Raw genomic sequence first — 105,246 nt, forward strand, 5'->3', positions numbered from 1 at the left:
GGGCGAAATCCGCGACAACGAAACCGCGCAGATCGCGATCCAGTCGGCGCTGACTGGCCACCTGGTGTTCACCACGGTCCACGCCAACAACGTTGTCGATGTGCTCGGCCGTTTCCTCAACATGGGCGTCGAGCCCTACAACTTCGTGTCGGCTCTGAACTGCATCCTGGCTCAACGACTCGTGCGTTTGATCTGCGATTCGTGCCGTACCGCCGTGCACTATCCAGCGGACGTACTCGAAGCCAGCGGCCTTGATCCGCAGCAGTGGGGACAGGTTCCGCTTTACGAAGGCCAGGGCTGCATTGAGTGCGCGGGCACGGGATTTAAGGGGCGAACCGCAATTCATGAACTTCTGGATTTGACCGATCGCATCCGCGAGATGATTCTGGCCAAGAAGCCAACCTCGGAAATTCGCCGCGGTGCGCGCGAAGAGGGTATGCGTTTCCTGCGAGAATCCGCGCTCGACAAAGTGCGCTCCGGGATGACGACGTTGAAGGAGATCAACAAGGTCACGTTTATCGAGACATTCCGGTAAGGGCAGAGGTTTGAGGTCAGATTGCAGAGGTAAGAATCGTGATTCCGACAGGCTTTGACCTCTGCAATCTGACTTCCGACCTCTAACCTGCCTTTAGGCCATGGCCCGGCACCCTCCGAGGTAACTGTCCTCCGCAGGAATGTCTGGGATATCATCGGGGTAAGGTCAGAGATGAGAGGTCAGATTGCTGAGGTAAAAAACAGATCCTAGGGGTTTTACCTCTGCAATCTGACTTCTGATCTCTAACCTCATGACGACAGGATCGACCAAATTCGGTGCACGACCGGCGCTGGCTTGCGAGATTGCGGCGGACCGCGTTCTGGCTGGACGCTCGGCTGATGCCGGACGAATGGTCGAAATGTGTTCGGCGCAGGAACTCGCCCCGGGTACCGTGGTCCCCGACTTGATCGAACCGAACCTCCGGGATGGCACCGCAATCCGGCAAGCGATCGAGAGTGCTCTCGGTGGTGTGAGTGGACGCTCGCGCGATGTAATCGCCATTCTTCCCGACACAGCAGTTCGCGTAGTGCTGATGGATTTCGAAACGCTGCCTTCCAAGCCCGAAGAAGCGGAAGCGGTGGTCCGGTTCCGGTTAAAGAAGTCTCTTCCCTTCAACCTGGATGACGCACGAGTCTCGTATCACGCGCAGACAGGCGGAACCGGTTTACGCGCCATCGCAGCCGTGGTGTTGAAAAGCGTTTTGCAGGAATACGAATCTGCGTTTCGGGATGCCGGTTACAACCCCGGAGTCGTGATGCCGTCGATGCTTGCAGCCTTGGGCGCGGCGGACGCGGAGAAGCCCACGTTGGTCGTGAAGGTCGATGCGCGTTCTATCGGCATTGCGATTCTCGATCAGGAACAAGTACTACTGTTTCGCACACTGGAGAATGTCCGCGGAATCACGATCAGCGGCGAGCAGTTGGCTGAAGAGGTGTATCCGTCCGTGGTCTTCTTCCAGGATACTTACAACCTGAATATTGACCGGATTTACGTTGCCGGTCTGCCGGAAACGGTTGGGGCCGCACCTGCTTTGAAAGCACAGACCGGTGCGACCGTCGCGGAATTGGTCGCTGCTTCGCAGATCGGAGCCGTCACTGGCTCGGCACCGCGCTGGCGAATGGCTGGCGTCGTAGGAGCGCTGATCGCATAACCATGCGTCTCGACATCAATCTCGCTACTCGACCCTACGAGGATGCCCGCGAATTCTGGGCGCGCTGGGGAATTGGCGTGGGACTGCTCGGATTATTGACTGCGGTACTGCTCGGCTTTGCCGTGCTTGGCTGGGTGAAGGCGGGAAGAGACCGGCAAGCGATCCAGCATCTTCAGCAGCAGATTGCGGACCGCGACCGTGAACGCGCAGCGGCAGAGCAATTGCTGGCACTGGATGCGAACCGCAGCACTCGTGATCAGTCACAATTTCTGAATGAACTGATCCAGCGCAAGGCGTTCTCGTGGACGCGCGTGTTTGAAGATCTGGAAAAGGTGATGCCTTCCAGCCTGCACGTGGTCGCTCTGAAACCGGAATTGAACGATCAAAATCAGCTGGAACTGGAAATGAAAGTGGCAGCCGACAATCGTGCGGGAGCCGTCGACTTGGTCCACCGCATGGAAGGGTCCAAACACTTTCAGGGAGCGCAGTTAGTGCAGGAAGGTTCTTCCGAGAACGGTGCCGGGGTATCGGCCACGATCGTGGCCGTGTATGTTCCCGACGCAGGCAACAGGAGCGGAAAGTAAATGCCGGAATTACAAGGCTCACGCCGCAAACTGCAAATCGCGATCGCGGCCATGGTAGTGGCTGATCTGATCGCAGTGGGAGTTCTGTTTTCGCCGCTGGTTGGCTCGGCGGAATCGCGGCGCGTCACCATGAGCGAACTCTCCCTGGCGCTGCAGCGGAAGACTCGCGAAGTGGAGCCACTCAAGGGTATCGATAAAAAAATCGTCCTCGCGAAAGGCCAGATCGGCCAGTTTTACCAGGACCGGTTTGCGCCACGCGATTCCGATCTTGCGGCGGAACTGGGTAAGCTTGCCTCCGAAAATGGAGTGCGCATTCTGCAGGCGAAGTACAAGCAGGAAGATGCAACCGGCGCTGGGATTGTCCCGACCGAAATTGAGGGCAACTTCTCCGGCGATTACCTGCAACTGGTGCGGTTCATCAATGCTCTCGAACGGTCGAAGCAATTCTTTACCGTCGACAGCATCAGCCTGGCGGGCGAAAGCCAAGGCCCGGTAAAGCTCGAAGTCAAAATGCATAGCTATTTGCGGACAGGTGTTTAAGTGGAACTGGGAACCAAGAATAAGAAAGAAGTGATCGCGCTGATCGTGCTCGGTGTAATCGGGCTGATCACGACTGCGAACTGGCTCCTGTCGTCGCCGGCGAGCGCGCCCGTGGCGGGGCCGCAGGTCGCTTCCGCCAGCGCTCCCAAACCGGCTGTCCGGCGCACTTCTTCAGGAAAACTCGTCAAGGTCACCGAGCCTCGACTTGATCCGACGCTCGATCTTGATCTGCTGCGCCAGAATGAGCAGATTAAGTATGCGGGCAACGCGAGAAACATTTTCGTGGCCGGATCGGTGGCTCCGATGGGTGACGGAACAACGGATCACCCCAAGAAGCACGTGAAAGAGGCGTATGTCCCTCCGACGATACCGCCGCCGCCGCCGATTGAGTTGAAGTTTTTTGGTTTTGCCAGCAAGCCCGGAGAACCGAAGAAAATCTTCCTGTCTCATGGTGAGGATATCTTCATCGCTTCCGAAGGAGACATCGTCAATCGTCGCTATCGCGTTTTGCACATCTCTCCCATGGCCGTGGACATCGAAGACGTGTTGAACAACAACCGGCAGAGCATTCCGCTCACGCAGGGATAATGAAATGCCGTTCTCAGTTCCCAGTTCCCGGTTCTCAGCAACAACTCCCGCGAGGGCGGGGCTGCGAACAGGAAACTGGAGACCGAAAGCTCTATCCACTCGCAATTCTGCCCGCGGCTACATCCTCATCACATTGATGCTGTTCCTGGCTCTGTTCGCAATGGCGGCACTGGCGGTGTTGCCGGATCTCGTGCAGCAGATCAAGCGCGATCGCGAAGAAGAAATGTTGCACCGCGGAACGGAGTACCGGCGAGCCGTCAAGAAGTATTTCCGTAAATTGGGACGGTATCCGGCTCGGGTTGAGGACCTGGAAAGCACCAACCATCTGCGATTTCTGCGCAAGCGGTATAAGGATCCCCTGGTCGCCGGAAATAAGGACTTCAAGTTTGTGCGTGTTGGCGACCCGCTCCTGACCAACCTGGGCATGGGCATGATCGGCATGGGACCAGGTGGGGGGCTTGGACAGATGCCGGGCCCTGGCTCGATGCCGGGACCAGGTCTGAATCCCGGAACCGGACCAACAGGTAACACGCAACGCATGGTGGCGGCCCAGGGCGGTGGCGTTCGGCCTGCCGGTCCGGACGATGCCAACGCTCCGCCGGTCACTGGGTTGCCTGGACAGGAGAATGCAGGCACGACGAACGCCCCCGCTGGTGATGCTGAAAATGCCGCCCCCGGTGATGCGAAGTCCTCGTCAGACTCAGCCGAGCAAGGCAATAACGTTTTCGGTGGTGGCGCGATTCTCGGCGTGGCCAGCACCAGCAAGGCAAAGTCGATCCGCGAATTCAACAAGAAGAATCACTACAACGATTGGCTGTTTGTTTACGATCAGAACTCTGATCGTGGCGGCTTGCTGCAAGGGCCATTGCAAACCGGAGGCACGATGGGTATCCCCGGGGCGATGCAACCGGGCGCTGCTCCCTCTCCAACGGGCCAGAATGCGCGACCGCAGCCCGGGGGACAGCCATCCGGCGACTCAGAGCCTCCTGAAGAGTGATCAAAACGCCCGACAGGGAGGCGATTCGCGGCGCAGGCCTCTTCGCTAAAAACAAGATAGATTCCAGCTTTGAGTGTATGATCGCTCATCCCCCCTGCTGCTGAACACTGTCCCTTACGGAGGTACCTCATGCAAATTTGGAAATCTCATACTCTTCGTTTTGGCGTCTTGCTGTTGCTGACGACGATTCTTGCGGTCTCAGCATCGGCCGTTACGTTCACCAACGCGAGCCTGAAAGGTGGTTACGGTTACTTAATCAACCGATGGACCGCCGACGTGAGCGTGAACCAGAATGCCGTCGTGGGCGTGATGGTATTCGACGGACTTGGCCACATGACCTTTTCGAATACTGCAGTCTTGGGCGGAATCGTCCAGACAGCTTCCGGAAGTGGGACCTACGCGATCAATGCCAATGGCACGGGGACCATCACTTTCACAACAGGATCGAACCCGCCCGTGTTTGCCATTGTGCTCAACTCAAACGCTGCTGGGCAGGCCAACGGGTTCCAGTTATTGACGAAGAACGACAACAACAATCGCATCGAGAGCGGAACCGCCCTGCTGCAGGATACGGCGGCGACCACTTACACCATTGCCAACGTGAAAGGTAGTTTCGGGCTTCTACTCAATACGTGGACAGCTAACTCTTCTGAGCTCGAAGACGGCATTCTTGCTCTCTTGACCTTTGACGGTAAAGGCAAGATCAAGGGGACTTTTTCGGGCGTGAGTAGCGGAGTATTTGAATCGGGGACGGTCACCGGCACGTACACGGTGAACGCCGACGGACACGGCAGCTTCTCGCTCATCGCTTCCGATGGCGCCACACCCACGATTGCCTTTGCACTGAACACTGCCAAGACCGGATTAGCGAAGGGTTTGCAGGTTCTCGAGACCAGCGGCAGCGGCAACTCGGTGCACAGTGGTACGGCGGTAAAACAGTAAGGCTATCCTTTGCGCTTCAAAACGAAGGCCCCGCCTGAGATACGCGGGGCCTTTTCAAAATCAGGATCGGAAACGCCAATCGTTACGCCTGGAAGGACGATCCACAACCGCACGTGCTCTTGACGTTGGGGTTCTCGAACTTGAAGCCCGCGCCCTCCAGAGTTTCCACGTAGTCCACGTTGGCGCCAGCCAGATACATCAGAGAGGTGGCGTCCACAAAAAGCTTCAGGCCGTCCATCTCGAAAACCTTGTCCATCATGCCAGCACCATTCTCAAAAGCCATGGAGTACTGGAATCCAGAGCAGCCGCCGCCTTGCACAGACAGGCGCAATCCCGCTGGGACCGGGGTCTGCGAAGCCATGATTTCCTTTACCTTGGAAACGGCGCTGGGGGTCATGGTAACGGGCGCAGTCTTGGGTTTTGCCTCGGGTACGGTGGTGGTTGCCATCTGGAATATCTCCTTTGAAAGCCTGATTATACCAAACTCTTTTTGGCTGCCGGCAAGGTCTTTCTGACCAAGGTCACTGGCGCGGCACCTGCTGATTAGATGCAACAGCTTGCGGAAGGACGCTCCTCACTTGCCAAACGGGTCTATAATGCTGGGCAGTAGGAGCCTTTCCCGAACCCACGACGCTCCGGGGTGGCACAGAGCTTGGCGCGGCGATAGAGGCGGATTCGGACAGTTGGCTCCATCTCAGGTCCGAGGTGGCGTATGACTCCAATGGTCGGGCTGCTCATCGCGTGGGGAGTTCTAACGACGATTCTCATCGTCCTGATGATCTACAAGAGCACTCTCACCATGCACGAGGACGATTCGATCTTCCTCAGCGAAACAGAATCACAAATGGAAAAAGAGCAAGTCGAGATTCTGAGTAAGGTGAATAAAATCACCCCCATGATCAAAATCTTGGGCGCGGTCTCGGGCTTAATGATCCTGGTCATCGCAGGAATGTTCATCTATCAAGGCTTGATGATGAACTCGGTTCCGCAATAACCCGATCGGAACGGGCAGCGCGGAAGTTCCTGAACGCTCCAACGCCGGGAAAGTTCCGTACGGATTCTCCGAGGCTTGCTCCTCACGTTGTCCTTTCATGAATCCATCACTTCCCATCGCCATTGTTGGAGGCGGTCCGGCCGGTGCACTCGCCGCAGAGCGCCTGGCGGCCGGCGGGCGAAAAGTACTTCTCTTCGACGAGAAACTCGCCTGGGAAAAGCCCTGTGGCGGCGGTCTCACTCACAAGGCGCTGACACAGTATCCCTTTCTGGCGGAAGCTCGCACCGACTCCAGATTCATTCAACACTGTGAACTGATCAGCCCGGCCGGACGTCGCGTGAGTTTCGAACTACGCCACCCGCTGGCGATCTTCTCGCGCCTCGCATTGAATGGCCTATTGCTGGAACGAGCACTGCGCACTGGAGTGGAAGTGCGCAAAGAACGCGTGACGAGAATCTCGGGAGGCGATGGAGACTGGCGGCTGTTTACATCGGCAGGCGAACATCACGCGCAATATCTGGTGCTAGCGGCAGGCGCGCGCAATTCTCTTCGCAGCCAGTTTGTGTCAGTGATTTCCTCCGACGACCTGATGGTCACGGCTGGGTATTTCATTACCGGCGAGAGTTCCCTGGTACAAATCCAATTCCTGAAGCAGCTCAGCGGATACATCTGGATATTTCCGCGTCCCGATCATCTTTCGGCTGGCATTGCAGCGAAGATGGGTGAGGTTTCCGCCTCCGATCTGCGCCGCCAACTCGAAACCTGGCTCGCGGACAATGGTTTTCACCTCGATGGTGCGCGATTTTTTTCGCACATTCTGCCAGCATTTCGTGCGCAGACTCTCGATGAGATGAAAGTCTCCGGTGAGGGCTGGATGATGATCGGCGACAGCGCTGGGCTCGTCGATCCGATCACCGGCGAAGGCTTGTATTACGCGTTGCGCTCAGCCGAGCTGTGCGCCGAGGCCCTGTTGGCGCAGGAACCCACACGTTACGCGGCGCAACTGGAAGAAGAAGTCGTTTCTGAATTGAAGCTGGCGGCGCGCGTGTCGCAACGTTTCTACCATGGACAGATTTTCGGAGATAGCGTGCTCGAACGCATGATTTCTCTCACCCAGCAAAGCGCAGGTATTCGCGATCTGATGGGCGATTTGTTTGCGGGAATGCAAGGCTACCGTGGACTCAAGACGCGCCTCATGCGAATTGCTCCGGCGCTGGCGTTGGCGGCGATGACCGGGGCGCTAGGTTTTCCGGGCAAGCCGTCAGAACCGATCAAGCATCCATCGTAGAGACGCGGCTGGCCGCGTCTCTACATGGAGATCTTCTTTAGCGGTATCTGCCAGGCCTAGGCGGCTTTCTCTTTCAGGTTGGCGATGTCGTCGAGCAGCACTTTTTCGTGCCCTTCGGGATTCACCTTCTCGTAGACCTTGCGAACGATCCCCTTGGGATCGACCACAAACGTGGTCCGCTCCCAGAATTTCATTCCCTTCCACTCTGACTGGCCCAGCCCCAATGTCTTCATCAAGCTGGAATCTGTGTCGGCGAGGAGGTCAATCGTAAAGGCGAACTTGGTGCAGAAATTCTTGTGCGACGCCGAATCATCTGCGCTGACACCGGCGATCTTGATTCCGGCCGCGTCAAAATCGGACTTAGTGGCAGTGAAGGCCTTGCCTTGGATGGTGCAGCCGGGCGTGTCATCTTTCGGATAAAAGTAGACCACCAGCCAATGTCCGGCATAGTCGCTGAGTTGCGTGAGCTTGCCGTCCTGATTGGGCAGCGAGAAATTCGGGAAGGGTTTGCCAGCAGAAAACATGAGGGAGTCCTTTCGTGCAAAGACGTTAGCGAAAATTGTAGCAGGCGAATAGGATGGGCAAGGCATCTTGCACTGCTATCGGCCCAAGCGCACGATGATCAGAGGCGCGCACTTGCGGAGTCGTGAGCGCACTTTAGTCCATGTACTTGCGGATGTTTTCCGTTCGCTCTTCAGTGCTTCTCGAGGCTCTATCGGCGAGGAAGCGCGCAGGCTACGATTTGTCCAGAGGTGTACGTTCCATGGGCGCAAACATGAAGACTGGTAAGGTTTTGACCCTACTGCTGTTAGCAGGCCTGACCTTCGGTTGCGGTGGAAGCAGCTACGGCGGAGGAGGCGGGGGCGGGGGAACAGCGCCGTCGGCTCCCACGGGGCTTGCCGCCACACCCGGCGATCAGCAGGCCAGCCTGACTTGGAACGCCAGCAGCGGAGCAACCAGTTATCACGTAAAGCGGGCAACCGCGAACGGAGGACCCTACACGCAAGCCGGATCACCCACCGCCACCACCTACACCGATAGCGGCCTCACGAACGGTACGGAATACTTCTATGTAGTTTCCGCAGTGAATTCCTACGGAGAAAGCACGAATTCCACCGCCGTTTCGACCATTCCGAACCTGCCGATACCGCCGATACCCACGGGTGTGAGTGCCACGCCTGGCAACCAGCAAATAAGCCTTTCGTGGACGGCCAGTGCGCGCGCTTCCAGTTATCACGTGAAGCGCTCCACCACCAGCGGCGGCCCCTATACGCAGGTTGGTGCACCCACGGGCACGAGTTACACGGACACCGCCCTTACCAATGGAACCACGTACTACTACGTCGTATCGGCGCTGAATGCGAGAGGCGAGAGCGGCAATTCAACTCAAGTGAGCGCCACGCCGACCGGCGGAGTGAATGTGACCGTCACCGTCGATCCGACGCAAACGAAGCCGGTTTCACCCTATATCTACGGCCTCAATTTCTATACCGGCATCACGGGCGCTCCGCCCCACCTCACGCTCGATCGTGCGGGTGGAAATCGCTGGACGGCCTACAACTGGGAGACGAACGCTTCGAATGCCGGGAGCGACTTCTTCTATCAGAACGACAACTTCCTGAGTTCGAGCAGCACTCCAGCGGAGGCGGTTCGCAGTTTCGTCGCCGCTGACCACGGCCTCGGAATCGCCAGCGTCATGACCGTTCAACTGCAGGGCCTGGTATCGGCCGATGAGAGTGGTCCGGTCGACATCAGCAACCCGCCCGACTTGTCGCGTTTCAAACAGGTGGTCGACAAGAAGAGCACCGTCACACCCGCTCCTTTCACAATCAGCCCCGACAACACGGACGCTAACGTCTACATGGACGAATTTGTCTGGGCAATGGACCAGAAGTTGCCGGGAATCTTTGCCGCCAATGCTTCCCTACCGACATTTGTGAGTCTCGACAACGAGCCCGAACTTTGGAACTCCACCCACCTGGAAGTGCAGGGGCATAACCCAGTCACGTCGGACAACTACATCGCAAAGACGATCACGCTCACGAAAGCCTTGAAAGACCAATTCCCGAACCTGATGATTTTCGGGCCCGTGCACTACGGATTCCTCGGCATCTACAACTGGCAGGGCGAACTCGCGGCCACGCCGAATGGGGCCAACTGGTTCCCCGATAAATATCTGGCGGCCCTCAAGACCGCGTCCAATACCTATGGCAAGCGACTGGTGGATGTCTACGACTTCCACTGGTATTCGGAAGCAACCGACGGCACCACGCGCGTGACCAACATGACCGGATCGAATCTGACTGCGGCCCAGGTGCAGGCCATTGTGCAGAGCCCACGCAGCCTGTGGGATCCGTCATTTACGGAAACATCCTGGATTACCCATGATGTGCTGGGCGGACCCATCAATCTGCTGCCCAGACTGCAGACAAAAATCGCGGCTGGATATCCGGGCACAAAAATCTCAATCACCGAATATGAAAACGGCGGCGACAACCACATTGCCGGAACCATCGCTCAGGCAGATAACCTCGGCATCTTCGGCAGCCAGGGGATCTATGCGGCAACCCTATGGCCGCTCGGCAACGTCCCCTACATTTTCGCGGGATTCCGTGCCTATCGCGGCTTTGACGGAGCCAACTCCCACTTCGGCGATACCTCGTTGCAAGCGACATCAAGCAACGTGCAAAACGTGATGGTCTATGCCAGTTCCGATACGACCCATCCCGGACGCATCGTATTCGTCGCCATCAACCGGGCTACAACCCAGCAGGTCACTGCAATCAACGGTGCGACCCTGTCAGGGACCGCTTCCGTGTATCAGATGACAGCGACTTCGGCGCAGGGGCAGAATCCGATTCATCCGGTGCTGGTGCAGACGACGCCGGTGAGTGGGACGTCGATGACGATTACGCTGCCGGCCTTGAGTGTGTCAACAATTGAGGTGAAGTAGCACCGCAGCGATACTCGCTTTTGGGCGGTGCGGCGTTCCAATGCTGCGCCACCCAAGAGCAACTTCAACATCCGTCACCGGATTCTTCTTCTCCACCCGACCAACAGATGTTTGCACATCACAGCCTCCTCCTTACTCCGAGCGTATGATTTTCAGGTCGAACCGCAGCGCACATGAGGCCGGTTGTGCACGCATCTTTGGTGATGATGATGCGCACCCGACCGAGGTACGCGCGGCGACAATTTGTAATCATAAATACAAGGTGGATAACGTGAAGACGAAGAAAGGCGTTATTGGAATCCTAACTGGTGGCGGCGACGTACCTGGCTTGAACCCCGCCATCCGGGCTGTAACAATCCGCGCACTGCGCGAGGGCTGCGAAGTGATTGGCATTCGCCGGGGATGGGGCGGGCTGGTCGACATCGTCCGCGAAAAAGACTACGACAATAGCGAGAACTACCAGACGCTTTCGGAGGACTTGGTCAACCGCACAGGACGCACAGGAGGCACGTTCCTGCATACGTCCCGTACCAACCCCAGCCGGGTCAGCAAGGCCAGCGTGCCGGCGCATCTGCAGTCGACTTACAACGCCGAGAAGAACGACCTGACCGCAGAAGTTCTGAAGAATCTGGACTGGCTCGGCATCGATTACCTCATCCCGATCGGCGGAGATGACACGCTGAGCTACGGCGTGCGCCTGTATCAGGAGGGCGTGAAGGTCGTCGCCATCCCCAAGACAATGGACAACGATGTCCCCGGCACCGACTACTGCATCGGCTTCAGCACCTGCGTGACCCGCACCATCTCCATGACCAACAGCCTTCGCACGAGCGCGGGCTCCCATGAGCGATTCATGGTGCTCGAGGTCTTCGGCCGTTATGCCGGATTCACAGCCATGCTCCCCACTATGGCCGGAGCCGCGAATCGGTGCGTGATCCCGGAGCACAAGTTCGACATCGAGCGACTCGCCGAATTACTCGCTTATGACCGTCAGAAAAATCCCAGCCATTATTCCGTCGTTCTGGTTTCCGAGGGAGCGATGTTTCAAGGCGGAGAGATGATCTTCGAAGCCGAGACCACGGACGCCTTTGGCCACAAGAAACTGGGCGGTATCGGAGACCTGGTATCCGAGAAACTGAAAGAGATTTCGCCGAAGTACAACAAGGGAAAAACCATCGACATCATCAATCAGAAACTTGGCTACCTGGTACGGTGCGGCGATCCGGATGCGATCGATTCCATTGTCCCCATGGCCTATGGCAACCTGGCCCTCGACCTGCTTCTCGGCAAGATTCACGGACGGCTGGTCGTTCTCAGAAACGGCCGATACGATAACATGCCGATCGACACGGTCACGTCCATGAAGAAAGTCGTGAACGTTAAGGAGCAGTACAACATTGACCGCCTGCGCCCGCACTACAAGAGCTTCGAGATGAAGCCGTTGTTCATTATGACTAGCGAGATGGGATAACGGCATCACCGGGCGAGTGGCTCTAGCGATTGATGATGGGACGGAGGAATCCGTTTTTTGGGTGGCGCAGCGGTTTACCGCTGCGATCAGATGCTATTTCATGATGGGGTTTAGCCCCTGCGGTTTGGCTCGTGACTCTCAGCGGTGATTGCGACTGCGGACAGTCCCCCAGCGGCTGAAGCCGTCGAGTTCAGTCTTGGACCGCAGCGCTGAAGCGCTGCGCCACCCAAAAGCAAGTGGAACATCTCCGGGAGTTTGACCCTTTGCTATTGGAGGCTTATTCCAATCCCAACTCTTTCGCCAGCGACTTCCACTTCCCGTCCACCGCCGCGCGCGTGTCCGCATCCATCAAAATCTCATCCGGCCACGGACGCGCAAATCCTTCTGTCGACCACTTTCGCGTTGCGTCGATGCCCATCTTTGATCCGTAGTTGGCGAGGCGGGACGCGTGGTCGAGAGAATCGACTGGTCCCATCGTGAACTGGATGTCGCGCTCCGGATCAATGTTGTTCAACGCTTTCAGCGTGACGTCGGCAACGTCCTGGACGTTAACGTCTTCGTCCACCACGATGATGCACTTCGTGAACATGGCCTGCCCGAGCGACCAGATGGCATTCATAACTTTGCGGGCCTGTCCGGGATAGGACTTGCGGATGGAGACGATCATCAGATTATGGAAGACGCCTTCGATGGGCAGATTGACGTCGACGATCTCGGGGATAGTCAACTTCATCAGCGGGAGGAAGATGCGTTCGACGGCTTTGCCCATCCATGCATCTTCCTGCGGAGGCTTGCCCACTACCGTGGTCGCATAGATCGGATCTTTCCGGTGGGTGATGCAGGTAACGTGAAATACCGGGTACAGATCTTCGAGTGAATAGAATCCCGTGTGGTCGCCGAACGGACCTTCCATCTTCAGTTCGTCGAGTTTCACGTAGCCTTCGAGAACGATCTCAGCATCGGCGGGAACTTCCAGGTCGATCGTTTCGCACTTCACGAGTTCGACCGGTTTCTGGCGGAGGAATCCGGCAATGATGAATTCTTCGACATCCGGTGGTGCGGGAACGATGGCGGAGAAGGTCAGAGCTGGGTCGGTACCAATCACAACCGCGACATCCATCCTGCCTTCGGGACGATCTCCAGCGGCGAGCATGGTCGCGCCGGCCGAGCGAGCCATCAAGTCGACGGCGGCGCGAGCCTGTGCTCCAGCACTTCCGTCATGTTCGATGGACTGCCGCATGCGGTCGCGATAATGTTCCGCAGCTACTTTCTGGCGTTGCCAGTGCATGCCGGTCGATTGCTCGTCGTGAACCTGCATGCGATACATGCCGACGTTGCGCTTCCCGGTTTTCGGATCGCGGGTGATCACGCACGGCAAAGTGATAAATCGCCCGGCATCTTTCGGCCAACATTGCAGAATGGGAAAATCAAGCAATGAAAACCCGTCCCGCTTGATCACTTCCTTACAAGGGCCGGTGGGAACTGTCTTCGGAAAGAATTTGCCCATTTCGGCCAGCATCGGCAGCATCTTTACTTTGTCGAGAAAGCCTTGCGGAGACTTCACGTCCATGAAGGCGCGAATGCGATCGGCAACTTCATCCAGCGAATCGACCTCGAGCGCCATCCGCATGCGCCGCGCGGATCCAAACTGGTTGATGAGCAGCTTTCCGCCAGGATAGCCCTTGATGTTTTCGAACAGCAGCGCCTTTCCGCCAACAATGCCCTGCTTGTCGCGGCTCTTGGAGACGCGGTCGGCGATTTCGGCAATTTCCAATATCGGGTCTACTTCCGTGCGGATGCGTTTCAGTTCCCCAGCGCGGTCGAGCGCCTTGATCCAATCTCGCAGATCGTCGTAGGCCAAAATTCCTCCCGGGATGACAGACGATTATATGACGGGCCGCCAAAACACATTCACCACAGGGCCACAGAGAAAATCCAGTTTGGTTTGTGTCTCTGCGGTGAACACGACTGGACCCTCTTCCACATTTCCCGCTCTGCGACTAGGATATGGATGCGAATTCTGTACTCATCTGTCTTGCTGGAGGAAAAATGATCCGCCTGAAGGTGAATGGGCAAGAAAAGACGTTTGACGGCGATCCGGACATGCCGCTGCTGTGGTATCTGCGCGACGTTGCCGGACTCACAGGCACGAAATTTGGGTGCGGGATGTCCCTGTGCGGAGCGTGCACGGTGCATCAGAATGGCGAGGCCATTCGGTCCTGCACGACGGCGATGAAGGAAGTGAGCGGCGCGGAGATCACTACCATCGAAGGCATCGCGCCCATGCATCCCGTGCAGAAGGCGTGGATGGAGATTCGCGTCCCCCAGTGCGGCTACTGCCAGACGGGACAGATCATGCAAGCGATCGCATTACTGAAGGACAACAAGAATCCGACTGACCAGGATATCGACACGGTGATGTCCGGCAACCTGTGCCGCTGTGGAACGTATTCGCGCATCCGGGCGGCCATTCATCAGGCTGCGAAGGAGACGGTATGAAGCGTATCGAGAATGTTTCCCGTCGCGGATTTATCCAGGGAGCGCTGGTCGGCGGAGCATTTGTGCTCAGCGCGCGCTATATTCCTCAACCGCTTTGGGCCGCTGAGGGCGAAGCTGCTCCGGCGTTCGACCCGAGTCTGTGGGTGACAATTTCTCCGGACGGCGCGGTGACGATCGTCGCGGGCCGATCCGAGATGGGATGCGGCAGCCGCACTGCACTGCCTTTGGTCGTTGCTGATGAGCTCGATGCGGATTGGTCCAAGGTGAAGATTGACCAGGCGGTCGGCGACCCAAAATACGGTGATCAGGACACGGATGGATCTCATTCCGTCCGCAGCTTTTTTGATCAGATGCGACAGGTCGGAGCCGCGGGAAGAGCGATGCTGATCAGCGCCGCCGCCGCGCAATGGAATGTTTCGGCCAAAGACTGCACCACAGAACCTCACTTCGTCGTGCATCGTGCTAGCGGTCGCAAACTCGGATACGGTGAACTGGCTGGCGCCGCCGCCAAGTTGCCAGTTCCAAAAGTCGACGACTTGCAGCTCAAGCCGCGCTCGGAATGGCGATACATCGGCAAGGAAACGAATGCGCTGTTCGACCTTTCCGATATCGTCACCGGGAAAGCGACCTTCGGCATGGACGCAACCATGCCGGGCATGGTCTTCGCGTCGATCGAGCATCCGCCAGTACTCGGCCAGAAGATCAAATCCTATGACGACAAGGCGGCTCTGAAAGTCCCGGGAGTCAAGCAAACACTGACTCTCGAAACCGTCCAGCCACCGCACAAGTTTCTGCCTCTGGGTGGCGTCGCCGTAATCGCCGACAGCACGTGGGCGGCGTTCCAGGGACGCAAGAGCCTGAAAATCGAATGGGGCAGCAGCCCGCATTCGTCCTACAACTCAGCGGCCTATCGCAAGTCGCTCGAAGCAACATCCAAGAAGCCTTGCAAAGTTGCTCGCAACATCGGCGACGTGGACGCGGTGTTCGCAAAGGGTGGAAAGATCATCGAAGCCGAATACTACGCACCCCATCTGGCGCATGCTTCGATGGAACCGCCCGTCGCAGTGGCTGAGTATCGTGATGGCAAGGTTTTGGCGTGGGCGCCGACGCAGAATCCTCAGGCGGTGCAGGACACAGTGGCCTCGGCGCTCGGCATCAAGAAGGAAGATGTAACCTGCCATGTCACGCTGCTGGGCGGCGGTTTTGGACGCAAGTCAAAACCAGACCAGGTCGCGGAAGCGGCCGTTCTCTCGAAGCAACTTGGCAAGCCCGTCAAAGTTGTCTGGACTCGCGAAGACGATATTCGCTTTGGCTTTTTTCACTCGGTTGCAGCCATGTACATGAAAGCGGCGATCGGGTCGGACGGCAAGCCGACAGCGTGGCTCCAGCGCAGTGTGTTTCCTCCGATCAATTCGACTTTCGAAGCGGGCGCCACCTATGGCGACGACGAAATGGGTCTGGGGTGGAACAACGTGCCCTTCGACATCCCCAATCATCGCGCAGAAAACGGGCCAGCCGACTATCACGTTCGCATCGGATGGCTGCGCAGTGTCGCGAATATTTATCACGCATTCGCAGTCCATTGCTTTGCCGACGAACTGGCAAAATCCGCAGGTAAAGATTCGGTGCAATATCTGCTGGACCTGATTGGGCCGGCGCGAATCATTGACCTGGGCGCCAAGGGCGACGACGCGGAAGAAGCTAAGGCTTATCCGCTCGATACTGGACGCATGCGCCGCGTGCTCGAGATTGCCGCTGAAAAATCAGGTTGGGGCAAGCGCCCCATGGGCAAAGGGCGCGGCATGGGCGTCGCCGTCCACCGCAGCTTTTTGACTTACGTTGCCACGGTGGTTGAAGTCGAGGTGGATGCCAAGGGTCAAGTACATATTCCCGGAGTCTGGACTGCGGTAGATGCGGGAACCATCGTCAGCCCCGACAATATCCGCAATCAATTCGAAGGCGCAGCGGTATTTGGAACGAGTCTCGCGCTCTATAGTGAAATAACAGCCACCAATGGAGTGATCAATCAGGGCAATTTCAACGACTATCAGCTGGCACGCATGAACCACTCTCCTCGCAAGATCGACGTCACGATTGTCGCGAGTGATGCGCCGCCGGCAGGCGTTGGGGAACCTGGGGTTCCGCCAGTTGCGCCAGCATTGTGTAACGCGATCTTTGCGGCGACGGGAAAACGCGTGCGCGAATTGCCGGTGTCGAAGACGAAACTGGTGTAGAGCAACCGGCTTTGATCAAGAACGATCGAAAGGAAGCACGCGTGTTCCAGCGAATTCCATTGATTGCCCTCTTGCTGTCGTTGTGCGCGTCTGCGCAAGAGATCACTGTCGCCGCCGCTGCCGACCTCTCCACGGCGCTCCCCGAAATCGCGGCTGCCTACGCCAAACAATCGGGGCAAGTGGTCAAATTGTCGTTCGGTTCTTCCGGCAACCTTACGACACAGATTCAGAACGGCGCGCCTTTTGACGTTTTCTTTTCGGCCGACGAGAGTTATCCGACGCAACTCATCGAAGGAGGCCTCGCCGAAAAGGACTCGCTCTATCGTTACGCAGTTGGACGACTGGTTCTGTGGGTACCGAACGATGTTCCCGTCGACGTGCAAAAGCTGGAAATTAAGTCGCTGCTCGATCCTGCTGTAAAGAAGATCGCCATCGCGAACCCTGCCCACGCTCCCTACGGACGCGCCGCAGAGTCCGCATTGAAGAACCTTGGTGTCTACGATCAGATTTCGTCCAAGCTCGTGTTGGGCGAGAGCATTTCGCAAACCGCGCAGTTTGTGGAATCGGGCAACGCACAGGCCGGCATGCTGGCGTTGTCGCACGCTCTATCCCCGAATCTGAAAGACAACGGCCACTACTGGACCGTGCCACTCAATGCCTATCCCACGCTGAACCAGGCTGCAGTCGTGCTTTCCAAGTCGAAACAGCAGGCCGCGGCTCGCAAGTTCCTGGATTTTGTGCGCGGACCTGATGGCTCTTCCCTCCTGAAGAAATACGGCTTCAGCCTGCCCGAGGAGAAGCACTAACGTGAATTGGGAGGCGTTCTGGCTTACGGTTCGCCTCGCCGCCATTGTCTCCGCATTGTTGCTGGCGATTGGCGTTCCGATCGCCTACTGGCTGACGTATTCACGCTGGCGCGGAAAGTTCCTGATCGAAGCTCTGATTGCCCTGCCGATTGTCTTACCTCCCACGGTATTGGGCCTTTACGTACTCATGGCTCTAGGGTCGCGCAGTCCGATAGGGCGGTATTGGGAGTCGTGGACTGGGCATCCGCTCGCGTTTACGTTTGAAGGATTGATCATCGGCAGCGTGCTCTATAGCCTGCCGTTTGCCGTGCAGCCATTCGCGGCATCTTTTTCGGGAGTTGATCTGAAATTGCTGCAGGCCTCGGCATCGCTGGGGCAATCGCCGATCCGCACGTTTCGACGTGTCGTGCTTCCCCTTTCCAAGGCCGGACTGGTCACAGGCTTCGTGCTCAGCTTCGCGCACACGCTCGGCGAATTCGGTGTGGTATTGATGATCGGCGGCAATATTCCTGGAGTGACTCGAACAATCTCGATCGATATCTACGATCAAGTGCAAGCAGGCAATTATTCTGCCGCGTATCAAACGGCATTGCTGCTGCTGATCATTTCTTTTGTTGTGCTGTCCGTCGTGTATGGCGTCAACCGCCGCGTTTGGACTATAGGTCCGTCGAAATGACAGCTGACGGCACACTCCCAAATAGCGGTGGCGGAGCATCGGATCTGGAAGTCCGCATCCGCAAAGCCTTCTCGAATGCTGAGTCCGCGTTCGACCTGGATCTTCATTTTCGAGCAGCGCCCGGATTCACCATTCTGTTTGGCGCGTCCGGCGCCGGAAAAACTACCGTCCTCGATTCCATTTCCGGCTTGGCGCGTCCGGATCATGGACGGATCTCTGTTGGCGGCGAAATCTTGTTTGATTCGGATTCGAAGCGAGATGTGCCTGCCTGGAAACGAGCGATTGGCTACGTTATTCAGGACTTGGCTCTGTTCCCGCACCTAACCGCTCAGGAAAACGTTGCATTCGGATTGCATGCGCTTGGAGCCTCCGAACAGCAGAATCGAAGTCGCGAAATGCTTCGGGCATTTCACATTGAGCACCTCGGCGAACGGCGGCCTTCACAAATTTCCGGCGGCGAGCGCCAACGGGTGGCGCTGGCTCGCACTCTGGTTACGCAGCCGCGCGCGTTGTTGCTCGACGAGCCGCTCGCTGCTCTTGATCGTCCAACGAAGACGCGGATTCTCGACGACCTGAGGCTGTGGAACCAATCGCACCAAGTTCCCATTCTCTATGTCACACATAGCCATGAGGAGGTGTTCGCGCTCGGCGAGCACGTCATCGCACTTTCTGCGGGACGAATCGTCGCACAAGGCCTGCCGCACGAAGTCATGAGTGTGCCGCGACTGGAGACGGTTGCCCAACTACTGGGGTTCGAAAATATATTCGACGCTCGCGTGACATCGCTCCACGAAGAACGAGGCACGATGACGTGCTGCCTGAGCGCGGGGACGGTAGAGTTGGAAACACCGCTGGTTCGCGCGGACATTGGAACGCAGTTGCGGGTTGGAATCCGCGCCGGCGACCTGCTGCTCGCCACCGAACAACCGCGCGGATTGAGTGCCCGCAATGTCATTGCCGGGACGATCCGAAACATCGAGCGGAGGGATGTCATCATCTCGACGGTTGTGGAGTGCAGCGGCACTGACTTTGAAGTCCACCTCACATTGGCAGCGAGAGACTCGTTGCAGTTGGCACCGGGAAAGAGCGTATGGGTCGTAGTAAAGACGCACTCGTGTCACTTGATGGCTGGTGCTCGCTGACCAACGGATCCCTCAGCGGCTAAAGCCGTATCGAGTTGAATCGCCTAACCGCAGCGGTGAACCGCTGCGCCACCCAAAGGCAACACCGGATCGTTAACTCAGCGGCTTTGCTTGGTCAGTTTCTGCAAGGCTGCGTCCTGTTCCCTCTCCAACGCGATCACCGCAACCCACTGCCCATCGCTATTCTTCTGAAAGACAACCTTCCCGCCTAGCTGCGCAGCAATATCTTCTGGCGGCAAATCCCGGTGGTAGCCGAAGAATTTCTCTTTGAGATTCTGCCAGGGTAGCCAGTCTTCCAGCAAAGGACGACTTGGCTGATACTTGGTCGAGAATACGAGAGCGACGTCGAACTGATTGCTAGCCGCTGCGGCAATCGAGATTTGTCCGGGAGTGAAGTCTTCTATCCGTACGACTGGCAACGGCGGCGAGACATAGCCCAACCATGGCCGCGAGAGTTCATCCGACGCCGGCCACGCCGTCAATACGCGAGCTTTCGGATACCGCAAGGCGAGCAATCGTTCGGCCTCGGCGTGCATCACCACGTAGTCGCGATAGGCAAGGTTGTCTTCGATGGCGAATCCATAGGGTGGATTGGTGAACAGTCCCGCGACAAAGGCGATCGCAACCAGACCCACTACCAATCGCCAGTAGCGAACGCGCCGCCAGATCGTAGAGACGAGCACTAAGATCACCAGGGGCACGACCGGCAACATGTAGCGAGCGAGTACGGCTCCTCCCACAACAGACATGAATGCGAGATATGCGAGGAGTACCACCAGAAAAATCAACTGAATCCAGAGGGCGATCCTCGCGCGTGGGACTCCCGCCGTAACCTGTGCGCCGCGGCGCATTGCCAGCACAGCGCCAGCGGTCAACAAGTACAAGCTGAAATATCCGAATACTTCCCAGATGCGCAAGCCCAGGGCCAATGGGATTCGGAGCGGATTGAGGGTCGCCGTCACGTTGTAGCGAAGGAATTCAGGATTGCCGAATAGGAACCCAGTCTTCGCGTAGTGATACGTGTACCAGCAAATCAGCAACAGCACTGGCGCCAGCAAGGTGTACGCACGCGAACGGCGTGCAACAGATGGAAAGAAATCCGGTCGACGCGAGCGCATAACGAGGGCGAGAAGTTCCCATCCAAACAAAGCCATGGGAGCCACAATCGCCGTTTCCTTGGCGAGCACTGCCAGTGAAAACCAGAGCGCTGTGCTCCACGGACGATCTTCGAGATAGGCCAGCAGTCCCCAGAATGTGAGCCCTGCCGCGGCCAGATCAACATGCGCGAGCGAACTCTGCGTAAAGAATACTGGATACAGCGCGGTCAGAAGCACTGTCGCTGATGCCACGGAGAGATTCGTGACCAGGCGCGACAACCGAAACAGTCCAAGCAGCGTGAACGCGGCTACGGCCAGCATCGCCGATCGCGTAACCAGCGAAGAATATCCGGCCACTTTCCACGCGAGCGCCAACCAGGCCATCACCAGAGGCGGATGAGCATTGGAAGGTGTCGAGTGTGGGATCAGCGTGCCTGTGAGAAGCAGATCGCGGGCTGCGGGGATGTAGTATCCCGCTTCATCCCAAAAATACGGCAACCGCAGCAACGGCGCATGCAGCAGCATGAGCACGGCGAAGAACAATGCGAAGAGAAGCAGGTGCTGCGTCCACGGGGGCGATGCGGGTCGTGAACGCGCTCCGCCGGAAGGAATTGCCTTCATTAGTGTACTGGACCGCCAGGCGCACGCGGATCAAGCTGAATCGGCCCGAAGGCAGCTTCATAGTTGGCGACATTCTGTTGCAGGAGCGCCATCAACGCTTTCGCTTGTTGCGGACTAAGATACACTCCCTGAAAATTGCGCAGTTCCACTTGCGTTTCCGAACTCTGCTGCATGGTTCCAAAGACAAGAAAGAAATCCCACACATTGACCCGGATCTGCACACTGTTGGCATAGGCTTCGCGATAGTCCGCGGTGTTGGAGAATTTTACGTTCGGTTGTGGCTGCGTATTCATGACAGAAGTGTATCGTCTGGCAGTTCAGCAGGCAAAGATGAGCGATCGCAATTTCGGTGGAGACGGGGCAAGCCCCGTCTCTACGGCAATAGCTCGTAGCTCACGAACGCGAACTTCTTTGAGTCCGGCGACCACGAGTTGACGTTGATCGAGCCCTGCCCTCCGAACAACTGCGTGAGAACAGGAATCCCGTCTTCGTCCTGAGGAATCTGCGCAGGCGCATCGCTCGCGGGCAGGGGGATCATCCGCAACTGGACTGCTGTTTTAAAATCATGCCCTTTGGTGCCGGCCGGGAATGTTAGAAACGCGAGCCACTTGCTGTCCGGAGAGGGATGCGGGAACCAGTCCTCGCCAGCATCGCCGGTCACGCGCTGTGCCTGATTATCATTGGCGCCGGCGCCCTCTGATGGAAACCGCCAAATGTCCCATCCCCCCGACCGATCGGTGTTGATGTAGATCCATTTTCCGTCGGGCGAGTAATCGGGACCGTCATCAAAACCGGGGCTCGTAGTCAGCCTCTCCTCTTGGCCGCCTCGAGATGAAATGCGGTAGATGTCAAAATTGCCGTTCCGCTCGCCAACAAACGCCAGCCAGCGGCCATCTGGCGACCATCCGTGAAAATAGCTTGGAATATTTGCGGTCACGACTTGCGGACTGCTGCCATCGGCGTTGGCTACATACACCTGCGAGCCATCGGCGGGTTCGTGCGACGCGGAGAATGCCAACCGCTTACCATCCGGTGAAAGCGCCTTGTCGTTATTACATTCATAGCCCTTATCCAGTGCGAGTTTCTCCGGCTGCGGCTGTCCGGTCGCATCCAACGGGAAGCGGTAGATCACTCCACCCGAGTTTGCGATGAGGTATTTTCCATCCGGCGACCAGTTCGGCGCCTCCCACAATGTGTCGGCGCTATACACGACTTGCACGCTCTTGCTCGTCAGGTCGTAAATCGAAATCCTGCTGCGCACGTTTTCTGGATTCGCGTGTGCCTCGGTCGCGGGCAGTTCCTGGATGCTTACGTTGGAGAACACAGCCGTCTCAAGCACTTTCGCATCGTGCGAGCAGACGCCGATCCCGACATAGACCGCGCCTTCCATGCCGACGGTTGCGGGAATTGCCGGGACCAATTGTTCTCCCGGCCTACCTGCGGACATCAAGAACTGCGCTCCTCGCCGCTCCAGTCGAATTCGAACGGGAGCTGTCACACTCGATCGCACTTCGGAGGTCTCGGCACCGGGAATTGGCCGAAACTGGAGTGCGGTTAAGCCATCCCCGTGCAATGCGACATCGGCGTAGGCAGCATTTGGATCGAGGCTCTGGCGCACGACCAGCACGGCTTTGCGATGATCCTCGACGCCTTTACCCACAAACTGGACATCGGCCGTGAGCGCGAAGTTTCCGGACATGCGCTTCCACAAGAAATGAAATGCGTCCAGCGACGCCCACATGTTGGCGCCGCCGCCCGTAACCCGATATTCGCCCTTCGCGGCGTCGTAGACAGCGGAACCAGCCCACGGATTGGCGCCGACGTCACCCTGCGCCTCGAATAGGCCGATGGATGCTGAACTTGGCTGCGCGTCGGCGGGAATCGAATACACCAATAGGAACAAAGCCAAAAGTGCGAACAGGTAACAACGAAGCTTCGACAAAGGGTTCATAGAAGATTTCCGGTTCTGAACATTCTCAAACATTGCGATTCCACAGCACTTTACCACTTGGGATGAACTTTGCGGATTTGGAAACTCCGATTATGCAGCGTCGCCGGTGATCCGATCCCCTTTCGCCAACGCACACACAATTTCCCGGTTACGAATCTGTATGGAGTTCCCCTACAATGCTGCCCACGGGGTCTGCTGTACACTTCAAGAAACTGAGCAAGAATGTATCCCATGGCAACTGCGGAAACAGGGAATCTGGAAAACGAATCGGACCAGGGCGGTCAGGCTGCCGGCGCTTGTGTAATGGTGCTTTTCGGCGCTGCTGGCGACCTGACCAAGCGCAAACTGGTTCCGGCATTGTTCAACCTCGTCAAAGCCAAGCTGCTACCCAAGGATTTCGCAGTCCTGGGTGTTTCCGTCGACGACCTGACTCTTGAACAATTTCGCACCCAAGTCACTGGATTTCTTCCCGCTGAAGATCGCGGCACGGAACACTGGCAGTGGTTCACGGAGCGGCTCTTCTACCAGCGTGGAGAGTTCTCCGATCCCAACATGTACACGGCGCTGGCAGCTCGCCTGGCCGGTATAGACCAGGACCGCCAGACCGCCGCCAATTACATGTTCTATCTGGCGACGTCGCCGAAATTCTTTGGACCGATCGTGCAGCATCTGGGAGTAGCTGGTCTAGCCAAGCAAGAAGGCGGGAAATGGCGCCGAGTGATCATTGAAAAGCCTTTCGGCCATGATCTTGCGTCCGCAAAGGCTCTTAACCGCGAGATCAAAAGCGTACTGAACGAAAATCAGATTTACCGTATCGATCACTACCTGGGCAAAGAAACGGTTCAGAACATCATGGTGTTCCGGTTCGACAACGCTATCTTCGAACCGATCTGGAACCGGCGCTACATCGATCATGTGCAGATTACGAATGCCGAAACGGTAGGCGTAGAACAGCGCGGCGGATACTTCGACACCGCTGGAACGTTGCGGGACATGGTTCCGAATCACCTGATGCAACTGCTCAGTTTGACCGCGATGGAATCCCCGGCCTCATTCCAGGCGGACGCCGTACGTAATGAGCAGGCGAAAGTTCTGCACGCGATTCAACCGCTGGATTCCGAGGACGTCTTGAATCGCACGGTGCGCGGGCAGTACGGCGAGGGCATCGTAAACGGCGAAAAAGTTCCGGGCTACCGGACAGAGACAGGTGTTTCTCCGGATTCGAGAACCGAGACCTACGTTGCGATGAAGCTAACGGTCGACAACTGGCGCTGGGCGGGAGTTCCCTTCTACCTCCGAACTGCCAAACGCATGGCGCAGCGGCATACCGAGATTGCCATCCAGTTCAAGAGCACTCCTTTTGACTTGTTCCACAGTTCCGCGTTTCACAAATTGCATACCAATACACTTGTGATCCGCATTCAGCCGGTCGAAGGAATTTCGCTGAGCTTCGGCGCGAAGATTCCGGGCGCAATTCTTAAAGTTGGCTCGGTAGACATGAGTTTCGAATATTCGAAATATTTTGGAGCGGACGCCCACACTGGCTACGAAGTACTTCTCTATGACTGCATGATCGGCGACGCAACCTTGTTTCAACGAGCCGACATGGTGGAGGCAGGATGGAGCGTGGTCGATCCCGTGCTCGATGTGTGGACCGCCCTTCCGCCCCGCAAATTTCCTAATTACGCCGCCGGTTCCTGGGGCCCAAAAGATGCCGACGAACTGTTGGAGCGCGACGAGCGCCGATGGAGGAAAATAGAGCCATGATTCTCGCTGGAGAAATTGGCGCAACGCGTACCCGTTTAGCCGCCTTCGAAACCGAAGCCAGCCGGCTGAAACTGATCGTAGAAAAACATTACCTGAGCCAGGAACATGCCGGACTGGCCGAGATCATCGCGGAGTTCATCAAGAGCGAAGGCATCGCCGTGCACCGCGCTTGTTTCGGCGTCGCTGGCCCTGTGCGTCGCGGCCGCAGCAAGATATCCAATCTGACATGGCTCATCGATTCGCGCGATCTCGCCAAACAACTCAAACTCGAATCGGTGGGAATGATCAACGACCTTGAAGCCTTTGCATATGGCATCGACGGGCTCGACTCCAAAGATTTTGTCACCCTGAATGAAGGTTCCGAGGATGCGGAAGGCAATCGCGCTGTGATCTCCGCCCGCACTGGACTGGGAGTCGCGGGCCTTTACTGGGACGGTTTTCGGCATCATCCGTTCGGCTGCGAAGGAGGGCACTCCGACTTTGCACCGAGAACCGAACTGGAAATGACGCTATTGATGTACCTCCAGAAGAAATACGGGCGCATCAGTTGTGAACGGATTCTCTCCGGGCCTGGCATCAAGAACATCTACGACTTTCTCCGCGACACTCGCACGGCCGAGGAACCCGGTTGGTTGAAGGACCAGATGGCCGCTGCTGCCGATCCACCCGCGCTGATCTCCCAACTGGCGGCGGAAGGCAAGGCGCCCATCTGCGATCAGGCCATGTCGCTATTCGCGAGCATCTACGGGGCTGAGACGGGGAACGTCGCACTGAACTTCATGTCAACGGGCGGCATCTTCATCGGCGGCAGCGTGGCCGCAAAGAACGTGCCTCGAATGAAAGACCCAGTGTTCATGAAGTCGTTTCTCGACAAAGGCCGGATGGCGCCGCTCATGAAAGAAATCCCAGTGACGATTGTGCTGAACGACGATTCGGGACTCATCGGAGCGGCACGCTACACGCTGATCGAGAAGGCGTTCAAAAGCAAGAAGAGCACGTAGTCAGAACATTTGAGGGGCGACTGCTCGAAGGGCGTGGACGACTCAGCGGCGCCACTCGTCGATGAGATTCGCTACTAGCCCCGTCCATCCGGTCTGATGGCTGGCTCCCAAGCCGAGGCCGCTGTCGCCGTGGTAGTACTCATTGAAGAGCAGGCAATCTTTCCAATGTGGATCTTCCTGGAATTTCGCGTACGTGCCGAAACAAGGGCGTTTGCCATCGCGATCACGCTTAAAAATTGAAATCATACGATTGGCTGTTTCCTCTGCGATGGCGGAGGGCGTTACGGGTTTCCCATCGCCGCCCGGGATCGTCAGGGAAAATTGCGGCCCCAACGCGTCACTGAAGCGCAGGAACGAGTGGATCAACAAATACGATGTCGGGAACCACACCGGACCGCGCCAGTTCGAGTTCCCTCCCTTGAGTTTCACTTCCGCTTCACCCGCTTCGTAGCCGAGTACGCGGTCGCCAAATTTGAAGGGATGATCCCTGTGATATTTCGACAAACTGCGTATCCCATAGGGCGACAGAAACTCTCCGGGATCCCAGATGCGCTCCAGTAAGCGTTTGAATTGGTTCGGATCCGCGATTGAGAGCACGTAGCGTTTGCCGCCGTCGTCGACCGCGTAACAGGCATCGCCAACGAGGTCGGGACGATTTTGAATGAACCATTCCACATCTCGCAGGAAACTCGGATAGGCTTTGAGTTCCTCGCGATCAAGCACTTCAATTCCGTAGAGCGGGATCAATCCCACCAGGGAACGCAGTCGGAATTTATGGAATTCTCCGTTCGGATAGCGCAGGACATCATAGAAGAATCCCTCTTTTTCGTCCCACAGCTGATACTGGCGGCCACCCATCTTCTTCATCGCAGCGCCGATGTAGATGAAGTGCTCGAAGAATTTGGTCGCGACCCCTTCGTAGACCTTATTCTGCTTGGCCAACTCGAGCGCGATGCGCATCAGGTACAAGCAGAAGAAGCCCATCCAGCCGGTTGCATCGGCCTGTTCCAGAATTGCGCCGCCGGGGAATTTCTCGCCGCGATCGACGACTGCAATGTTGTCCAGACCGAGAAAGCCGCCTTCGAAAACGTTATTGCCCTGGCTGTCGACGCGATTGACCCACCAGGCAAAGTTCATGAGTAGCTTGTGGAGACACTTCTCCAGAAATTCCGTGTCACCTTTGCCAGTACGCAATTTTTCCGTCTGGTAGACACGCCAAGCGGCCCACGCGTGCATCGGTGGATTCAGATCCGAGAATTCCCATTCGTAGGCGGGAATTTGCCCGTTGGGATGTTGGAATTGCTCAAACAACAGCACCCACAAATTTTCCTTGGCGAAATCCGGATCGACGAGCGCCAGGCTGATGCACTGAAATGCCAGGTCCCACGCCGCGAACCACGGGAACTCCCACTTGTCAGGCATCGAAAGGATGCGCATCGAGTTCACGTGCCGCCAATGCACGTTGCGCATTCGCTTGCGCGATTCCGGCGGCGGCATTTTGGGATTGTCGCCCTCCAGCCACAGATTGACGTCCCACAAGTAAATCTGTTTGCTCCACAACATTCCTGCCAGCGCCTGGCGCTGAATCTCTTTCTCCTCTGCGGTGGCTTTAGGAGGATGCACCGCGGCGTAGAACTGGTCCGCTTCCAGCTTTCGCTGCGCGACAATCTTGTCCACATCATCAAGTGGTCGATCAAGCTTCTCCGGCGTCAATCGCAACCGGAGTACCACCGACGATCCCGCAGGCACGGAATAGTTGTAGTGAACACACGCCTTCGTCCCAGACTGCGCCGGATTCACCGACTTTTCCCCATTCACAACGTGACGATGAAATGCGTCTTTTACGTACGGCTTGCGATTACTCGCTCCGGGATAAATCCGCTCGGCGTTGCTTTCGTTGTCCGTGAACAGCGGCGTTCCGCCAGCAGGGGCGTAGAGGTAGCGTTCACCCAGGGAATATGGGAACTGAAGATTATGCAGAGCCGTCTTCTGAAAATCGTTCGCCTTGAACGTGATATGGCCAGACGAGCGATCAAGTCCGATCAGCGGTTCGGTCCCTGCAGGATCGGTCCAGGCCCACGTGTTGCGGAACCAGAGGTGCGGCAGGAGGTGCAGGTCCGCGGCTTCGGGGCCGCGATTGAAGACCTCGATCCGGACACAAATATCTTCTGGTCCCGCCTTCGCGTATTCCACGAAGACGTCGAAATAGCGGTTGTCGTCAAAGATTCCGGTGTCGAGCAGTTCGTATTCGGCCGCTCCAACTTGTCCCCAGCGTCGGCGATTTTCTTCCAGCAATTGTGCGTAGGGAAATTCGCGCTGCGGATATTTGTAGAGCATCCGCATGTAGCTGTGCGTGGGAGTGTTGTCGAGGTAGAACCAGTATTCTTTGACGTCCTCGCCGTGATTACCCTCGTTGCCGGAGAGGCCAAACATGCGCTCTTTCAGGATTGGATCGCGCCCGTTCCAAAGTGCGAGCGCAAAAACGAGAAGCTGGTAACGATCACAAATTCCGGCGATCCCATCTTCGCCCCAGCGATAGGCCTTGCTGCGCGCCATATCATGCGTCAGAAATTCCCACGCACAACCGTCGGCACTGTAATCTTCACGCACACTTCCCCATGAACGCTCACAGACGTACGGTCCCCATTTGCGCCAGGGCGCAACCATTCCCTGCGAGGGTTCGGCCAGGCGTTGATGTTCCGCGCTTAAGGGAGGAGTGCCGGGTTTCGAACTCGGTTGGTCAGGCATGAGACTAGCGGCTTCCCTTTTCCGTGGATAAAAGCGCGCTCACCTTCTGCATCTGCGCGGCGAATCGAGGAGCGTTGTAGGCGGACGGATCGTCGAGTTGCTGGAACAGGCCGCTGATGGCAGCTTTTATTTCTGCTTCATCAGGATTCTTCGTGTTCTGTTTATAAACTGTGAACAGCGAGTCCAGCGACATCGCGGCTTGTCCGGCCGCGCGCTGACCCTGCTGCGAGATGGCGCTCGCATCGCCAGCAATCTTGCGCATGATGCTTAAAGTGAATGCCTGGTCGTATCCGCGAGCGTTTAGTGAGCCCGCCAGAGAGTGTGCAACTTCTGCTGCCCGATCAGCCGACGTCGCAATCTGTTCGCGATCGCCGCTGAGCTGTCCCATCAATCCGCGCAGCGTAGCAAGTTCGGATTCGAGCTTGGCGGCAGTGGCCGCGTCCGTTTCCGCCGCAGCATAGCGGAAGACCACGAAACGAGATGAGTTCCATGCCGGTACGCCCGGCGTTCGGCCGGCATATCCAACATCCTGGCGCCAGCTATCTTTCGGAGCCGTCAGGCTGTGATGGCAGGCAAAGCAATCCAGTTCGGAATATTCCGGCCACGTAGAACTGCGGGCGCGCCGCGCGAGGCGCTGCAGGCTGTCACGCAACTGCATGCCTTGCCCCACTGCCCATTCTTTGGTTCCTAGCCATGGAGTGTCGCCAGAGTCCTTCCAATGTCGCGGCATCACCGCACTAAACAGATTCAGTTCGAAGGTCAAGTCGGGATGTCCCGCGGCGATCATCTGGTGATCGACGGATTGCTCCTCAGTGCCCACGTGGCAGTGCAGACAAGTGTGGCTGCGTATCGCGATATCGCGGAGATCGCGCATCCCCAGTTGTGCTTTCTGGTCGCCAGTGCGCGCCTCCCACTCTTTCACAGTATGGGGTCCAAGCCAACCGGCAGCCGGACCATGGCAATGCTCACAGCTCACGCCGTCGCTGATGTCGAAACTTTGTGCGCGCATGTCTGCAGCAACGGAGAGAGCATGACACGCCAGGCACTTGGGATTCTTGTCGGGAGCCGTCTTTAAGTTGAGGATTTTTCCGATGCGAACGGAAACATCGTTGGACAGCACCTGATAGGCGCGCGCATGCTTGTCCTGCCCAGCCCAGATGCTGTATTCGTTCTGCGCAACGTGAGTGATCTGCTTCGGCAAAATGCTGCCATGACAACTGCTGGAGGCGCATCCACCCGGGCCGTTGTATTTGCCCACGACGGAGTTTTGTGCGGATGCTGACACCGCAACGGCAAACGCTAACCATGCCGCAGATCGCCACGCCGCTTGTCTCTGGTTGCGCATGCGAATTTTTATAGCAATGGTCTGCTTATACCCACTCTGCTGCTCGAAATCAATTGACGCCGTGGTTCGTCGCCGAACTGACGTCCAGCGTCTCTCGTAAGCCCAACGCCCCTAGTTCGCCAATCCCCAGCGTGAGCGCTTAACGCTAAAATTTCTAGCAACCTTGTCACTATCTCTATGCAGAACCAAGGGGACCCTGGCGCGTGATCGACGAACTCAGGTCCATTCAGCATCAGTTCGGCTATTTGCCTGCTGATCGATTGCAGGAACTCGCCGCCAGGATTCACGTTCCGCTCAGCCAGATTCATGCGGTCGCGAGTTTCTATCCCCACTTTCACCTCACGCCGCCCGCGCAAGCGGAAGTACGCGTGTGCGCGGATATGTCGTGCCATCTGCGCGGCGCTTCCGAACTGAAACGCGGCTTGGAGCAGGCGTTCCGGTCGGTCGGAACAGAGACAGTCGCGGTGCGAAACGTGTCCTGTCTGGGCCGGTGCGATCAGGCGCCGGCGCTTTCCATCAACGATCAGATCTACTGCAATCTCGATGAAACACGTGCCCTGACACTGGTGCGCGACGCTCTCTCTGGCCGCGAACTGCCGGTCGAACCGCACGTCCACCGTTCCGTGCCGGTGGCGTCCGATCCCTACAACGGCGATCCCAAATATTCCCTGGTCAAGCAGTTCGTCGAAAATCCGGACTGGGCGGGTGTGATTGCCACTCTCAAAGCCGCTGGCCTGCGCGGCATGGGCGGCGCCGGCTTCCCGACGGGTAGCAAGTGGGAAATCGTTCGCAATGCCACTGGCAAAGAGAAATACATCGTCTGCAACGCCGATGAAAGCGAACCCGGCACGATCAAAGACCGCTTCATCATGGAGAACGTTCCGTATCTCGTGATCGAAGGCATGATCATGGCCGGACTGGTTACCGGCGCGCGCCGTGGGATTCTTTACATCCGGCACGAGTACGAGCGTCCAAAAGACATTCTGCAGGAAGAGATCAATCGTTGTTATGGCGAAGGGCTGCTCGGGCAAAGCATCCTAGGTAGCGCACACGCGTTCGATCTCGAAATCTTTGTCAGCCCCGGCGGCTACATCTGCGGCGAAGAGAGTGCCCTGCTCGAAGCCATCGAAGGGAAACGCGCCGAACCGCGCAACAAGCCGCCCTTCCCAGGCACGAACGGCTTATGGAATCAGCCGACCGCCATCAACAATGTTGAGACGTTTACATTCGCGACCGTGATCCTCGCGCATGGCGCGGACTGGTTCAAGGCGCAAGGAGTGAACGGCGCGGCCGGAATGAAGTTCGTTGGCATCAGCGGGGATGTGAACCGTCCGGGAATCTTCGAAGTTCCGATGGGGACTAAGTATTCTCAGCTCATTCACGAATACGCCGGCGGGATCCTCGGTGGACGCAATCTGCTCGCCTACGCGCCGTCGGGGCCGTCCTCGGGATACTTGCCCGCGTCGATGGTCGATCTTCCTCTCGACTGGAACGCAGTGGCAGCCGCCGGGTCGATGGTAGGGTCGGGCGCAATCGTGGTGTGTGCTGAAGGGCGTTGCATGCTCGACATGGCGCTCAACGCCGTGCGTTTCTATCGCAACGAATCGTGCGGCAAATGCGTCCCCTGTCGCGTGGGTTCGCAAAAGCTCGTTGAAATGCTGACGGGATGGACCGAAGGCCGAGCCGCAAGCGGCGATCTGCCGTTGCTCGACGAACTCACCCACGCCCTCAAACTGACCTCTATCTGCGGATTGGGGCAGGTTGTTCCCGTGCCCATTCAGTCGGTGTTGAAACATTTTCGCGAAGTTATCGACGATCACATCACCAATCGCCGATGCCCTGCCGGAGTGTGCTTCCCGGCGCGAGGGACTGCATGAGTTCGAAGCCCGCGGCCGAAATTCAACTTACGATTGATGGTCAGGCGATCACCGTCCCGGCGGGAACTACCATCTTCGACGCCGCACGCCTCAACGGAATTCCTATCCCGACGCTGTGCCACCAGCAGAACGAAAATCCAGTAGGCGTTTGCCGCGTGTGCGTGGTGGATGTCGGCCAGCGAGTCTATGCCGCATCGTGTATCCGCCAGGTTGAAGCGGGCATGACGGTGAAGACGTCGACGGATCCGGTACGAGCCGCGCGCAATACGCTGGTGGAACTCCTGATGTCGGATCATCCTGCGCCTTGCGCCCGCCAGCAACAATCCGGAGACTGCGAACTGGAACGCCTCGCTGGAGCCGCCGGAATCAAGGAGCCACGCTATCCGCATCGCAGCACGCCGCGCGGCAAAGATGATTCTTCGGCAGTCATCGCGGTCGATCACGAGGCCTGCATCCTGTGCGACCGCTGTGTTCGCGGCTGCGACGATATCCGCAGTAACTGGGTTCTGGCACGTCGCGGCAAGGGATATCAGGCCGGAATTGCCTTCGACAACAACTTGCCCATGAGCGCTTCCTCCTGTGTCTCGTGCGGCGAATGTATGGTTTCTTGCCCCACCGGCGCTCTGACGAACAAGCGCGTGGTCGGAACCCAACTCGGAGAAGGAGAAGTACTCGACCCAGCCGAGTTGTTGCACCTGCCAATTTTCCAGAATGTCTCTGGAACGTTCCTGGAGTTAAACCAGAAAGCCGTGGTAAAGCGGCACTACAAGGCAGGAGAGATTGTCTGCCGCGAAGGCGAATTCGGATCGACCGCCTTTTATATCCTGGAAGGCAAGGCGGAAGTTTTCCTCGCCAGCCCGATCGCACACGTTAAAACCGAAGGCAGCAGCAAAGGCTTCTTCAGCAAACTGCAAAGCCTGCTCGCGCCTCGCGAGGGCGACCGCCGCAGCGAAGAGTCGGATCGCCCGTTTATCCCCATCGATGCTTCGGTCGACTTGCCGTATGACAGTCCGATCGCCGAACTGAACCCTGGCGACATGTTCGGCGAGATGACGTGCATGAGCTACTACCCGCGCTCGGCGACGGTACGCGCCCAAACCGATTGCGTGATGCTCGAAATGTTGCGCAACGTGCTCGACATCCTGCAGCGCAATAAGACTTTCCGCGCACAACTCGAACGCAACTACCGCTCCCGCGCACTCGACTCCCATCTGCGCAGCGTGCCTGTCTTTGCCTCTCTGACGCAGGACTTTATCGATCACCTGCGCGATCGCGTGGAACTCATGCGATTCAATCCTGGACAAATCATTTGCCGCCAGGGTGATCCCGCAGACAGTTTCTATCTGGTCAGGATCGGTTTCGTAAAAGTGTCCGAGCATCGTCCGGGCGGGGAACTTGTGCTGGCGTATCTTGCGCGCGGCGGCTACTTCGGCGAGATCGCGCTTCTGAGCGGCAGTCCACGCTCGGCTACCTGCACGGCTCTCGACCATGTCGAGGTGGTGCGCATTTCCGGCGAGGATTTCCGCCTGATGCTCGACCGCTTCCCCGAAGTCAGACAGAAACTGGAAGTTATCGCCCACGAACGCATCGAAGAAAACCTGCGCCACACAGTGCAGGCGCAGAACGTTCCCGTCGATCAATTTCTCGCCCAGGGACTCATGGAAGCGCAGAGCCTGCTCGTCCTTGATCTGGAAAAATGCACGCGCTGTGATCAATGCGTGCGCGCCTGCGCAGACGCTCATCAGGGCGTCAGCCGGTTGGTCCGCGAGGGTTTGCGTTTTGACAAATACCTAGTGGCGACATCATGCCGCCAGTGTCGTGATCCACTCTGCATGGTGGGATGCCCCGTCGGTTCCATCCGACGCCGCAACACTCTCGAGGTAATCATCGAAGACTGGTGTATTGGCTGCGGCCTATGCGCCACCAATTGCCCGTACGGAAATATCAATCTGCATCCATTTCCAGCGGAGTTGGATGATCCGGATCATCCGGGAAACAAGATTGCCGGTGTGCGGGTGAAAGCGACGTCGTGCGACTTGTGCCACGATCACGCCGAGCCAAGCTGCGTATACGCGTGTCCACACGACGCCGCGCACCGCGTGAATCCACCCGAGTTCTTTGCGGGATTGCTGGCGCCGGCCGCGCCCAGCAAGGCCAGGAGTTGAATCCACAGTGTTGATCGATCACACACACCGCAAATGGTTGATCGGCAGCGCAATCGGACTTGCCGCCGCGACCGCGGTATACGTTCCGTATAGCCTGCGCGCGCCGCAAGGTCCGCGTGGAGGGAGCGCGATTGGATTAACCTACGGAATCGTTGGCTTCCTGTTCATGCTGTTCGTAGGCATGCTTGGCTTGCGCAAGAAGTTTCCAGTTTGGCGCGTAGGCCGGGCGCAATCGTGGATGCGAGGCCATTTGTGGCTTGGCCTGCTGAGTTTCCCGCTCATTCTTTTCCACGGCGGGTTTCATTTCGGCGGCATGCTGACCAGGGTTCTGATGTGGCTGTTTGTTTTCGTTTGGATCAGCGGAATTCTGGGCGCCGCATTGCAACACTACATGCCCAGGTTCCAGACCACGCAACTTCCCATGGAGACCATCTACGAACAGATCGACCGGGTACGGGGACAGTTGGCGGAAGAAGCAGGGCAACTTGTGGAAGAAACGTGCTCTGCACTGGAAGGTGAAGTGTCCCGTGCCAGTGATCGGCAGCGCGCCATGTCGGCCAGTGCCGGGACGCAGGGCGGCCTTACGGTAGCGTCGGGACTGCAGGCCAACCAGCAAGTCAGTACCCAACTGCGCTCGTTTCTGAATGACGAATTGCTTCCCTACCTCGAACGTTCCGGTTATGCGACGAGTCTCGCGCAAGACGCGAAAGCAAAGAAGATGTTTCAGCAGTTTCGTGTATTGCTCCCACCCGAACTGCATTCGAATCTGGATGACCTGGAAAACATCTGCGAGGAGAAGCGGCAACTCGACAAGCAAGGCCGCTTGCACCGAATTTTGCACTGCTGGTTGCTAGTTCATATTCCGCTCTCCTACGCGCTGTTGCTGTTGGGAGCGGTGCATGCGGTTGTGGCTTTGAAGTTCTAGGATTCTGAGATTTAGCAATGCTGCGACGGACTCGCACCACCAAGAAACTCGCGAAGCGCATCGACATGCAGTACTTTGCGCGTCCGCATCCGTTCCGGCGCTGGCGATTCTGGCTGTCCGTGGCTGTGCCGTTGGTCGCCATGGCGTGGTTCCTTACGCAGCGCGTACAGGGTGGACAGAAACTGTATGCGAGTGGCCCACTCTCCCATGCTCATGCCGTATTCACGCAGCAATGCGCCCTCTGCCACCTCACTCAGGCTGGAGCCTTCAGCGCCCAGGTAACCGATCAGGCTTGCCTGGCCTGCCATGATGCCCCGCTGCACCAGGCGGCCCAAACTTCTACTCCCGCCTGCTCGACTTGTCACGTGGAGCACAAAGGTTCGTCGCTCCTGCTGGCAACATCGGACGCAGCGTGCACGCAGTGCCACAGCAACCTTCGAACGCGCGAAGGACAGCCGCACTACGTGGCATCCATTGCGAGTTTTGATCGCAAGCATCCAGAATTTGCGCCCCTTCGTTCTGGCGCACTGGATCCCGGCGGCTTGCGACTGAACCACTACCTTCATTTGCAATCTAATTTGATCGGGCCGAATAACACGCGCGTGCAGATGACCTGTGACGACTGCCATCGATCGGAGTCATCCGGGAATTGGCCGTACGCGGCGCCGGACGTTCATCCAGTCTCCGCAGAGATCGTTTCCGGGCATCGGCGTGCTCCGGCATACATGACCGTCCCCGAATTCGCCAGGCACTGTGCTGCCTGTCACACGCTGCAATTCGACAAACGATTCGGGAACGAGCAAGTACCGCACGGCAAACCGGAGGTAGTACGCTCGTTTCTACTCCAGAAATTCAGTTCCTATATTGCAGCGAATCCGGGCGCAGTTCATGAAGTCACTCCACCGATGCGGGAAATCCCGGAGAGGGCCCGAACACCGCGCGTAGCACGCAATGCCGCCGAGTGGGTGCAATTCCGCGTGGATGACGCGGAGTGGCTGCTTTATGCCAAGACTTGCAAGCAGTGCCACACGATCAAGTTCGCGGATGCTCCGCTGCCGGAGATCGCCAAGTCGAACCTCACAGCACGATGGCTGGAGCATGCACAATTCGGACATCGCGCGCACCGCATGATGTCCTGTACGACCTGCCACACTCGAACAGCAGATAGCCGCGAAACTTCTGACGTACTCTTACCGGGAATTCAAACCTGCCAGCAATGCCACCGCCCCGAGGGCCCCGCCAAGGAATCGGCAGAAGGCCGGTGCTTCGAGTGCCATCAGTATCATGATTGGACAAAGGCTAAACCCACGAAGGGCGGATTCACGATTCAGCAACTGCGCGGCAACTCCGCAACACCGGTCCCGCAAGGGTAGTACCGCTGCGCAAGCGTTTCCGTGCGACCTACTGCTTGGCAGAAGAGGTAGCAGGCGGGTCATCCGTCACGGTGAACACCTCGCCATCGCGCAAATACATCTTTTCCATCTCTTGACGATTGAACGGCCGTGCGCCGCGTCGTCCAAACACGGCGAGTTGGTTGCCGTTTTCGTCGACTGCCCGATCACGATCGATCCCCTTCGACACGGCCAAGGCCGGACCATGCGTGTGATACGTCGCAATCAGCTTCGGCGTGGGCCGCGGGCTGAAGCCTCCGAACGAAGGATTGTCAGGCGGCGAGAACAGTTGGACGACACGCAGTCCATTCTTTCCGTCTGCGACATAAGCGAACAGACTCGAACTCACCATGCCGAGTTTCACGTCATTGGCGTCGCCGATTTCACCGCCGGCGTTGAACATCTGATCCAGGCGAGGCTGTTCGGGATGTTCGACATCGACAATGGCTATCCCGTTCTTCCCGTTCGCGACATAAGCGTACGTGCGAGCCACATAGATATTGCGAGCATCGTCCAGGGCAATTGCGGCGCTGGACAAGGGTGTCGGCTGTGAGAGATGCGTGACATCTAACACCTTCAATCCATTGCGGTCGACCACAAATGCATAGCGGAATTGGACAGCCATACCTCGCGGTTCGTTCAGGAATGGTGGGCCCAACTCCGCGGTGATTTTGGGCTGGAGCGGATTGTCGAGGTCCACGACGACGAGTCCGCGATCGCAAAGGATGTAAGCGAACGTTCCCGCAATCGTGAGGCGGCGTGCGCCATTCAACTTCCCTTCCGGATTAAAGGCCAGCGCACGTTTGAGGAAATTGTTGGCAGGATTACCGTCGAGCAACGTGCCCACACCCGGACTCTTACTCTTGAGATCCGGATTGCCGACGATCACCAAACCTTCGTACTTGTCCGCAACATAAAGGAAGCCGTACATCAGATGGACGGACTGTTCTTCGTTCTCCTTGCGATGAGACCGCAACGGATCCACGCCCAGCGTCGTGGGAGTCGCGACGGCCATCGCATATTTGGTCGGCAAGTAGAAGCGCTGCCCTAGAGGCGAAACCGGGGCCGTCACCATGCGCTCGGAAATATCTTTGTTGTCAAGATTCGCGATGTCGAAAATGCGAAGTCCGCCCTTACCCATGGCGGCATAGAGATACTCGCCGCGCGCCTGCAAATCGAGAACTTCTGATCCCGGATGAGGGTGCGATTCCTCCAGCGTCCGGTGGTTGGCGACATGCTTCTTAAAGTTGTCGGGATAAGCAAGCTTCTGGAAATCGCTTCCGATCACTGCAGGAGGCTCATCATGTTCGGTAACGGCCACGGCTTCGTATCCCTTGTCACCGGTGGCAACAAACACGTAACGTCCCATGAAATTCATGAAGTTCGTGCCCTGCAAAAGGAGTTGCGCCATCCAGGCGTTATTGTCGTTAGCACGCGAAACGTGGCAGTCCGTGCAGCCTTTCGTCTCCTTCCCGCGCACGGTATGCGGAACGAAGGTGCTGAAGGCCTGTCCGCTGAAGCCTTCAGCGGAGATGGTCTGCTGCTGGTAGTAGAGCCAGTCGCGGTCGTTGTTCTGCGAACTGACGAGCACTGCGCAGGCTGAGCGCACGGGCGCCACGCGGTTGCCGGTTACGGTGCCGTCGATGCCCAGGGTATAAATGTCGTCCCGAAGGACTTGAAAGTTGTAAGAAGTCCAGTTGCGCGTGGTGAGGCCTTCGTTGTGCAGCATGGGCGTCTTTTGGTTGGCGGTCATCGAAAGATGGCAGCCATAGCAGGTGGGCGCCCACGAGGAATGGCAGGTGTAACAAGTCATTCGGCTGTTCTGATGGGCGAGCTTGGATTCGTCTTGTGCTGAGTCGCCCCAGGTCTGTCCGTCCTGCTGAATTGTTTTCGCGAGGCGCGACTTCTCGCTGTAGTGCTCGTTGCCGGGAGTGATCGTGTCGCGCACCTGCACGACTTCCCATTCTTTTTCTTTCTCGAGCATCGAGCGCTGGAAGAGACGGTCGTCTTTCCAGTAGAAGCGACGCTCCTGCCACGGCGTGCGCAGGCCCGCAAGGTTGGTTCCGCCGGAGGGCGCGGCTGTCCCGGAGGTCGTTAGCGCGGCTTTTTGTTGAATTGTGCCGTGGCAATCGACGCAATCAATTTCAATCGCGTTGCGCGTCTCGCCGTAGAGTTTGCCGTTGCCGTGGCTGTCCTGCTCGAAATGGCAGTCAACGCAATGCATCCCTTTTTCGAGATGGATGTCTTTCAGGTGGACAGCTTTCTTCAGTTTGTCCGGGTCATCAAACGAAACTGCCTTGTCTTCCGAATCGAGCAGCGTACCTTTGCGGTCGTGTTTGAAGACGGCGCGGAAGATCCAGCCGTGGCTGTGGAAGTCGGCGAACTGCGTGTGTTGCAGTTTCTCGTTGAATTCGGGCGTGCCGGTTTTTTCGAGGAAATTGGTGTCGGACCACAAACCGCGAATTGCCGACCGCTCTGGATTCCGCGCCTGGACTTCGCTCTGCTCTTTCGCGCTCGGATGGCGTTGCTCGGCTGGCCACATGTGTTCGCCATCCATTTCGTTGTCCCACCATGTGTATCCGAAATAGGTGGAGACCATGTTCGTGCCGGGATGAATGTGGCAGACAATGCATTGGCTCGACGGAATCGAACGCGTGAATTGATGGCGGATCGGATGTCCAGACTCGTTGTGCGGAATCGCGGGATCGGTTGTGGCTGACTGACCCAGGTTGCCGTGGACCGCGTATCCGCCGGAATGTTCGGGCGAACGATCGTTAGCGTAGACAACGTGGCACGCACTGCATCCGCTCGCGCGATAGTCGCCGGGCTGATCGTTGGTGCCGGGAAACGACAGCAGCGGATCGAGCAGGCGAGTTTTTTGTAATCCTAGAAATACGGGATCAGTGCGCAACTCAGTTCCGAAACCGCGCGTGCTCAGCTTGATCTCCGGCTTTCCCGGATCTTCTTCCAGGCTTGGATTGCCAATCTCCGGCTTCCCTTTGCTGCCTCGCTCAAATACCCGCAACACGTTACCAGGCTGAGAAATTTCCCAGCGCTGGATCGGATCGAGATACGGCAGGATTCCCTTCTTGCTCATTTCTTCGGGAGTCGGTGGCGGGAAGGTCATCAGGCGTTGCGGCGTGCCGTCGGCGGCGTAGCTCTCGCCGAAGTGCGGAGTTTTGAACGGGACAGCTCCGTTGTTGTAGAGCGCCGCGCCCCACAGCATGGCGCCGTGGGTCATCATGCTGGTTTGAACTTTGCGGACTTCGGCGGTGTGGCAGCCGGAAGTGCCGCAGGTTCTTTCCGCGACGCGCAGGTCGCCGGGGTTGACGAAGCGGACGTAGTCCCAGTTTTCGCGCAGCCACGCGGCGTAGGTGCGCTCGGGGTTGGCGGAAGAATGCGCGTCTTTGTTCTTGTCTTTGGGATCGCGGGGCTGGGGATGTGCCTGACTCTTTACTTGCGCATACTCGGCGGAATTTTGTGGCGTGCCTGCGTTGATGCGGGCTTCGCTGTTTCCTCCGTGACAATCGGTACAGCCCAAGCGGACGGTTCCGGTTGCGTGCATCGTCGGGCTGTCGGTCGCGGTGTGGCACGTCAGGCAACCGGCGGATTTGCGGTCAGCGTCGGCTTGCGATTGCAGGAGTAGAACGTCGTTGCTTTGGGCCGAGGCGGAACTCTGGGTGCGAATGGCAATCGCCAGGCACACCGATGCGGTCGCGGCGAGCACGAACAACGCATTGTGACGAGTGCCTCTCACATTCCCTCAACATGATTCAAAACTGAAATTTCACTTTTGCGAATAGCGAGAACAGCACTCTGCCGTTATAGATGTCCTGCAATCCCTGTCCCGGCACCAGCGCCGAAGCGCCGCCACGGATGACAATGTTCTCGCTCAGCGGCGGACGGTACTCTACGCCCGCGCCGAAATCGGTTCCGATACTGTGACGGATTGGTTGCTGAAACAGCAGCAGCTGGAGCGGCTCTGTGCGATCGAAGCGCAGGTAGTTTGTGTTTGCGAAGGCGCGCAGTTTGGGCGTGACGTCGAAGTCTGCGCCGAGATTGAAAACGTAGATGCCTGGGTTGACGAAGTTCGACTGGCCTTCTTCTTTGTTCGAGCGCAGATCGGGCAGCAGGCTCATTGGAGTGACTAAGGCCACGCCGGTGGAGGTCAGGCGGATGCCTTCGTGATCCCAGAAGCTGTTCTCGCTGCCGGCGAAGTGCATATCATCCACAATCGAGTCGAAGCCGTGGGCGGTGCCGTCTGTGCGGGACGCGCCGGAGCGATTGCTGGAATCACCCGATGCGTAAAAGAAGGAAGCCCGGTAGCGCATCCAGTCTTTGTCGATGGAGAGTTCCAGCGCGCCCATGCGGGCGTTGATCTCGACACGTCGGCCGGCGATGGTGTTGAAGTCGTCGTGGCCGAGTGCCTGGTAGAAGGCGTTGCTGACATTGATGCGACCAATGTGGCCGTTGCCGGTCCATCCCAGATAGTAGGCGCGGATGTTATGCGGGCGCGGCGTGCCGTTGACTACGGCTCCGACGGGCGCGGGGCGGACGAGGAATCCATTGTCGTCGTAGTGGATGCTGGCGTCGTCGCGGTTGTAGTGGAAACTGAATTCGGTGGTGTAGCCTTTGGCCAGAAAATCTTGTACGTATAGGTTCGCGACATAGACCTGCTGTCCGCGACGGTGGGGCGAGTTCAGGCCGCTGTTGGTGTTTTTTTCGAGAAGGTCGAACCAGGCGACGTTGTAGGCAAGGCGGTTGGAACGCAGATTTCCAAAGACGCGAACGCCGGGCTGCTCCTCCGAGAAAATAAATCCGCGGAAGTCGCTAGTGAATTGCTGGATTCCGGCGCGCACGGACACGAAGTCGTAGTTCGGGCTCAGGTCGCGGATTTTGGCTTCAACGAAGGCTTCCTGCAATCCTATATGCGTGTCGAAACGGTTCGTGCCTTTGCGGGTGTCGACGTTGACGATGCCGCGTTCGCGGGTTTGCAGGAAGTTGAGATTGATCTCAGGCGTGATGCGGACGCGGAAATCCACGGGGCGAAAACTAGTATCGCCGCGGAAGAGGTCGAACGACAGGCGCAGATTCTCCGACATGAATGCCTGCTCGCCTCGTCCGAAGAATCCGGTGTCGCCGGGATCGGAACTCAGGCCGCTGGGGGTGGGAAGGCGGCGGGCGTCGAATCCGGTTTCGCTGGTGCCGGTGAAGTGAAAGAACCATTGCTGTCCGCCACCAGAAGAAAAAACCGGGTAGTCGCCCTTGAGCCGGTTGCGGTTGAAGGGATCGTACCAGTGGCCTTTCACGTAGGGCACGTCCGGCTGCGTTTCGTAGCGACGCCATTCGGGCATGGCGATGTCCCAGCGGTCGGGGTTGGGGGAGAAATTGGCGGACGCGGGCGGAATTTGTTCGGGCGTCGCTGGCGTCGTTTCGGTCTGGCTTCTCAGGCCGGGATAGGGATTCGTTGGACCTGTCGGCGCGGCCACGCAGGGCGTCCCCGGCACGCCAGAGGGGCAATGGGCGGCGGGAATCGCTTCGCTGGAGGCTTTCAGCGCAAGCTCGAGAACGCTGACGGGACGGACGACCTGGAAGCCGGAAATCGTCTGGGCTTCGAATCCTTCGCGCGTGAGCTTCACTTCATAGACGCCAAGGCGTACATCGCGCAAGCGGAAGATGCCTTCGACATTCGTCGTGACGGAGTAATGCTGGCCGCTAGCCGTACCGCTACTTGTACTCTGCAAGTCGAGCTGGACGCCGGGAATGCCGCGTCCCTGCGAATCGCGAATTACTCCCTGCACCGTCGCCGTCGTGGCGGGAGAACGTTCTGGAATGCGGCGATCCGATTGAGGCCGCCGCGCTGACAGAGGCGTCGTCAAAAAAAACAGCAGAAAAAGTCCGAAGCACGGCAGACGCAAAACGGACCACCGGAGCGCGCCTCCGCCTGTCTGCACCCGTCAGCACCATCCCAAGGAGAGTCAGTTCCCTTGGTACCATAGCGACGGCGCGGGAGCAAAGGAAACTGCGGAGTGGGACTACTGTTGGTCACTAGAAGTATCCACATGGAAAGGGTCACGTCGCTCTAAATGTTGGGGAGAAATTCTCGCAAACTCAACCCATCACGCGTTGACTGGTCGTGGTCAAGGACGCGCTCAAACGGAATCGCACCGATCGCGATCAGGTGCTTACGCAAACGCTCCGCGTAGCGATGAGCGAAATGCTCCTTCTCGGCGTCCGGCCGACTATGGTATCGATTGAGCAAACCTGCGTAGGCGTCATTTTCTAAGTTCCCATCAGCCCGCGTCGACGGACGTTCGACCTTCTCAAGAAAATCGACCCAATGTCCGATTTCGTGGAGCACAGTGCGATACAGTTGTGTCGCCCGACAGCTCTCTAGAGTCGGATCGAGGGTGTGATTTCGGTCCCCGGAGCGCAGTTTGTGTCCATCCAACTTCAAACGTTCCAACTCAGCAGTATCGTCAGGAGACAGGGACTTTCCTAACTTCAGGGACTCCGCTGGATTCACCGCTTCGATGACTATTGCCGGTCCACTGTAGAGGACACTTCCACGCTCGTTCACCAAGTCCGCGACATACGCCAATCTGCCCCATACCGACGCTAGAGTTTGCTCTTTCCGTCGTGGCTGCCTGAGCACGACCGCGTCAAGTCCTTCCCAGTCGATCAGAGGAACATGGGATATTAATCGTGCAATGTCGTCGACCGTGCAAGCGTGGATACAATCGGATCTAGTAGGTTGAATGAAGAACTTCAGCAATCGATCCGAAACAATTCTGCGCACTTCCGTAGCGTTGTCAATTCTTTCCCAAAAAACATGATGTCCATGAGCAATCGCGGGAATGGTCATCTTGTTGTTCTGACCATAACCGCTCTTCGGGGTGCCAATGTTCCGGTTGCGTCTTGTTGGATTCCGTGCCCGCATCTCGTGTTAACAACATTACACTCAGCTAAGTTGGCGAGCCATCAATTCCGGGTGTCGTCTTGTCATGGCGCCGAGGCAACCCCTACTTCGTCTTCATCACGTAAACCCCATCCCAATCCGCCTCGGGCGCGTGTTGCATGAATTCCAGCACGCGGTCCATAAATATCTGCGTCGGACCATCATCGGGAAAGTGTGTCAGCATTTCTCCCAGACGGCTGGCAGCTTCCTGCCAGTTCTGGGCTCGGTAGGCTTCCATGGCGTGGTTGTAGCGGGTTAGCAGAGGTTCGTATTTCTGTTTGTTTTCGGCGAAGTCCAGTAGTTCGTAGATCGTTACCGGCAGGTTCTTGCCCTTGACGCGAATTTTGTCGAGATCGCGGCAGACGAATTTGTCGGCGACTTCGCGGTAGGTGCCTTCGCTGATCACGATGCGTCCGCGGTATTCCTTGGTGATGCCCTCCAGGCGGGACGCGAGGTTGACGTTGTCGCCCATCACGGTCCAGGCCAGGCGCTTGGCGGAGCCCATGTTGCCGACGTTGACCGGACCGGTGTTCAGGCCGACGCCGATGGCAATTTGCTTGCGGCCTTCGGCCTTCCACTTGGCGTTGAGTTTGTCGAGGGCCTGGATCATCTGTAGAGAGCAGGCGCAGGCGCGGTAGGCGTGGTCGGTTTGCGGATAGGGCGATCCCCAGAAGGCCATGATGGCGTCGCCGATGTATTTGTCGAGCGTGCCGAGGTTGTGAAAAATCACTTCGGTCATTTCGCCAAGATATTCGTTCAGTAGCAGGACTAGTTCGTCGGCGGTGAGGCCTTCGGACATCGTCGTGAAGCCGCGGATATCGCTGAACATCACGGTGAGGTTTTTGGTCTCTCCGCCGGGACGGATGTATTTCTGCGGATCTTTTTCGATGAGTCCAATCACGCCCGGGGACAGATACTGACCGAACGTCTTGCGGATCTTTCGTTTCTCGCCTTCTTCGAAAATCATGCGGAAACTGGTGATGACGGCGTAGTTGATGACCAGCGTTCCGGCGGGAATCACGCAGCTCAGCCACAATCCCCAGCGCGCGAAGCTGAAGTAGATGAACCAGGCGAAGAGTCCCAGAGTCAGGAAGAGCGATAACGTCGAATACAGCGGCTTGATGCGGCTGAACCAGAATCCGAAGACCAGGCCGAAGATCAGGATCGTCGCTATGTCGATCATTTCTTCGTTCAGGCCGCGGGTTAAGAAGGTGCGGCCTTTTTCGTCGCTGTGCAGGAGGTTGTCGATGATGTTGGCGTGGACCTCTACACCCATGTAGCCGGAGTCCTGCTTCTGGAACGGCGTGTTGCGGAGGTCACCGATGCCGAGGGCGGTTCCGCCCATGATCACGATCTTGTCTTTGAAGGTTTCGGGCGGCACTGTGCCGTTGAGCACGTCCCACATTGAGTAGTGCTTGTAGGTATGGAAGGGGCCGGTGAAGTTGATGAGGACACTGCCGTCCTGCCAGGGTTTGAGTTGGTGGCGGCCAAATTGGATACGCTCCAGGCCGTTCTCGGAGATATAAGCCGCAATCTCCTGATCAGGAATTTTTTCGTACTCGAGGACCGCTTGCATGGCGAGCGAGGGAAAGAAATCCTGGTCCTGATAGCGGACGATCAGCAGTCCGCGGCGGAGGGTGCCGTCGGGATCGGGGCTGATGTTGAGATAGCCGTAGGACGCGGCCGCCTCGGCTAACTGGGCCAGGTTCGCCTCAGCTCCGGGATACGCGTTGCCGCCGTGCTCCAGCCAGGCGCGGCTCATATCGAAGTCGCGGCCCTTCGACTTAGCCTTCAGCACCTGCGGAAACGCTTTGGCCCAGACGATGTTGAAATATTCCTCGGCGCGCTTCGGATCGGAAGACTGGGCGCGGTCTTTGTCGAGAAACAGGTGGCCGAGAACGACCTTACCGGATTGCTGCAACGCGGCCGCGAGGATCGCATCGTGGTCGCCGGCAGATTCCAGAGCTTTGATTTTTGCAGCTACGCTGGCTGGGGCCGAGGTCCCCAGCTCGCGCTGTAGTTGCGCCAGTGCCTGTCCAGCGGAATTGTTTTCGGGCGTGGGGAATGTGGCGTCAAAGGCGATTACTCCCGCGCCGCCTGCACTAAGCTTCTGCACCAGCGATGCGTAAGCCGTGCGGGGCAGGGGAAAAGCGCCGATATTCTGGAGCGTTTTCTCGTCGATACCGACGATCACAATGCGATCGTCATGCGGGCGTTCCCCGCGCGCTGCAAATCGCATGTCGAGCGAACGCTGTTCGATGTTTTGCAAGAAGAGGAAACCGGCCTGGGTACTGCCGGCGATGCCCGCGAAGGCGAACAAGACGAGGCCCGCCAGTGTGACCAGTACAGCTAGAGCCAGGTCAATCTGACGGGCCGAAAATCTACCCAGCCATCGAGTCCAGCGAGACCACCTTTGTTCGCGCAGGGTCATAGGGATCGCGCTTCCAGGTGATGAAACAGTTCCTTACTTGCACTTCGGGTTCTGCGGATCGCATTGTCCCCGCGGAGCCGCCGGGCTGGTATTGAGTTGCGTGATGCCCACCGCGAACCCGGCCGCTGCCACGCTCGCTCCAATCAGCACGTCGCGCACAAAATGGGCGCGGTGAAGGGGCGGTGCAACATCCGACACAGAGGTTTCTGACGCGCTCGCCCGTTGCACTTCGGCGGGCGTGGACTGAGGCTGGAAACCAGCCGGAGGTATCACTGAACTGATTACCACCATCTGTCCCGCTGCCACTATGATCTGGTTCTCCGCGGACTGGCCAGAGTTTTTCACCACCTTGGCATCTCCAACCGGAGTGACCCAGACCTTGCCGGTATAGCAGATAACAGTCGTCTTGTTGGTCTCGTAGCTGACGTAGAAGTCAGTGCCAATGACACCGATGACCGCGTTCGGCGTCTTCATTTCGAACTTGCCATTCGGCTGCGTGACTTTGACGACCTTGCTGCGCACTTTGCCGAAATCCATTTCCAGTGAAGTCTGCTGCGACGCGGCATCGTGCTGCACGACGCGCAATTCGCTATTCGAGCCCAGGCTCAGGATGGATCCATCCGTCAAACCAGCTCGCAGACGCCCTTTCTGCTCCGTCTTGAGCAGGTCGTTCCACACCAGGTCGTCTTTCACCCTGGCAGGCTTGTCATTGCGTGTAGCGGACGGAATAAGCGCGCTGATCTGTCCAGCGGTTTGTGCACTCGGAGCGGGCGCACAGAGCGCCGGCAATGGCGACAGCATCAGGCACAATAGTCCTGCAACGATGCGTTTGAAAGAAGTCAAGCTAGTCCCCTTACCCGATTCCCACTATTTTTTCTGGAAGATAACCGAATTGTTGCACAGGCAAAGGGATTGTCAACGTTACCACCCTCGGGGAGTGTCGATTGTGGTTACTCGAAAGTATCAGCCCCCTCGTTTCTGCTGAAATCCCGTATTACCATCGCGGCTGGGTCGGAGTTCGCGATACTGGACACCACTCGTTAGCGCCGACGCGTGTCTTGAGGTGGAATGAAGCATTGCATTTGGGATCGGTACGGACGGGTCGCCGCAGGAGCGTTGGTGTTGCTGATGGTGGCAATGCTGGCTACTTCGTGCGGCAGTGCCAGTTCGGTAGTACCCACTCCTCCGCCGCCGCCCCCAGTGCCGCTCACTGCCACCGAGGTACAAACTGTCGTTGAAGATGCCGCACAGTCGCTGAACGTCCCGATGGTGATTGCGGTCGCGGATCGCTCCGGGAAAATTCTCGCCGTATTTCAAAATGCCGGAGCGCCCGCTACCTCTCCCGGCAATTTCGGGGCGCTCGTCGACAGTAAAGAACTGGCCGTAGCCTTGGCTCGCACCGCCGCCCTGTTCAGCAACAACCAGGCTCCGCTTTCGAGTCGCACCGTGCGCTTCATCAGCGGTGTTCATTTTCCGCCCGGCATCGATAACGCTGGGAACGGAGACTTGTATGGAATTGAAAACACGAATCGCGGTTGTTCGCTGAACGCAACCTTCCTGCCCGCAAAGAATATTGATCCCTCGCGATCGATCGACGGCCTGAGCCTGGGGCTCGGTATCATCACGGGCAAAGCCGACATCAACGATAGCGATTCAGCCGCAGTGAATCCGGGCGGAGTACCGCTTTTCAAGAATGGCTACGCGGTCGGAGGAGTGGGCGTCGTCACCGCAAGAACCGATGCGGCAGAGTTTGCGGCCTATACGGGAGCTCATCAGTCAGGACTGCTTCCCGACCCATCGCAATTGCCGCCGCCCGGTGTTGTGATTGTGGGCGGGATTGCCTTGCCCTTTGTAAATCAGACCACGCCGCCCCAGGGAATCGATCCCGGTACCACAGCCGGAACGTACTTCGTGGGACCAATACCGGGCAGTCTGCCTCCTGAAGGAGATCTGGTTGGGCCCAATGCTGGAACATCTGGGCTCACACAAGCGGATGTAACGACCATCATCAATCAGGCCGTGGCGACCGCGAATCTGACGCGCGCCGTGATCCGCCTGCCGCAGAGTTCTCGAACGAAAATGACGATCGCGGTTACGGATCTCGACGGCACCGTACTCGGCCTCCACCGAATGCCGGATGCCACCGTGTTCAGCGTCGATGTAGCCGTCGCGAAAGCGCGCAACGTGATCTATTTCAGTAATCCTGCGGGAACGCCCGACCTGCCTGGAGTTCCCGCCGGCACAGCCGTTTCGAATCGCACCATCGGATTCGGTGCCCAGCCCTTTTTCCCTCCCGGCATCAACGACTCCGCGCCGGGACCATTCTTCAATCTCTATACTTTTGACATTGCTCATCCCTGCACGAATGGTTCGCAAACGGCGAATCCTGATCAGAATGGAGTAGTGTTCTTCCCCGGCAGCGTGCCGCTCTACAAAAACGGAGTGTTAGTGGGCGGACTGGGCGTAAGCGGAGACGGCGTCGATCAGGACGACTATGTAACCAATGCCGGAGCCAAAGGATTCGATGCGCCCGATAACATCCGTGCCGACCAGATAATCATCGACAGCGTACGTTTACCCTACCTGAAGTTTCCAAGAAACCCTACTCAATAGCCCGAACGCAGCCGCAGTGCTCGGGACAAGGCCAAAAACTGCCCGGCACCGTAACAGTCCCTGGGACTGCATTTTGGACCGTTGCAATCGCCACCCTCAACATTTCGGAACAGGCGTGTCGTCTTTTCCCGTTACCTTCCGTTTGTCAGAGTAGAGCGCGATCCGGGGTTCGACCGGAATCGACTCTTCGCGGCATTCAAGATTCCGCAGCACGGGAAAATGTGGAGGGAGAGATCATGAGACATTTGGGGAAAGCATACACGTTCACTTGTTTGGCCATGCTCCTGTGGAGTCTCGCGGGGCAAGCGCAGATGATCGACAACACACAGGCGCCGAACACAGCCAAGGCTGGAATCAACAAATCTCTGCTTGATGAAATCGGCGCGGGGCGTGGAGACGTCATGGTGGAGGGATCTTCCATGTACATCATCAACCGCGATCCGTTCCGCGCCATTCGCCGGGGACGGCAGCTCTTCCAGCGCAAATTCACCCGCTTGCAAGGACAGGGGGCCAACGAAAAAGACGGCGTGGGCGACATCAACAATGACATTGGCATCGGAGCCGGTTTGTCGGACAGTTGCGCCTTGTGCCATGGTCGCCCGCGCGGATCAGCGGGGACAGGTGGCAACGTCGTCACTCGTCCAGACAGTCGGGATGCGGGACATCTGTTCGGCCTGGGCCTGAAAGAAATGCTGGCTGACGAAATTACGACCGACTTGCGCTCGACCCGTGACCTGGCCGTCACCCTGGCGAAGCAGATGAAACGTCCTATGACGCTGAAGCTGACAAGCAAAGGCGTAAAGTACGGGACCATCACCGGCAATCCAGACGGCTCGGTCGATACGACGAAGGTGCAAGGCGTCGATGCCGATCTGCGAGTGAAGCCATTTTTTGCCGAAGGAAGCACAATTTCCCTGCGGGAATTTATCGTGGGCGCGCTGCACAACGAAATGGGTCTGGAAGCCTCAGCCGACCCGGACCTGCTCGCAGCAAGTGCCGGCGGGCGCGTGGTCACTCCGTCGGGCATGGTTCTGGACGGGTCCAAAGACAGGATCAGTGCGCCTCCTGCACCTGATCCGGACAATGGAAACGAGATCGATCCCGCGATCGTGGATCATCTGGAGTTTTACCTGCTCAATTATTTCAAGCCCGGACACGGCGAACCGAACTCAGTTGCGGACAAGGGGCGAAAAGTGTTTCAACAGTTGGGCTGCTCTTCCTGTCACGTATCCGACATGACCATTAACCACGACCGCCGCGTGGCGGATCTGGAGACGGTCTACGATCCGGCGCGGGGAATCTTCAACAGCATGTTTGCGACAGCGACGCCACTCTTTCACGAAGTGGACGACGGTTCAGGTCTCCCGCTCCTGAAGCTTCCCTTGGGAAATTCGTTTGTCGTGAACGACATCTTCTCCGATTTTAAGCGGCATGATGTCGGAGCGAAGTTCTACGAGCGCAACTGGGATGGAACGATACAAGCCCAATTTCTAACACGTCCGTTGTGGGGAATCGGTTCGACTGGTCCGTACGGACACGATGGACGCAGCATGACCTTGAACGATGTAATCCTCCGCCACGGTGGAGAAGCGCAAAAGTCACGCGACAAGTATGCGGGACTCGGGAGCAGTGGAAAAGTTGCTCTCCAGACATTCCTGAATTCTCTGGTGCTGTTCCCGCCGGATGATACTGCTTCGAATCTGGATCCGGGCGATCCGACAAAAACAGGATTCCCTCAATTCGGTCACGGCAGCATCAAGTTGACGGTGCTGTTTAACAATCCAGCGGATCCGGAGTAAGCGAGCCGGCACCGGGTTAATCTGGGTTCCAAAACCAATGTGCTCCAGCGAATCTTTGCGCTGGGGCACCGGGGACTGGGGTTACGCATACAAGGAGAAGTTACTTTCTGGCAGGCGTTTCAGGTTGAACGCAACCAGTTTCTCAGAGCACGAAAGAACTCTCACCGGCCCGAAATAGTTGGTGCGAAAGGGGGGACTCGAACCCCCACGGTTTTACCCGCCAGATCCTAAGTCTGGTGCGTCTGCCAATTCCGCCACTTTCGCAAGGTAAAGCAGGACTGCCAGGAAAATTGTAGCATCCGGTTTCGCGTGGAATTGAAGAAGAAAGGGGCGGTCGCTGGGACCGCCCCTTCGCACTAGTTCACGTTGAGTTTGAAGGTTGCCGAGTGCGTGGTCGGACTCGACGTTGCCTTCATGGTGATGGTGTAGGAGCCCGGAGGCGTCCCCGGTGTGGTGGTGTGCGAACTGCCGCCGCCACCGCAACTGACGATGGCCAGCAGTACCGGCACCGCAATCATCGTGCCGAGCATGGCCAGCGCTTTGCGGCGCCGCTTGCTCGATCCCATTCCAGCCAGCACCAGACCCATCCCGCCCAACGGCAGCCACAGCCCGAACATGCCGGGCCGGACGCCGGTGGTGATCGCCGCCGTGGTGGAAACCTTCATGGTGACGGTGGTTGTGGTGTTCGCGCCCGGCGTGATGCTGGCGGGCGTAAAGGCGCAGGACGATTTGTCCGGCAGCCCCGTGCAGGAGAACGTGATCGTCCCGGTGAAGCCGTCAGGCGTATTGACTGTGAAATCTTCCGACGCCGACAGGCCTGCGGTGACTGTGATGTCCGTCAGCGCCGCTTGAAACGCGAAGTCCTGCACGGTAAATGCGAGGCCGTTGCTGGCCGTGCTGTTCACCGTGACCACTACGTTGCCAGTCGTAGCGCCTGCAGGAACGGTGGTTGTGAGCGAGGTATCGCTCCATGTGGTTACAGTCGCGGCCGTGCCGTTGAATTTCACCGTGCTCGCGCCCTGAGCAGGGCCGAAGCTGGTACCGGTGATGGTGACCGCCGTCCCGGCGGGTCCCAAATTCGTGCTCAGGCTGGTGATGGCCGGTGGCACGAACGTGAAAAGGACGCCATTCGAAGCAATCCCATTGATCGTAACCACCACATTGCCGGTGCTTACGCCATTTGGAACCGGAACCACAATCGAGGTAGAACTCCAGGTTGTCGGCGCGGCAGTTGTCCCGTTGAACTTCACGGTGTTCGATCCTTGCGTGTTGCCGAAATTTGTCCCTGTGATCGTGACTGGTAAGCCTACGGTTCCAGAATTGGGATTGACGCTGGTGATGTGAGGCGTCAGGGTAAACAACACGCCGTTGCTGGCCACACCGCCAACTGTCACCACAACATTCCCATTCGCCGCCCCAACGGGTACGGGGACCACGATGGAAGTGTCGCTCCAGGTGGTGGGAGTCGCGGCCGTCCCGTTGAAGGTGACTGTGTCCGCGGTGGCGCCGAAATTCTTGCCGGAGATTGTTACCGGCGTTCCGACGTCTCCCGAAAGCGGAGAGAGCGTAGTGATCCGAGGTGCGGTCGCGGCCTTGACGGCTTGGAAGGCCATGACGATGCCGACCCCCGAATTGCGATCGGTACCTGCTCCCATGATGTCAATCGCGCTGTTCGTCATGAACCCGGCGATCTCGTTGCTCGTAAGAGTCGGGTCCAACGACTTCACGAGTCCCGCGATCGCAGCGGCATGAGGCGCAGCTGCCGAAGTACCGTAGAAGGGATTTGGGAAACCACCTGCGCCTGTAACCGCGACGCCGTCGGCAGCAGTAAATTCAGGCTTCGCCAGGACTACGCCACCCGTGGAAGTAAAATTTCCCGGAGTAATTGGTGTTCCATCGCCCTGGAAAAAAATGTGCCGCGGGCCATCGGAACTGAATGGCTCAATGATGTTAGTCCCATCGAATGGGTTGGGCCACGGACCGGTCGGGCACACCAGCGGGTTACCGCAGATCGGCAAATGCGCCGGGGTAGCAGCCACCGCAAAGGCTCCGGTAGATCCTGCGTGCCCAGCGATTGCTCCCTGTGTGGTCACCGCCAAGGAAGCCCCGAACCCGACCATGTGAAAGAACCTGGCGGCGGCGGCAGTGGCTTTAAAAACAACGATGCGGTCGCCAGCGTTTGCCCCGCTCAACCCCTCAATTGGGTCTTGCGTTCCATCCTGAAGGTCAGTGGAAAAGTCCAGTACGGTGGTGCCGGTCGAATTGAAGCGAAAAAGATCATAGTCGTTATTGGAACCACCGAGCGGATCCGCCCAGTGCAATATGATCGGACCACCCGCAAACGTGATTGCGTCGTACGCTGTCGTTCCGAACTTCGCAACGGTTCCACCGGTGAGGTGCGAGTTGGCCCCGCCGTCCACAAAGTCTCCTTCGAACGTGCCGGACTCGCCGCCGTCCTTATTGAATTCGTTCCCCGCCGAAGAAAAATACATTGCGCCATCCGCCGTTACATCGTTGATCGCCTGACTGACCACTCCACCGTCGAAGGTCGAAACGATGCTTGGATCCTGCCCATCCTGAAATGGTGTCTCGACGAAATAGATGACGTCGTCCACGATGATGTCGCACCCGGCCGTACGCAGATCGCGGATGTTTTGCGCAAAGCTCTCAATGGAAGTGAAGGCAGTCGCGAAATAGAGATTGGCGCCCGGGGCCAGGTCATGAATGATCTCCATCATGGCTGTGCCTTCGTCGCAAGTTGGCGAATTGTCGGCAATACAGGCAGCCACGCCATCATCTAGAACAGTGACGCAAGGTGGCCCGGCAGGACAGGTTGGAGGCAAATCACCTAGGGCTTGGCTCGCTGCGAGGTTGGCGACCCCATCTGACAGGACACCGATCTTCACTCCCGTTCCAGCGACCCCGAACGTCCCACACGCATCATTCACTCGATGAGTGTCGTAACCTTCAGAAAACTGACTTCCCTGTCCGCCGGGGCAGACTATTCCCCCCTGAATGTTGGCGAGCTGGGCCGACAGCTGCTCCCGCACTCTATTGGCACGTTGAACAAAACCTGGGGACCTCCCACGGCTCATACGCTGCACGAGATCTGTCCGTTCCCCGACAGTCATCGCTTCACTCCTCGGCGATATGAACTTGACCTCCGGCAAACCGGCAACCGCTTCCAGTTGGTACGGTGAAACAAACGCACGAATACTCCGGTAGTTCGGTTCGGAGCGAATAATCCGGACTCCTAATTCACGAAGCTTCTGCAACAGGTTGTCGCTAACGACGGCCTTGATATCCACAAACAGATTGTTTTGCTCATCCAGTTCAAGGTTCGTGTAGAGGACAGGGATCCCCGGCGCGGCGGCCTCTCCACGAAGCATCCTTGCGGTATATATCAGGCGGGAACTGATCTTCTTCTGAATAGGAGTGCGGGACTGCTTTTCCTGCTCGAGTGTTTCAATCTGTTGCATCGCGGAGGAGCTAAGGCCGCCGGTATTTGCTGAGTCGGCGCGGGGAGTTGCTTCAGCCGAATTCGGCGGCACGGAGGGCTGGAACCTGTGGGTCTTCGGAATGGCCCCACCGCCCTGCGCGCCTGTCTGAGAAACTGCGGGAATCGCGCATGTGAGTAAAAAGAGAAATACAACAACCGTTGATCCGATAACTCGAAATGCCTTCATGGGACGCCTCGTCGTAGTAACTCTAACGTCTGACTAGCAAGTTCTCGTTATTCTCGACCGCAACTCACAATCGCCCACGCAATCGAGCGAGAAGGTTTGTCTGCTGCGGAGCATACCGTCGAAAAGATCTGTCTCGAATTTGTGAGGCCTATGGAAAGAGTGGGGGAATTCCTGAACAAAACCCTGGGGCGCGAGAGTCCGCAACCAACACACAGTCTGGGTTCCTAACTTTCGTCAGCCCGTCTCGACAGTCTTGAGCAAACCGTCATAGGCTGATTACTTCAGTAGGCATGATACGAAAGAGACAGGCCAGTGGCAACAGGCAAACATTGTTCGGTCCGGCTCATGGCTCTTCACACGTACAATGCTCTACAAGTAGGCCGCCGGTTCTGCCAAGTCGACGGCTTTCTTTCTTCATTCTTGAGGGACCTATGCGCCGCCACTTCCTCGTGCTAACTCTCTTGCTCTTGACCTCTGGCCTGGCTCTAGCCCAGGACCGCTCTTACGGCCGTTCCATGGTTGTCACGAGTGGCGGAATCGCGGCCACCAGCCAGTATCTGGCCTCGCAAGCAGGAGCCGACATACTCCGGCGGGGCGGTTCTGCCATTGACGCAGCGATTGCCGCGAATGCAGTCCTCGGCGTGACTGAGCCGATGATGAACGGAATCGGCGGGGACCTCTTCCTCATTTATTGGGACGCCAAGACTGGTAAGGTCTATGGCCTGAACGCCAGCGGGTGGGCTCCACGCCAGCTTTCCATCGACTTCCTGAAGAAGAAGGGCCTGCTTTCCATGCCCGAGGAGGGGATTCACAGCGTGACCGTCCCCGGCGCGGTGGATGGATGGAGCAACGCCCACAAACGCTTCGGGCGTCTCCCGTGGAAAGATCTGTTCGGCCCCGCGATTTTCTATGCTGAACATGGTTATGCGGTTCCGGAGGTAGTTCATGATTACTGGGGAGGCGCGCTTGATCAACTCAAAGAAACTCCGGAAGCGACTCGCCTCTTTTTGCCCCAAGGCAAAGTCCCCGAGGTTGGCGAAACTTTTAGGAATCCCGATCTAGCGAAGACGCTCACACTGATCGCCAACCAGGGCCGCGACGCTTTTTATCGTGGAGAGATCGCCCAAGCCATTCTCAAGAGTTCTTCGGCGCTTGGTGGAACCATGCAGGCCGATGACCTCGCTGAATTTTCTTCGGAGTGGGTGGAACCGATTTCAATCGACTATCGCGGCTGGAAAGTCTACGAACTGCCTCCTAACGGACAAGGGATGGCCGCGCTGGAAATGCTGAACATCATGGGCACGTTCACTCCCGACCAAGCTGGTCCGCAGGGAGCGTCCGAACTCCATAAGAAAATTGAAGCGATGAAGCTCGCCTATACCGATCTTTACCGTTACAACGCCGACCCGAAATTCGCCAAAGTACCCGTTCCGGGGCTGCTCTCGAAAACCTATACCGCAGAACGCGCCGCTTCGATTCGTGCCGACAAGGCGACTTGTACGACTTCCAGCGGGAGCCCGGCACGCAGCGACACCACTTACCTGGCGGTGGTCGACAAGGATGGAAACATCGCTTCCGTTATTCAGAGTCTCTACGAAGCGTTCGGTTCGGGAGTGGCAGTCAACGGAATGGGGTTCATTCTGCAAAATCGTGGCGGATTGTTTACCCTCGATGCGAATCATCCCAATGCGCTCGCGCCCCGTAAGCGGCCATTCCACACGATTATTCCCGCCTTCATGGAACGCGGCGACACGCACATCGGGTTCGGCATCATGGGCGGAGCCAATCAACCGCTGGCGCACGCGCAGTTCGTGTCTAACGTTGTCGACTATGGAATGAATATCCAGGCAGCACTCGAAGCGCCCCGGTTCACAATCGCCGGAACCGCGGAGCCGATCGGCTGCCGTTTGCTGATCGAATCGCGAGTGAATGCTGATGTAGTCGACGAATTGCGCAAGAAGGGCCACAACATTACTGTGCGCAAAGAATATTCGACAACCATGGGACGTGGACAGGTCGTGCTGCACAATTCCACAACCGGCAAGAACTTTGGAGCATCCGATCCACGCGCAGACGGAGTCGCCGAGCCCGAGCCGATCTCGCCGCACTAAAGCGATCAGTCGGCTTGCTGTTCGCCGCCTTTGGCAACTTTCTGGTAACCTCACCAGAACAGTCAGCATCTCATTCATCCATGGGCAAGCAGCGACGAGTCGTGATCACCGGTATGGGCGTCGTTAGCCCCAATGGCATCGGACGACCAGCCTTCACGGAAGCCGTCCTCGAAGGACGGAGCGGCGTTCGCCGCATCACCCGTTTCGATCCCAGCGAACTCAACGTACAGATTGCCGGCGAAGTAGTCGGCTTCGACGAGCTTGCCTGGATGGATAAGAAAGAGCGTCGGAACGTGTCGCGAGTGCTCCCACTCGCGATCGCGGCCGCCAGTGAGGCTTTCGCCAGTTCCGGACTTGACCCTGCTCAACTGTCGGTCGAAGAACTTCGCCGCTTCGGAGTGATTATTGGATCGGGCGGCGGCTCACAGGAATTTACCGAGCAGCAATACGAATTGTTCTTTCACGACAAGCATCGCCAGATGAGCGTCCATTGTGTTCCGACCACCGTGATGGGAACGCTCGCAAGCGATCTCAGCATCCGCTTCGGCATGCGCGGGCCGAGTCACGTCGTCACAACTGGCTGCACGTCTTCCACAGACGCGCTCAACTACGCCACGCAGCACATTCGCCTTGGCCGCGCGGACTACGTCCTGAGCGGCGGCGCCGATTCTCCGATCGCGCTCGGCATTCTCAAGGGATTCATCCTGATGAAGATCATGACGAGTTCGTGGAATCACGCGCCCGAAAAGGGTTCGCGCCCTTTCTCGGTGGACCGCGACGGATTCGTCGTTGCCGAAGGCTCGTGGATGTATGTTCTCGAAGAGTACGAGCACGCGAAAGCTCGCGGCGCACAGATGCTGGCGGAGATCGTGGGCTATGGATCAACCTGCGAAGCATTTCATCGCGTTCGCCTGCAGGAGTGCGGCGAGGAGCCGGCCCGCGCCATCGGACTTGCCATGCAGCAAGCGGGCGTCGGCCCGCAGGACATCAATTATGTGAATCTGCACGGCACTTCGACGGACCTCAACGATCGCATCGAAACCCGAGCGCTGAAACTTGCTCTCGGTGATGAGCGCGCGCACCAGGTTCCGATGTCAGCGCTGAAATCGCAGATCGGACATCCGCAGGGTGCATGCGGCGCCGCTGGGGTTGCCGCCACGATCATCGCGATGCAGACCGGGCAAATTCCGCCAACGCTCAACCTCGTCACACCCGATCCCATGTGCGACTTGGACTATGTGCCCCAACCCGGCCGCCGCGTCGCGATCGAACATGCCGTGTGCAACTGCATCGCATTCGGCAGCAAGAATTCCGCCCTGGTCCTGCGCCGCGCAGGATAGCCAAGCCCCCTCCGACAGCATTCCCCTGCGCCCTCCATTGACTCAAACAACGGCACGGCCTACCATTACGACTCTCTTAACCATGATCGGCCAAACTATCTCTCACTACCGCATCCTGACCAAGCTTGGGGGTGGAGGCATGGGAGTGGTTTACGAAGCAGAAGATCTCAAGCTCGGCCGCCACGTCGCACTCAAGTTTCTTCCACCGGAATTTTCCGGCGATCCGCAGGCCTTGGAGCGTTTTCAGCGGGAAGCCCGCGCAGCATCGGCGCTCAATCATCCTCACATCTGCACGATTTACGAGATCGACGACCATGACAGCCAGCCCTTCCTGTGCATGGAATACCTGGAGGGTGAGACCCTCAAGCATTTAATTAACAATCGCCCGGTAGAGATTGATAAAGCATTATCGATTGCGGTACAGATTGCCGAAGGCTTGACCGCCGCCCATGCTAAGGGCATTGTCCATCGCGACATCAAGCCGGCCAATATTTTCATCACGACATCAGGGCAGGTAAAGATTCTCGACTTCGGATTGGCCAAACAGACCGAGCAGACCGGCAGCACGGGGTCGTCACCGACACTCTCGCAAAAGCAACTCACCAGCCCCGGCACCAGCATCGGAACCGTGGCCTACATGTCGCCTGAACAGGCGCGCGGCAAAGAGCTGGACGCTCGCACGGATCTGTTTTCTTTCGGCGCTGTCCTCTATGAGATGGTCACCGGCTTCGTGCCCTTCCGGGGCACCGGCACCGCTGAGATTTTCGACGGACTATTGAATCGCGATCCCACGCCGCCGGTTCGTCTGAATCCTGCAACGCCGAACGATCTCGAGCGCATCATCTCCAAAGCGTTGGAGAAAGATCGCGACGTCCGTTACCAGCACGCGTCGGAAATGCGGGCGGACCTGAAACGTCTGATGCGCGACACCGAGTCCGGCCGAATCCCTTCCGCCGGTCCATCCTCGGCGGCTACGCGAAGCTCGCTGATGAAATGGGGCATCGCAGCCCTGGCGCTGGTGGTGATCGGTGGCGCCACTTACTTTGCATATACCAGTTCCCGTTCGGAGAACTCGCACGAAGCGGTTTCGGAGCACCCGCATGAGGCTCCTGCCAAAGCGGGAGTTCGTACCGTCGCGGTCCTTCCCTTCCGCTCCCTTTCAGGAGACACGGCTGACGAAGCATGGGGCATCGGCATGACGGACGCCATCATCACGCGTCTGGCGACTCTGCAAAATCTGGCGGTGCGGCCGACCAGTTCGGTCCTGAAATACGTGAAGACTCCAACTGACCCTTCGCAGGCGGCAGAGGAACTTCAGGTCGATTCAGTGGTCGATGGAACGTATCAACGCGCGGGCGCAGTGATTCGCGTCTCCGTGCAACTGATTGACAAGCAGGACAAGTCGGCGCGCTGGGCGGAACACTATGACTTGCGCGCCAACGACATGCTGAAGTTCCAGGACGATATTTCGAAGAAAGTCGTGGACGGCCTGCAAGTACAGGTTTCCGGTAATGAACAGCAAGCGATGGAAGCACCGATGACCTCATCGCCGCAGGCTTACAACCTGTATCTACAGGCCCGCTTCTTCCGCAACGATTACTTCATGCACACACAGGTGGAGAGCCTGCACAAGGGCCAGCAACTCGCCAAGGACGCGATCGCGAAGGACCCGAAGTTTGCGGAAGCATATGCTCTCCTGGCCACACTGTATGTGATCGAAAGCGCAAATATTTCCGAGAACGCTGCCGAGAATCTCGCGGCCAGCGAAAAAGCGGCGCGGCGGGGATTCGATTTGAAACCGAACTCTCCCGACACTCTAACGGCGCTGGGCGGATCTCTAACCGAGCAAGGCCGCAACCTGGAGGCCTTGAAAGCACTGCGACAGGCCGTGGCGATCGCTCCGAATTCTGAGACCGCATGGGATCTTCTGGGCTATCTCTACCACTACACCGGGCTGCTCGACCTGGCGGAAACCGCCTACGATCGCAGCGTAGACCTGAACCCCACCACCGCGCGCATTCACTGGATGCACGCCCGTATGCATCTGTATCAGGGTCGTCCGGAAGAATCCGAACAAGAATTGCGCAAGCTCCTGGCGGCGAATCCCGATCAGTTCAAGGCCCTCGCGTACTTTGGTGAATTTCAATATTACGAAGGCAAGTACGATGAAGCCGAAAAGAACCTTAATCGAGCCGTGGAACTCAGCCGCGGTAGTGGAGACGATTCCGCTACTATCCTGGCCGCTTTCCTGTACGCGTCGCGTGGCCAACGAGAAAAAATCGATCCCGGAGTCTTCGCCCACAAGCCCGATCGATACGTCGATGGAGACGGTGCCTACTGGCTCGGAGGTGTCTACGCAATGCTAGGCGAGAAAAAGCAGGCTCTGACGTGGCTGCGCCGCGCCGTCGTACTCGGGAACCACAATTATCCCTGGTTCCAGCGCGACAAGAACTACAACAGCCTGCGCAGTGATCCCGAATATCAAAAGATCATGGAAGGTGTGCGCGATCATTTGGAACAGTACCGCAAGGCCGTCGCCGAATAACCCCTACCGCAACATAACAACCCTTTTCTCCCAATGGAAGATTGCAAGATTCTCCGTTCTCCTGATGGACAGCCATAGGGTCCAGATGTACTATCGCCGCTAGTAGTTCACTCCCCCAGCACTGGCAAGACTCCATATGCTGATTGAAAACATCTCCACGGAGGACATTTGCAGATGCGAAAAATACTCACCCTGGCTCTTATCGTTGCGCTAGTCAGCCTCACCGGATTGTTCGGGGCCGCTAACGCCCAAGTCTCTCCCAAACAGAAATTCGCGTCGCCCGCCCCGCATTTCTCCAAGGCGGTCGCATTCGATAGGTCGGCACCCGCCCGGAACATGGCACAAGGCCTCCCACACTTCCCTGAACTCTTCGATGGCGACTTCCGCCCTGAGCGTGGAATCACTCAGCATGACAAAGGATTCTCCGGGGATAGGGCGAGGCAGCTTGCTCGCAAGACCGGCACGGGCCCAAATATTCCCAGCCCACAGCTCACCTTTGAAGGAGTATCCAACCAGGACAACTTCAACATCTTCGGCGGCCTCGTCGCTCCGCCCGATCCGGTTGGCGCGGTTGGTCCCAATCACTACGTCGAGATGGTTAACCTGGCTTTCTCGGTCTACGACAAACAGGGCAACCTGCTGCTCGGACCGGTGGATACGGGAACGCTGTGGGCCGGCTTTTCGGTTCCGGACTGCACCGATCCTTCCGGGGACCCCGTCGTGCTCTACGATCACCTGACCGACCACTGGCTCCTCTCGCAATTCACAACTCGTGGACTGTCCGATCCGTCTCTGCCTTTCTACAATTGCGTCGCGATTTCCGTAACTGGCGATCCGACCGGCGATTACTACCGGTATGCATTCAACACGACACAGGATGGCCTGTTCTATTTCCCCGACTATCCCAAATACGGATCATGGCCCAAGTCTTTCGTTTTGACCTCACGTGACTTCGGTCCGACCGTCGAGTACGGCATCAGCGTGTACGCGCTGGAAAAAGACAAGATGATCGTTGGCGATCCGAATGCGCGCGCGGTGAAGTTCTTCCTGGACTCCAACGTCGTGGGGTTGAACCTGGTCGGTGACGGATTGCTCCCCGGCGACATGGACGGCCATCACCTGCCTGCCTCCAATTCTCCGATTCCTATCATCGGTTCCCAGGACGACGGGGCCGGATATGGCGGAACGTCCGATGCGCTCAACATTTGGGAGATGTCGGTCAAGTGGCGCAAGAACCCAATCGCGTCGATCACGTTCGCCGCGCAGCTCCCGATTGAGCCCTTCGACACTATCTTCCCTTGCGGCGTGGTCGTCGGTTCTCAGCCACCCAGCGCGCGCGACTGCCTCCCTGAACCTGGCGTCACTGACGGCAGCCGTTTTCTGGATATCCTCTCCTACCGGCAGCGTCCGACGTTCCGGGCGGCATTTCGCAAGTTCTCCGGGTACGCCTCGATCGTCACTAACCAATCCGTGGAGGCTGCCCCTGGCATCGCCGGCGTCCGCTGGTGGGAAATTCGCAAGATCGATGGCGAGTATTCCTTGTACCAGGAAGGCACCTATGCGCCAGATGATGGCGTCCATCGGTGGATGGGCAGCATTGCCATGGACCGCAAAGGAAATATGGCTCTTGGATACAGCGTAGTGAACGGCACCGATGTCTGGCCGGGAATCCGCTACACCGGCCGCATGCGGAAGGACCCTCTCGGGGAAATGTCGCTGGGCGAGGGCACGATCATCGACGGCACTGGCGTGCAGCTGACAACCGGCTCCCGCTGGGGTGACTACACATCGATGAACGTTGATCCTTCCGATGACTGCACGTTCTGGTATGTCAACGAGTATTACCAGATCGACGGGATCATCGGCGTCAACACAGCACCGTGGCAAACCAGGATCGGCAGCTTCCGACTGCCGGGCTGCGGCGGCGATTAGTACCTTGGCAGATGGCCAAATCCCTTTCCCTGCACGATACGTTGCGGGGAAAGGGATTTCTTTTTCACGGTAATATCAAACCTCCGTCGCTATGTCGTAGAAACAGTCCCCTCTCAAATACGCTCGCCTTTGCCAAGACCCAGGGCCAGTGAGATTATCTAGCCACTTTTCCCCTTGACGCAAAACTCTCTTGGGCTTTTGATCATCTCAAGGGCTGACTGCATGGCACGATCGACTCCCGTCGCGAATCGCCCCAACGGATACAACGGCAATTCTCTCCCTCCTCACAGCGGCGGCGGCGATAGTGGCCGCAACGATCGCGGCAGCGGCGACAGCATGCCGAATTACGGACAGCGCCTGCGCCGCGCAAGGCAGGCGTTGGCCGTCTTCATGGCGCCGATCTCGATGCTCTTCGTTTCTTTTTCGGCCGTCTATCTCGCCCGCCGCGGCTACATCTCCGACATGTCGGGCGAGATATATCGACATTCATGGGTTCCGGTGCGTCTCCCGTGGAACATCCTGCTTGTGAATACGGTCATTCTGATTCTGAGTACGATCACGATCGAACTCGCACGCCGCGCTATCACGCGCGAATCGGCGCTCGCTCCCATCAAGACGATTCCAGGCGTTTCGCTGGGAGACGAACGCTCGTACCCATGGTTGGGTTTCACCACGCTGCTGGGGATACTCTTTCTTGCAGGTCAGCTGCTTGCGTGGAAACATCTCTCCGCCGGCGGATTCCACATGCTGGGCGGAACCAGCAGTTCCTTCATCTACATGCTCACGGCCATGCATGGACTGCATCTAGCCGTCGGAACAATCGCGCTCGGATTCGCAAACGTCGCCACGCTACAGGGTCGCCCTGTCGAATCGCGTCGCATCCTCGTCGACGTCACCGCCTGGTATTGGCATTGCATGACGGCACTCTGGATTTACATCGTCGTGCTGTTTTCGTTCGCAGCCCGGTGACGGGGATCGTCGTTCGCTGGTCGTTCGTCGCCAGGCTCTGGTCGCCGTGATTTGGGCCTTAGTGGCATCACTTCTCCGCGCGCTCCAGGCACCCTGCCCGGAACGAGCGGCCATCCAGCCGATGCAACCGTTTCGCCTGCGCCCGAGAAATCAATCGCGTGTGTGAAATCGTCAACAGATATTCCGCGACAAACCAGACGGGATCTTCCGATGTCATCCAGTCGAGATGATCGAAACGCTTCATATCGACCGGGCGCGAGAATGTGCGGAGCGTCCGTTCTCCGCGCAGATTGAAGTACACCTCGAAATAACTGAGCGCCAACTCGCGTAACGTCCGATACACCGGCTCGCGATAACGGCATCCCGTGTAGTTCGACTTGGCGACCGATCCCCAGCATCCGTCGACGCGGTAGACGGCAATCACGTGATCCGTATCATGCTCGGCTTCCAGATCCAGCAGCAGCGGCGGAAACCCATTCACTCGCAACGCGGCGGCCGCGAACAGCGCGCCTTCGTAGCAATGCGAAGTGTTCTCGCGCAGGACGCGCCGCGGAGACCACGCCGAGTCCGCGAGATGGTATGGCATGTCATTGAGCAGGCGCTGAATGCCATGCGGAGTTTTCAAGCTGCGCAGCTTGCGCAGCTCGGAGGGAGTAAAAGTACTTGTGACGACGTTCTTTTTCATGTCGCGGAATGGATCGTATCATTCGCAATCGAAAACAGGTTCCCTAATTCGCGAGGATTGTCCACCAGAACATCCGGGGGCACTTCCTCCAGCGTATGCGGAGCAAAGCCGTACCTCACGCCGCACGTCCACAAGCCTGCGTTGCGCCCAGTCAGGACATCAATCGACGAATCGCCAATCATGATTGCCGCAGACGCATCCACTTCCATCTCCCGCAAAATGGTCTGCACGCCGAGGGGATCCGGTTTCTTGGTGGAAAAACTATTGCCGCCATAAATGCGCACGAAGAAATCGCCCATTCCCAACGCCTGCGTGATGTCGCGCGACGGGTTGACAGGCTTGTTGGAGAGTATGGCCATCAGGCGCCGAACGCCATTCGAAGGAGAGGCAAGCAAGTTCAGTGTTTCCGGAATTCCGGCGTACACCGTGGTGTGATCCAGTTTGTGAATGCGGTAATAACTCAAAAAATAGTTGAGAGCCGATTCAAAGGTCGGCTCATGGTCCAGATCGCCCAGCGCACGGCGTACCAGCGCCGGGGCACCGTCGCCCACATAAGATGCGATGAGTTCTCCTGGCAACTCAGGCCGTTCGAAGTGCCTCAACATGGCATTGATCGAGTGGATCAAATCAAGCCGCGAGTCAATCAGGGTTCCATCCAGGTCAAACACCAACAAACGAATAGCCTGGGGATCAAACGTACGCAGGAATCGAATCATGGACAGTTCAGAATAAATGAAAAGGGCAGGTTACAGGTGTCAGGCGCCGGACCTCTTATTTCCGTCACCGATTTCTTTTCTCATTTGTCGCTCCCCATTTACAATAAAATGCGGTTTGACTGCGCGGGGTATAGGACCGAAATGGCTACGACAAAAGTCGATCCCAAGCTCAACGACAGCGATGTCAAGAAGAAATCCAAAACCTACCAGGGCATTACCGGCCGTCAACTGATCGACTGGTACCGCGTGATGTACACGTCGCGCCGCGTGGACGACCGCGAGATCCTCCTGAAGCGCCAGCAAAAAGTTTTCTTTCAGATTTCAGGCGCTGGCCACGAGGCAATCGGAGTCGCGGCCGCGCTCGCCCTCAAGAGCAACTACGACTGGTTCTTCCCTTATTACCGCGATCGAGCTCTCTGCCTGGCGTTGGGTGCGACTCCTTACGAAATGCTGTTGGGAGCAGTGGGCGCCGCCGACGATCCCAGTTCTGGTGGACGTCAGATGCCGTCCCACTGGGCTTTCAAGCGACTGAATGTGGTGACACAATCCTCGGCAACCGGAACCCAGATTCTGCATGCCGTGGGATGCTCAGAAGCGGGGCGCTACTTTAGCCGGCGCCCGAATGCTGCGCGCAAAGCGGATGGAGACTACCGGCAGTTTAAAGACATCCAGTTTCAGGGCGATGAGATCACCTACGTTTCGCTGGGCGATGGCACGACCAGTGAAGGCGAGTTCTGGGAAGCGCTGAACACGGCGTCCAACCGCCGCCTGCCGGTTTTGTTCTGCGTCGAAGACAACGGATATGCGATTTCAGTCCCCGTCGAAGTGCAGACTTCGGGTGGAAATATTTCGCGTCTGGTTTCCAACTTTCCAAATTTTCATTTTGAAGAGATTGACGGCACCGACCCGATCGTCGCCTATGCGGCCTTAAAACGCGCTGCCGACTATTGCCGTGCCGGACACGGTCCTGCATTCGTGCACGCACATGTGATTCGTCCTTATTCCCACTCACTGTCGGACGACGAGCGGCTCTACCGTCCAGACAGCGAGCGCCAGCGGGATGCGGCTCGCGATCCGATTTCTTGCCTGCAAATGTTCCTGCTGCGGGAAGGGATTCTCGACGAAAAGTCGATCAACAAGATTGAAAAGGAAGTAGACGAAGAAGTACAGGCAGCCGCTGACCAGGCACTGGCCGCTGCGATCCCGCAGCCGGATTCAATTTACAACTTCGTTTATTCGCCGGACCTTGATCCCACGTCAGCGGCTTTCTCCACGCAGCCGGGCTTTGCTTCCAGCGAGGCGGGCAGCGACGGCAAGAAGTCCGCAGCCTCCCAACCGAAGACGATGGCCGACCTGATCAACGCCACGTTGCGCGACGAAATGCGGCGCGATGAGCGTGTCCTGATCTTCGGCGAAGATGTGGCTGACGCCAGCCGCGAAGAATATCTCAAACAGAAGTTGATCAAGGGCAAGGGCGGTGTGTTCAAGCTGACCTCCGGCCTGCAGATCGAATTCGGAGCCGACCGCGTATTCAATTCCCCGCTGGCCGAAGCCAACATCGTGGGACGCGCCACGGGAATGGCAGTCCGCGGACTGAAGCCGGTCGTCGAGATTCAATTCTTCGACTACATCTGGCCGGCGATGATGCAGCTGCGCGACGAATTGCCGATCGTCCGCTGGAGATCGAACAATGCATTTTCCGCGCCCGCAGTCATCCGCGTTGCCATTGGCGGATATCTGACGGGCGGAGCAATCTATCACTCCCAGTGCGGCGAGAGCATCTTCACGCACACCCCGGGAATGCGAGTCGTCTTCCCATCCAACGCGCTGGATGCGGCCGGCCTGCTGCGCACCGCGATCCGTTGCGACGATCCGGTCCTGTTTCTCGAGCACAAACGCCTCTATCGCGAAACCTACGGACGCGCGCCCTATCCTGGCCCGGACTACATGGTTCCGTTCGGTAAAGCGAAGACGGTCCAGGCGGGAACGGATTTGACGGTCATCACCTACGGAGCAGTCGTTCCGCGCGCGTTACAAGCGGCGCAGAAGCTGGAACGTGAGCATCAGATCAGCGTAGAACTGATCGACCTGCGCACGCTAAGCCCGTTCGACTGGGACGCAATCGCCGCTTCGGTTAAGAAGACTAATCGCGCACTCATCGCTTACGAGGATTCCCTCAGCTGGGGATACGGCGCGGAAATCGCGGCCCGTATCGCCGACCAGCTCTTCCATCATCTTGACGCGCCCGTAAAACGCATCGCCGCGACCGACACGTTTGTCGCCTATCAGCCGATCCTCGAAGATGCGATCCTGCCGCAGGTAAGCGATTTGTTCCGTGCTATGAAGGAGTTAGCGGAGTTTTGAGGGTTGGGCCGAAAAGGCCTAAAGTTTGCACCCAGTTGTGCCGATATAACGGAAATGGACCTTTCCGCCATCGCTCTTCAGGGATTGCAGCAGGCCGACGTACAACTGGAAAAGGCCGCCGCCCGGATCGCCAGCGCGGCCACCCTGTCTGCCGACGGAAGCAACGTCGATGCCGTCGATCTCAGCGCAGAAATAGTTGCACTCCTGTCAGCCAAGAATCAGTTTTCGGTGGAACTCGCGACCCTGAAAGTTGCCGCCCAGGTTCAGAAAAACTCCATCGACCTGATTGCCTGAAATCGTCTGGTCGTCCTTGCTCTGAAACCTATCTTGATTTCTTCGGCGCACGAGTCCCGCCTGAGCCCTTACCAAAATTGAAGCCGTAGGGACCGCCGCCGAAGCAGACCAGCGCGAAAGCAATCGTCACCAACGCCAGCGGAAATTCGTATCCGCCTTGCGCAGTGAATCCATTTTTCCAATGAACCTTCACGATGGCGACCGCCATTTCGATCAGAAACGCGAACGCGGCGAAGCGCGTGCACAGACCGAGGACAATCACAATGCCACCCACAAATTCGGTCGCCGCTGAGAGATAGGCCAACCATGCAGGGATTCCCAGAGCACCGATGAACTGCTGGTGCCCGTGAAATCCACCAAAGACTTTCTTGTATCCATGCGCGATCATGATCGCGCCCAGCGCAAGACGCATCACCAGCAACGCGAACGGCTGCAATCGATTGAGAGAGTTCAAAACTACCTCCAGAGTTGGGAACAAATAAGGTAGCAGAAGGCGAGGGTCAGGTGTCAGGTGTCAGGTCTTAGGAAAACCGACACTCTCGGGGTGTGCGATCGCCCCCTTGCAAAACGACAAGCCCGAGCGATCGGTCCTACGATTTTCCTGACACCTAAAACCTAAGACCTGACACCTGCTCCACTACCACTCTGAGTACACGGTCCCATCACTGGCGACGCGACTCGAACCGCTGTGGACGCCAAAGATGCCGGGGTCGGTTTGCTCCAGCGACATGATGGAATCGTCTTCGTCTGGAACCCAGGTGTCTTCGCGTCCGGTGATGTCATCGGGAATAGTCCGGATATATCCGGCCTGCTTGAGGTCTTGCAGTGAAGTGGGCGCCTTGTGCTTGTCCAGCGTGTACTGGACAATCGAGTCGTTGAGTGTCCGCAGGTTCTGCCGCAGGTTGTCTTCGCGCGCGCGATTGATACTGGCGCTGTAATTCGGTATCGCAATCGCCAGCAGGATCAGGATGATGGTCATCACCACCATCATCTCCAGCAGCGTAACGCCGCGCTCCCCTTGCTTCGGCAGTAATCGTATTTCCACGTTAGTGCGTCCAGGTTGAATAAACGGTCCCATCCGTCGCGGTGTCATTCGAACCGCTATGCACGGACCCAATGCCGGGTTCGTCCGGATTCCAGGCGTGCTGCGGATCTTCCGGCTCCGTCACCCAGGTGTCGGGGCGTCCTGTGATGTCCTCGGGAATGTACTTCAGATACCCGGCCTGAACCACGTCATCGAGAGTCTGCGGGGCTTTCTTCTTGTCGAGCGAATACGTTTCGACCACCTTGTTGAGCGTCGCCACATTCGAGTGCAGTTTGGCTTCTCTTGCACGCACTATCGCTCCGCTAAACATCGGCAACGCAATCGACATCAGGATGAGCATCAGGGCGATGACCACCACCATCTCGATCAGCGTAAAACCGCGCGCATGAGTTCTGGGTGTGATCTTCATCTACCAGTCCTTATATTTCGTGTCATCCAATGCCGTGCCCTGTGACTTGCTGTAGACGTCAAACACATTCTGACCTCCCCATGAATCGGAGGTCGGATCGTCTTGCGTAGAACGCATGCCCCATTCCGGCTTGCCAGTCATGGGATCAATCGGGATCTTGCGCAAGAACTTTAGCTTCTTGCCGCCGACATCGACTCCCGTGACCAGGGTTTCAAGGTCCGGCGGATACTGGTCGCTTCCGACTTTGGTTTGAAATGCGCCCCGGGCAGCGGCGTCGTAGTAACGGTCAATCGCGTCCCGCAACATCCACAAGTCCGCGTGCAACTCGCGTTCGCGCTCCCGCTGAACCGAGGCCCGAAACAATGGAACCGCCATGCCCGTCAGGATCAGCAGAATCGCAGTTGCAACGATCAACTCGATCAGCGTGAAGCCACGCTGCAGACGGGCATCGCGAACAACCGATTTATGCCGATGAGGGAATGAAGTCATCGCCGAACTCGCATGGATCGACATCGTATTTAGCCAAACAGTTTCCCGGCAAGGCAGAGACCAGGGAACACAAGTTCGCTGCGATCGCTCATTGCACCGTAACGGCAGCCTGCGCTCCACTCATCGCAATGGCTTGCATCGCAGGATCGCGTGCACCACCCCGCGTGATGGTCAATTGAGACTGTCCGGGCGCCTTGGCCATGAAGGTCAGCGTCACCACCGCGCCTTGACCCGAGACTCCGCCCGCCCCCGGTGGCCGGGTCGCCGTGACCTGCAACGTTCCCGTCGATGGATCGTCGCGATGGACGAGCGCGACCGCTTGTCCGTCTTGCGACAGGAACCCGCCGTTCGAAACGTTCACCACCTGCAACTGGTTGGCGTCGTAGTTGAGCTGAAGCGGAACGGAATACACGTTTTGCCCGCCCGACACCATCACATTCACCGTAAATGTGGCGCCTTTCGCTTGCGTCAACAGGGGCGGATCAAACAGGAATGAGCCCGCCGCTCCAGTTTCGGTAGAAGGCGTCTGTTGTGCCGGGGGCGCAGCCTGAGCGGTTGGCGCAGGAGCCTGCTGCATTGGTTGTTGCTGCGCCGGAGCACTGGGTGCTGGCGCTGGCACTGGCGCTGGCGATGCCACAGGCGCGGCCGGCTTGCTGCCACTGCGACGCAACTCCAAAGCATTCGCCGTTCCCACATCGAGCATGTCGAGGTTGGAACGCGATGCCTCCGGTCCGCGAATGATATGCGGGATCAGCACAAACACGATCTCGTTCTCGCGATGCTCGGTATTGGTCTGAGAAAAGAAATACTTCAGCAGGGGGATGTTCGCCAGTCCCGGAATCCCGCTCAACGACTTTGTCTGTTGATCTTCCAGGATGCCGCCCAGCAGGTTGACTTCGCCGTCCTTGAGCCGAATTTCGTGTTCGATCTTGCGCTGACCGATGACCGGCTGGTCGATGCCGCCAATGTTCACTCGCGACGTTACGGCGGAAATATCAAGCGACATTTTCAACGTGACTTCCCGGCCCGCATGCACGCGCGGAGTGATGTCGATATTCACGCCGACGTCGAGGTACTGAAACTGTGTATTGACCAGCGGATTGACGCCAACGCCGCCGATGCCCGGCTGGAACGAACCAGTTGCGACTGGGACGCGGTCGCCAATCTTCAACGTTGCCTTCTGCCCGTCCAATGCTCGAATCTGCGGATTCTGAATGAGTTTGGTGTTGCTGTCGCTCAGCAACGCCGTAGCCGTGGCCGCTGGAATCGTGACCTGAAAATCAGTCGCATCCAGGTTAGCCAGCCGGTTTAAGTTAATCCCATTCGACGAACTGCTGCTCGTGCCCGTACCGGTCCCGGTACCGGTGCCCGTGTTGGTACTGATGTTGGGTTGCAACTGCACCGTGGCGCTGGTCGGCGGACTGATGCCGAGATTGTGCATCTTGTCGCGACTGACTTGCATGACCGCGACTTCCACCACCACTTCCGGTTTCGCCTTGTCGAGATCGTCAACGAGTTTCTGCGCCAACGCCATCTGGTCGGGAGTTCCGCGAACCACGATTGCGCCTTGCGAAGGCAACTGCTGAATACGGCTCACCTCGAGGATGGTGCGCATCGCATTGACGACGTCCTGCAACTCGGTGGGCTGGGAAAGATTCGATAAGTAAAAAGTTTTGATTACGTTTTGTTCCAGCTCTTTCCGCTTGGCAGGATTGTCTTGCGCTACAAATATCGTGTTGGGCGTTACGGGACGCCAGAAAGTCTTGGTTTCGAACGAGACGACCTCGAGCGCATCTTCCAGCGTGACACCATTCAATTCAATGCGCACACGGCGTCCGGTGTAATCGGGATCAAACAGGACGTTGATGCCGGCCAGCTTCCCGATCGTCTCGTAAATCACCTTCGTATCTTCCGTGAGTTTTAGAGTGATCGGAACGTTCGCTATCGGAGTAAGTTCTACTGGCCCCTGGGCGGAATCCAGGCGGCGACGCAAAGCACTCGCTCCCGCCGACGCCTGCGGCTGGGGCCCCTGCGACTCGCGGAGCATCTGCTGGGTTCGGCGAAGTTCTTGTTGCGCGATGAAAGATGAAGGGTCGATCTCAGCTGCCCTTTGAAACTCGGCCAGAGCTTCCTCAAGCTTGCCTGCGTCCCGCATCACTTGCCCGCGGTGCACGTGCGATGCGGCAGACAGGAACTTCGTACGCTCATAGGACGCGCGGTATTTCAGGTCTTTCGGCTTGAGGTTGTAGGCTTGCTTGTAGAAGTCGTAAGCCTGTTCGTAATTCTGGCGGGCTTCCGCGTCGGAACCTTTTTCATACAGCGTCTTGGCCTGGTCGGCATAGGTGACGAGGCTGACGCACAGAAGCGTTACGAACAGAGCCGGACGTATGAGGCGTGTCATTGAAAACGGTCCTCTGTAAAATCTTTCTCGCGGGTGACTACCGCCGCTCGTTGGGCTCCCAGCGGCGAGGAGCGGACTGGTGCTCCAGACGGCCGTCACGCGTGAAAAATACCGGAAAATCGGATTATAGCATCGCCTCAACTTAGTCCCGAAGTGATTGGTACGTCGATGTTTACACTCATTGGTCCCTGTCCTTTCAGGTACGGGTCGCCGGTCTTGAATCCAACGTCACAGGTCGCGCGTCTCAGATGTGAGGAAACCCGGGCTTCGGCATCGGAAACGGGTTGGCTTTTCCTGTCATCTAAGACCTGTGACCTGAGACCGAAAACTGATTCTCTGATACTTTCTTTTCAGTAGTATGACTCGACAGAACACTCATCAAACGCGTCCCACCCCAGAGAAAAATCCCCGCCGCGAGCCCACCGCGTCTGGGGATCGCGATGCCGCTGTCAACAGGAACGCTAGCCACAACTATTTCTTGCTCGACAAATTTGAGGCAGGAATGGTTCTTACTGGCACCGAAGTCAAGGCCATCCGCGATGGCATGGCTAATTTGAAAGACTCCTACGGCCTGATCAAGGACAACGAACTCTGGTTGCTGAACTGCCACATCAACCCATACGAACACGGCAGTTACACCAACCACGCGGCCACGCGCACTCGCAAACTGCTGGTTCATTCAGAAGAGATCAAGAAGCTGATTGGGAAGACCCAGCAGAAGGGTCTAACCCTGATTCCCACTCGCATGTACTTCAAGAACGGCCGCGTGAAAATCGAACTGGCTCTGGCTCGCGGAAAACAGCAGTGGGACAAGCGTGAAACCGAACGCCGCCGAACGGCTGACAAAGAGGCGCGGGAAGCCATTGTACGAAGCCGGAAGAGCTGACTAGGCCCACTGTTTTCGCCTGTACTGTGAAAACAATTGCGACGTTGCCGCACCTCTAAGTCACTCCAATTTCCAGTCCAACTCTTGTTATCAATACTTTCAAGATATCCCTCGCAGGGTGCTGATTTTGCGTGCTATTTGGGCGGAAGCGATGTATATACTACAAACGCTAGTAGGTGGTCTCCCCGCACCCCGTGCAGCGCTAGATGAACAAAGCAATCTCACCCCCAGCATTTTTCAACTCGGAGCGCACTATGAAGAAGAGGTTCTGCCAGGCCCATTGTGCGGTGCTCTGTCTCACCGCGATGTTGTTCCTAGTTGTATCGACCCTAGCCGTCGCTCAAGCCAGCAAGGTTCAGGTGTACAAAGAACTGAAACACGACACTTCGTTGCCCTTGTCGGAACTGGTGCGCATGACGCCTGAACAGGCGAATCCGTTTTCGCCGCGAGTTCTCGATATCCTGCCGACCGGTCACGATGCACCTGCCAATTTCACGCAAGCTCCGGATGCGGCCCTGCAGGATCAAGTACTTCCTCCTGTTTCCGCAACCGTAGGCCTGAATTTTGAGGGTTTGGGACTCGGCACCCCTGGTTTCGGGATCTGCTGTGCACCGCCTGACACCAACGGAGCGGTGGGCGCGACTCAATATGTGCAGTGGGTCAATCTCTCCTTCGCGGTTTACAACAAGGCGACCGGTGCCAAGGTGGCTGGACCAACTCCCGGCAACGCTCTCTGGGCCGGTTTTGGCGGCACATGTCAGACGGCGAACAGCGGCGATCCGATTGTGCAGTACGACAAGATCGCAAATCGCTGGGTTCTGACTCAGTTCCAGGTCAATTCCCAACCTTTCCTGCAGTGCGTTGCTGTATCGACTACTTCGGATGCGACCGGAACCTATAACCGCTACTCATTTTCCTTCGCCAACCAGTTCAACGACTATCCGAAGATGGGTGTATGGCCTGACGCGTACTACATCTCGTTCAACAACTTTCTGAACGGCCAGACTTTCACCGGCCCGAATGCTTGCGCGATGGATCGCAGTGCGATGCTGGCAGGTACGGCGGCTACGATTCAGTGCTTCCAGCAAGGCCCCTCCTTCAGCACCTTGTTGCCTTCCGACATGGACGGCACGATACAGCCGACCGCTGGCGAACCTGGCTTCTTCGTCGACTTCGGAGCGAATCGTCTCAACCTCTGGAAGTTCCACGTGGACTTCGCTCACCCCGCAAATTCCACCTTCACAGGTCCAGCCGCTCTGACAGTGGCCAACTTCACCGCCGGCTGCAACCGCACGTGCGTACCGCAGCCTGGAACCACTAACCGGTTGGATATGCTCGGCGATCGCATGATGTATCGTCTGGCTTATCGCAAATTTGCTGATGGTCACGAGTCACTGGTGACCAGCCACACCATCACCACTGGCTATCGCTGGTACGAACTGCGCGATCCCAACGGCACGCCCACGGTGTTCCAGCAGGGCACGTTCGCACCCGACGCCAGCACTCGCTGGATGGGTAGCATTGCCATGGATCAGAGCGGCAACATTGGCATGGGATACACGCTGGGAAGCGCCACTATCTTCCCGTCCGTGTTCTTCACTGGACGCGTTCCCTCCGACGCTGCTGGCACGATGGAAACCGAGCAGGTTATCGTCAACGGAGCGGGTTCACAGACCAGCCCAACCCGTTGGGGTGACTACAGCGCCATGACGGTGGACCCCGCTGACGACTGCACTTTCTGGTACACGCAGGAATACAGCGCGGTCACCGGCAGCTTCTCCTGGAATACCCGCATCGCCAACTTCAAGTTCAACGGTTGCGGTGGCGGGGGCGGCGGTCCGCAGGTCTCTCTCACTCCGGCGTTGTTGAAGTGGGGCAAAATCTTCGTGGGCGTGAAGAGCGGTGCTAAAACCGTTACCCTCACCAACGTTGGAAATGCCACACTCAACATCAGCAGCATCACCACCAGCGGCGACTTTGCGCAGAAGATCGTTGCCAAGTCTTGTAAAGCTACGGTTGCCCCCGGTGCCAGCTGCTTGATCAAGGTGACTTTCACCCCAACTCAACTTGGAGTGCGTACCGGAACGTTGTCTGTCAACGACGATGCTCCCAACACACCCCAAACCGTCAGCCTGACGGGACAGGGCAAGTAGAAGTTAGATCGGAAACAGGGGCGGGATTCCGGTCCCGCCCCTCCCCTTCCTGGCACGAAGCCAGGTACAAAGTCTGCTACTCGATTCTGCTTTACGAAAGACCGTGGCGCTCTCAGACGCGGCTGACATAGACTAGTTGAACAATCCCCCTGAAAATTCCACGTTCTTCGGAGCAATTCATGAGCAGTAGTTCGACCCGTTGTTTCCGCACGATCAGCCAGGCTGTATTTTGCCTCGCGGTGTTCGCCACTTCGGTGTTTGGTCAGTCCACCATGCGCGTAATCCGCGAGTCGAAACATGACGTGTCTCTCCCGCTGGCGGAACTGGGAAGAATGACTCCGGCTCAGCCCAATCCCTTTTCTCCGCGACTGCTGAAGGTACTCCCGACCAAGCCAGTCCTTGCGGCACCGCAATATGAGGTCGCGGACGCTGCCCTTCAGGAACAGATGCTCACACCCATGGCTGCAACGATCGGTCTTAACTTTGAAGGACTGGGGCAGAGCCAGTACGGATTTGTCGTCCAGGCGGCCCCGCCCGACACCAATGGAGCCGTTGGAGCAACCCAGTATGTGCAGTGGGTGAATCTCGAATACGCCGTCTTCGACAAAGCCACTGGAGCGCTGACTGCAGGCCCGTTCCAGGGCAATTCCATTTGGGCTGGCTTTGGCGGACAGTGCCAGACCAGCAATGACGGCGATCCGATCGTGCAATACGACAAGATTGCCAATCGCTGGATTCTCACCCAGTTCGCCGTTAGCAGTACTCCCTACTTGCAGTGTGTTGCGGTATCCACCACCAGTGACGCGACCGGAAGCTACAACCGCTACGCGTTCTCATTCGGCAACAGTTTTCCTGACTATCCCAAACTCGGCGTGTGGCCGGACGCATATTACATTTCCTTCAACATGTTCGGCCCCGTCAACTTTCTGGGCGCCGATGCCTGCGCCATGGATCGCAACAAGATGCTGGCCGGCCTGCCCGCGACCATCGTCTGCTTTCAGCAAAACACTGGGGTCGACAGCCTGCTGCCCTCCGATATGGACGGACTCATTCAGCCCGCACAGGGAGAGCCCGCGTTTTTCGCAGACTTCGGCACGAATAGCTTGCGGCTGTGGAAGTTTCACGTGGATTTCGCCACTCCTGCAAACTCCACATTCACGGGACCCACGACGCTGGCGGTTGCGAACTTCAACCCACTCTGCGGCGGCGGCACTTGCGTTTCTCAGCCTGGAACCACGCAAAAATTAGACTCTCTCGCAGATCGCCTGATGTACCGTCTCGCATACCGCAAGTTCACTGACGGACACGAAGCGCTGGTTGCGAACCATGCCATCACCACCGGCACGCGCTGGTACGAAATACGCAACCCCAATGGCACGCCCTCAGTCTTCCAGCAGGGCACCTACGCACCTGACTCCAGCACTCGCTGGATGGGCAGCATCGCCATGGATCAGTCGGGCGATATCGCGCTTGGGTACAGCGTTGCCAGCGGATCCGTATTCCCCTCGATAGCATTTACCGGACGTTTTGCGGGAGACGCACTCGGCACCATGCAAGCGGAGCAGTCGATCGTTGCTGGAACGGGCTCGCAGACCAATCTCGTGCGTTGGGGCGACTACAGTGCCATGACCGTCGATCCCGTCGACGACTGTACGTTCTGGTACACACAGGAGTACATCAAGGCTACGGGAAGTTTTAATTGGAATACGCGCATCGCCAATTTCAAGTTCGATACTTGCGGCGGGAGCGGTGGCGGTGGGACTGCGATCCTGTCGACGACCCTGTTGAAATTCGCCAAGACTCCAATCGGACAATCAAGCGCCCCTCTCAGTGTGACGCTCTCCAATACCGGCACCGGCCCCCTGAATCTGTTCAGCGTTACCGCGAGCGGAGACTACCAGATCTCAAATAACACCTGCTCGACAACCGTAGACGCAGGCACAAGCTGCATAGTCAGCGTCACCTTCACGCCGACCAAGAAAAACGCGCGCACCGGCACATTGACATTCTCGGACGATGCTCCCAATAGCCCGCAAACGGTGACTCTGAAGGGGACGGGACAATCACTGGCGCTCTCGCCCACAGCACTGAATTTCGGAACGCTGACGGTTGGCAACACGAGCTCTCCACAGGACGTAACCGTAACGAATGTCGGCAGTACAGCGGTGACGTTCACCGGATTCGCCTTTGCCGGGGGCGCCGCGGGAGACTATCTGATAGCCGGGAACACTTGCGGAACCACTATCGCTCCCGGAGCAACGTGCGCAGTCAGCGTGGGTTTCAAGCCGACCAAGAAGGGCGCCCGTAACGCGAAATTGAACATCAAGAACAACGGCGGCGGGAGTCCATCGACGGCGACCGTAACCGGCATCGGTAATTAGCCGCAGAGTATTCCGACATACAAAAGGGGCAAGACTGTTGTCTTGCCCCTTGTTATTTGCGCAGAAGTTCATGCGAGCAAGGCGGAGAGGACATTCGCAACGAAATCCACCAGGAAGTGTCCGAACATGTTCGACACAAGATCGCGGCGCCACATATAGAAACCCGTCAGAATTCCACCCAGCACCAGTGCGATGAGAATATTCGCCGCTCCACCGGTCCAATGACCAACCGCAAACACTGCCAGCGGAATGATGCACGCCGCCGCACGACCGAACCCCAGCGACTGCAGCCGCTCAATCACATATCCTCGGAAAAATAGTTCCTCGACCACTCCCGCGCGCAGCACAACAATGGAAACCACCCACAAGGGCAGTTTGTCGAAGGCCTTCGACGCAGCGCCATGACCGTAACCGGTCATTTGCGCAATCAGAGCAGCAGGAACAATGCAGGCAACGGCGATCACGACACCCCATGCCAGCGACTTCCAAAGTGGCGAAGTGCCGATCCCAATCGAACGCAGCGGCAGGTTCTCTCCGCGACGAACCAGCCAGAGCAAAGCAGCCCCACTGGCAAAAAAGCAGCCTTCCCTCAGCAGCGTCAATGCGACTCCCAGCTCGGGCGCAATGGCGCGAAAAACTTGCCGGATCACCAGCATCGACAGCAGAGAAAATGCCACGCCAAACCACGTCAATGCCCGGTTGCTCGCCGGCCTATCCACTACGATCGCTTCGGTCATGGGACTTTGTACGTACAACATCCCTCTAAAGTTCCGGCCCCGGCCCATTGGCAATGCTTGCTATGACTTTGCGTGAGTTGCGCGTTTCCCCTTTCTCCGTGGATACTGAAAGAAAGTCATGAAAATCAATCTCTTTACCTCCGCCCCTTCCTTAGTGGAAACCGAATGCCTGGTCGCCGTTGTACTGGACCAGGGCGAAAAAGATAAACCGGCAGCCGTTGTCGCATGTAGCGATGCAGCCGTACACGCCGCCACCAAAGAAGTGATCACCAGCCCTGACGTCACGGGCAAGACTTTTGAAACTACTCTGCTCTATCGCCCGGCAGGACTGAAGGCGAAACGGCTGCTTCTGGTCGGTGGGGGCAAAGCAAAGAATTTCTCCGCAGCCGAACTGCGCAAGGTGGCGGGCGCGGCAGTGCGCACGCTCAAGGGCAAGAGCATTCGCAGCTTTGCCTTCGCACTTCCGGAAAACGCAGTCAGCGCAGCCGAAGGCGTGCGGTCGGTTGCCGAGGGCGCATTCGTGGGTGACTTCGATCCCGACTACTACAAGAGCGATCGCAAAGACCAGAAGATTGATTCCCTCACAATCGTCGCCAGCGGCGACCAGTCCGCGCTCGAACAAGCATTGAGTGTGGGACGCATTGTTGGTGAGTCGCAGAATTTCACTCGCGACCTGGTCAACGAACCGTCCAATCGTATGACGCCGACCACCATGGCCGACCGCGCCAGGAAGATGGCCGCGGAAGTCGGATTGAAATGCGAAACCTATGACGCTGACAAAATCAAAGAATTGAAGATGGGAGCATTTTGGGGAGTTGCCCAGGGATCGGATGAACCGCCGGCACTGATTGTTCTGCGTTATGAACCTGCCGGTGCGGTCGACAAGGTCCATCTCGGCCTGGTCGGCAAAGGCATCACGTTTGATACGGGTGGAATCTCGATCAAGCCCGCCGACGGCATGGAGAAAATGAAATACGACATGGCCGGCGGAGCCACCATGATCGGAGTCATGCGCGCGATCGCTCTGCTGAAACCGAAGGTCAAGGTTACAGCCATCGTGTGCGCGACCGAAAATATGCCGTCTGGAAAGGCCCAAAAACCGGGCGACGTGCAAATCGCCATGTCCGGCAAGTCGATCGAGATCATCAACACTGACGCCGAAGGCCGCCTTGTTCTCGCCGATGGCCTCTGCTATGCCCGCCAGCTAGGCTGTACCCACCTCGTCGACGCAGCCACGCTTACGGGCGCAGTCGTCGTCGCTCTCGGCTACGTAAACGCAGGCATCTTTGCCAGCGATGACCAGATGTACGATCGCTTCACGCAGGCCAATAAACAGGCAGGTGAAAAAATGTGGCGCCTGCCGCTCGATGACGAATACAAGGAAGTCATCAAGTCCAACATCGCCGATATCGTGAACTCCGGCGGTCGCTGGGGAGGCGCAATTTCCGCCGCCATGTTCCTGAAGGAATTTGCCGAGGACACTCCCTGGATCCACCTCGACATCGCCGGCACAGCCTGGATGGAAGACACCAAACCCTGGATCGCGAAGGGACCGTCGGGAATTGCAGTTCGAAGCCTGATTGAGTTTGTGAAAGGCTGGGCGAGCTGAAACATAGGCTCGTATCTTCTACGAGTGCTCTACCTCAGGCGGCGAGGTGGGCGAGATTCCCTGCTTCGCATCGGAAGCTAGATCTTCGCGACCTTCGCTGGAAGGCGGCGCAAGCCGATGTCCCAGTCGAATAAAGGGACGTTCCACAATCTGATAACTGAGCCACGACACCAGGAAGATCATGATCAGGTTCACGGGAAATCGCTGAAGAAAGACCAGTCTCGATCCAGCGGTCGGAATGCAGAAAAACTGCTGCCAAAGATAGATGCCATACGAAAGGCGTCCGACCCATCGTAAAACGGCCGACTCCAGCAACCGTCCAATCCAACCCTCAGGATGGTAGACGGTTCCAACCACGACCAGGGTCAGCAAACCGGATTCCCAAATTGAGTAAGTACGCACACGATGCAAGACCTGCATGAGGACGTAGCCCGCTACACACAGGATCCACATCCAGGGCCGGAAGCGTCCAACAAATAGCGCGCGGACCGACGCATCATCGAGAAGTAACGCCGCCAGGCATCCCAATAGAAGCGCATCCAACCGAACGTCGGTGCGGGAACCAAACAATAACCCAGGAATTACGCGGTCAAACCAGTGTTCCCGAAAGTCCAACATTCTCCAACCCGCTACCGCAACCGCAAGGGCAAGCGCAAACCACCGCGCCCGGAGCTTGCCAAGCAGCACCAGCACCGCCGGCCAGAGCAAGTAAAAGTGCTCCTCGACAGCCAGTGACCAATAGTGGACCGTGTACCCTCCCCAACCATAGCGGATCCAACCCTTCGGCAAGTAGTTGCGAAAGAAAAATACGGAACTCCACCATTCCGCCGGCACCACAATAATGGAGCCAAGCAAGGCAAGAATCCCGATCACCACCAGGTAAAGGATCGCAGGTGGGAGAATACGGCAAGCCCGGCGAATGTAGAAACCGCGCAGGCTGATCTTTCCACACGCATTCTGCTCCTCGAGCAGACGAGAACAGATTAGAAATCCACTGATTGCAAAAAAGAGGCTCACTCCGTTTGGACCAGTGCGGGTGAACGCAACGATCTGCGGGTGATGTCGCAACTCCGAGTAACTCACCAGATGGTCGACCAGCACGCCAAAAATTGCGATCGCTCGCCAACCGTCGAGAGTCGGCAGATATCCGCTTTTAGGTGGTCTGGTCACGGCCCGTCAAGAGTAATCATGCTGTCGTTCGCAAGCAACGGCCATTCGCTGGTTCGATTAAAATATCGGTAGACGTCACGATGGACCTCCCTCAGAAAATTCGTAGCCTGCCAACTTCTCCTGGGGTCTATCTCTACAAAAACGCCGAAGGCGAAGTGATTTACATCGGCAAGGCGAAGAACCTGCGTTCGCGGGTCAGTTCGTATTTTCACGAGGGCCGCTGGACCGATGCCAAGACCGGAACACTGGTGCGCGAAGCGGTGGACGTCGACTACGTAGTCGTCGCCAACAACAAGGAGGCGTTAGCCCTTGAGAATCACCTCATCAAGCAGAAGAAACCGCGCTTTAACATCCTGCTGCGCGACGACAAGACCTATCCTTACGTAAAGCTCACTCTCGCGGAACGCTTCCCTCGCGTGTATGTGACTCGTCGCCTCCGAAAAGATGGTAGCGCTTACTACGGGCCATACTTCCCCGCGAATCTTGCGTATCGGATCGTCGACCTGATCCACCGCAATTTCATGGTCCCGTCCTGCAAGGTGGATTTGACGCGCTACCATCCACGCCCATGTCTGCAGTACTACATCAAACGCTGCCTGGGTCCATGCGTGCAGGAACTGACGACGCCCGAGATCTACGGCGAAGCCGTACGAGATGTGAAACTTTTTCTCGAAGGACGGCAGACTGACCTGGTGAAGTCGCTGCGTAATCGCATGGCCGAAGCAGCAAACGCGCAGGAGTTCGAGCGCGCCGCCAAACTTCGTGACTTGGTCTCCACCGTCGAGCAACTACAAGAGAAACAACGCATCGCCAGCGTTGACGGCGATGATGCCGATGTCTTCGGATATCACTACGAAAACGAAATGGTCGCCGTAAATCTCTTCCACATGCGCGGTGGAAAAGTTCTCGATCGTCGGGAATTTTTCTGGGAAGAATTACCGGAATCCTCTGCCTCTGGGTCTATGGATCAGGAAGCAGACTCGGCTCCCGCTGATCAAAGTGCGACCGCTGCAACCTTCAGTCCCGGAGAGCTTTTCTCCGCCCTCCTCAAACAGCTGTACCTCGGACAGCCATATGTGCCGCGCAACATTTACGTTCCCGCTGAATTTGAGGACCGCGAAGAACTGGAAGATGTGCTCAGCGAACAACTCGCGGGCGAAGGTGGACGAGCGACACGTGTCCACATCACCGTCCCACAACGCGGCGACAAGCGCGAACTCGTGGACCTATCCGGCAACAACGCGAAACAATCCTACGATCAGCGTTTCCGCGTGATGAAGCCGAATGCGCGCGCCATCCAGGAAGCGTTTCAGGATGCACTCGCTCTAGCCGAACTCCCGAAGCGCATCGAATGTTTCGACATCTCACATATTCAAGGAGCAGAAACCGTAGCGTCGATGGTCGTATGGGAAGACGGCAAGATGAAGAAATCAGACTACAGAAAATTCATCATCAAGACGGTCGAAGGCGTGGATGATTTTGCTTCCATGCGGGAGGTCGTCACTCGCCGTTACAAGCGTCTGCAGGAAGAAAAGAAGCCGATGCCCAGCCTGATCCTGATCGACGGCGGCCTCGGACAACTGCACGCGGCCGCACAAGCGCTCGAAGCTATTGAGATTATCAACCAGCCGCTTGCATCCATTGCGAAACGCGAAGAGATCATCTACGTCTATGGGCAGGAAGACGACCCGGTCGTGCTCGATCACCACTCGCCCGTGTTGCATCTTGTACAGATGATCCGCGACGAGGCCCATCGCTTTGCCGTGACCTTCCATCGGAAACGCCGCCAGATCCGCGACCGCGCCACGGAACTAAGAGAAATTCCGGGCATCGGAGAATCCACCACACGTCGTTTGCTCGAGCGCTTCGGCAGTTTGCAGGCCGTGAAACAGGCAGACGTCGCGGCGTTATCCGCGGTGGTGACCAAGACACAGGCCGAAGCGATTCTGGATTATTTTCACAAAGCGAATGTGGCCACGGGTCGCTGATCCGGGTGTCTTAGGACTGCCCTGTATATCCTGACTGTCAGCAGGTAAGAAGCGGTGTTACTATCTCCGCGAGAATTAGTCCGCGTGTACAACCTCATTTATTGCAACCGGTGCGGGCTGCAAAGCAGCGCGGACGCCCAGTTTTGCCAAAGCTGCGGCGATACGCTGCGGGAGCCGCCACCCGCCCCGTTGCAATCTTCACCGAGCCTGCCTGATGAAAGTGTCTCTGCCATTGCTCAGGCAACGCCAGCCGCGCGCTATGCCGGCTTCTGGATTCGCGTAGTCTCTTCCTTGCTGGACCTCGTCCTGATATTCATTGTGCAATTCCCCATGCGCATGCTGGTCGGCTCGATGACTACGATCCTGGGTGAGGATTGGCAAATGCCGACGCCGAAGATCTTTTTCATGAACCGCATCGCCCGTATCGGCATGGCGATATTACTGGTGTGGCTCTATCGCGCGGGAATGGAAAGCTCTCATTTTCAAGGAACCTTGGGGAAACTGGCAGTCCAGATCAAAGTCACGGACCTGGAAGGCAACCGCATCTCTTTCGAACGAGCGACGGGAAGACACCTTGCCAAGTTTCTCTCTGCACTCAGCCTCGGAGTCGGGTACCTGATGGTAGGATTCACCCTGCAAAAACAAGGGTTACATGATCGAATAGCCGGCACCAGAGTGCTCTATCGCTGAACTGATTTCTTTTATTTCTCCGCCGCCGGTTTCGTAAGCAGAAATGCCTTCACCACAATCTGGTTGGGCTGCGTGCCGACGGGAATAACAGTCATCATCGAATATTCCGATGGCTCCAGTTTGGTCGGCTTGCGCTTCTGGATCACGGCCACATCGCCCGAACCGGAATCGAGCACCAGCAGGTAATTCTGGTTCTGCGACAAAGCGAGCGCATCCGGATGCGTGCCTACCGGAAGCACCATAATCACTTTGCCAATATCGATATCGTAAACAGCCACGGTATTCGCGCCGAAATTGGAAACGTACAAGCGCGAATTATCGAGCGACACGACCGCACGCACCGGCTGCGCACCGATCAACGAACTGCTCAGCACTTCATTCGGTGTGGTTTCAAGGATGGAGACGCTGTCGGCGCCGAAATTGCATGTGAACAGTTCGCCGCCATCGGGCTTCAGGGCAAGGCTTACAGGAGACTTGCCGACGTCCAGGAGCGCCAGCAACTTGTCCCGCTTCAGATCGATGCTTGCGACCTGATTGGACGCGGCGCAAGAGATGAACGCTTTCGTCGAATCCGGGAGAATGACAATGTCCTCGGGATTCATACACACACTGATGGTCGAGCGCACCACCAGGCGCGCCGTATCAATGAGTGAAACGGTGCTGTCCGCGCGGTTGCTGACCACCACCGTCAATCCGTCCGGAGAGACGCGAGCGAGGCCGGGACCAGTGCCCACGCGGAGTGTGCCGACGACGAGGCGTTGATCGAGGTCCAGCACTGAAACGTTAGCGGAACCTGAGTTCGCGACGTAGGCGCGCCGGCCGTCCGGCGAAACGTCAATAAAGTAAGGGCGCCCGTGGACGCCGATCGTGGCCACGACTTTGTTCTGCTCGGCGTCGATCACGCTGACATTGTTCGAGCCCGCATTCACTGCATAAACTTCGTTTCGCTTTGGATTGGCTGCAACCCCGGTCGGTTCCGTCCCAACCGAAAGATTCCGCACGGGCTGGAATGTGCGCAGGTCAATCACCGTAACCGTGTTGCTCTTGCCGTTCGTGATGTAGGCGTACTCGCGATACCGGGGAGCGTTCGTTGGCAGGGAGCGCTCGTGGAAATACCACCATCCGCCTGCGAGAGCGAGTGGGACTAAAACTGCGATAAAGAGGAGTTTTCGCAAGGTCAGGACTGTTCCGGCGTGACTATTTTCATAACTGTCATCCTGAGCGGAGCGAAGGACCTGCTTCCCCGGCGAGCGAAACAGATCCTTCGCTCGCCCTCGGCTCCGCCTCCGGACGGGTCAGGATGACAGTTCTCAAGAGATACCCACCTAAAATACCAACACCGTGACGCATCGATACAGACAGACTACTTCGACACCGCGACGGCTAACGGAGTTCCAACTTCAGCAACGCTCCGTCCCAGAACCGCAGCGATCTGCCTGACCTGCACCATGAGCGCGTCGAACTGATCCGGATAGAGCGACTGCATCCCATCCGACAACGCGCGATCGGGATCATGATGCACTTCGATAATCAGCCCATCGGCTCCCACTGCAACGGCAGCTCGGGACAGCGGGGTCACCTTGTTGCGCTTCCCCGTTCCGTGACTTGGATCGACGACGATCGGCAAGTGACTCAGTCGTTGGACAGCCGGCACGACGCTGAGGTCGAGCGTGTTACGCGTGTGATCGGCAAACGTCCGCACGCCGCGCTCGCACAGCACAACGTTGTAGTTCCCTTCGCTCATGATGTACTCCGCGGCCATCAGAAACTCTTCGAGCGTCGCGGCAATACCTCTCTTCAACAAAACTGGCTTTCGAGCACGTCCAGCGCGTTTCAGTAGCGAGAAATTCTGCATGTTACGGGCGCCGATCTGGATCATGTCCGCATACTTATCGACCAGGTCGAGCGACTCGTAGTCCACGGCTTCGGTGACAATCAGCAAGCCGAAGCGGTCGCGGATTTCCGCCATAATCTTTAGGCCTGCTTCGCCCATTCCTTGAAACGAGTACGGAGATGTGCGCGGTTTGTAGGCACCGCCGCGAAAGAATTGTGCTCCGGCCAAAGCGACTCGCTCCGCAATCGCAAAGGCCTGCTCGCGACTCTCAATCCCGCACGGACCGGCCATGATCGCCAGATCCACCCCTCCAATCGTGACCGGAGAGCCGGGAAACTTGATGACTGTGTTGTCGGGCTTAACGTCGCGGCTGACTAATTTATAGGGCTTCGAAACCCGTATCACTTCCTGCACACCGGGCATTTCTTCCAGCGTGCCCGAGTCGACTTCACTTTTGTTGCCCGTGATTCCGATAGCGGTGCGCTGCGCACCCGGCATGGAGTGTGCGCGATATCCGAGAGATTCGACCTTTTCACAGACTGCACGGACTTGCTCTTCCGTGGCCTGTGCCCGCATGACAATCAGCATAGTAATACCTGTAATAAGTCTAACGTCCCGCCGTTGCAACGGCAATGGTAGCGCCGTATGCGCCATTGCCGAGTTAGGCCGAAATCGCAGATCACTGTGATGCCAATCATTGACAAAGATCCGCTGCCATGGCCCGCGCCCTTGTTCTTCCGTAAAATAGCGCAGAATTCGATCTGCCCCGTGCGGCAAGACTAGCTTCGGAGGGAATATGTCCACGAAACAGGCCGTCACCATGGCCAGCCGTGCTTTGGCCGTTTATTGTCTGCTGTGGTTCCTGGCTGACTTTACCTATATGCCGACTGACTTGCTCTCTTTCTGGCACTACAGAGACGCGTACGGCGCGATAACCGGTACCACCTACCTGCGCAACTACCATGTCCTCTATCTGGCTGCGCGACTACTACGCATGGTTTTGCTTTTCTTCGCGATGCAATGGCTTTACCGTTCCGGTCCCGCAGTGCAACGGTATTTTCTCGCTTCCACGGAGGAGGCACCAGAAGGGGAGTAATTGCTTCCTGCGAACTCCGTTCGTCCGCCGGCAATGTAAAATAGTTGTTCTGTCTACACTTCCGATCTTCTATGACTGAGCAAGACAAGGCGAATTCCGCCGCACACGACGAGCGCTACGATGCGCAACGCATTGAGCAGAAGTGGTTTGACCGTTGGCAAAGCGATTCATCGGTGTATGCTGCCGAAACCAACCCCACCAAGCCCAAGTTTTACGTACTCGAAATGCTGCCCTACCCCTCGGGCGCGTTGCACATGGGACACGTCCGCAACTACGCAATCGGCGATGCGCTGGCGCGTTACATGTGGATGAACGGCTACAACGTGCTACATCCCATGGGATGGGATGCATTCGGGCTGCCGGCTGAAAATGCGGCCATCAAGAACAACACGCCCCCCCGCCAGTGGACTCTGTCGAATATCGCGGCGATGAAGACGCAGTTTAATCGGCTCGGGTTCGCCTTCGACTGGTCGCGGGAAGTCACCACTTGCCTGCCCGAATATTACCGCTGGAACCAGTGGTTCTTCCTGAAAATGGTTGAGAAGGACCTGGCCTATCGCAAGAAGAGCCGAGTCAACTGGTGTCCGCTGTGCGCTACGGTGCTGGCCAATGAGCAGGTGGTTGGAGGAAATTGCTGGCGGCACGAAGATACGCCCGTTGAGCAGCGCGAACTGGAACAGTGGTTCTTCAGGATCACCAAGTATGCCGACGAACTCTTGCGCGACCTGGACAAACTGGATGGCTGGCCGGAGAAGGTCCGAACCATGCAGCGCAACTGGATCGGCCGCAGTGAAGGCGCGCTCGTAGATTTCGACCTGGGCGGCACGATCGGCGCCGCGGGATCGACGATCACTGTCTTCACCACGCGCGTGGATACGATCTTCGGCGCCACGTCAGTGCAACTTGCGCCCCAGCATCCCATCGTCAAGGACATGATCGCCCGCGACGGTGACTTGCGCGCGAAGGTCGATCAGTTGATTGCCGAGCAACGCAAAGCCAAAGAAGTCGGCGACATCGGCGCCATCGAAAAACACGGCGTGTTTACCGGACGCTACGCCAAGAATCCCTTCAACGGCGAAGCTGTGCCCGTGTGGGTCGCGAATTACATTCTGATGGACTACGGAACCGGCGCCATCATGAGTGTGCCCGCTCACGATGAGCGCGATTACGAATTCGCGCAGAAGTACAACCTGGAAATCCGGCTGGTCATATTGCCGCAGTCCAGCGATCCGGAAGAAACCATGGCGGAGCCGCAACTTCCGTTCACCACTATGGAAGGCATCCTGGTGAACTCCGGCACGTTCAGTGGGTTGAGTTGCGCGGAAGCGATCCAGAAGATGGCAGCCTTCGCCGAAGAAAAGGGCTTTGGAAAAGCCACCGTCACCTTTCGCCTGAAGGATTGGGGTATCTCACGGCAACGGTATTGGGGTACGCCGATTCCGATGGTGTATTGCGAGAAGGACGGCATTGTTCCGGTCGCCGAAAAAGACTTGCCGGTGATCTTGCCTGAGAACGTTGCGATTACGCTCGCCGGCGGATCGCCTCTGATGAATGTGCCGGAGTTTCTGAATACCACGTGTCCTAAATGTGGCGGCCCCGCTCGACGCGAGACCGACACCATGGACACCTTTGTCGATTCCTCGTGGTACTTCTACCGCTATGCCGACGCGAAGAACGATAGGGCTCCGTTTGATCCGAAGGCAATCGCGTACTGGTTCGGCAAAGATGGGATCGATCAATACATTGGCGGAGTCGAACACGCCATCCTGCACCTGATCTATTCGCGCTTCTGGACCAAATTCATGCGCGATCTGGGCCTGGTGAAAAATGACGAACCCGTGAAGCGCCTGTTCACGCAGGGCATGGTGATCAAAGACGGCGCGAAGATGTCGAAGAATTTGGGCAACGTCGTATCTCCAGATGAGATGGTTGCCCGCTATGGCGCCGATGCGGCCCGCCTGTACAGCCTGTTCGCCGCGCCACCCGACCGCGATCTGGATTGGCAGGACACCGGCATCGAGGGCATCTACCGGTTTCTGGGACGTGTGTATCGTTTCTTCGCCAGGAACGCACAGCCGAGTCATCCCGAGTGGCGAAACGCTGTACCTCCAACTTTGTCGCCGGAAGCAAGAGGTATCCAGCGTAAGTTGCACCAGACCATCAAGCGCGTCAGTGACGATTTCCAGGGACGCTGGCATTTCAATACCTGCATCGCCGCGGTCATGGAACTGGTCAATGAAGTGTATGGCGCAGAGAATTCGAAGGACAAAATTCCCGTCACTTTGATCGCCGATGTCCAGCGCAACATCGTTCTGCTGCTGGCTCCCATGGCGCCTTACCTGGCGCACGAACTATGGGAGATGATCGGCGAAAAAGGCAGCCTCCTGAAAGCAGCATGGCCGAAATACGATTCTGCACTGGCGGCGCTGGATGAGATTGAAATTCCTGTCCAGGTGGACGGAAAATTGCGCAGCTTGGTCGTGGTCCCCGCCGGCGCATCGGACGAGCAAGTATTGGAATCGGCTCTGGCTGACGAAAAGATACGGGCAACGATCGCCGGCAAGCAGATTGTGAAGAAGATCGTGGTACCGAAGAAGCTGGTAAACATAGTTGTACGTTGACCAATCCTCGCAGCTCGGAACCACCTCCGGTCACTAACTAAGTTGTTTACCAGCGCTGGCCGTGGAGTTACAATCCTTCTTCTCACTGGAGTGATCATTCCATGCATTCATCCGCCCGACGCCGGCCGCTTGCCGCACTTTTTTCCCTCTTGCTGCTGTGCTCCTCTCCTCTTCTGCGGGCCGCGGACTTGAAGCCAGAAGAGGTCCTCGCTAAGCACCTGGATTCCATAGGATCTGCCCAGGTTCGCAGCAGCATGAAGTCGCGAGTCGTGCAGGGTTTCGCAACATACCGCGTATTGGTAGGAGGTAGCGGAGCGATTGATGGCAAGTACGTTTATGCCTCCGAAGGAGACAAATCCAACTACTTGTGCAAGATCAACTCCAACGGTTTCCGTGGCGAGCAAATTATTTACGACGGCAATAGGGTAAGTGTCGCAGGGACCTATCTAGACAAGAGTCGCTCCGAATTCGGCGACTTCCTGATTAACCAAGACGCTCCGATCCGTGAGAACTTGCTGGGCGGCGTCTGGTCTTCTGGCTGGCCCCTGCTTGACCTGGAAGGGCATAAAGCAAAACTCCATAGCGAAGGCACCAAAAAGGTAGATGGCCGCGAATTCATCGTTCTTCGTTATCAGCCCAAGAAGGGCACCGATTTGAGCATCCTTTTGTATTTTGATCCGCAGTCTTACCAGCATCTCATGACTACCTATCGAATAAGCGTGAGTGCCGGAATCGGAACGCACGGGGAGACTTCGTCGTCACAAAAACAGGTGACTCGTTATCAAATCGAAGAGAAGTTTTCTGACTACCAGACCACGGACGGCCTGACGTTGCCCAGCCACTACGACCTGCGATTTTCGCAGGAATTGGATAATGGCTTCTCCAAATTGGTCGAGTGGGAAGTGAAAGCAACCAACATCGTCAACAACATCCCTGTCGACGCTCGAAGTTTCCAGGTCAAGTAGTCGACCTGACGCAGGCAGGGCCGCTCTACGAGCGTGTTGAGTGTTTACAGCGCATTCCCGGCTTTACACACGCCTGCTGATCTGAGACACTCATCCGTGGAAACACAATCTATCGTTGTCCTCGACTTCGGTGCGCAGTATTCGCAGCTCATTGCGCGCCGCATCCGCGAAAATAAAGTCTTCTCGGTCGTTCTTCCCTTCAACGCCACCCTGGACGAGATTCGGAGCTATTCACCGGCGGGGATCGTGCTCTCCGGCGGGCCGTCGTCGGTGTATGACGAAGGCGCGCCCCATGCCGACAAGAAGGTCCTCGAATTGGGCGTGCCCGTGCTCGGGATCTGCTACGGACTGCAGTTCATGGTGTACGCGCTGGGCGGCAAAGTGCGTCCCGCGGAAAAGCGCGAATATGGCCATGCGACTGTGGAACGCATTTCCGAATCACGCCTGTTTGAAGGCACTCCCAACGTCCTTTCAGTGTGGATGTCGCATGGCGATTCCGCAGAAGAACTCCCGCCCGGATTTTCTCTCACTGCGAAGACTGCGAACGCGGTCGCGGCGATTGAGAATGTCGCGCAGAAGATGTGGGCTGTGCAGTTTCATCCCGAGGTGCACCACACACCATTCGGGGCAGACATCCTACGTAATTTTGCGCTGAAGATTTGCGGCGCTCCGCCAACCTGGACGGGACAGCATTTCATCGATTCGACGGTGGCCTCAGTCAAGGCGCAAGTGGGAAGCGGCCACGCCATCTGCGCTCTCTCTGGCGGCGTAGACTCCTCGGTCGCAGCCGTGCTCGTCGACCGGGCTCTGCGTGATTCCTCCGGCAAATCGCGCCTGACGTGCGTTTTCGTCAATAACGGAGTTCTTCGCAAGAACGAATTCGAGAAAGTCCAGCAGAACCTGCGCGACAACCTCGGACTGCACCTGGTCGCCGTCGATGCCACCGATCGCTTCATGAAACGGCTGGCGGGCGTGACCGACCCGGAAACGAAGCGGAAGATTATCGGCAGTGAGTTCATCGCCGTCTTTGACGACGAAGCCCAGCGTATCGAGAAGGAAGAAGGTAAGGTCGATTGGCTCGTCCAGGGGACGCTCTATCCCGACGTGATTGAATCGCGGTCGGTGCGCGGCCCGTCGCAGATCATCAAATCCCACCACAACGTCGGCGGCCTGCCGGACAAGATGAAACTCAAACTCATCGAGCCGCTGAAAGATTTGTTCAAAGATGAAGTCCGCCGCATTGGACGCGATCTCGGCATGCCGGAAGACATCCTGCAGCGCCAGCCATTTCCGGGCCCTGGATTGGCAGTACGTATTCTCGGCGAAGTCACCAAAGAACGCGCTGATTTGCTGCGCGAGTGCGATGAGATCGTCGTCGGCGAGATCAAGAAGGCCGGGCTCTACCAGAAAATCTGGCAGTCGTTCGCAGTGCTGTTGCCGGTCATGACGGTCGGCGTGATGGGCGATCAGAGGACCTACGCGTACACCTGCGCTGTCCGCGCGGTGCATTCCGAGGACGGAATGACGGCGGACTGGGTGCCGCTGCCTTATGAAGTGCTCAAGTCAATCTCTAATCGCATTGTGAACGAGGTGCGCGGAGTGAATCGGGTCGTGTATGACATTACTTCGAAGCCGCCGGGGACGATTGAGTGGGAGTAGAAGAGCAGGTTTCAGGTCTCAGGTGTTAGGTGTCAGGTCTTAAGAACTTTTTGTCTGCCGCTTTCTTATTTTGCTCCAATACTCATCCTTCACATCAGCATCTATTTCAGGCGCCACGTTGGTCGCATAAAGAGCATCGCGGCCATCTTTCTTTGGACCGGAAATCCAGTATTCTTCGCCGCTCTCCACGTCGTAGTAGTTGGCCTTAAACCCAGCACCCTTTAAACTCCTGAATTCCTTGCCGCCATAGTGGATTGTGGCGCCGGTTTTTGAGTAGGTCACGCGCCCAATTCTGGCAGGACCAGTGAGGCCGCCAGCCTTGCACTCGATATACATGATTCGTGTCTTGTGGCCCATAACGTACTCCAAAAAGCGTGCCCAAGTAGGCAAAATGATTCTCTCACGGCCAGTGACCCACTCTTACAAACTGTCATCCCGAACGAAGTGAGGGATCTGCATTCTGCCGCGGACTGCAGATCCCTCGCTCGTCCTCGGCTTCGCCTCCGGACGGTTCGGGATGACAGGGTTGGGGACGGGGCAGTCCCTCCGATTGAGACTCGGCGCGAAACGCACTACCATATCCCCATGCCCGTCGACACCGAGACTCATCAGCCTTCCACGACTCACATCCGTGCCCCTCGCGGCACTTCCCTCTCTTGCAAAGGATGGCAGCAGGAAGCCGCGATGCGGATGCTCATGAACAATCTCGACGAAGAGGTCGCCGAGCGACCGCAGGATCTTGTGGTCTATGGCGGCACGGGCAAGGCGGCACGTAATTGGGATTGCTATCACGCCATTGTCCGCTCGCTGAAAGCCTTGGAGAACGATGATACATTGCTGGTGCAATCCGGCAAACCGGTGGGCGTCTTCAAGACGCACGAGTATGCGCCGCGCGTGCTGATTGCAAATTCCAATCTCGTTGGCCATTTCTCCAACTGGGACAAATTCAACGAACTCGAGCGCGCCGGACTAATGATGTACGGCCAGATGACGGCTGGATCGTGGATCTACATCGGCTCGCAGGGGATCGTGCAGGGCACCTACGAAACTTTCAACGCCGCGGGCGACAAGCATTTCGGCGGCGATCTCAGTGGCAAGTTGATCGTCTCCGGTGGCATGGGCGGCATGGGCGGAGCGCAGCCACTGGCGGCTACCATGACGGGCGCGGCGTTTCTCGGCATCGACGTCGATCCCGATCGCATTAAGAAGCGCTTGAAAACCGGCTATTGCGATTTTCTCGTCACCAATCTGGACGAGGCGTTGCGCATCCTCAAGAATGCGATTCGCAAGAAAGAAAATGTCTCCGTGGGATTGGTCGGCAACTGCGCGGATGTGATTCCAGAACTGGCCGAGCGGGGCGTCGTGCCCGACATTCTCACTGACCAGACTTCCGCGCATGATCCGCTGAACGGTTACGTGCCGAATGGCATGACGTTCGAAGCCGCACTGGCTCTGCGGGCAAGCGATACAAAGGCCTACCAGGAACGGTCGCTCGACGCGATGGCGCGGCATGTCGAAGGCATGTTGCGTCTGCAGAAGATGGGGGCAATCACCTTCGATTATGGAAACAACATCCGCACGTTCGCCCATCAACGGGGCGTGACGAATGCCTATGACTTTCCTGGATTTGTGCCTGCCTACATTCGTCCGCTATTTTGCGAAGGCCGTGGACCGTTTCGCTGGGCAGCGCTCTCCGGCGAGCCATCGGACATCGCGGTCACCGACGATCTGGTTTTGCAGTTGTTTCCGGAAAACAAGAGTCTCCGCCGCTGGATTGATCTCGCCCGCAAGCGCATCAAGTTTCAAGGGCTTCCCGCGCGCATCTGCTGGCTGGGATATGGCGAGCGAGCCCAGTTTGGCCTCGCCATCAATGACCTGGTAAAGAAGGGCAAGATCAAAGCGCCCGTCGTCATTGGACGCGATCATCTCGACTGTGGATCGGTTGCCTCTCCCTTCCGAGAAACAGAAAGCATGAAAGACGGCAGCGATGCCATCGCCGACTGGCCGCTTCTCAATGCTCTTGTGAACACGGCGGCGGGTGCATCGTGGGTTTCGATTCACAATGGCGGCGGCGTGGGCATCGGGTACTCGCTGCATGCTGGACAAGTCACCGTCGCCGATGGGACCGACATGATGGCGCAACGTATCGAACGCGTACTTACCACGGATCCAGGCATGGGAGTGATCCGGCACGTAGATGCTGGCTATGACGAAGCAAAGGAATTTGCTGCCCGGCGCGACGTCAAGATTCCGATGGCGGCATCATGAAGATCCACCACAGAGACACAGAGTCACAGAGAGGTTCTTGCCTAATTCTTTCTCGGAGCGGCAATGCCTAAGCCTGCCGGTCTCCTGCTCGTCAACATCGACCAGCTTCTCACCTTGCGAGCGACGAGCAAAGGGCCTCGTCGTCGCGCTTCCCTTTCTGATCTCGGCGTCGTCGAGGATGCTTCGGTCCTCTGCATCGGCGGGAAGGTCGTCTCCGTCGGCACAACCAAAGACGCATTGCGCGATCCATGGCTTAAAAAGAACCGCAAGAAGATCACAGAGATTGACTGTGCCGGCCGTGTCGTCCTTCCTGGCTTTGTCGATTCGCACACCCATCCGGTATTCATGGAGCCGCGCCTGGTAGATTTCGAGAAACGAATCTCCGGCGCCGGTTACGAAGAGATTGCCCAGGCCGGCGGCGGTATTCGCTCCAGCATTGAAGGAGTTCGCAATGCGGCTAAGACAGCACTCACCAGCAAAGTGCTGGCGGTGCTCGGCGATCTGGCGAAACACGGCACAACCACTGTTGAAGCGAAGTCTGGCTATGGATTGAGTCTCGAATCGGAATTGAAATCGCTGCAAGTGATCCGCGCGGCTGCAAAACAGTGGCCGGGCACCGTCGTCCCAACATTTCTGGGAGCGCATGTCGTGCCTCCTGAGTATCGCGGACGCTCACAAAATTACGTTGAACTCGTCTGTAACGAGATGATGCCGGCGGTCGCCAAAGCGAAGCTTGCACAGTTTGTCGATGTCTTTTGTGATCGCGGAGCATTTAGCGCCGCGGAATCCGGACAGATATTCCAGGCTGCACGCGAGAACAAATTACGCGTCCGCGGCCACATGGGTCAGTTGAGCGAGACCAGGCTCGAACCGTTCCTGAAATTTGGCCCCGCGTCTCTCGATCACATGGATTACGTGAACGATGCCGACACGCCCGCGCTTGCCGCCAGCAACACGGTCGCTACGCTCGTGCCGGGTGCGAATTATTTCCTGGGATTGAGCCGCTATCCGGATGCGCGCAAGTTCATCGACTCCGGCGTCGCCGTGGCATTGGCGACGGACTACAACCCGGGGACATCTCCGACCATCAGCATGTCGATGGCGATGTCGCTAGCTTGCACGCATATGAAAATGTCGCCGGCAGAAGCAATTGCAGCGGCGACCATCAACGGCGCGTTTGCCCTCGGCCTGGGCGATCGCAAAGGAAGCATCGAACCGGGCAAGGACGCTGACATGAGCGTCTTCGATGTGAGAAACTATAAGGAGATTCCGTACTGGTTTGGCGTAAACCGGTGCGTGCAGACAATAATCGGTGGAGCGGCCAGCACGTAGGCCCAGGCGGGAACCAAACCGTCCTTTCCAGCGTATTAAATTGAGACAAATTATTTCGCCGAATATTCTTTGGGAGAACCACGCTTGATGAAGCGTTTCGTACTGTTGTGTATTGTTTTGTCTTCTTTCGTTTCTTTTGCCCAGCGCTTGCCGGAACTTGCTCGTCCGGTGAACTATCAGCTGACCTTCGCTCCGGACTTCGAGAAGAACATCTTCTCCGGCCAGGAAACGATTGCCATCCAGATTCTGAAACCGACTTCAGAAATCGTCCTCAACGCTGCAGAGATCGACTTCCTCAGCGCCTCGATCACGACCGCCGGCACGACCCAGGAAGCGGCTGTCGCCGTCGATAAAGTCAAACAGATGGCGACGCTCACCGTCGCTCACACGCTCGCAACCGGACCCGCGACCATCCAGATTCACTTCAACGGTTTACTCAACGGCGAGTTGCGCGGCTTCTACCTTGGCAAAGATGAAACGGGACGCAAGTATGCGGTCACGCAATTCGAATCGACCGACGCCCGACGCGCATTCCCTTCCTTCGACGAACCTGCCTACAAGGCTACGTTCGACATCACCGTGATTGCCGACAAGAAACATGTTGCCCTTTCTAACGCAAAGGTCCTGAGTGACACGTCCGGGCCAGTCGAAGGGAAACACACAGTAAAGTTCGCCACTTCAGCCAAGATGTCTTCGTACCTGGTGGCGATTGCGGTCGGCGAGTTTGAGGCCGTGGAAGGCGAAGCAGACGGCATTCCGATTCGCGTGTGGGGCACTCCCGGCAAGAAGAAGCTGGGCGGATTTGCGCTCGAAGGCGCGAAGTCGTTCATGCATTACTACGACGGCTATTTTGGCATCAAGTATCCGTTCGAAAAGCTCGACCTGATCGGCCTCCCGGACTTTGAAGCGGGCGCCATGGAAAATACCGGCCTGATCACATTTCGTGAGGCGCTTCTCCTGCTGGATGACAAGCGGGCATCGATTGCACTGAAGCGCGATGTGGCCGACGTCATTTCTCATGAAATGGCGCACATGTGGTTCGGTGATTTGGTCACCATGCAATGGTGGGACGACATCTGGCTCAACGAAGGCTTCGCCACCTGGATGTCTCCCAAGCCTGTCTCTGCCTGGAAGCCGGAATGGCACGTCGAACTGGAGAGCGTGCGCGATACCATCCGCTCGCAAGGCGTCGATTCCCTGCTACACACGCGTCCGATTCAGCAGGCGGCGGAGACTCCCGATGAAATTCAGGAACTCTTTGACGGCATCGCCTACGGCAAGACTGCCGCCGTGTTGCGCATGTTGGAAGCTTATATCGGTCCAGAGAGCTTTCGCGCCGGAGTCACGCAATACCTGAAGCAACACTCCTACGGCAATGCCACCGCGACGGATTTCTGGAGCACGCTGTCGAAAGCATCTGGCAAGCCCGTGGACCAGGTCATGCCAACTTTCGTGCAACAGGCTGGATTGCCCTTCGTGGCTGTCCACGCGGATTGCAACGCCGGCACAACCCAAGTCACACTTCACCAGCAGCGCTATTTCTTCGACCGCGAACTGTTCAGTCGCGACGACTCCAAAGCGCTTTGGCAAGTGCCGGTATGCCTGAAAGAGGACGGATCTCCGAATACATCGAAGACATGCCATCTCTTGACGGAAAAGGAAGCGCGCTTCAACCTGCCCGCTTGTGGTAACTGGACATTGGCCAATGCGGGCGCCGAGGGCTTTTACCGCTCGGGATACGATGCCTCAAACATTCGCGGACTGGCGCGCGACGTCGAGACAGGACTCACGCCCGGGGAACGGATCATGCTGCTGGGAGATGTCTGGGCTTCAGTTCGAGTCGGCAAGAAGCCTGTGAGCGACTATCTCGCCCTGGCGGAAGGTCTGCAGAACGAAACCAGCCGTCCCGTCCTCAGCGAACTTCTTTCGCAGCTCGAATACATCGACCACTACCTGACCTCGGAACAGGATCAGCCGCAGTATTCTGCGTGGGTGCGGCAGTTGCTGGCGCCGTCCATCCATCGACTCGGCTTCGAATCCAAATCTGGCGAAAGCGAAGAAGATAAACAGTTGCGCTTCCGAGTCATGGAGGTTGCCGGAGGCGTGGGCCACGATCCTGAAGTCTTGGCTTGGGCGCGCAAGTGGACCAGCCGCAGTCTTTCCAACACCGCTCCGCTTGATAACACGATCGCGGAAACGGCGTTTGCCCTCGCCGCGCGAGACGGCGACTCTTCCCTATACGATCGCCTGCTTGAGAAACAGAAACTGGTACAGACTCCGGAAGATTTTTACATTTACTTGGATGCTCTGCTTGCCTTCCGCGATCCGAAACTGATCGAGCGCAATCTAAGTCGTGTACTCTCTCCCGAAGTCCGCAGCCAGGATGCAGCGGTAGTGATCTCGGAAATTATGAGCATGCCGACCGGAGGCACGCCGGCATGGGAATTCACGAAGAGGCATTGGGACGAGATTGCCAAGCTGAGCAGCGGATCCGCTGCCCGCGTGGTTGAGGCGACTGCGACATTCTGCAGCGCCGAACAAGGCGCCCAGGTAAGCGACTTCTTTACCAGCCACAAAGTCGCGAGTGCGGAACGTGGCCTCAACCAGTCACTGGAAGGGATTCGAAACTGTGCAGATCTGAAATCGCAACAAGCTCCACGCCTGGCCCAGTGGCTCAGCAATCATGAGATCCACGCAGGACAATAGTCTCCGCGCGCAGAAAGAACGGAAAATCGAGCGACTCGATTGAGGGAACCGCGTGCGGGTTGCTATAATGCGGAAGTTCCGAAAGTTCCCTGCGCAGGGCTGCCTCCTCCCGGAGACAGCGAGCGGAATACGGTCACCAGATCGATCCTGGACTGGTGGATAGTCGCCGAGCGCATCCGAAGTGGCCAGGTAGCTCAGGTGGTAGAGCGCAGCCCTGAAAAGGCTGGCGTCGGGGGTTCAACTCCCTCCCTGGCCACCATTGTTATCAATAACTTACGTCTTTCCTGCCTTCCTATTTTTCGCGCGTTTGTGAACAAAAACTCTAGTAACGCTTCGCACCACGGTTCTACCTGCTCACGAGGTATTCCGCCTTGGCTTGCTGGAGCACGGGAATGTCGGGATCTGCATCTTTCCAGAGGGCGAGGAAGTCCTGATACGCGCGGCGGCTTTCGGATTCGTCACCGGTAAGCTTCAACGCTCTGCCCAGGCCCAGATATGCCAGCGCACCGTAAGGCGAGAGTAAATCTACTCCTCTGTGGTCAATTATTTTTCGGAACTCAGCAGCCGCGTCCTTGCCGGCCTTCATCTGCAGATAGGCGTTGCCGCGCAGGTAGATTGCACGCAGGGGCACATTTTGCCACTGTGCGCCCAATTCGTAGCGGGAGGCTCCTTGCAGAGTCTCAACGGCCTGGCTTGGAGCACCTCTTCGCAGCTGAATCCTCGCCCGCGCAATCGGGAGCCAGATTCCTTGTACCAGCGTATCCAACGGAAAGTTCTTGTCCAGGCTGTTCGCGACTGCTTGCGCACGATCCGTGTCTCCGGATATTGCGAGGGCGTCTGCGGCGAGGGTTTGTACAGAGATGCCTTTGTCCATGGCTGCTGCGGACGCCGCCCGGCTGCGCGCCTCCCCGTGCCGCCCCAGTTCCGCAAGCCACTCTGCCTCGATCGCCGCAAATAGAGCGTTGAGCTGATCGAACTTGTTCCGCCGGGCAAGTTCGCTCGCCTGTTGCAGAATCCGGCGCCCATTGAGCAGTTTGCCAGCACGCACAGCCTCCTGTGCCTGAAAGGAAAGAAGGTACACTTCCTCCGGCTTACCCTTCGCCCACTCCGCGTGTGTCCTCATCGCGTCGGGGTCGTTCTGGGTGGCGGCGATGGCATAGAGCATGTTGTGGCCAGCGATATCCTCCGCTCCATTGGCGATCTGGCGCTCACCGATCTTCTTGGCTTCGTCGTAACGATTCAGGCCCAGGTACACACTCGCTAACGAGGTGTAAGGCAAAGGATCTTTAGGCTGTAGCTTCAAAGCTTCCAGACCCTGCGGCACCGCTTGATCGAACAGACCCAAGACTCCATAGATGCTGCAAAGATTGTTAAAAGGAATCCAGTCCCTCGGATAGGACTTCTCCCAGAGCAGGTACTCTGCAATCGATTTTTCCAACTGTCCGCGATCGCTGTAATAGTGGGCCGAGATGTAGAGCCGTTCACGCTCGCTCACGCGATTTCGGAGTTCGAATGCTTTCTGCGTGATTTCACGGGCAAGAGCAGTCTCTCCGACATTTGCGTACACGGCGCCCAAAGTCGCGTAGGCCATGGCGAAGTTAGGGTCGAGTTCGATGGCCCGTTTGTAGAACGGGATGGCATCCATGTCGGATCCCTTGGCGCGTTGCACATCGCCGAGGCTAAAGGCCTTCAACGCTTCCAGTGATGAAGTCGTCGCCTGTTCGATCGGTGTATCGAACTTCTGCACCGATGCCAGGGACTCACCCAGCTTCCGGCGTAGCTGCGACGCGACCGATCCTACAACGCGCAGCACTGTCTCGCGGTCAGCGGCCTGCACTTGTTCGCGTGCAAGGGAGCGACCGGTGCGGCAATTGGTCGCGTCGAGTCCGATGATGTATTGCTTACCCAAGCTCTCGATTGAGCCCGTCAGCATGGCCTGGTTGTTCTGTCGTTCGCAGATTTCTCTGCCGAGTGCAGATGTAATCCGCTCGTCCGGCGGCCGGCCCATGAAGCGCAACGTGTTCTGCACTTCTTCCTCGGGAACGACGTTGAGGAACGGCGACTCTTCCAACTTGACTGCCAGCGCCTGTTTCAATGCGCCATCAAAAACCGACTCACCTGTCGTATTCACGAAGTCCGTGATGAGGATGGAATCCTGTTCCGTCAGCGGCCGCGATTCCGGCGGCCAAAAGAATACGGTGGCAGCCACGACGGCGATCGCGGCCGGTACCATCAGCTTCCAGAGATTCTCCCTCCACCCACGAGACTCGCCACCGAATTCCTGCAAGATCAATGGAGCAGCTGGCGGTGCGATCAACACTCCTGTTGAAGGCGTGTCTCGCTTCATGCGTTTCATGTCGGCGCGCAACTCGGCCGCCGTTTGATACCGAATCTCCCGGTCTTTTTCCAGAGCCTTCATGATGATCTCAGCCAGCTTGGGAGGCAGTTCGGTATTGATGTCGCGCGGAGAGGGCGGCATGCGATTCAAGATGGCCTCATGCACGACAGCGGTCGTTCTGCCGGTGAAAGCCTGAAAGCCCGTCGCCATTTCGTAGAGCACCGCGCCAAACGAGAAAAGATCTGTGCGTGCGTCGAGGTCTTCTCCGCGCGCCTGCTCCGGGGACATATAGGCGACCGTACCCATTGCCACGCCCGGATTAGTAGCATCAGAAGGCGCAGCGGGGATAGGTATTGACACGCGATGCCGCATCGGCGCTTTTTTGGCCAAGCCGAAATCAAGAATCTTCGCCTGTCCGCGATCGGTTACAAAAATATTGGAGGGCTTGATATCGCGATGAATGATGCCGTCCAAATGGGCGGCATCGAGCGCATCCGCGATTTGTATACCCCAATCCAGCAAAAGGTCGGTGGCCAGCCGTCCCTTTTGCGTGATCTCGCTCAGCGGTTGCCCTCGCAGCAACTCCATCGCGATGTAGAGATGCCCGTCGCATTCATCCACGCCGTAAACCGTGCAGATATTGGGATGATTGAGCGAAGAGGCGGCGCGGGCTTCGCGCTCGAATCGCGCCCGCGCGTCCCGATCACTTGCCATGTCTTCGGGCAGAAACTTGAGGGCGGCGCTGCGGCCGAGTTTTACGTCTTCCGCACGGTAGATGACTCCCATGCCGCCCTGGCCAATGGCCTCGATGATGCGATAGGACCCAACCACCGAGCCGATTCTGGAGCCACCGGACTCCGTCGCAGCCAGGCCCTCGGCAGCCGGTTGCTCGAGGAATTGGTCGGCCACCTGGTGAGAACGAAGAAGGGATTCCACTTCTCCGCGGAGCTTTGTGTCGCCGGAACACGCCTTGTCGAGGTAGGCACCGCGCTGGGGTGGGGAGAGCGCCAGGGCCGCGTCAAAGATCTGTTTGATTTTCTGCCAGTCCTCAGGCCTCAATCGCCGTGCCCCCGCTGATCTCACGATATAGCCAGGCTTTGGCTAGAGCCCAATCGCGCTTGACTGTAGCCGTGGAGATACCGAGAGCCTCGGCTGTGTCTTCGATGGACAGGCCGGAGAAGAAGCGAAGCTCAACGATCCGGCTCTGCTGTGGATCCATTTTCTCGAGTTCGCGCAGGCTGGTGTCCAGTGCGATCAAGTCCACGTTGCGCATCTCGAGCGCTGCCACCTCTTCGGCAATCGCCAGCTTGGTTACGCCGGCCCCGCGCTTAACGGCCGCACGGCCTCGGGCGTGATCCACAAGAATGCGCCGCATCAACTGCGCGGCAACGCCAAAAAATTGGCTGCGGTTGTGCCAGTTGACCTGCCGCTGGTCCACCAGCCGGACATAGGCTTCGTGAACCAGTGCTGTGCTTTGCAGAGTGTGGTCGGGACGCTCACGCCGGAGATAGCGGCGCGCTTGACGCCGCAATTCGTCGTAAACGAGCGGGATCAACGCTTCGAGTGACTGCTGGCTGCCGTTGCCCCAGTTCACCAGAAGCTGAGTCACCTGGCTTGGCGGCGATTCGGTCAAAGGACGCTTCCAGACATATCGGAATAACCGTAAATGTCAGAGACGATAGCCCGGTAGCGAAAACATGTCAATGAGACGGAAGGGGAACATGAAGGCGAGAAAAAGGCCCCGGCGAAAGGCCGGGGCCATGGTGTGGGAGCGAGCCAGCCTCCTACGGAGTCACGGTAAGGACAGCGCTCTTGGTCTTTCCGTTGTAAGTGGCTGAGATGGTCACCGTCTTATTGGCAGCGACTGCATTCGTGTTGATGGTGAATGTGGCGGACTTTGCTCCCCCGTTCACCTTCACGTTTGCCGGCAAGGTCGCGATAGCAGAGTTGCTGCTGGAAAGCGCCACAGTCGCGCCGTTCGCGGGGGCCAAGCCGTTCAGCTTCACGGTCGCCGTCGAGTTGTTGCCTCCCTTCACGATCTTCGGGCTGAGTGTGACGGAAGCGAGCGCTGCTGCTTTCACGGTGAGGTTGGCGGTCTTGGTTGTTCCGCCGTAGCTGGCCGAGATCGTGACCGCAGTATCTGAGGCGACGCCGAAGGTTGTCGCATTGAACTGCGCGGTTGTGGCTCCGGCTGCCGCGGTGACGGAAGCAGGTACGCTTGCAGCTGTCGTATTGCTGCTGCTCAGAGTCACGGTGATTTTGGCGGGGGCCGGTCCGCTCAGGGTTACAGTGCCGACGGACTTCTTCCCGCTCACCACGGTGACCGGGTTCATGGTCAGTGAAGCGACGGTTACGGAGGAATTCGCCTTGACCGTCAGGGTCGCCGTCTTGGTGACGCCACTGTACGAAGCCGAGATCGTCGCATTGGTATCGGACGCAACTGGAGTCGTGGTGATGTTGAAGTTGGCGGTGCTGTTACCGGCCAGGACCTGCACACTGCCCTGAACCTGCGCCGCGGCGTTGTTGCTGCTGAGGGCTACGGTGATCCCGCCGGCTGGAGCTACACCCGTGAGGGTCACTGTTCCGGTTGAGTTGCTCCCGCCCTGTATTTGGGTGGGGCTTACGCTGAGTGCGGACAGGGCCGGGGGGTTGATAGTAAGCGTGGCCTGCTTGCTCACTCCGTTGTAGGTCGCGGTAATCGTCGCCGTTACCGTATTCGCGACCGCGGAGGTATTCACGCTGAAAGTTGCGCTTGTGTTGCCTTGCGTGACGACCACGTTGGCCGGAACCGTCGCTGCAGCATTGTTGCTGCTGAGAGTTACGGTGATCCCGCCGGCTGGAGCCGCAGCCGTCAAGGTCACAGTTCCGGTGGAGGTGGCGCCGCCAGTCACCACGGTCGGGTTCACACTCGCGGAATTCAGCGCGGGAGCTTGCGTGGAAGCACCGATCTTGAGCAGGAAGCCATCGGTTCCGCCAGCATTAGTCCCTTGCAGCGCATTCTGTAAGGGAAATCCGGCCGTGGAGTTGCTCTGGCCGCCGATATAGATGTTTCCGCCAGCGTCAACCGCCATGCCCCGGGCCTCGTCATAGAAGTTGCCGCCGAGGTAGGTGGAGAACGGCGAGCTCGACCCGTTGGCGCTGATTTCGGTCACAAACACGTCGTAGTCGCCGCCATTGCTGCCCTGGATCGGGTTGGCGGTGGGGTAGAAGATTGATGCGGTGCGTCCCGTAACGTACGCATTGCCCGCGCCGTCTATGCCGATGCCCTGGCCGAGTTCGCGGTTTTCGCCCCCAATAAAGGTGGAGTAAACCAGCGACGCAGCACCCGACTTTGTGGGATCAAACTTCGCCGCGAAGGCGTCTTCGTAATAAGTGGTTTGGCAGCTGGGATTGCAGACAGTGATCTGGTTGCAGAAACCATCGGTACCGCAAGTTCTGTCGTAGGCATTTGGAGTCGTAGGAAAGGTCGAGGACTCGGTGGAGCCAGTGACATAGATCTTGCCGGTTCCGTCCGTGGCCACGGACGTACAGTCTTCGCCAACCTCGCCGCTCAAGAAGGTGGAGTAGCGCAAAGCTGACCCCGCGGCATTCAGCTCGCTTACGAAACAGTACGACCATGGATTTTGGTTTGTTGATTGGTAGGCACTGGCGGTGATCGTAAAATCCTCTGACCCGATTTCCAGCGTACCAACCACCACGATGTTCTTCTGGGAATCTACCGCGATGCCGAAGCCTTCGTCGCTGCCCGATCCACCGAGATACGATGAATAGAGCGTGTTTCCAGCCGGATCCAGTTTTAGAACAAAGGCGTCCCCGGGAAATCCTCCATCGCCTCGAAACGCTCCGGGGGTTACGGGCCAATTCCCCTGGGTCTGGCCGGTGAAGTACGCGTTGCCTTGGGTGTCTACCGCAACCGCGTTAGCGTGGTCGTCGGCTCCGGCGCCGCCAAATGCGAGGGCATATACAAACGTGCCTGTGCCGTTGAGCTTGCTGGCGAGAGCGTACTTGAGGTTGCAGAGTTGATACTGATCCCATGTGCCGTACTCTCCCGCAACGAAGGCCAAGCCGTTCGCATCCACGGCGATTCCATTTCCGTAGGAATCACAGTTGGGATCGCCGACTCCGTTCGAGTACACCGACGCTGTCCCTGCGGCATTGATCTTGTTAATGAAAACGAAGTTTGGTCCGCCGCCGTTATTGGTGGTTCCGACGATGTAGGCGTTACCCTGAGGATCGATCGCGATCCCGTTGATCACGTCATCAGCGGCGCTGCCAAAGTAGGTTGAGTAGGCAAGCACGGGGTCAATCACCAGCGCACGGCTGTGATCATAGGCGCCGATTTCGAAGGCGGCCTCGTTCGCACCAACCAGCAGGAACTTGGCCGGCACTTCCCACTGCAAGCCACCGATCTGCTGATAGGCGATCGGCTTGTGCTGCAGGATATCGCCGCCCGAGGCATGCAATAGAAGATTGCCCTCGCCGTCGAGTTCCAGCCCCTGCACGCCATCGAACGCGAGCCGAATGTTCTGGGGGTTGGCTCCCGAGCGGACGACGAAGTCGTATTCAAGTTGGCGGTTGTTGCCGTGGTAGTCCAGATCGACCCCGGGGTAAACCTCGGAGAACCGCACCTTGGCATAGGTCGGGATTCCGGTAATCCATTTGCTTCGGTCAAGGCCAAAGGCGTAGTTCGCGACTCCCGGCAATTTTTCCTGGCCTTCGACGCTGGGGGCAAGATTCGAACCTGGGAGCGTCATCTGAATGCTCGCGGAGTCCATCGGGTCGAAGGACTCTCCCTTTCGGATTTCGCGATGTCCCGCTGGTTTCCGCAGGTTGAGCACGGCCCCTCTCGAGTTCAAGATGAGAGTTTGGGAGGTGCCGTGGGCGATGAACTTCACATCGGAAGTTGCCTGGCCGTGATTCTCTTCGAAGCTGAGAGGCAGGCTTCCATAGTTCGCTGCAATCCGAGAAGCCGCGCCCGAATGCGCCTGCGTTTTGCTGTCGGTTGAAGTCTTCCAGGATGTCGCCGCGCCCGGAACGACGATGGCGAGCATCAATGCGGCCAGACTCGCGATTCTCAATGTCGATCTTTTCATGTTCGTCTCCTTGGTTTACCGGATGGGCGAAGCATCCTCGTTCGCTCAACTGCGTATGTTCGCCTTCATCCCTTAACGCGGAGAAAAACGGAAAAGTGGATCATTTATTTGTGCGGGGAAGAACGCCTTCTGTCGAATCCAGCGCTAGGTGGTTGATATCGCACCGGTTAGGCCGCGATGCGTACGCAGGCTAGATCGCTGGCTAAGCCGCCGGTCGAGGCGACAGTCGATGGTCTCGAGTTCGGGAGTAGACATTCAGGCCGTTTGGTTAATCGAGGGGCGCACCTGTGCTTATGGTGATGGTCTGATCCCCTTCACATCTTCCACATGCGCGCGCAGTACTTCTCCAACACTCCAGGCTTGAGCAATGCACCCGCACGGCCTCTGCGGTGCATCGCCATCGAAGATCTCTGAGATTTGTCCCAGTCCGCCATCGGACAGGTGTTCCTGAAGAGGCTTGAGCCACTCTGCAGCCTGCGAGCGAGCCTCCGTGCTCCCACCATTCACCTTCACGTAGGCAGTAATGAATGGTCCCATCAGCCACGGCCACACGGTTCCCTGGTGATACGCGGCGTCGCGCTCTGCCGGACCACCGGTGTAGCGTCCGCGATATTGCGGATCACTAGGCGACAGACTGCGCAGGCCG

The 105,246-nt window shown here is 57.6% G+C and carries 74 protein-coding genes and 2 tRNA genes (1 of these 76 only partly in view); 45 read left to right on the forward strand and 31 right to left on the reverse strand.

Features of this window, described 5'->3' with window-relative positions; all coding sequences use genetic code 11:
- From HY010_00575 to HY010_00605, 7 genes are all read left to right on the forward strand, one after another.
- Nucleotides 1-535 carry the end of a type II/IV secretion system protein gene (locus HY010_00575; GenBank protein MBI3474200.1) on the forward strand. 1,145 nt of this gene lie to the left of the window's left edge, so 535 of the gene's 1,680 nt are visible here — the last part of the coding sequence; its start codon lies beyond the left edge, outside the window; its stop codon occupies nucleotides 533-535.
- A gap of 250 nt (nucleotides 536-785) precedes the next feature.
- Complete coding sequence (locus tag HY010_00580; GenBank protein ID MBI3474201.1) at nucleotides 786-1,685, forward strand: hypothetical protein; 900 nt, start codon at nucleotides 786-788, stop codon at nucleotides 1,683-1,685.
- Between the two features lie 2 nt (nucleotides 1,686-1,687).
- Nucleotides 1,688-2,269 carry a hypothetical protein gene (locus tag HY010_00585; GenBank protein ID MBI3474202.1) on the forward strand — a complete coding sequence of 194 codons (582 nt, stop codon included), beginning with the start codon at nucleotides 1,688-1,690 and terminating at the stop codon, nucleotides 2,267-2,269.
- On the forward strand, nucleotides 2,270-2,809 hold the full coding sequence (locus HY010_00590; GenBank protein ID MBI3474203.1) for a hypothetical protein: 540 nt from the start codon (nucleotides 2,270-2,272) through the stop codon (nucleotides 2,807-2,809).
- Nucleotides 2,810-3,397 (forward strand): hypothetical protein, encoded by a 588-nt coding sequence (locus tag HY010_00595; GenBank protein ID MBI3474204.1) that lies wholly within the window; start codon nucleotides 2,810-2,812, stop codon nucleotides 3,395-3,397.
- A gap of 4 nt (nucleotides 3,398-3,401) precedes the next feature.
- Nucleotides 3,402-4,394: a hypothetical protein gene (locus HY010_00600; protein ID MBI3474205.1), complete on the forward strand. Its 993-nt coding sequence runs from the start codon at nucleotides 3,402-3,404 to the stop codon at nucleotides 4,392-4,394.
- A gap of 129 nt (nucleotides 4,395-4,523) precedes the next feature.
- A complete protein-coding gene (locus tag HY010_00605) occupies nucleotides 4,524-5,336 on the forward strand; it encodes a hypothetical protein (protein ID MBI3474206.1) in 813 nt (270 codons plus the stop codon).
- An 82-nt stretch (nucleotides 5,337-5,418) separates the two neighbouring features.
- On the opposite strand, the gene erpA is transcribed toward HY010_00605, so the two are convergent.
- On the reverse strand, nucleotides 5,419-5,784 hold the full coding sequence (gene erpA / locus HY010_00610; GenBank protein ID MBI3474207.1) for an iron-sulfur cluster insertion protein ErpA: 366 nt from the start codon (nucleotides 5,782-5,784) through the stop codon (nucleotides 5,419-5,421).
- Nucleotides 5,785-6,048: 264 nt separating this feature from the next.
- Here erpA and HY010_00615 point away from each other — a divergent pair, with 264 nt between their 5' ends.
- Together HY010_00615 and HY010_00620 are read left to right on the forward strand one after the other, a co-directional pair.
- On the forward strand, nucleotides 6,049-6,330 hold the full coding sequence (locus tag HY010_00615; protein MBI3474208.1) for a hypothetical protein: 282 nt from the start codon (nucleotides 6,049-6,051) through the stop codon (nucleotides 6,328-6,330).
- 97 nt (nucleotides 6,331-6,427) lie between these two features.
- Nucleotides 6,428-7,618 carry an FAD-dependent oxidoreductase gene (locus HY010_00620; protein MBI3474209.1) on the forward strand — a complete coding sequence of 397 codons (1,191 nt, stop codon included), beginning with the start codon at nucleotides 6,428-6,430 and terminating at the stop codon, nucleotides 7,616-7,618.
- Between the two features lie 56 nt (nucleotides 7,619-7,674).
- Here the strand turns inward: HY010_00620 and HY010_00625 are convergent, their stop codons facing one another.
- Nucleotides 7,675-8,142 carry a peroxiredoxin gene (locus HY010_00625; GenBank protein ID MBI3474210.1) on the reverse strand — a complete coding sequence of 156 codons (468 nt, stop codon included), beginning with the start codon at nucleotides 8,140-8,142 and terminating at the stop codon, nucleotides 7,675-7,677.
- A 251-nt stretch (nucleotides 8,143-8,393) separates the two neighbouring features.
- Between HY010_00625 and HY010_00630 the strand changes: the two genes are divergently transcribed.
- Nucleotides 8,394-10,571, forward strand: coding sequence for a fibronectin type III domain-containing protein (locus HY010_00630; GenBank protein ID MBI3474211.1), 2,178 nt, complete (start codon nucleotides 8,394-8,396; stop codon nucleotides 10,569-10,571).
- A gap of 145 nt (nucleotides 10,572-10,716) precedes the next feature.
- Nucleotides 10,717-12,042 carry an ATP-dependent 6-phosphofructokinase gene (locus HY010_00635; GenBank protein MBI3474212.1) on the forward strand — a complete coding sequence of 442 codons (1,326 nt, stop codon included), beginning with the start codon at nucleotides 10,717-10,719 and terminating at the stop codon, nucleotides 12,040-12,042.
- Nucleotides 12,043-12,319: 277 nt separating this feature from the next.
- On the opposite strand, the gene HY010_00640 is transcribed toward HY010_00635, so the two are convergent.
- Nucleotides 12,320-13,903: a UbiD family decarboxylase gene (locus HY010_00640; GenBank protein ID MBI3474213.1), complete on the reverse strand. Its 1,584-nt coding sequence runs from the start codon at nucleotides 13,901-13,903 to the stop codon at nucleotides 12,320-12,322.
- A gap of 188 nt (nucleotides 13,904-14,091) precedes the next feature.
- On the opposite strand from HY010_00640, the gene HY010_00645 reads away from it, so the two are divergent.
- The 5 genes from HY010_00645 to modC are packed head-to-tail and all read left to right on the forward strand — an operon-like array spanning nucleotide 14,092 to nucleotide 19,399.
- On the forward strand, nucleotides 14,092-14,541 hold the full coding sequence (locus tag HY010_00645; protein MBI3474214.1) for a (2Fe-2S)-binding protein: 450 nt from the start codon (nucleotides 14,092-14,094) through the stop codon (nucleotides 14,539-14,541).
- A complete protein-coding gene (locus HY010_00650) occupies nucleotides 14,538-16,775 on the forward strand; it encodes a xanthine dehydrogenase family protein molybdopterin-binding subunit (protein ID MBI3474215.1) in 2,238 nt (745 codons plus the stop codon). Before HY010_00645 ends, HY010_00650 begins: the two co-directional genes overlap by 4 nt.
- Before the next feature lie 41 nt (nucleotides 16,776-16,816).
- Nucleotides 16,817-17,581, forward strand: coding sequence for a molybdate ABC transporter substrate-binding protein (modA, locus tag HY010_00655; protein ID MBI3474216.1), 765 nt, complete (start codon nucleotides 16,817-16,819; stop codon nucleotides 17,579-17,581).
- A 1-nt stretch (nucleotide 17,582) separates the two neighbouring features.
- The gene (modB, locus tag HY010_00660; GenBank protein ID MBI3474217.1) at nucleotides 17,583-18,257 is read left to right on the forward strand and encodes a molybdate ABC transporter permease subunit; all 675 of its coding nucleotides are present in this window, start codon (nucleotides 17,583-17,585) and stop codon (nucleotides 18,255-18,257) included.
- On the forward strand, nucleotides 18,254-19,399 hold the full coding sequence (gene modC, locus HY010_00665; GenBank protein ID MBI3474218.1) for a molybdenum ABC transporter ATP-binding protein: 1,146 nt from the start codon (nucleotides 18,254-18,256) through the stop codon (nucleotides 19,397-19,399). The genes modB and modC overlap by 4 nt, the downstream gene beginning before the upstream one ends.
- 98 nt (nucleotides 19,400-19,497) lie before the next feature.
- On the opposite strand, the gene HY010_00670 is transcribed toward modC, so the two are convergent.
- The 3 genes from HY010_00670 to HY010_00680 all read right to left on the reverse strand — a co-directional run bounded on the left by HY010_00670 (nucleotide 19,498) and on the right by HY010_00680 (nucleotide 23,068).
- A complete protein-coding gene (locus HY010_00670) occupies nucleotides 19,498-21,117 on the reverse strand; it encodes a glycosyltransferase (protein ID MBI3474219.1) in 1,620 nt (539 codons plus the stop codon).
- Nucleotides 21,117-21,410 (reverse strand): DUF3467 domain-containing protein, encoded by a 294-nt coding sequence (locus HY010_00675; protein MBI3474220.1) that lies wholly within the window; start codon nucleotides 21,408-21,410, stop codon nucleotides 21,117-21,119. Before HY010_00675 ends, HY010_00670 begins: the two co-directional genes overlap by 1 nt.
- Nucleotides 21,411-21,490: 80 nt before the next feature.
- Entirely contained in the window at nucleotides 21,491-23,068 is a 1,578-nt protein-coding gene (locus tag HY010_00680; GenBank protein MBI3474221.1) for a TolB family protein, read from the reverse strand.
- A 231-nt stretch (nucleotides 23,069-23,299) separates the two neighbouring features.
- Here HY010_00680 and HY010_00685 point away from each other — a divergent pair, with 231 nt between their 5' ends.
- Nucleotides 23,300-24,835 carry a glucose-6-phosphate dehydrogenase gene (locus HY010_00685; protein ID MBI3474222.1) on the forward strand — a complete coding sequence of 512 codons (1,536 nt, stop codon included), beginning with the start codon at nucleotides 23,300-23,302 and terminating at the stop codon, nucleotides 24,833-24,835.
- Nucleotides 24,832-25,836, forward strand: coding sequence for a glucokinase (gene glk, locus HY010_00690; protein MBI3474223.1), 1,005 nt, complete (start codon nucleotides 24,832-24,834; stop codon nucleotides 25,834-25,836). The genes HY010_00685 and glk overlap by 4 nt, the downstream gene beginning before the upstream one ends.
- A gap of 42 nt (nucleotides 25,837-25,878) precedes the next feature.
- Here the strand turns inward: glk and HY010_00695 are convergent, their stop codons facing one another.
- The gene (locus tag HY010_00695; GenBank protein ID MBI3474224.1) at nucleotides 25,879-28,503 is read right to left on the reverse strand and encodes a glucosidase; all 2,625 of its coding nucleotides are present in this window, start codon (nucleotides 28,501-28,503) and stop codon (nucleotides 25,879-25,881) included.
- 85 nt (nucleotides 28,504-28,588) lie between these two features.
- The gene (locus tag HY010_00700; protein ID MBI3474225.1) at nucleotides 28,589-29,929 is read right to left on the reverse strand and encodes a hypothetical protein; all 1,341 of its coding nucleotides are present in this window, start codon (nucleotides 29,927-29,929) and stop codon (nucleotides 28,589-28,591) included.
- A gap of 203 nt (nucleotides 29,930-30,132) precedes the next feature.
- Between HY010_00700 and HY010_00705 the strand changes: the two genes are divergently transcribed.
- From HY010_00705 to HY010_00720, 4 genes are read left to right on the forward strand one after another with little or no spacing between them, the layout of a single operon-like run.
- Nucleotides 30,133-31,806: an NAD(P)H-dependent oxidoreductase subunit E gene (locus HY010_00705; GenBank protein MBI3474226.1), complete on the forward strand. Its 1,674-nt coding sequence runs from the start codon at nucleotides 30,133-30,135 to the stop codon at nucleotides 31,804-31,806.
- Nucleotides 31,803-33,971: a cyclic nucleotide-binding domain-containing protein gene (locus HY010_00710; protein MBI3474227.1), complete on the forward strand. Its 2,169-nt coding sequence runs from the start codon at nucleotides 31,803-31,805 to the stop codon at nucleotides 33,969-33,971. The genes HY010_00705 and HY010_00710 overlap by 4 nt, the downstream gene beginning before the upstream one ends.
- Nucleotides 33,972-33,981: 10 nt before the next feature.
- Nucleotides 33,982-34,896 carry a hypothetical protein gene (locus HY010_00715; protein ID MBI3474228.1) on the forward strand — a complete coding sequence of 305 codons (915 nt, stop codon included), beginning with the start codon at nucleotides 33,982-33,984 and terminating at the stop codon, nucleotides 34,894-34,896.
- 17 nt (nucleotides 34,897-34,913) lie between these two features.
- A complete protein-coding gene (locus HY010_00720) occupies nucleotides 34,914-36,269 on the forward strand; it encodes a hypothetical protein (protein MBI3474229.1) in 1,356 nt (451 codons plus the stop codon).
- Nucleotides 36,270-36,297: 28 nt separating this feature from the next.
- Here HY010_00720 and HY010_00725 read toward each other — a convergent pair whose 3' ends face one another.
- From HY010_00725 to HY010_00745, 5 genes are all read right to left on the reverse strand, one after another.
- Nucleotides 36,298-40,020, reverse strand: a complete 3,723-nt coding sequence (locus HY010_00725; protein MBI3474230.1) for a hypothetical protein — start codon at nucleotides 40,018-40,020, stop codon at nucleotides 36,298-36,300.
- Nucleotides 40,021-40,060: 40 nt separating this feature from the next.
- Nucleotides 40,061-42,088 (reverse strand): carboxypeptidase regulatory-like domain-containing protein, encoded by a 2,028-nt coding sequence (locus HY010_00730; GenBank protein MBI3474231.1) that lies wholly within the window; start codon nucleotides 42,086-42,088, stop codon nucleotides 40,061-40,063.
- Between the two features lie 281 nt (nucleotides 42,089-42,369).
- A complete protein-coding gene (locus HY010_00735) occupies nucleotides 42,370-42,888 on the reverse strand; it encodes a hypothetical protein (protein ID MBI3474232.1) in 519 nt (172 codons plus the stop codon).
- A 421-nt stretch (nucleotides 42,889-43,309) separates the two neighbouring features.
- Nucleotides 43,310-45,676, reverse strand: coding sequence for an adenylate/guanylate cyclase domain-containing protein (locus tag HY010_00740; protein MBI3474233.1), 2,367 nt, complete (start codon nucleotides 45,674-45,676; stop codon nucleotides 43,310-43,312).
- A 33-nt stretch (nucleotides 45,677-45,709) separates the two neighbouring features.
- Nucleotides 45,710-46,519, reverse strand: coding sequence for a FecR domain-containing protein (locus HY010_00745; protein MBI3474234.1), 810 nt, complete (start codon nucleotides 46,517-46,519; stop codon nucleotides 45,710-45,712).
- Nucleotides 46,520-46,744: 225 nt separating this feature from the next.
- Between HY010_00745 and HY010_00750 the strand changes: the two genes are divergently transcribed.
- The gene (locus HY010_00750) at nucleotides 46,745-48,289 is read left to right on the forward strand and encodes a heme-binding protein (GenBank protein ID MBI3474235.1); all 1,545 of its coding nucleotides are present in this window, start codon (nucleotides 46,745-46,747) and stop codon (nucleotides 48,287-48,289) included.
- A 236-nt stretch (nucleotides 48,290-48,525) separates the two neighbouring features.
- Entirely contained in the window at nucleotides 48,526-50,088 is a 1,563-nt protein-coding gene (locus HY010_00755; GenBank protein MBI3474236.1) for a thiol oxidoreductase-like protein, read from the forward strand.
- Nucleotides 50,089-50,267: 179 nt separating this feature from the next.
- On the opposite strand, the gene HY010_00760 is transcribed toward HY010_00755, so the two are convergent.
- Together HY010_00760 and HY010_00765 are read right to left on the reverse strand one after the other, a co-directional pair.
- Nucleotides 50,268-50,352 (reverse strand) — tRNA-Leu (locus HY010_00760).
- 92 nt (nucleotides 50,353-50,444) lie between these two features.
- Nucleotides 50,445-53,774, reverse strand: coding sequence for an IPT/TIG domain-containing protein (locus HY010_00765; GenBank protein ID MBI3474237.1), 3,330 nt, complete (start codon nucleotides 53,772-53,774; stop codon nucleotides 50,445-50,447).
- A 431-nt stretch (nucleotides 53,775-54,205) separates the two neighbouring features.
- Here HY010_00765 and ggt point away from each other — a divergent pair, with 431 nt between their 5' ends.
- The 5 genes from ggt to HY010_00790 all read left to right on the forward strand — a co-directional run bounded on the left by ggt (nucleotide 54,206) and on the right by HY010_00790 (nucleotide 62,671).
- Nucleotides 54,206-55,885, forward strand: a complete 1,680-nt coding sequence (gene ggt, locus HY010_00770) for a gamma-glutamyltransferase (GenBank protein ID MBI3474238.1) — start codon at nucleotides 54,206-54,208, stop codon at nucleotides 55,883-55,885.
- 80 nt (nucleotides 55,886-55,965) lie between these two features.
- Nucleotides 55,966-57,225, forward strand: a complete 1,260-nt coding sequence (locus tag HY010_00775) for a beta-ketoacyl-[acyl-carrier-protein] synthase family protein (GenBank protein MBI3474239.1) — start codon at nucleotides 55,966-55,968, stop codon at nucleotides 57,223-57,225.
- A gap of 82 nt (nucleotides 57,226-57,307) precedes the next feature.
- Entirely contained in the window at nucleotides 57,308-59,770 is a 2,463-nt protein-coding gene (locus HY010_00780; protein MBI3474240.1) for a protein kinase, read from the forward strand.
- A gap of 174 nt (nucleotides 59,771-59,944) precedes the next feature.
- On the forward strand, nucleotides 59,945-61,702 hold the full coding sequence (locus HY010_00785; protein ID MBI3474241.1) for a hypothetical protein: 1,758 nt from the start codon (nucleotides 59,945-59,947) through the stop codon (nucleotides 61,700-61,702).
- Between the two features lie 222 nt (nucleotides 61,703-61,924).
- Nucleotides 61,925-62,671 (forward strand): cytochrome c oxidase subunit 3, encoded by a 747-nt coding sequence (locus tag HY010_00790; GenBank protein ID MBI3474242.1) that lies wholly within the window; start codon nucleotides 61,925-61,927, stop codon nucleotides 62,669-62,671.
- A gap of 67 nt (nucleotides 62,672-62,738) precedes the next feature.
- Here HY010_00790 and HY010_00795 read toward each other — a convergent pair whose 3' ends face one another.
- Nucleotides 62,739-63,314 carry a hypothetical protein gene (locus tag HY010_00795; protein MBI3474243.1) on the reverse strand — a complete coding sequence of 192 codons (576 nt, stop codon included), beginning with the start codon at nucleotides 63,312-63,314 and terminating at the stop codon, nucleotides 62,739-62,741.
- A 38-nt stretch (nucleotides 63,315-63,352) separates the two neighbouring features.
- A complete protein-coding gene (locus HY010_00800; protein MBI3474244.1) occupies nucleotides 63,353-64,072 on the reverse strand; it encodes an HAD-IA family hydrolase in 720 nt (239 codons plus the stop codon).
- A gap of 141 nt (nucleotides 64,073-64,213) precedes the next feature.
- Between HY010_00800 and HY010_00805 the strand changes: the two genes are divergently transcribed.
- Both HY010_00805 and HY010_00810 read left to right on the forward strand, forming a co-directional pair.
- Nucleotides 64,214-66,436: a dehydrogenase E1 component subunit alpha/beta gene (locus HY010_00805; GenBank protein ID MBI3474245.1), complete on the forward strand. Its 2,223-nt coding sequence runs from the start codon at nucleotides 64,214-64,216 to the stop codon at nucleotides 66,434-66,436.
- A 54-nt stretch (nucleotides 66,437-66,490) separates the two neighbouring features.
- Nucleotides 66,491-66,730 carry a hypothetical protein gene (locus HY010_00810; GenBank protein ID MBI3474246.1) on the forward strand — a complete coding sequence of 80 codons (240 nt, stop codon included), beginning with the start codon at nucleotides 66,491-66,493 and terminating at the stop codon, nucleotides 66,728-66,730.
- 28 nt (nucleotides 66,731-66,758) lie between these two features.
- Here the strand turns inward: HY010_00810 and HY010_00815 are convergent, their stop codons facing one another.
- From HY010_00815 to HY010_00835, 5 genes are all read right to left on the reverse strand, one after another.
- On the reverse strand, nucleotides 66,759-67,142 hold the full coding sequence (locus HY010_00815) for a DoxX family protein (protein ID MBI3474247.1): 384 nt from the start codon (nucleotides 67,140-67,142) through the stop codon (nucleotides 66,759-66,761).
- A 225-nt stretch (nucleotides 67,143-67,367) separates the two neighbouring features.
- Complete coding sequence (locus tag HY010_00820) at nucleotides 67,368-67,808, reverse strand: prepilin-type N-terminal cleavage/methylation domain-containing protein (GenBank protein MBI3474248.1); 441 nt, start codon at nucleotides 67,806-67,808, stop codon at nucleotides 67,368-67,370.
- On the reverse strand, nucleotides 67,777-68,184 hold the full coding sequence (locus HY010_00825) for a type II secretion system protein (GenBank protein ID MBI3474249.1): 408 nt from the start codon (nucleotides 68,182-68,184) through the stop codon (nucleotides 67,777-67,779). Before HY010_00825 ends, HY010_00820 begins: the two co-directional genes overlap by 32 nt.
- A complete protein-coding gene (locus HY010_00830) occupies nucleotides 68,185-68,673 on the reverse strand; it encodes a type II secretion system protein (protein ID MBI3474250.1) in 489 nt (162 codons plus the stop codon).
- Between the two features lie 88 nt (nucleotides 68,674-68,761).
- Nucleotides 68,762-71,074, reverse strand: a complete 2,313-nt coding sequence (locus HY010_00835) for a type II and III secretion system protein (GenBank protein ID MBI3474251.1) — start codon at nucleotides 71,072-71,074, stop codon at nucleotides 68,762-68,764.
- 358 nt (nucleotides 71,075-71,432) lie between these two features.
- Between HY010_00835 and smpB the strand changes: the two genes are divergently transcribed.
- The 3 genes from smpB to HY010_00850 all read left to right on the forward strand — a co-directional run bounded on the left by smpB (nucleotide 71,433) and on the right by HY010_00850 (nucleotide 76,494).
- Nucleotides 71,433-71,960, forward strand: a complete 528-nt coding sequence (gene smpB / locus HY010_00840; protein ID MBI3474252.1) for an SsrA-binding protein SmpB — start codon at nucleotides 71,433-71,435, stop codon at nucleotides 71,958-71,960.
- Nucleotides 71,961-72,214: 254 nt separating this feature from the next.
- Nucleotides 72,215-74,113, forward strand: a complete 1,899-nt coding sequence (locus HY010_00845; protein MBI3474253.1) for a choice-of-anchor D domain-containing protein — start codon at nucleotides 72,215-72,217, stop codon at nucleotides 74,111-74,113.
- 179 nt (nucleotides 74,114-74,292) lie between these two features.
- Nucleotides 74,293-76,494, forward strand: coding sequence for a choice-of-anchor D domain-containing protein (locus HY010_00850; protein ID MBI3474254.1), 2,202 nt, complete (start codon nucleotides 74,293-74,295; stop codon nucleotides 76,492-76,494).
- Nucleotides 76,495-76,562: 68 nt separating this feature from the next.
- On the opposite strand, the gene HY010_00855 is transcribed toward HY010_00850, so the two are convergent.
- The gene (locus tag HY010_00855) at nucleotides 76,563-77,231 is read right to left on the reverse strand and encodes a CPBP family intramembrane metalloprotease (protein MBI3474255.1); all 669 of its coding nucleotides are present in this window, start codon (nucleotides 77,229-77,231) and stop codon (nucleotides 76,563-76,565) included.
- Nucleotides 77,232-77,349: 118 nt separating this feature from the next.
- On the opposite strand from HY010_00855, the gene HY010_00860 reads away from it, so the two are divergent.
- The gene (locus HY010_00860) at nucleotides 77,350-78,840 is read left to right on the forward strand and encodes a leucyl aminopeptidase (GenBank protein MBI3474256.1); all 1,491 of its coding nucleotides are present in this window, start codon (nucleotides 77,350-77,352) and stop codon (nucleotides 78,838-78,840) included.
- Nucleotides 78,841-78,858: 18 nt separating this feature from the next.
- Here the strand turns inward: HY010_00860 and HY010_00865 are convergent, their stop codons facing one another.
- A complete protein-coding gene (locus HY010_00865; GenBank protein ID MBI3474257.1) occupies nucleotides 78,859-80,010 on the reverse strand; it encodes an acyltransferase in 1,152 nt (383 codons plus the stop codon).
- Nucleotides 80,011-80,090: 80 nt separating this feature from the next.
- On the opposite strand from HY010_00865, the gene uvrC reads away from it, so the two are divergent.
- Both uvrC and HY010_00875 read left to right on the forward strand, forming a co-directional pair.
- Nucleotides 80,091-81,998, forward strand: coding sequence for an excinuclease ABC subunit C (uvrC, locus tag HY010_00870; GenBank protein ID MBI3474258.1), 1,908 nt, complete (start codon nucleotides 80,091-80,093; stop codon nucleotides 81,996-81,998).
- A 189-nt stretch (nucleotides 81,999-82,187) separates the two neighbouring features.
- Nucleotides 82,188-82,688, forward strand: a complete 501-nt coding sequence (locus HY010_00875; protein ID MBI3474259.1) for an RDD family protein — start codon at nucleotides 82,188-82,190, stop codon at nucleotides 82,686-82,688.
- A gap of 11 nt (nucleotides 82,689-82,699) precedes the next feature.
- On the opposite strand, the gene HY010_00880 is transcribed toward HY010_00875, so the two are convergent.
- Entirely contained in the window at nucleotides 82,700-83,785 is a 1,086-nt protein-coding gene (locus HY010_00880) for a hypothetical protein (protein ID MBI3474260.1), read from the reverse strand.
- A 266-nt stretch (nucleotides 83,786-84,051) separates the two neighbouring features.
- Entirely contained in the window at nucleotides 84,052-85,110 is a 1,059-nt protein-coding gene (gene aroF / locus HY010_00885) for a 3-deoxy-7-phosphoheptulonate synthase (GenBank protein ID MBI3474261.1), read from the reverse strand.
- Between the two features lie 208 nt (nucleotides 85,111-85,318).
- Here aroF and HY010_00890 point away from each other — a divergent pair, with 208 nt between their 5' ends.
- The 4 genes from HY010_00890 to guaA all read left to right on the forward strand — a co-directional run bounded on the left by HY010_00890 (nucleotide 85,319) and on the right by guaA (nucleotide 90,863).
- Complete coding sequence (locus HY010_00890; protein ID MBI3474262.1) at nucleotides 85,319-85,618, forward strand: hypothetical protein; 300 nt, start codon at nucleotides 85,319-85,321, stop codon at nucleotides 85,616-85,618.
- A 71-nt stretch (nucleotides 85,619-85,689) separates the two neighbouring features.
- Nucleotides 85,690-88,239, forward strand: a complete 2,550-nt coding sequence (locus HY010_00895; GenBank protein MBI3474263.1) for a leucine--tRNA ligase — start codon at nucleotides 85,690-85,692, stop codon at nucleotides 88,237-88,239.
- 101 nt (nucleotides 88,240-88,340) lie between these two features.
- The gene (locus HY010_00900) at nucleotides 88,341-89,204 is read left to right on the forward strand and encodes a hypothetical protein (protein ID MBI3474264.1); all 864 of its coding nucleotides are present in this window, start codon (nucleotides 88,341-88,343) and stop codon (nucleotides 89,202-89,204) included.
- Between the two features lie 96 nt (nucleotides 89,205-89,300).
- Complete coding sequence (gene guaA, locus HY010_00905; protein MBI3474265.1) at nucleotides 89,301-90,863, forward strand: glutamine-hydrolyzing GMP synthase; 1,563 nt, start codon at nucleotides 89,301-89,303, stop codon at nucleotides 90,861-90,863.
- Between the two features lie 39 nt (nucleotides 90,864-90,902).
- Here the strand turns inward: guaA and HY010_00910 are convergent, their stop codons facing one another.
- Nucleotides 90,903-91,199: a 1-deoxy-D-xylulose-5-phosphate synthase gene (locus HY010_00910; protein MBI3474266.1), complete on the reverse strand. Its 297-nt coding sequence runs from the start codon at nucleotides 91,197-91,199 to the stop codon at nucleotides 90,903-90,905.
- 249 nt (nucleotides 91,200-91,448) lie between these two features.
- Here HY010_00910 and hutU point away from each other — a divergent pair, with 249 nt between their 5' ends.
- The 4 genes from hutU to HY010_00930 all read left to right on the forward strand — a co-directional run bounded on the left by hutU (nucleotide 91,449) and on the right by HY010_00930 (nucleotide 97,428).
- Entirely contained in the window at nucleotides 91,449-93,131 is a 1,683-nt protein-coding gene (gene hutU, locus HY010_00915; GenBank protein ID MBI3474267.1) for a urocanate hydratase, read from the forward strand.
- Nucleotides 93,132-93,194: 63 nt separating this feature from the next.
- Complete coding sequence (locus tag HY010_00920; protein ID MBI3474268.1) at nucleotides 93,195-94,463, forward strand: imidazolonepropionase; 1,269 nt, start codon at nucleotides 93,195-93,197, stop codon at nucleotides 94,461-94,463.
- 87 nt (nucleotides 94,464-94,550) lie between these two features.
- Nucleotides 94,551-97,169 carry a M1 family metallopeptidase gene (locus HY010_00925; protein MBI3474269.1) on the forward strand — a complete coding sequence of 873 codons (2,619 nt, stop codon included), beginning with the start codon at nucleotides 94,551-94,553 and terminating at the stop codon, nucleotides 97,167-97,169.
- Nucleotides 97,170-97,352: 183 nt separating this feature from the next.
- Nucleotides 97,353-97,428 (forward strand) — tRNA-Phe (locus HY010_00930).
- An 87-nt stretch (nucleotides 97,429-97,515) separates the two neighbouring features.
- Here HY010_00930 and HY010_00935 read toward each other — a convergent pair.
- The 4 genes from HY010_00935 to HY010_00950 all read right to left on the reverse strand — a co-directional run.
- Complete coding sequence (locus HY010_00935) at nucleotides 97,516-100,566, reverse strand: protein kinase (protein ID MBI3474270.1); 3,051 nt, start codon at nucleotides 100,564-100,566, stop codon at nucleotides 97,516-97,518.
- The gene (locus HY010_00940) at nucleotides 100,556-101,140 is read right to left on the reverse strand and encodes a sigma-70 family RNA polymerase sigma factor (GenBank protein ID MBI3474271.1); all 585 of its coding nucleotides are present in this window, start codon (nucleotides 101,138-101,140) and stop codon (nucleotides 100,556-100,558) included. Before HY010_00940 ends, HY010_00935 begins: the two co-directional genes overlap by 11 nt.
- A 151-nt stretch (nucleotides 101,141-101,291) precedes the next feature.
- Complete coding sequence (locus HY010_00945; protein ID MBI3474272.1) at nucleotides 101,292-104,600, reverse strand: SBBP repeat-containing protein; 3,309 nt, start codon at nucleotides 104,598-104,600, stop codon at nucleotides 101,292-101,294.
- Between the two features lie 291 nt (nucleotides 104,601-104,891).
- The coding region (locus tag HY010_00950) for a glycogen debranching protein (GenBank protein MBI3474273.1) at nucleotides 104,892-105,246 on the reverse strand (355 nt) is incomplete at its 5' end.

It is taken from the genome of Acidobacteriota bacterium (assembly GCA_016196065.1).
Classification (GTDB): Bacteria; Acidobacteriota; Terriglobia; order Terriglobales; family Acidobacteriaceae; genus Acidiflorens.

Coding starts and splice junctions, on each gene's coding strand:
- HY010_00580 (MBI3474201.1), top strand. CDS start 786: ATGACGACAGGATCGACCAAATTCGGTGCACGACCGGCGCTGGCTTGC.
- HY010_00585 (MBI3474202.1), top strand. CDS start 1,688: ATGCGTCTCGACATCAATCTCGCTACTCGACCCTACGAGGATGCCCGC.
- HY010_00590 (MBI3474203.1), top strand. CDS start 2,270: ATGCCGGAATTACAAGGCTCACGCCGCAAACTGCAAATCGCGATCGCG.
- HY010_00600 (MBI3474205.1), top strand. CDS start 3,402: ATGCCGTTCTCAGTTCCCAGTTCCCGGTTCTCAGCAACAACTCCCGCG.
- HY010_00605 (MBI3474206.1), top strand. CDS start 4,524: ATGCAAATTTGGAAATCTCATACTCTTCGTTTTGGCGTCTTGCTGTTG.
- erpA (MBI3474207.1), bottom strand. CDS start 5,784: ATGGCAACCACCACCGTACCCGAGGCAAAACCCAAGACTGCGCCCGTT.
- HY010_00615 (MBI3474208.1), top strand. CDS start 6,049: ATGACTCCAATGGTCGGGCTGCTCATCGCGTGGGGAGTTCTAACGACG.
- HY010_00620 (MBI3474209.1), top strand. CDS start 6,428: ATGAATCCATCACTTCCCATCGCCATTGTTGGAGGCGGTCCGGCCGGT.
- HY010_00625 (MBI3474210.1), bottom strand. CDS start 8,142: ATGTTTTCTGCTGGCAAACCCTTCCCGAATTTCTCGCTGCCCAATCAG.
- HY010_00630 (MBI3474211.1), top strand. CDS start 8,394: ATGAAGACTGGTAAGGTTTTGACCCTACTGCTGTTAGCAGGCCTGACC.
- HY010_00635 (MBI3474212.1), top strand. CDS start 10,717: ATGATTTTCAGGTCGAACCGCAGCGCACATGAGGCCGGTTGTGCACGC.
- HY010_00645 (MBI3474214.1), top strand. CDS start 14,092: ATGATCCGCCTGAAGGTGAATGGGCAAGAAAAGACGTTTGACGGCGAT.
- HY010_00650 (MBI3474215.1), top strand. CDS start 14,538: ATGAAGCGTATCGAGAATGTTTCCCGTCGCGGATTTATCCAGGGAGCG.
- modC (MBI3474218.1), top strand. CDS start 18,254: ATGACAGCTGACGGCACACTCCCAAATAGCGGTGGCGGAGCATCGGAT.
- HY010_00670 (MBI3474219.1), bottom strand. CDS start 21,117: ATGAAGGCAATTCCTTCCGGCGGAGCGCGTTCACGACCCGCATCGCCC.
- HY010_00675 (MBI3474220.1), bottom strand. CDS start 21,410: ATGAATACGCAGCCACAACCGAACGTAAAATTCTCCAACACCGCGGAC.
- HY010_00680 (MBI3474221.1), bottom strand. CDS start 23,068: ATGAACCCTTTGTCGAAGCTTCGTTGTTACCTGTTCGCACTTTTGGCT.
- HY010_00685 (MBI3474222.1), top strand. CDS start 23,300: ATGGCAACTGCGGAAACAGGGAATCTGGAAAACGAATCGGACCAGGGC.
- glk (MBI3474223.1), top strand. CDS start 24,832: ATGATTCTCGCTGGAGAAATTGGCGCAACGCGTACCCGTTTAGCCGCC.
- HY010_00695 (MBI3474224.1), bottom strand. CDS start 28,503: ATGGTTGCGCCCTGGCGCAAATGGGGACCGTACGTCTGTGAGCGTTCA.
- HY010_00700 (MBI3474225.1), bottom strand. CDS start 29,929: ATGCGCAACCAGAGACAAGCGGCGTGGCGATCTGCGGCATGGTTAGCG.
- HY010_00710 (MBI3474227.1), top strand. CDS start 31,803: ATGAGTTCGAAGCCCGCGGCCGAAATTCAACTTACGATTGATGGTCAG.
- HY010_00720 (MBI3474229.1), top strand. CDS start 34,914: ATGCTGCGACGGACTCGCACCACCAAGAAACTCGCGAAGCGCATCGAC.
- HY010_00740 (MBI3474233.1), bottom strand. CDS start 45,676: ATGACCCTGCGCGAACAAAGGTGGTCTCGCTGGACTCGATGGCTGGGT.
- HY010_00750 (MBI3474235.1), top strand. CDS start 46,745: ATGAAGCATTGCATTTGGGATCGGTACGGACGGGTCGCCGCAGGAGCG.
- HY010_00755 (MBI3474236.1), top strand. CDS start 48,526: ATGAGACATTTGGGGAAAGCATACACGTTCACTTGTTTGGCCATGCTC.
- HY010_00765 (MBI3474237.1), bottom strand. CDS start 53,774: ATGAAGGCATTTCGAGTTATCGGATCAACGGTTGTTGTATTTCTCTTT.
- ggt (MBI3474238.1), top strand. CDS start 54,206: ATGCGCCGCCACTTCCTCGTGCTAACTCTCTTGCTCTTGACCTCTGGC.
- HY010_00775 (MBI3474239.1), top strand. CDS start 55,966: ATGGGCAAGCAGCGACGAGTCGTGATCACCGGTATGGGCGTCGTTAGC.
- HY010_00780 (MBI3474240.1), top strand. CDS start 57,308: ATGATCGGCCAAACTATCTCTCACTACCGCATCCTGACCAAGCTTGGG.
- HY010_00785 (MBI3474241.1), top strand. CDS start 59,945: ATGCGAAAAATACTCACCCTGGCTCTTATCGTTGCGCTAGTCAGCCTC.
- HY010_00790 (MBI3474242.1), top strand. CDS start 61,925: ATGGCACGATCGACTCCCGTCGCGAATCGCCCCAACGGATACAACGGC.
- HY010_00800 (MBI3474244.1), bottom strand. CDS start 64,072: ATGATTCGATTCCTGCGTACGTTTGATCCCCAGGCTATTCGTTTGTTG.
- HY010_00805 (MBI3474245.1), top strand. CDS start 64,214: ATGGCTACGACAAAAGTCGATCCCAAGCTCAACGACAGCGATGTCAAG.
- HY010_00810 (MBI3474246.1), top strand. CDS start 66,491: ATGGACCTTTCCGCCATCGCTCTTCAGGGATTGCAGCAGGCCGACGTA.
- HY010_00815 (MBI3474247.1), bottom strand. CDS start 67,142: ATGCGTCTTGCGCTGGGCGCGATCATGATCGCGCATGGATACAAGAAA.
- HY010_00820 (MBI3474248.1), bottom strand. CDS start 67,808: ATGGGACCGTTTATTCAACCTGGACGCACTAACGTGGAAATACGATTA.
- HY010_00825 (MBI3474249.1), bottom strand. CDS start 68,184: ATGAAGATCACACCCAGAACTCATGCGCGCGGTTTTACGCTGATCGAG.
- HY010_00830 (MBI3474250.1), bottom strand. CDS start 68,673: ATGACTTCATTCCCTCATCGGCATAAATCGGTTGTTCGCGATGCCCGT.
- HY010_00835 (MBI3474251.1), bottom strand. CDS start 71,074: ATGACACGCCTCATACGTCCGGCTCTGTTCGTAACGCTTCTGTGCGTC.
- smpB (MBI3474252.1), top strand. CDS start 71,433: ATGACTCGACAGAACACTCATCAAACGCGTCCCACCCCAGAGAAAAAT.
- HY010_00845 (MBI3474253.1), top strand. CDS start 72,215: ATGAAGAAGAGGTTCTGCCAGGCCCATTGTGCGGTGCTCTGTCTCACC.
- HY010_00850 (MBI3474254.1), top strand. CDS start 74,293: ATGAGCAGTAGTTCGACCCGTTGTTTCCGCACGATCAGCCAGGCTGTA.
- HY010_00855 (MBI3474255.1), bottom strand. CDS start 77,231: ATGACCGAAGCGATCGTAGTGGATAGGCCGGCGAGCAACCGGGCATTG.
- HY010_00860 (MBI3474256.1), top strand. CDS start 77,350: ATGAAAATCAATCTCTTTACCTCCGCCCCTTCCTTAGTGGAAACCGAA.
- uvrC (MBI3474258.1), top strand. CDS start 80,091: ATGGACCTCCCTCAGAAAATTCGTAGCCTGCCAACTTCTCCTGGGGTC.
- aroF (MBI3474261.1), bottom strand. CDS start 85,110: ATGCTGATTGTCATGCGGGCACAGGCCACGGAAGAGCAAGTCCGTGCA.
- HY010_00890 (MBI3474262.1), top strand. CDS start 85,319: ATGTCCACGAAACAGGCCGTCACCATGGCCAGCCGTGCTTTGGCCGTT.
- HY010_00895 (MBI3474263.1), top strand. CDS start 85,690: ATGACTGAGCAAGACAAGGCGAATTCCGCCGCACACGACGAGCGCTAC.
- HY010_00900 (MBI3474264.1), top strand. CDS start 88,341: ATGCATTCATCCGCCCGACGCCGGCCGCTTGCCGCACTTTTTTCCCTC.
- HY010_00910 (MBI3474266.1), bottom strand. CDS start 91,199: ATGTATATCGAGTGCAAGGCTGGCGGCCTCACTGGTCCTGCCAGAATT.
- hutU (MBI3474267.1), top strand. CDS start 91,449: ATGCCCGTCGACACCGAGACTCATCAGCCTTCCACGACTCACATCCGT.
- HY010_00920 (MBI3474268.1), top strand. CDS start 93,195: ATGCCTAAGCCTGCCGGTCTCCTGCTCGTCAACATCGACCAGCTTCTC.
- HY010_00925 (MBI3474269.1), top strand. CDS start 94,551: ATGAAGCGTTTCGTACTGTTGTGTATTGTTTTGTCTTCTTTCGTTTCT.
- HY010_00945 (MBI3474272.1), bottom strand. CDS start 104,600: ATGAAAAGATCGACATTGAGAATCGCGAGTCTGGCCGCATTGATGCTC.